Annotated in this window: 78 protein-coding genes and 2 rRNA genes; 19 read left to right on the plus strand and 61 right to left on the minus strand. The window is 73.3% G+C overall.

The genetic code is table 11. From position 1 onward, the window contains the following. Positions 1-164: 164 nt before the first annotated feature. Positions 165-2,276: a DNA topoisomerase IV subunit B gene (locus AB0D08_RS06145; protein ID WP_033822460.1), complete on the minus strand. Its 2,112-nt coding sequence runs from the start codon at positions 2,274-2,276 to the stop codon at positions 165-167. A gap of 503 nt (positions 2,277-2,779) precedes the next feature. Here AB0D08_RS06145 and AB0D08_RS06150 point away from each other — a divergent pair. Beyond that, positions 2,780-3,010: a hypothetical protein gene (locus AB0D08_RS06150; RefSeq protein WP_033822459.1), complete on the plus strand. Its 231-nt coding sequence runs from the start codon at positions 2,780-2,782 to the stop codon at positions 3,008-3,010. A gap of 243 nt (positions 3,011-3,253) precedes the next feature. On the opposite strand, the gene AB0D08_RS06155 is transcribed toward AB0D08_RS06150, so the two are convergent. The 7 genes from AB0D08_RS06155 to AB0D08_RS06185 all read right to left on the minus strand — a co-directional run bounded on the left by AB0D08_RS06155 (position 3,254) and on the right by AB0D08_RS06185 (position 13,644). Then, entirely contained in the window at positions 3,254-4,060 is an 807-nt protein-coding gene (locus AB0D08_RS06155) for a serine protease (protein WP_359886411.1), read from the minus strand. Between the two features lie 356 nt (positions 4,061-4,416). Next, positions 4,417-6,036 (minus strand): RNA polymerase sigma factor, encoded by a 1,620-nt coding sequence (locus AB0D08_RS06160; protein WP_359886413.1) that lies wholly within the window; start codon positions 6,034-6,036, stop codon positions 4,417-4,419. 864 nt (positions 6,037-6,900) lie between these two features. After that, entirely contained in the window at positions 6,901-7,776 is an 876-nt protein-coding gene (locus AB0D08_RS06165; RefSeq protein ID WP_082526807.1) for a FadR/GntR family transcriptional regulator, read from the minus strand. A 279-nt stretch (positions 7,777-8,055) separates the two neighbouring features. Beyond that, a complete protein-coding gene (locus AB0D08_RS06170) occupies positions 8,056-8,928 on the minus strand; it encodes a hypothetical protein (protein WP_359886416.1) in 873 nt (290 codons plus the stop codon). Beyond that, positions 8,925-10,361, minus strand: a complete 1,437-nt coding sequence (locus AB0D08_RS06175) for an ATP-binding cassette domain-containing protein (RefSeq protein ID WP_359886419.1) — start codon at positions 10,359-10,361, stop codon at positions 8,925-8,927. Before AB0D08_RS06175 ends, AB0D08_RS06170 begins: the two co-directional genes overlap by 4 nt. A gap of 201 nt (positions 10,362-10,562) precedes the next feature. Then, the gene (locus AB0D08_RS06180; RefSeq protein ID WP_033822455.1) at positions 10,563-11,306 is read right to left on the minus strand and encodes an NUDIX domain-containing protein; all 744 of its coding nucleotides are present in this window, start codon (positions 11,304-11,306) and stop codon (positions 10,563-10,565) included. 229 nt (positions 11,307-11,535) lie between these two features. Beyond that, positions 11,536-13,644: a glycogen debranching N-terminal domain-containing protein gene (locus AB0D08_RS06185; protein WP_359886495.1), complete on the minus strand. Its 2,109-nt coding sequence runs from the start codon at positions 13,642-13,644 to the stop codon at positions 11,536-11,538. A 1,029-nt stretch (positions 13,645-14,673) separates the two neighbouring features. Between AB0D08_RS06185 and AB0D08_RS06190 the strand changes: the two genes are divergently transcribed. Continuing rightward, positions 14,674-15,987: an alpha/beta fold hydrolase gene (locus tag AB0D08_RS06190; RefSeq protein ID WP_359886422.1), complete on the plus strand. Its 1,314-nt coding sequence runs from the start codon at positions 14,674-14,676 to the stop codon at positions 15,985-15,987. A gap of 100 nt (positions 15,988-16,087) precedes the next feature. Here AB0D08_RS06190 and AB0D08_RS06195 read toward each other — a convergent pair whose 3' ends face one another. Continuing rightward, entirely contained in the window at positions 16,088-17,734 is a 1,647-nt protein-coding gene (locus AB0D08_RS06195; RefSeq protein ID WP_359886423.1) for a DUF4192 family protein, read from the minus strand. 242 nt (positions 17,735-17,976) lie between these two features. Between AB0D08_RS06195 and AB0D08_RS06200 the strand changes: the two genes are divergently transcribed. Together AB0D08_RS06200 and AB0D08_RS06205 are read left to right on the plus strand one after the other, a co-directional pair. Next, positions 17,977-20,175, plus strand: coding sequence for a DEAD/DEAH box helicase (locus AB0D08_RS06200; RefSeq protein WP_359886426.1), 2,199 nt, complete (start codon positions 17,977-17,979; stop codon positions 20,173-20,175). Positions 20,176-20,540: 365 nt separating this feature from the next. Continuing rightward, positions 20,541-21,248 (plus strand): hypothetical protein, encoded by a 708-nt coding sequence (locus tag AB0D08_RS06205; RefSeq protein ID WP_359886428.1) that lies wholly within the window; start codon positions 20,541-20,543, stop codon positions 21,246-21,248. A 115-nt stretch (positions 21,249-21,363) separates the two neighbouring features. On the opposite strand, the gene AB0D08_RS06210 is transcribed toward AB0D08_RS06205, so the two are convergent. The 3 genes from AB0D08_RS06210 to AB0D08_RS06220 form a co-directional block, all read right to left on the minus strand. Then, complete coding sequence (locus AB0D08_RS06210; protein ID WP_233289177.1) at positions 21,364-21,777, minus strand: hypothetical protein; 414 nt, start codon at positions 21,775-21,777, stop codon at positions 21,364-21,366. Positions 21,778-22,161: 384 nt separating this feature from the next. Continuing rightward, positions 22,162-22,866 carry a ribonuclease HII gene (locus AB0D08_RS06215; protein WP_033822451.1) on the minus strand — a complete coding sequence of 235 codons (705 nt, stop codon included), beginning with the start codon at positions 22,864-22,866 and terminating at the stop codon, positions 22,162-22,164. A 172-nt stretch (positions 22,867-23,038) separates the two neighbouring features. Next, on the minus strand, positions 23,039-23,581 hold the full coding sequence (locus AB0D08_RS06220) for a TetR/AcrR family transcriptional regulator (protein ID WP_233289176.1): 543 nt from the start codon (positions 23,579-23,581) through the stop codon (positions 23,039-23,041). 361 nt (positions 23,582-23,942) lie between these two features. Between AB0D08_RS06220 and AB0D08_RS06225 the strand changes: the two genes are divergently transcribed. Then, complete coding sequence (locus AB0D08_RS06225; RefSeq protein ID WP_033822450.1) at positions 23,943-25,487, plus strand: MFS transporter; 1,545 nt, start codon at positions 23,943-23,945, stop codon at positions 25,485-25,487. Positions 25,488-25,822: 335 nt separating this feature from the next. Here AB0D08_RS06225 and AB0D08_RS06230 read toward each other — a convergent pair whose 3' ends face one another. From AB0D08_RS06230 to nrdR, 16 genes are all read right to left on the minus strand, one after another. After that, complete coding sequence (locus AB0D08_RS06230; RefSeq protein WP_082526283.1) at positions 25,823-27,349, minus strand: DUF4173 domain-containing protein; 1,527 nt, start codon at positions 27,347-27,349, stop codon at positions 25,823-25,825. A 523-nt stretch (positions 27,350-27,872) separates the two neighbouring features. Next, on the minus strand, positions 27,873-30,941 hold the full coding sequence (locus AB0D08_RS06235) for an Ig-like domain-containing protein (protein WP_359886433.1): 3,069 nt from the start codon (positions 30,939-30,941) through the stop codon (positions 27,873-27,875). Between the two features lie 163 nt (positions 30,942-31,104). Then, positions 31,105-32,058, minus strand: coding sequence for a carbohydrate ABC transporter permease (locus AB0D08_RS06240; protein WP_359886435.1), 954 nt, complete (start codon positions 32,056-32,058; stop codon positions 31,105-31,107). Continuing rightward, the gene (locus tag AB0D08_RS06245; RefSeq protein WP_033818675.1) at positions 32,055-33,071 is read right to left on the minus strand and encodes a sugar ABC transporter permease; all 1,017 of its coding nucleotides are present in this window, start codon (positions 33,069-33,071) and stop codon (positions 32,055-32,057) included. Before AB0D08_RS06245 ends, AB0D08_RS06240 begins: the two co-directional genes overlap by 4 nt. Positions 33,072-33,217: 146 nt before the next feature. After that, a complete protein-coding gene (locus AB0D08_RS06250) occupies positions 33,218-34,582 on the minus strand; it encodes an ABC transporter substrate-binding protein (RefSeq protein WP_033818676.1) in 1,365 nt (454 codons plus the stop codon). A gap of 285 nt (positions 34,583-34,867) precedes the next feature. Further along, positions 34,868-36,085 (minus strand): cytochrome P450, encoded by a 1,218-nt coding sequence (locus AB0D08_RS06255; protein ID WP_033818677.1) that lies wholly within the window; start codon positions 36,083-36,085, stop codon positions 34,868-34,870. Between the two features lie 146 nt (positions 36,086-36,231). Beyond that, complete coding sequence (locus AB0D08_RS06260; RefSeq protein ID WP_033818678.1) at positions 36,232-37,479, minus strand: cytochrome P450; 1,248 nt, start codon at positions 37,477-37,479, stop codon at positions 36,232-36,234. Further along, entirely contained in the window at positions 37,476-38,105 is a 630-nt protein-coding gene (locus AB0D08_RS06265) for an ATP/GTP-binding protein (protein ID WP_359886440.1), read from the minus strand. Before AB0D08_RS06265 ends, AB0D08_RS06260 begins: the two co-directional genes overlap by 4 nt. After that, positions 38,086-38,454 carry a DUF742 domain-containing protein gene (locus tag AB0D08_RS06270; RefSeq protein ID WP_359886443.1) on the minus strand — a complete coding sequence of 123 codons (369 nt, stop codon included), beginning with the start codon at positions 38,452-38,454 and terminating at the stop codon, positions 38,086-38,088. Before AB0D08_RS06270 ends, AB0D08_RS06265 begins: the two co-directional genes overlap by 20 nt. Beyond that, positions 38,451-38,861 carry a roadblock/LC7 domain-containing protein gene (locus AB0D08_RS06275; RefSeq protein ID WP_033818680.1) on the minus strand — a complete coding sequence of 137 codons (411 nt, stop codon included), beginning with the start codon at positions 38,859-38,861 and terminating at the stop codon, positions 38,451-38,453. The genes AB0D08_RS06270 and AB0D08_RS06275 overlap by 4 nt, the downstream gene beginning before the upstream one ends. Continuing rightward, entirely contained in the window at positions 38,861-40,600 is a 1,740-nt protein-coding gene (locus AB0D08_RS06280) for an ATP-binding protein (protein ID WP_359886446.1), read from the minus strand. The genes AB0D08_RS06275 and AB0D08_RS06280 overlap by 1 nt, the downstream gene beginning before the upstream one ends. A gap of 212 nt (positions 40,601-40,812) precedes the next feature. After that, positions 40,813-41,361, minus strand: coding sequence for a Clp protease N-terminal domain-containing protein (locus tag AB0D08_RS06285; RefSeq protein WP_359886449.1), 549 nt, complete (start codon positions 41,359-41,361; stop codon positions 40,813-40,815). A 2-nt stretch (positions 41,362-41,363) separates the two neighbouring features. Then, the gene (locus AB0D08_RS06290) at positions 41,364-41,594 is read right to left on the minus strand and encodes a hypothetical protein (RefSeq protein ID WP_033819012.1); all 231 of its coding nucleotides are present in this window, start codon (positions 41,592-41,594) and stop codon (positions 41,364-41,366) included. Between the two features lie 9 nt (positions 41,595-41,603). Next, complete coding sequence (locus AB0D08_RS06295) at positions 41,604-42,656, minus strand: PQQ-binding-like beta-propeller repeat protein (protein WP_359886452.1); 1,053 nt, start codon at positions 42,654-42,656, stop codon at positions 41,604-41,606. A gap of 234 nt (positions 42,657-42,890) precedes the next feature. Next, the gene (locus tag AB0D08_RS06300) at positions 42,891-45,776 is read right to left on the minus strand and encodes a vitamin B12-dependent ribonucleotide reductase (protein ID WP_359886454.1); all 2,886 of its coding nucleotides are present in this window, start codon (positions 45,774-45,776) and stop codon (positions 42,891-42,893) included. A 179-nt stretch (positions 45,777-45,955) separates the two neighbouring features. Further along, complete coding sequence (gene nrdR / locus AB0D08_RS06305) at positions 45,956-46,453, minus strand: transcriptional regulator NrdR (protein ID WP_033819015.1); 498 nt, start codon at positions 46,451-46,453, stop codon at positions 45,956-45,958. Positions 46,454-46,831: 378 nt separating this feature from the next. On the opposite strand from nrdR, the gene lexA reads away from it, so the two are divergent. After that, the gene (gene lexA / locus AB0D08_RS06310) at positions 46,832-47,581 is read left to right on the plus strand and encodes a transcriptional repressor LexA (RefSeq protein ID WP_033819042.1); all 750 of its coding nucleotides are present in this window, start codon (positions 46,832-46,834) and stop codon (positions 47,579-47,581) included. Positions 47,582-47,685: 104 nt separating this feature from the next. Here lexA and AB0D08_RS06315 read toward each other — a convergent pair whose 3' ends face one another. The 5 genes from AB0D08_RS06315 to AB0D08_RS06335 all read right to left on the minus strand — a co-directional run bounded on the left by AB0D08_RS06315 (position 47,686) and on the right by AB0D08_RS06335 (position 55,388). Beyond that, on the minus strand, positions 47,686-49,821 hold the full coding sequence (locus tag AB0D08_RS06315) for an ATP-dependent DNA helicase (protein WP_304441486.1): 2,136 nt from the start codon (positions 49,819-49,821) through the stop codon (positions 47,686-47,688). A 12-nt stretch (positions 49,822-49,833) separates the two neighbouring features. Continuing rightward, a complete protein-coding gene (locus tag AB0D08_RS06320; protein ID WP_359886458.1) occupies positions 49,834-51,645 on the minus strand; it encodes an IucA/IucC family siderophore biosynthesis protein in 1,812 nt (603 codons plus the stop codon). Then, entirely contained in the window at positions 51,626-52,981 is a 1,356-nt protein-coding gene (locus AB0D08_RS06325; protein WP_033819016.1) for a SidA/IucD/PvdA family monooxygenase, read from the minus strand. Before AB0D08_RS06325 ends, AB0D08_RS06320 begins: the two co-directional genes overlap by 20 nt. A 71-nt stretch (positions 52,982-53,052) precedes the next feature. Beyond that, positions 53,053-53,778, minus strand: coding sequence for a GNAT family N-acetyltransferase (locus AB0D08_RS06330; RefSeq protein WP_359886498.1), 726 nt, complete (start codon positions 53,776-53,778; stop codon positions 53,053-53,055). Next, positions 53,670-55,388: an IucA/IucC family protein gene (locus tag AB0D08_RS06335; protein WP_233288956.1), complete on the minus strand. Its 1,719-nt coding sequence runs from the start codon at positions 55,386-55,388 to the stop codon at positions 53,670-53,672. The genes AB0D08_RS06330 and AB0D08_RS06335 overlap by 109 nt, the downstream gene beginning before the upstream one ends. Before the next feature lie 343 nt (positions 55,389-55,731). Between AB0D08_RS06335 and AB0D08_RS06340 the strand changes: the two genes are divergently transcribed. Beyond that, positions 55,732-56,871, plus strand: a complete 1,140-nt coding sequence (locus AB0D08_RS06340; protein WP_033819018.1) for a hypothetical protein — start codon at positions 55,732-55,734, stop codon at positions 56,869-56,871. A gap of 46 nt (positions 56,872-56,917) precedes the next feature. Continuing rightward, positions 56,918-58,063, plus strand: coding sequence for a hypothetical protein (locus AB0D08_RS06345; RefSeq protein WP_359886461.1), 1,146 nt, complete (start codon positions 56,918-56,920; stop codon positions 58,061-58,063). Positions 58,064-58,204: 141 nt separating this feature from the next. Here the strand turns inward: AB0D08_RS06345 and hflX are convergent, their stop codons facing one another. The 5 genes from hflX to miaA form a co-directional block, all read right to left on the minus strand. Next, positions 58,205-59,704, minus strand: a complete 1,500-nt coding sequence (gene hflX, locus AB0D08_RS06350; RefSeq protein WP_033819020.1) for a GTPase HflX — start codon at positions 59,702-59,704, stop codon at positions 58,205-58,207. A gap of 97 nt (positions 59,705-59,801) precedes the next feature. Continuing rightward, positions 59,802-62,066 (minus strand): HD domain-containing protein, encoded by a 2,265-nt coding sequence (locus tag AB0D08_RS06355; RefSeq protein ID WP_051811978.1) that lies wholly within the window; start codon positions 62,064-62,066, stop codon positions 59,802-59,804. Between the two features lie 182 nt (positions 62,067-62,248). Next, the gene (dapF, locus tag AB0D08_RS06360) at positions 62,249-63,151 is read right to left on the minus strand and encodes a diaminopimelate epimerase (protein ID WP_359886464.1); all 903 of its coding nucleotides are present in this window, start codon (positions 63,149-63,151) and stop codon (positions 62,249-62,251) included. A gap of 73 nt (positions 63,152-63,224) precedes the next feature. Next, the gene (locus AB0D08_RS06365) at positions 63,225-63,701 is read right to left on the minus strand and encodes a hypothetical protein (protein ID WP_033819022.1); all 477 of its coding nucleotides are present in this window, start codon (positions 63,699-63,701) and stop codon (positions 63,225-63,227) included. A 247-nt stretch (positions 63,702-63,948) separates the two neighbouring features. After that, the gene (gene miaA, locus AB0D08_RS06370; RefSeq protein WP_033819023.1) at positions 63,949-64,893 is read right to left on the minus strand and encodes a tRNA (adenosine(37)-N6)-dimethylallyltransferase MiaA; all 945 of its coding nucleotides are present in this window, start codon (positions 64,891-64,893) and stop codon (positions 63,949-63,951) included. 147 nt (positions 64,894-65,040) lie between these two features. Between miaA and AB0D08_RS06375 the strand changes: the two genes are divergently transcribed. Next, positions 65,041-65,259: an antitoxin gene (locus tag AB0D08_RS06375; protein WP_033819024.1), complete on the plus strand. Its 219-nt coding sequence runs from the start codon at positions 65,041-65,043 to the stop codon at positions 65,257-65,259. Between the two features lie 8 nt (positions 65,260-65,267). Here the strand turns inward: AB0D08_RS06375 and AB0D08_RS06380 are convergent, their stop codons facing one another. Both AB0D08_RS06380 and miaB read right to left on the minus strand, forming a co-directional pair. After that, positions 65,268-65,966, minus strand: coding sequence for a class III extradiol dioxygenase subunit B-like domain-containing protein (locus AB0D08_RS06380; RefSeq protein WP_033819047.1), 699 nt, complete (start codon positions 65,964-65,966; stop codon positions 65,268-65,270). A gap of 59 nt (positions 65,967-66,025) precedes the next feature. After that, the gene (gene miaB, locus AB0D08_RS06385) at positions 66,026-67,516 is read right to left on the minus strand and encodes a tRNA (N6-isopentenyl adenosine(37)-C2)-methylthiotransferase MiaB (RefSeq protein ID WP_359886468.1); all 1,491 of its coding nucleotides are present in this window, start codon (positions 67,514-67,516) and stop codon (positions 66,026-66,028) included. A gap of 71 nt (positions 67,517-67,587) precedes the next feature. On the opposite strand from miaB, the gene AB0D08_RS06390 reads away from it, so the two are divergent. Continuing rightward, positions 67,588-68,616 (plus strand): TAXI family TRAP transporter solute-binding subunit, encoded by a 1,029-nt coding sequence (locus AB0D08_RS06390; RefSeq protein ID WP_359886471.1) that lies wholly within the window; start codon positions 67,588-67,590, stop codon positions 68,614-68,616. 48 nt (positions 68,617-68,664) lie between these two features. Here the strand turns inward: AB0D08_RS06390 and AB0D08_RS06395 are convergent, their stop codons facing one another. Beyond that, positions 68,665-70,101: a HAMP domain-containing sensor histidine kinase gene (locus AB0D08_RS06395; RefSeq protein ID WP_033819027.1), complete on the minus strand. Its 1,437-nt coding sequence runs from the start codon at positions 70,099-70,101 to the stop codon at positions 68,665-68,667. Positions 70,102-70,108: 7 nt separating this feature from the next. Further along, positions 70,109-70,906, minus strand: coding sequence for a response regulator transcription factor (locus AB0D08_RS06400; protein WP_359886474.1), 798 nt, complete (start codon positions 70,904-70,906; stop codon positions 70,109-70,111). Positions 70,907-71,581: 675 nt separating this feature from the next. Between AB0D08_RS06400 and AB0D08_RS06405 the strand changes: the two genes are divergently transcribed. The 5 genes from AB0D08_RS06405 (at position 71,582) to AB0D08_RS06425 (ending at position 76,761) form a co-directional block, all read left to right on the plus strand. After that, entirely contained in the window at positions 71,582-72,310 is a 729-nt protein-coding gene (locus tag AB0D08_RS06405) for an amino acid ABC transporter ATP-binding protein (protein WP_233288957.1), read from the plus strand. Positions 72,311-72,441: 131 nt separating this feature from the next. Further along, a complete protein-coding gene (locus tag AB0D08_RS06410; RefSeq protein ID WP_033819029.1) occupies positions 72,442-73,344 on the plus strand; it encodes a glutamate ABC transporter substrate-binding protein in 903 nt (300 codons plus the stop codon). Between the two features lie 146 nt (positions 73,345-73,490). Next, on the plus strand, positions 73,491-74,141 hold the full coding sequence (locus AB0D08_RS06415) for an amino acid ABC transporter permease (protein ID WP_033819030.1): 651 nt from the start codon (positions 73,491-73,493) through the stop codon (positions 74,139-74,141). Next, positions 74,138-74,974, plus strand: a complete 837-nt coding sequence (locus tag AB0D08_RS06420) for an amino acid ABC transporter permease (protein WP_033819031.1) — start codon at positions 74,138-74,140, stop codon at positions 74,972-74,974. The genes AB0D08_RS06415 and AB0D08_RS06420 overlap by 4 nt, the downstream gene beginning before the upstream one ends. 110 nt (positions 74,975-75,084) lie before the next feature. Continuing rightward, a complete protein-coding gene (locus AB0D08_RS06425; protein ID WP_359886476.1) occupies positions 75,085-76,761 on the plus strand; it encodes an FAD-dependent monooxygenase in 1,677 nt (558 codons plus the stop codon). 7 nt (positions 76,762-76,768) lie between these two features. Here the strand turns inward: AB0D08_RS06425 and rny are convergent, their stop codons facing one another. The 7 genes from rny to AB0D08_RS06460 all read right to left on the minus strand — a co-directional run bounded on the left by rny (position 76,769) and on the right by AB0D08_RS06460 (position 84,615). Further along, positions 76,769-78,163 carry a ribonuclease Y gene (gene rny / locus AB0D08_RS06430; protein WP_033819033.1) on the minus strand — a complete coding sequence of 465 codons (1,395 nt, stop codon included), beginning with the start codon at positions 78,161-78,163 and terminating at the stop codon, positions 76,769-76,771. A gap of 227 nt (positions 78,164-78,390) precedes the next feature. Then, a complete protein-coding gene (locus AB0D08_RS06435; RefSeq protein WP_359886479.1) occupies positions 78,391-79,248 on the minus strand; it encodes a regulatory protein RecX in 858 nt (285 codons plus the stop codon). A gap of 163 nt (positions 79,249-79,411) precedes the next feature. Further along, the gene (gene recA, locus AB0D08_RS06440; protein ID WP_033819034.1) at positions 79,412-80,521 is read right to left on the minus strand and encodes a recombinase RecA; all 1,110 of its coding nucleotides are present in this window, start codon (positions 80,519-80,521) and stop codon (positions 79,412-79,414) included. Between the two features lie 148 nt (positions 80,522-80,669). Further along, positions 80,670-81,869 carry an AI-2E family transporter gene (locus AB0D08_RS06445; protein ID WP_033819050.1) on the minus strand — a complete coding sequence of 400 codons (1,200 nt, stop codon included), beginning with the start codon at positions 81,867-81,869 and terminating at the stop codon, positions 80,670-80,672. A 231-nt stretch (positions 81,870-82,100) separates the two neighbouring features. Further along, on the minus strand, positions 82,101-82,295 hold the full coding sequence (locus tag AB0D08_RS06450) for a DUF3046 domain-containing protein (RefSeq protein ID WP_359886482.1): 195 nt from the start codon (positions 82,293-82,295) through the stop codon (positions 82,101-82,103). 33 nt (positions 82,296-82,328) lie between these two features. Further along, entirely contained in the window at positions 82,329-82,922 is a 594-nt protein-coding gene (locus AB0D08_RS06455) for a GNAT family N-acetyltransferase (protein WP_149038000.1), read from the minus strand. A 118-nt stretch (positions 82,923-83,040) separates the two neighbouring features. Next, positions 83,041-84,615 (minus strand): S8 family serine peptidase, encoded by a 1,575-nt coding sequence (locus AB0D08_RS06460; RefSeq protein ID WP_359886485.1) that lies wholly within the window; start codon positions 84,613-84,615, stop codon positions 83,041-83,043. Positions 84,616-84,828: 213 nt separating this feature from the next. Between AB0D08_RS06460 and AB0D08_RS06465 the strand changes: the two genes are divergently transcribed. Beyond that, the gene (locus AB0D08_RS06465; protein WP_051811980.1) at positions 84,829-89,532 is read left to right on the plus strand and encodes an ATP-dependent helicase; all 4,704 of its coding nucleotides are present in this window, start codon (positions 84,829-84,831) and stop codon (positions 89,530-89,532) included. A 216-nt stretch (positions 89,533-89,748) separates the two neighbouring features. Here the strand turns inward: AB0D08_RS06465 and AB0D08_RS06470 are convergent, their stop codons facing one another. The 9 genes from AB0D08_RS06470 to AB0D08_RS06510 form a co-directional block, all read right to left on the minus strand. Then, on the minus strand, positions 89,749-90,063 hold the full coding sequence (locus tag AB0D08_RS06470; RefSeq protein WP_149038002.1) for a hypothetical protein: 315 nt from the start codon (positions 90,061-90,063) through the stop codon (positions 89,749-89,751). A 145-nt stretch (positions 90,064-90,208) separates the two neighbouring features. Then, positions 90,209-90,580 carry a helix-turn-helix transcriptional regulator gene (locus AB0D08_RS06475; protein WP_033819038.1) on the minus strand — a complete coding sequence of 124 codons (372 nt, stop codon included), beginning with the start codon at positions 90,578-90,580 and terminating at the stop codon, positions 90,209-90,211. Between the two features lie 285 nt (positions 90,581-90,865). Then, positions 90,866-91,351 carry a CinA family protein gene (locus AB0D08_RS06480; protein WP_033819039.1) on the minus strand — a complete coding sequence of 162 codons (486 nt, stop codon included), beginning with the start codon at positions 91,349-91,351 and terminating at the stop codon, positions 90,866-90,868. Continuing rightward, a complete protein-coding gene (pgsA, locus tag AB0D08_RS06485) occupies positions 91,348-91,989 on the minus strand; it encodes a CDP-diacylglycerol--glycerol-3-phosphate 3-phosphatidyltransferase (RefSeq protein WP_063794300.1) in 642 nt (213 codons plus the stop codon). Before pgsA ends, AB0D08_RS06480 begins: the two co-directional genes overlap by 4 nt. Beyond that, positions 91,986-93,488 carry a 30S ribosomal protein S12 methylthiotransferase RimO gene (rimO, locus tag AB0D08_RS06490; RefSeq protein ID WP_033819040.1) on the minus strand — a complete coding sequence of 501 codons (1,503 nt, stop codon included), beginning with the start codon at positions 93,486-93,488 and terminating at the stop codon, positions 91,986-91,988. The genes pgsA and rimO overlap by 4 nt, the downstream gene beginning before the upstream one ends. Before the next feature lie 86 nt (positions 93,489-93,574). After that, a complete protein-coding gene (locus AB0D08_RS06495) occupies positions 93,575-94,366 on the minus strand; it encodes a RodZ domain-containing protein (protein WP_033819054.1) in 792 nt (263 codons plus the stop codon). A 355-nt stretch (positions 94,367-94,721) separates the two neighbouring features. Beyond that, complete coding sequence (locus tag AB0D08_RS06500; protein WP_033819041.1) at positions 94,722-97,397, minus strand: DNA translocase FtsK; 2,676 nt, start codon at positions 97,395-97,397, stop codon at positions 94,722-94,724. A gap of 160 nt (positions 97,398-97,557) precedes the next feature. Then, positions 97,558-98,193 (minus strand): response regulator, encoded by a 636-nt coding sequence (locus AB0D08_RS06505; RefSeq protein ID WP_359886502.1) that lies wholly within the window; start codon positions 98,191-98,193, stop codon positions 97,558-97,560. Between the two features lie 260 nt (positions 98,194-98,453). After that, entirely contained in the window at positions 98,454-102,959 is a 4,506-nt protein-coding gene (locus AB0D08_RS06510) for a HAMP domain-containing protein (RefSeq protein WP_359886505.1), read from the minus strand. Between the two features lie 607 nt (positions 102,960-103,566). Here AB0D08_RS06510 and AB0D08_RS06515 point away from each other — a divergent pair. The 3 genes from AB0D08_RS06515 to AB0D08_RS06525 all read left to right on the plus strand — a co-directional run bounded on the left by AB0D08_RS06515 (position 103,567) and on the right by AB0D08_RS06525 (position 108,190). Next, positions 103,567-106,149, plus strand: a complete 2,583-nt coding sequence (locus AB0D08_RS06515) for a SpoIIE family protein phosphatase (protein ID WP_359886490.1) — start codon at positions 103,567-103,569, stop codon at positions 106,147-106,149. A 324-nt stretch (positions 106,150-106,473) separates the two neighbouring features. After that, positions 106,474-107,034 (plus strand): GPR1/FUN34/YaaH family transporter, encoded by a 561-nt coding sequence (locus AB0D08_RS06520; RefSeq protein ID WP_033822280.1) that lies wholly within the window; start codon positions 106,474-106,476, stop codon positions 107,032-107,034. Positions 107,035-107,269: 235 nt separating this feature from the next. Then, complete coding sequence (locus tag AB0D08_RS06525; RefSeq protein ID WP_051813186.1) at positions 107,270-108,190, plus strand: hypothetical protein; 921 nt, start codon at positions 107,270-107,272, stop codon at positions 108,188-108,190. 60 nt (positions 108,191-108,250) lie between these two features. On the opposite strand, the gene AB0D08_RS06530 is transcribed toward AB0D08_RS06525, so the two are convergent. The 3 genes from AB0D08_RS06530 to AB0D08_RS06540 form a co-directional block, all read right to left on the minus strand. Next, positions 108,251-109,105 carry a phosphatase PAP2 family protein gene (locus tag AB0D08_RS06530; RefSeq protein ID WP_359886494.1) on the minus strand — a complete coding sequence of 285 codons (855 nt, stop codon included), beginning with the start codon at positions 109,103-109,105 and terminating at the stop codon, positions 108,251-108,253. A 62-nt stretch (positions 109,106-109,167) separates the two neighbouring features. Continuing rightward, positions 109,168-109,284, minus strand: a 5S ribosomal RNA gene (rrf, locus tag AB0D08_RS06535). 87 nt (positions 109,285-109,371) lie between these two features. Further along, positions 109,372-109,464, minus strand: a 23S ribosomal RNA gene (locus AB0D08_RS06540); the annotation flags it as partial.

Consider the following 109,464-nt stretch of genomic DNA (forward strand, 5'->3'; position numbering starts at 1 on the left):
ACGGGCGCGAGCACGCGTTGCACCTGTCCCAGTGTCAGCGCCCGGTCGCGGACGCCCAGCAGTACGAGCGCGACGAGTGCGGTGGCCGTGACGGGGACCCGCGGGTGGAGAGCCCCTGCGCCGTACGGCGGGGCCGGGCCGGCCGGACCGGTCGGCCGGACCGGTCAGGCGTCGATGCGGGAGCGGTCCAAGGTGGCGGCCGAGTTCACGATGAAGTCCCGGCGGGGCGCCACGTCGTTGCCCATCAGCAGGTCGAAGGCCTTCTCCGCGGCCTCCAGGTCACCGAGGTTGATCCGGCGCAGGATGCGGTGGCGCGGGTCCACGGTGGTCTCGGCCAGCTGGTCGGCGTCCATCTCGCCGAGGCCCTTGTAGCGCTGGATCGGGTCCTTCCAGCGCAGCCCCTTGCCCTGGAACTCCAGCAACGTGCGGCGCAGCTCGGAGTCGGAGTAGGTGTAGTGGTACTTCTCCTGGCCGCGCTTGGGGTTGGTGAGTTCGATCCGGTGCAGCGGCGGGACCGCGGCGAACACCCGGCCCTTCTCCACCATCGGGCGCATGTAGCGCTGGAACAGCGTCAGCAGCAGGCAGCGGATGTGCGAGCCGTCGACGTCGGCGTCGGCCATGAAGATGACCTTGCCGTAGCGGGCCTGGTCGATGTCGAAGGACCGGCCGGAGCCGGCTCCTATCACCTGGATGATCGAGGCGCACTCGGCGTTCTTGAGCATGTCGGCCACCGAGGCCTTCTGCACGTTGAGGATCTTGCCGCGGATCGGCAGCAGCGCCTGGAACTCGGAGTTGCGGGCCAGCTTGGCGGTGCCGAGCGCGGAGTCACCCTCCACGATGAACAGTTCGCTGCGGTCGACGTCGTCGCTGCGGCAGTCGGCCAGCTTGGCCGGCAGCGAGCTGGTCTCCAGCGCGGTCTTGCGACGCTGCGCCTCCTTGTGCTGACGGGCTGCGACCCGGGTGCGGGCGGCCGCGACGATCTTCTCCATCACGGCGCGGGCCTGAACCTTCTCGTCCTTCTTGCTGGAGGCGAGGAAGGCCTTGAGCTCCTTGGCGATGACCGCGGCGACGATCCGGTTGGCGGCGGAGGTGCCGAGCACCTCCTTGGTCTGCCCCTCGAACTGCGGCTCCGCGAGGCGCACGGTGACCACCGCGGTGAGCCCTTCGAGCGCGTCGTCCTTGGTGATGTCGTCCTCGGCGACCCGCAGCAGCTTGGCGCTGCGCAGCACCTCGTTGACGGTCTTGGCGAGCGAACGCTCGAAGCCGGTGACGTGGGTGCCGCCCTTGGGGGTGGCGATGATGTTGACGAAGGAGCGCAGGGTGGTGTCGTAGCCGGCGCCCCAGCGCAGCGCGATATCGACCCCCAGGGTGCGGGTGACCTCGGTCGGGGTCATGTGGCCGAGCTCGTCCAGGACCGGGACGGTCTCCTTGAAGGTGCCCTCGCCCTGGAGCCGCAGGACGTCGCAGACCGGCTTGTCGGGGGCGAGGAACTCGCAGAACTCGCCGATGCCGCCGTCGAAGCGGAAGGTCGCCTCCTCGACCTTCTCGCTCTCCGTCAGCCGTTCGTCACGGACGATGATGGTGAGGCCGGGCACCAGGAAGGCGGTCTGCCGGGCGCGGCTGTGCAGGCTCTCCAGCGAGAGCTTGGCGTCGCGCAGGAAGATCTGCCGGTCGGCCCAGTAGCGGATCCGGGTGCCGGTCCGGCCGCGCGGGGCCTTGCCCTTCTTGGTGAGGCCGTTGCGCGCCTCGAAGGGGGCGTCCGGGCTGAGTTCGGTGAACAGGCCGGGGGTGCCGCGGCGGAAGCTGATCGCGTGGGTGTGGCCGCTGCGGTCCACCTCCACGTCGAGCCGGGCGGACAGCGCGTTGACCACGGAGGCGCCGACGCCGTGCAGTCCGCCGGAGGCGGCGTAGGAGCCACCGCCGAACTTGCCGCCGGCGTGCAGCTTGGTCATCACGACCTCGACCCCGGACAGGCCGGTCTTGGGCTCGACGTCGACCGGGATGCCACGGCCGTTGTCACGCACCTCGACCGAGCCGTCACCGTGGAGCAGCACCTCGATCTTGTCGCAGTAGCCGCCGAGGGCCTCGTCGACGGAGTTGTCGATGATCTCCCAGAGGCAGTGCATCAGACCGCGGCTGTCGGTCGAACCGATGTACATGCCGGGCCGCTTGCGGACGGCCTCCAGGCCCTCCAGGACGAGCAGATGCCGAGCGGTGTAGTTGGAGCCGTCCTCCCCGGCGACCAGAGCGGACGGCACGGACGTTTCAGCACTCACTCGCTGCACTCCTCAATGACGTTCTGACTCGGCTGGCCGGGCGGGGCGGCCGCCCTGGGGGGCGCCCCGCTCTCTCAGCAACTGAGACACCGGCCTCCCGGCTCCGTCCGGCTTGTACGCGCTGCGCGAACAAGACCTTCGTCGGAGTCGTGGGCTCCAGGGTGCCATCTCCACCTGACACCACGGTTCCTGGCGGGGCGTGGGACCGGGAGCAGGCGGCGGAGCTGCTGGGATGCAGGCTATCGGGGCCTGGGACGGGGCTTATGCTCCAACCCAGCAGAGGATTATGCTACGCGGAACCCGGACATCGCTTCGCTAGGACGTTCGAGGCCACCGACGGGTCACCGGATTCGGTACGCATGAACCACCGAAGCCCGGGGCACGTCCTCATCAACAACAACTGCAGAATCCTCGAACCGAGAAAAGCCACGAGCGGGAACGAAATCGACCTGGTTGGATGTTGACCCTGGTACGACAGCTCGTCGAGCTAGAGAAGAGGCGACGTGACTACTGTTCTGACCCCTGCGAGCCCGCTCACCGCGGCAGACCGCTGTGACCGCTGCGGCGCCCAGGCCTACCTGCGCGTTGTCCTCGCGAGCGGCGGAGAGCTGCTCTTCTGCGCCCACCACGGGCGGAAGTTCGAGCCCGAGCTCAAGAAGATTGCCGTGGAAATACAGGACGAGAGCGGCCGGCTGACCGCGACGCCTGCCACGGCCGACAACGACGAGCGCTGACCCAGGCGCTCGCCCCGGCGAGCTGATTCGACCGACCAGGTCGATGAGCCGGTGGACAGGCTGCAGAGCCTGTCCACCGGCTCCGGCGTTTCTTCGGGCACCACGGGTGACGGGCCGCTCACGCGCTGACACCGCGTCGAGTGGCCCTCGCCACATGGCACTCGGCGCATGTCGTTCGGCCCGGGGCGATCCGGCGCCGGCCCGCGTCGGCGACGGGCGGACGGCCCGCGCCGTGGCACTCCGTCACCGGTCGAGCACGGTGCGCATGTCGTCGGCCACCGCGGCGATCCGGGTGTAGACCCCCGGGTGGGCCGCCTCCGCGCAGCCCGTCCCCCAGGAGACCAGTCCGACCAGTCGGCCCGCGACCAGCAGCGGGCCGCCGCTGTCACCCTGGCAGGCGTCCCGGCCTCCCTTCGGGGCGGCCGCGCACACCATCGTCCGGGCGTCGAAAGGGCTGTCGCCACCGGGCGGGTACGCGTGGGAGCAGTCCGTGTCCGCGATCAGCGGCACCTCGACCTCGCGCAGCGTCGGGGAGTACCGACCGCCGCCGGTGGTGTCACCCCAGCCGTAGACCTGCGCCGCGGTACCGGCACGGTACGGCTCGCTCTCGCCCTGGCCGACGACCTGCAGCGACTCACGGCCGGCCTGCGGCTCGGCGAGCGTGACCACCGCGATGTCCCGCTCGTTGGTGGCGAAGCTGTAGCCCTGGTCCACCCACACCTCCCGGACGGCAACCTCGCGGCCGTCCCGGCTGTTCAGGTCGTCCCGGCCGATGATCACCCGCAGGCCGGGCCGGTCGGTCCGGCGGCCGGTGCTCTCGTTGAAGAAGCAGTGCGCCGCCGTCACCACCTTGGTCGGCGAGACCAGCGCGCCACCGCAGAACTGCCCGGAGCGCGCACTGCCGAACTGCTCCCGGCTGGACAGCGCCACCATCCACGGGTGGTCCCTGGTCGTGGTGCTCCACCCGCCGACGATCCGGCGCTGGGCGGCGGCGGGCGCGGCCTCCCCGAGCGTCAGCAGCGGCGCCGGCAACGCGGCCAGTGCGAGCATGGCGACCGCTCTGCGCGAACGGGCGCGGCCGGGGGCGACCGGTGAGAGTCGGGGTGGGCGGGCGTCCGAGCTGGGCAACACCGGGTCTCCCAAAGGTGGTTCGACAGCAGCCAACCGGCACAGCGTAGTCGCCCGGATACGCCGCGTGCCCGAGACTCTCGGCAGGCCACCCGGACGAGTGATCACGGACCGCGGCACATGGGCGTGGCCCCCGCATGCAGCACACGGACGCCGACCGGCGAAACGCCGAGGAGCCCGGCACGCCCCCTCGCGGGGAAACGTGCCGGGCTCCTCGGGCGAAGCCGTGAGGCCGTGAAGCCATGGAGCCGTACGGCCGCGAAGCCGTACGTCCGTGATCAGTCCAGGTAGTCGCGCAGCACCTGGGACCGCGACGGGTGGCGCAGCTTCGACATGGTCTTCGACTCGATCTGGCGGATGCGCTCACGGGTGACCCCGTACACCTTGCCGATCTCGTCCAGCGTCTTCGGCTGACCGTCCGTCAGGCCGAAGCGCATCGAGACCACGCCGGCCTCGCGCTCGCTGAGCGTGTCGAGCACCGAGTGCAGCTGCTCCTGAAGCAGGGTGAAGGAGACCGCGTCGGCCGGGACGACCGCCTCGGAGTCCTCGATCAGGTCACCGAACTCGCTGTCGCCGTCCTCGCCGAGCGGCGTGTGCAGCGAGATCGGCTCGCGGCCGTACTTCTGGACCTCGATGACCTTCTCGGGGGTCATGTCGAGTTCCTTGGCCAGCTCCTCCGGGGTGGGCTCGCGGCCCAGATCCTGGAGCATCTGGCGCTGCACGCGGGCGAGCTTGTTGATGACCTCGACCATGTGCACCGGGATGCGGATGGTGCGGGCCTGGTCGGCCATGGCCCGGGTGATCGCCTGGCGGATCCACCAGGTCGCGTAGGTCGAGAACTTGTAGCCCTTGGTGTAGTCGAACTTCTCGACCGCACGGATCAGACCGAGGTTGCCCTCCTGGATCAGGTCCAGGAACAGCATGCCGCGGCCGGTGTAGCGCTTGGCCAGCGAGACCACCAGGCGGAGGTTGGCCTCCAGCAGGTGGTTCTTGGCGCGGCGGCCGTCCTCGGCGATGATCTCCAGCTCGCGCTTGAGCTTCGGCGCCAGCTTGTCGGCGGCGGACAGCTTGTCCTCGGCGAACAGGCCGGCCTCGATGCGCTTGGCGAGCTCGACCTCCTGCTCGGCGTTGAGCAGGGGGACCTTGCCGATCTGCTTGAGGTAGTCCTTGACCGGGTCGGCGGTGGCACCGGCGACGGCGACCTGCTGGGCCGGCGCGTCGTCCTCGTCGTCGTCGGAGAGGACGAAGCCCTCCGACTCCTCCTCCGGCTCGGCCTCGGCCTTGTCGGCCGGCAGGGCGGCGTCCTCGACCAGCAGCTCCTCGTCTCCGGCGAGCTCCTCGTCACCACCCTTGCCCGCGGCCTTGGCCGTGGTGGTCTTCTTGGCGGCGGTCTTCTTGGCGGGCGCGGTGGCCTTCTTCGCCACGGCCTTCTTGGCGGGCGCGGCCACGGCCTTCTTCGCGGTGGCACCGATCTCGGTGACCGTCTCGACGACGGTGACCTCGGCGGCCACCGCAGCGGCGACGGCCGCGGCGGACGGGGTCGCCGCGGGGGCGATCCGGACCGGGGGCTTGGTGGGGGCGGACGGCGTGCGCGTGGTGACCGCCTTGGTGGCGGTGCGCTTGGTGGTGCTCTTGGCCGCAACGCTCTTGCGCTTGGCGCCGGCCGGCTCGGCGGCGCTGACCATCAGATCCACCCCCTCCTCAATCAGCACCTGGTTGAGGCTGCGCATGACGTTCTTCCACTTGGTGACCGGGATCTGGTCCGCCTCGAACGCATGGCGCACGTCGTCACCGGCGATCTGCCCCTGGGCCTTGCCCCGCTCGATGAGCGCGAGCAGAGCCGCGGACTCGGCAATCTCGGGGGGGAGCGAACGGGATGTGCTGGCCGACACGAACAACCTCTCGGACGATGAGTGGACTCGAACCCCGGCCCGGCTGCCCGGGGCGGCGGGGTCCCGTCCCGCACGACAGCGCGCGGTGACGGTTCGGACCGACTCGGGGGTGGGGACGTGGACTGGGTCTTTAGGACGGCAGCAGCGCCGCAGACCAACACAGCATTCTGACATGCCTGTGTTGTTCCGGAGCTGCTTCCGCTCCGTACACATCGCTGCCGCTCCTCAAGTGTTACGCATGCTCTTCGTGGCGCCCGTCACATCGCGGCGCGGCGGCTCGCCGGGGGCTGTTCGGGTGGCCGTTCGGGGGAGCTTCACCGGCTGCGGAGGATTCCCTCCGGCCGCCGGCCGGATCCGCGTGCCCGAGGCGCCGACCGCGGCCGCAGGCCCTGCGGCGCCTGCGCCGACCGCTCGGCCCGCGGGGCCGGCGCGGGGGTGGAGCGGAGGTGGACCGGGCGCCGGCGGGCAGGGGCGGAGTGGGAAGCGGGGCGGGCGTGACGTTCCTGCAACGTGTCCGAATCGCGTGCTGTCCGTGAGGTACCTGTGATGCCACCCGCCCTCGGAACGCTGCTCGGGCGTCGCTGGGGTGCCGTCCGAGGCGGCGTTCGGGGTGCTACCCGGGGCGGCGTTCGGGGCGCCGTTCGAGGGGTCGGGCACCGGGCCGGGGTGCCGGGGGTGCCGGTGCAGCGGGGTGAGGCGGGGCGGGGCCGGTCGGCGCGGGGCGGACGGCCGAGGACCGGGGTGCTGTTCGGGTCCGGGGTCCGAGAGGCGGCCCGCCGAGCCCTGGAACTGCGGCGATGGCCCTCCGGCCGCCCTGGGCGGGCTGCTGAAGGGCCTGGAGCCGCCTCCGGTCGGGGTTCCACCCCCCGGTCAGTGCTCGCGGGGCGCCGGGACGGAGGGCTCGACCTCCGCCGGGTGCACGGTGAGCAGCGCGCGGATGGCCGCCTCGGCCGCCGTGCCGTCCCCGGCGCCGAGCGCGTCGACCAGGCGGACGTGCAGGCTGAGCGACGGGTCCGAGGGCCGGTCGCAGGTGGTGGCCGGGCCGCCGGAGACCTGGAGGGCGCAGCCGACGATGCCGGACAGGTGCTCCAGCATCCGGTTCCCGGCCATCTGCAGAATCAGGCCGTGCAGCTCGGCGTCGGCCCGGGCGTAGCTGACCACGTCGCCCTGGGCACCGGCGTGGCTCATGATCTCGGTCAGCTCCACCAGCCGGTGCTGGACGTCCTCCCGGCCGTGACCGGCGGCGAGCCGGGCCGCCAGCGGCTCGATCGCCCAGCGCAGCTCGAACAGCTCGCGGCGCTGCTCGTCGCGCTGCGGGCCGAAGGCGCGCCACTCGATGATGTCGGGGTCCAGCAGGTTCCAGTCACCGACCGGGCGGACCCGGGTGCCGACGTTGGGCCGGGCGCTGACCAGGCCCTTCGCCTCCAGCACCCGCAGAGACTCACGCACCACGGTGCGGGAGACCTCGAAACGCTGGCCGATCTCCTCCGGCACCAGCGGCCGGTCGGCACCGAGGTCACCGGAGACGATCATCTGGCCGAGCTGCTGGACCAGCTGGCCGTGCAGACCGCGGCCGCGGCTGCTGGTGGTCTTGCGGCCGACCCGCGAGAGGTCGGACTCGGCGCCCTCCCAGCGCGGGGCGGGCGGGGTGGGGCGATCTGCGTACGGGAAGCGGTCCAACTCGCCGGTGCCGATCGCGTCGGCCGGGCGGGCTGCGGTCATGGTGGGGTGCGCAAGGGTACTCACACGTCTTTTGTCGGCGATCGGCGGGTCCGCCTTGAGGATTCTCGTGAAAAGCACACGAAAGGGTGATCGCCCGTGACCGGATAATTGACTTCTTATCAGGCAGAACCTCTCATTTCCGACGCGAAGCCGACCCCGCTCCTGGCAGCCCGTCACCGGCGTGAAGGGTGGTCCGAAGCTCCCACGTCCAGGACCCGCCCGCGCCCGCCGGGCTCCGGCCCGGTCGGCCCGACCCGTACGGGGCCGGAACCGACCCGACCGCGGCCCGCCGGCGCCGCCGGCTCAGAGCGCGCGGCGCCGCAACTGCGTGAGCAGACAGCCCAGCAGCAGCACCACGCCCGGGACGGCCAGGGTCACCAGCAGCTCGGCCACCCCGGCCGGCGCCAGCCCGGCCACCGGACCGGGGCGGGCCGAGGAGGCGAGCCCCAGCCTGGAGCCCAGCCCCGAACCGAGCCCGAACCGGCCGAGGCTGAACCGGAACGGCATCAGCTCCTGCGCCCAGAGCGGCCAGCTGTCGCCGAGCCGGCTCAGCGCCATCGCCGCGGCGGGCTCCAGCAGTACCGGCGCCGCCAGCAACGCGAGCAGACCCGCCACCGCGCTGCGCACCACGGCGGTGAACAGCAGCCCGGCCCAACCGCTCACCACGACCAGCAGGACGAAGGCCGCCAGCGACCGGGCGGGGCCGACCGGCGCCCCGTCGACGAACAGCTCCGGCCGCAGCACCGGGTCGTCGAACACCCCGAGCGTCACTCCCGTCGGCAGCGCCAGTCGCACCGCCAGCGCGTCCAGCGTCAGGGTCAGCACCGCCAGCGCGAGCGCCACCGGGGCGAGCACCACGAGCTTGCCCACCAGCAGCCACAGCCGCCGCAGCAGCGTCACCCGGGAGGCCGCAAGGCCCGGGTAGCGGACCTCGTGCCGGTAGGAGAGCGCGCCGAGCGCGCCGGCCCCGAGTGCCGCGAACGGCAGCGGAAGCAGCGGCACCAGCGCGGTGACCGCCCGAACCGCCTCGGTCGTCGACAGCGGCCCGGCGGGCAACTGCCGGGTGAGGACGACCGCCGCCGCCACGTCGCAGCACACCACGGCGGACACGATCAACCAGGTCGAGCGGAGGCTGCGCAGGCGGCGCAGCTCGTAGGCCAGTACGCGCACGGTCACTCGCTCAGGTGGTCGGGGCCGGGGGCCGGGTGGGTCACTGTGGTGTCGGGCTGGTGCTCCGAGTAGTGCGAGTGGTGCGAGTGGTGCTCACTGCCGATCGGATGAGCGGCGCCGACGGAGTGGGCCGCGCTGACGGTGTGTTGGAACAGCTCTGGGTGGGCCGGCTCTCCCGCCGATCCCCGTTGCTCGTCCGGAACCCGCTGCTCGGGGGTCTGCGGCCAGTCCGCCATGAGGTGCTCGGTGGACAGCGGGTCCGTGTCGATGGCGGAGATCCGGGCATGCCGACGGCCGCGCTGGTGGTCGGGGCCGCGGCTCTGGGACTGCAGCTGTGGCTGCGCCTGCGGCTCGGCCTGAGCCGGGGGTGAGTCCGAGGGTGAGTCCGGGTGGGCCGCCGGGTGGTGGGCCTGGTGCGTCGCCTGGTGCGGGGTGTGGGCCGGGGGTTGGGGCGGGGTGTGGAGCGGACTCGGGTGGGCGCCCTGGTACGACCCTTGGTGGGGTGCCTGCGGCTGGGCCTGGAGCTGGACGTGGCCCGACCGGCCCGAGGTGGTGGGCAGGGCGAGGTGCTGGGCCGGCCGATCGACGACGCGGTCCGCGAGCTCGTGCAGCAGGATGCCGTGCCGGTAGGCGAGCTCGCCGATCTCGGTCCGGCCGATTCCGGTCACAGCGATGCCCGTGGTGCCGTCCGGACGGACCTCCCCGCCCTGGCCGGTCAGCAGGTCGGCCAGGCGGGCCATCTGCGGGCCCCGTACGGAGACCTCATGGTGCAGCCGGGCCCGGCGGAACTCGCCGGCAGGCTGGTCGGATGCAAGCCGCCCCTGGTCGAGCGTGATCACCCGGTCGGCCACCGCGGCCGCCTCCTCCGGCGTCCGGGTGGTGACCAACACCGTCCCGCCGGCTACCGCGAAGGAGCGGACGAAGGAGTGGAACCACTCCGCGCTGCGCGGGGACAGGCCGTCCGTCGGGGTGTCCAGCAGCAGCGTGCCGGGGCTGCCGAGCAGTGCGGCGGCCAGCCCGAGCCGGCGGCTCATCCCGGGCGAGAACGACCTGAGGCGGTGGTCCGCGACGCCGGCCAGTCTGGTCTGTTCCAGCAGCTCGTCCGCCCGCCGTGCCGGGACACCGATCGAGGCGGCCAACATCCGGAGGTGGCAGTACGCCCGTTGTCCCGGGTGTCCCATGGCAGCTGTCCCGGTCGGGAGCAACACTCCCACCTCGCGCTCGGGCCGGCGCAGCGAACGGTACGTGCGGCCACCGAAGAGGGTGACCCCGAGCCCCCGCTCCAGCTCCACCATCAACCGGACGGCGGTGGTCTTTCCCGCGCCCTCGGCGCCGAGCAGGGCGGTGACGACGCCGGGCCGCGCGTCGAAGGTGAGGTCGAGTACCGCGGGTGGACGCCTGCGCCGGTACGTCTTGGTCAGGCCGGTGGTCTGGATCATCGATGCGCGCTCCCATGTCCTCGTCCGACCGGGTCTGCGAGGCACGGGGGTGTCCCTTGTGTGCCTGCGCCAGCACATTAGGACGCGATTGACCCGAATTCGGGCATTACGGATGGCGCGCGGACGGCGTGGCCGCCCAGCTCACCCGATCAGGGGACCAGTGGTGAGCCCGGCCGACGGTACCCGTCCCCCAGTGGGAGGTCAGGCTTCCGGACGCAGCATCGGCGGGTTGAGGACGGTGGCACTACCCGCCGTGAAGAGCTGCGCGGGGCGGCCGCCCTGACGGGTCGTGGTGCCGCCCGACGGCAGCAGGAAGCCAGGTGTGCCGGTGACCTTCCGGTGGAAGTTCCGCGGGTCGAGGGTGACGCCCCACACCGCCTCGTAGACCCTTCGGAGCTCGCCGACGGTGAACTCGGGCGGGCAGAAGGCGGTGGCCAGCGAGGAGTACTCGATCTTCGAGCGGGCCCGCTCGACACCGTCGGCCAGGATCTGGCCGTGGTCGAAGGCCAGCGGTACACCGTCGGACGGGGTCTGACCGAGGAGCTCGACCACCGGCGCCCAGCGCGCGCCGCTGGCGTCGCCGCCGGGGCGCGGCGTCGGCAGGTCGGGGGCGAGCACCAGGTGGGCGACGCTGACCACGCGCATCCGCGGGTCGCGCTGCGGGTGCCCGTAGGTCGCGAGCTGCTCCAGGTGCGCGCCGGCGGCGGCCTGGCCGGGAGCGGAGGACGCCCGGAGACCGGTCTCCTCGGCCAGTTCACGAGAGGCCGCCTCGGCCAGCCCCTCGTCGGGGCGCACGAAGCCGCCCGGCAGCGCCCAGTAGCCCTGGAAGGGTGCCTCACCTCGTTTCACCAGCAGCGCGCAGAGCGCGTGCTCGCGAACCGTCAGCACCACCAGGTCGACCGTGACTGCGAACGGGGGGAAGGCCGACGGGTCATAACGCGACATGGCGACGATGATAGTCGTCTCTTTGACGATAAACACAGAGCCCGTGCGGCACAGGTGTCCGTCCGGTCCGCCCGACCGCTCCGGAACCGGGATCCCAGCGCTCGGGCCGGGGTGGATCCGGTGCTGCTGACGTGGCCCTGATGCGGGGCTCCGCCGGTGGAGGGCAGTCCGCTGTTGAGGGCGCGGTCGACCATGGCCGTCGATCCCGCGAAAGGTCCCTGTGCCTGTGTCAGCCTGCTCCGAGCTGGAGCTCGGCCGGCGCCTCCTCGACCACGGCCACCCCGATCCGGCTGACCCGGACCGAGAACGGTTCACCCGCCACCCGCAGGCCCGTGAGCTGGAGCTCTCCCAACGGAGCGGTACTGGCCGGGCGGACCTTCACCCGTCCCGCCGGGACGTCCGGCCGGACCCCCGCCAGCGAGAGCACCAGGTGCACGGCCGCAGCCGCCGACAGCGCGGCCGGGCGGCAGGCCGCCGGGTGCGGAACCGGCGGGCAGTCGGCGACCCGTTGCTCGCCCGCGTACATCTCGGGCAGTCGCCCCTCGAAGTACCGGGCCGCGTCCAGCAACCCTTCCAGCAACTGCCCGGCCTCCCGTTCGAAGCCCGCTTCGGACAGCCCTGAGACCGCCAGTGCGGTCTCGTGGACGCGAACCGCCCCGCTGCGGTGGCCCAGGGGGTTGAACCGCGGTGACTTGGCGCTGAGCGTCCGCAGGCCCCAGCCGGCGTCCAGCTCCGGGGCGACCAGCCGCTGGGCCAGGATCCGGGTCTGCTCCCGGTCGAGCAGTCCTTCGTGGAGCTCGCCCTCACCGGCCAGGCCGAGGTCGAGCAGGTGGACGAAGGACGCCGCGACGGCGGGCACCGCACGCCCTCCGGGCAGCAGGGCCGCGGCCGGGCGGCCACCGGACAGGTCGTCGATCCAGAACTGCTCCCGGAACCGCTCGCGCAGCCGGGCGGCCCAGGCCCGCCATTCGTCGGCGCCCGGACGGCCGAATGCCGCGAGCAGATCCGCACCGTGCAGGGCCGCCCTGTGAGCCAGTGCCTGCACCTCGCACCTGGCGGCCGCCGGTCGGGCCAGTCGGTCCTCCGCGGTGCGGCCGAGGTCGATGACGAAGCCCTCGGGCCCCTCGGTACCGTCACCGAGCGAACCGCGGAGCGCACCGAGCGCACGCTCGGCGGCGGGAAGCAGGTCGGCCACCTCCTGGCGCGCCAGCCCCCACCGCCAGGCCTCGGCCAGCAGCGTGACGAACAGGAGGGTGGCCTCGGTGGCGGTGCAGGACGGCGGCAGCTCGGGACCCGCGTGTCTGAGCGGCCCGGGGATCAGCCCGTCCGGCCGGCCGGCCGGGCCCGACTCCGCCGGGGCGGGAAGCGGCGTGCCGTCGGAGCCGCCGGCGGACGGCGTCGACCCGGCGGCGGACGCCCCCGGCCGGGCGGCGGCCGGAGCCGAAGCGGGAGCCGAAGCGGATGCCCCGCCGGGGGTTATGGGCGCACCCGGGCCTGCAGCGAGATGCTGGCGCCGCGCCAGGGCACGGAGGGTGCCGGCGGCGAGACGGGTGCCGAGCGGCAGGGTGAGGCGGGCCGCCCAGAGCGCGTCGGAGGCGGTCAGCCCGAACCGCCATGGCGCCCCGGACGCCGCGTAGAGGTCGGTGGGCCGGTCCGCGTCGGCGATGAGCAGTCCACCGAGGGTGTCCAGCGAGCGGCCGATGAGCTGCGCCGCCCGGGGGTCATCGGTGCGGACCTCCGGTTCGGCCCACGGGAGCGCGATCCCGGCGCCGCGACCGGTCGGCGGCCGTACCGCTGCAGGGGCGGACTCCAGTTCGGCCCGCAGCTCGACCGACCAGCGGGCGCCGGCCTGCACTTCGAGATCCCAGCGCAGCACTCCAGCTCCCGCGAGTACGGCGTGCGGCGAGGGCTGGGCGGAGACCGTCGCACTCCGGCCGTGGCCCGTCCAGCGCAGCCCGGCGGACTGCACCTGTCCGGGCAGGTCGGCGGAGCGCCGGCCTGCCGCGATGTCGGTGAGCAGGCCGAGGTCGGTCCCGAGCGCGATCTCCAACGGGAGCCGGGCGGGCCGGGCTCCGGTGTTGCGGACCGTTATGGTCTCGACCCCGTCCGCGTGGCGCACCCGCTCGACGGTCAGTCCCGGATCCGGGTCGGGGTCACCGGGAAGACGGACGGCCCCGACGAAGCGCGCCACCGCTGCGGAGGTGAGGGCACCCTGGAGCGGCATGGGCTCGATACCGCCGAGCCTGACCTCCATCCGGGCAAGTGTGCGCACCCCTGCCCGGAAGAATCCGTGCAGGCCGTGGCCACGGAGCTGGCCGTCCGGGTGGGACGCGGCCATGGCCGGCGCGTTGACGCACAGCACGGCGTCGTGGGCAGTCACCTGCTGCGGCCTGGGCGGCGGTGCCGACTGGCGCGGGACGGCACCCGCACCAGGGGCTCCGGGCCCGGTCCGGACCGATCCGGGGGGCGGACCGCCCAGCGGACCGGCATGACCTCCCGGAGCAGCACCCGGTTGCGCCGCTCCGGGCTGAGGAGCGCGCATCGGCGGGCCGGCGGGCGGCGGCGCGATCGGTGCTGCCGTCGGCGGTGCCATCGGTGGCGGTGTCATTGATGGCGGTGCCGTCGGCCGCCGCATCGGTGCCGGCGGGTAGGGGTGCGGCAGCTCGGTCGTGATCGGGGCGGGAGGGATCGGCATCGCGGGTGACGGGCCCGACGGCGCCGAGGGTGGGGGGCTCGACTGCGCGGGCTGCGCCGTCGCGACCGGCGCGGCCGGTTCTCCCGTGCCCGGCTCGGCCTGCGGCCCCGTCTGCGCTGGCCTCATGGTGGTCACCGGGCTCTCCTCCCCTTGCTCGACCGGTCTGTCGGTTCCCGCTGTCCGTCGACCGGGAGCGGGTTCGCCCACGATCGGTTCTGCCCTGCCGTCCTGCCGGACGATCCGGCGGCTGCCCGCCCGACCGGGCCGGGGCCGTCCCGGAGAGTACATCCCGCGGTACGGTCCGTGCGGCGGAATCTCGAGCGGCCGCTCCGTACCGGCCCCGAGGTGGCCGCCGTCGGACCGTCGTGGCGACCGCCCGGGAGCGCGGTCGGCCCCCGCTGCGTCCCGCAGGGTGAACGCACCGCACCTGCCCCAGGTCACGCCGGTCCGGCGCCCCCGTGCCCGTGCACTCGTCCCGCCCCGGGCGCCGCCGGATCGCCGGTACCGCCGTGGGTGGACACCCGGCGATGCCGGGCCGCTTCGGGCGATGGCCCTGCAACGACTGTCCGTGTGCGTCGTCAGGATACGGTGCGGGAGCAGCGGCGCCCGCAACGGAGACCCCGGCCGGAGCTGCCGTACCACGCCTGTGACCAGCACGGACCGAGGAGTTGCATGTCCACCACCAGCCGGCTGCCCGGAATCGTCACCACCGACCACGTGTTCCGTGTGCCGCTCGACCACCGGCGCCCGGAGGGTGAGCGGATCGAGGTGTACGCCCGCGAGGTGGTGGCCGCCGGACGCGAGGACGAGGATCTGCCCTGGCTGCTCTTCCTCCAGGGCGGGCCCGGCGGGAAGGCCGGACGGCCGCTCGGCCGGGACGGCTGGCTGGGCCGGGCCCTGGACGGCTACCGCGTGCTGTTGCTCGACCAGCGGGGCACCGGCCGGTCGACCCCGGCCAACCGCCAGACGCTGGCCGGCCGCGGCGACGCGCAGCAGCAGGCGGAGTACCTCACGCATTTCCGTGCCGACTCGATCGTCCGCGACGCCGAACGGATCCGGCGCCTGCTGCTGGGCGAGGACACCAAGTGGAGCCTGCTCGGGCAGAGTTACGGCGGCTTCTGCACACTCACCTACCTGTCGCAGGCGCCGGAAGGCGTACGCGAGGCGTTCGTGACCGGTGGTCTGGCCGGCCTGCGCACCTCCGCCGATGACGTGTACCGCACGGCCTACCCGCGGGTGGCGGACAAGAACGCGGCGCACTACCGCCGTTACCCGGGAGATGTCGAAGCGGTCCGGCGGATCGCCGCCCACCTCGCAGGACGGCCCGCTCCCCTGCCGGACGGCGGGATGCTCACCGTCCAGGCGTTCCAGGGGCTGGGCATGCTGCTCGGCGGCGGGTCCGGCTCGGGCACGCTGCACTACCTGCTGGAGGAGGCCTGGGTGGAGGGCGTGGATGGGCCGGAACTGTCCGACACCTTCATGGCCGGGGTGCAGGCGCAACTGTCCTTCGCCTCCGGACCGCTGTACGCCGTGATGCACGAGTCGATCTACGGTCAGCGATCGGTGGACGGCGGCTGCACCGGGTGGGCGGCGGAGCGAGTGCGCAAGGAGTTCCCCGAGTTCGACGCGGAGCAGGCGCTGGCCTCCGAGCAGCCGGTGCTGTTCACCGGGGAGATGATCTACCCCTGGCTGTTCGAGACCGACCCCGCGCTGCGACCGCTTCGGGAGACCGCGCACCTGCTGGCCGATCGGACCGACTGGCCCGACCTGTACGACCTGGACAAGCTGGCCGCGAACGAGGTGCCGGTGTACGCGGCCGTCTACCAGGACGACATGTACGTCGACGCGGCAGACTCGCTGGCGACGGCGCGCGCCGTGCGCAACGTCCGTACCTGGGTGACCAACGAGTGGGAGCACGACGGGCTTCGGGTCAGCGGCGGCGCCGTACTCGACCGGCTGATCCGGATGGCACGCGGGGAGCTCTAGCGGAACCGCCCGGGCCGGCTGGGATCGGGCCGGCAGGGACCGGGTCGGTGCCGATCGGGCCGACACCGCACCGCGTGGCCCGCGACGCAGGGCGGCCATCTCAGGCCTCCGCCGGGCGGTCCTGCGGGCGGCGTTGTACCGGAAGGCGCAGCCTGCGGCGGCGAGCTGGGCGTCTGCGGGGAACGGCTCCGGTCGCGGCGGCCCGGCCGCCTCCGGCCCACTCGTCACCGGTCACCTCTGCGCCGCGCTCGGCGGTCCGGCCGTCGGCCGTGTAGGTGGAGGGGGTCGAGGGCTGGGCGGGATCCGAGGGCGGCCCCTCGGATGCTTCGTCCCTGCGGCCCCGGGTGGCCTTGTGCCCGGTGGATGTCGTGTGGGTGCGCGTCTCATGGCGCGGCGGAGGCGTGGCTTCGGCCGGTCGGCCACCGGCCGGTTCGGCAGGATGGCTGGGCGGTTCGCCGCGGCCGCTGGGTGGTTCGGCCCGGCGGCCAGGCGGTTCGGCCCGGCCGTCGGGCGGTTCGGCCCGGCCGTCGGGCGGTTCGGCGCGGCGACTGCGCGGCGGCGGGCCGAGCGCGCCGGGGTGGTCCGGCAGGACGGCCCGGCCGGCCCGCTCCTGGCGGACGCTCTCCAGGAGTCTGTCGGGCATCAGTCCACCGTTGATCGATTCGTGCAGCAGTTGGGCGAGCGTGTACTTCGGGTCGATGTCGAGGGCCCGGGAGAGCACGATCCGGGCGGTGGCCGTGTCGCCCGCGAGCCAGGCCGTCCAGGCCAGCAGCGTCATCGGCGGCGGGGCGAGGTGCTCGAACGGGGGCACGCAGCGTCGGCTGAGGAAGCGCCACAGCCGCTGGGCGGCGACGAGTTCGTCCGGTTCGGTGTACTCGGCCGCGCGGTCGCGCCCGAGCTTGTCCTGGAGGCCGACCAGCAGCCGGGCGACCCGCGTGGCGTCGATCGACCGGGCTCCGGCCCGGAATTCGGTGATGGCGCCGGCCAGCAGTTCGGCCGTCCGTGCGACGGCCTCGGTCCGCCCACCGGGCCCGGCGAGCTCGCGGATGAAGGGGGCGCCCGCCTGCTCGATCGCCTCGCGCAGCGCGTCCGCCTCCGGGTCGCCGACCGGGGCGAGGCCCGCCACGATCGCCTTCCGGCTGCCCCGTGGTGCGAGCCCGGCGAAGGTGGCAGCAGCTGCGAGCGGACCGGGTCCGAGGTTGGAACGGATGGGTGTGCCTCCGGGGTCGCAGCAGCCGGACCCGGTGCACAGGAAGGACCACCAGCGCCCGGCGGACACGCAGAGCGACTCCTTAACGCCGACGCCCTCCCGCTCGAACGCCTCGGACAGTGCGGCCGCGAGCGGTGCGAGGCCCGCGAGGACTGCGCGCCCCGGGCCGACCTCGGCGTCCGGATCGCGGCAGAGGTACACCAGGACTTGCGCGGGCCGCTCGTCGCGGCGCTCGGAGAGTTCGACGAGCAGCCGGGCGGTGTCGCCGGCAACTCTCGGCCAGGCGGCCGGCTCGTCGGGGATGTCGACCCGGATGACCCCGCCCTGCTGCAGCTCGGGCCCTTGCAGGCCGACAACGACGATGCTGTCGTCGGGGAAGAACCCGAGCAGGTAAGGAAGCATCTCGGCCATGTCGGCCGGCCCCCGCATCCGGACGGGGAGCTGGCCCGCCAGCGGGTCGGAGCGGAGGCCCGGGAGCGGCCCCGGGACGGGGTCGGGCAGCGGACCGGGGGGCGTGGAGGTGCGTTCGTCGTTCATGGTGAGAAGCGTGGCGCAGGCCCGGCGGGTTGCCCGAAGTTCGGATTTTCCTGTGGATAACTCGGGGGGTCCAGCATTTGCTCACTCGTTCGGAGCAGCCTTTCCCACCCCGAACCGCACCACCGGCGGCTGACCAGCGGATCGATCAGCGGGTCGCCGGACGGTCCGGTGATGTGGCGGCCGGGCCCGCCCACCCGGGCGCCGTTGGCTGTTTGTCCGCGACACGCGGTATTGATGGAGTCATGGACCAGCCCACACCGCACCACCCCGCCGAGCCCGTCGACCGTTCCGCCGTCCGGACCCGGGCCGAGGCGGTCCTGCGCGAACTGGCGGGTCCCTCGGCCACCCTCCGTGAGGACCAGTGGGCCGCCATCGAGGCCTTGGTGGTCGACGGCCGGCGGGCGCTGGTGGTCCAGCGCACGGGCTGGGGCAAGTCGGCGGTGTACTTCATCGCGACCGCCCTGCTCCGGGGCCGCGGGTCCGGGCCCACCGTGATCGTCTCCCCGTTGCTCGCCCTGATGCGCAACCAGGTGGAGTCCGCGGCCCGGGCCGGCATCCACGCCCGCACCATCAACTCGGCCAACCCCGAGGAGTGGGACGGCATCCAGGCCGAGGTGTCGACGGGCGCCGTCGACGTCCTGCTGGTCAGTCCCGAGCGGCTGAACAACCCCGACTTCCGGGACCAGGTGCTGCCGAAGCTCGCCGCCTCCACCGGTCTGCTGGTGGTCGACGAGGCGCACTGCATCTCCGACTGGGGCCATGACTTCCGACCCGACTACCGACGCCTGCGGACGATGCTGGCGGAGCTGCCGCCGGGCGTCCCGGTTCTCGCCACCACCGCCACCGCCAACGCCCGGGTCACCGCCGACGTCGCCGAGCAGCTCGGCACCGGCGGCTCCGACGAGCGGGCCCTGGTGCTGCGGGGCCCGCTCGACCGGGAGAGCCTGAGTCTCGCCGTCCTGACCCTGCCCGATCCCGCGCACCGGCTGGCCTGGCTCGCCGAACACCTGGCGGAGCTGCCCGGCTCCGGCATCATCTACACCCTCACGGTGGCCGCCGCGGAGGAGGTCACCGCCTTCCTCAGCGAGCGCGGCTACCCGGTGGCGTCGTACTCCGGCCGCACCGAGGACGCCGACCGCCGCAGCGCCGAGGCCGACCTGCTGGCGAACCGGGTCAAGGCCCTGGTCGCCACCTCCGCACTCGGGATGGGCTTCGACAAGCCCGACCTCGGCTTCGTGGTGCATCTCGGCTCGCCCGGCTCCCCCATCGCCTACTACCAGCAGGTCGGCCGGGCAGGCCGCGGAGTCGACCGGGCCGAGGTGCTTCTGCTGCCCGGCCGCGAGGACGAGGCGATCTGGCGCTACTTCGCCTCGCTCGGCTTCCCGCCCGAGGAGCAGGTCCGGCGCACCCTCGACGCGCTCGCCGAGGCCGGCCGACCGCTGTCCACGGCGGCGCTCGAACCGCGGGTGGATCTGCGCCGGGCCCGGTTGGAGACCATGCTCAAGGTGCTGGACGTGGACGGTGCGGTGCGCCGGGTGCGCGGCGGCTGGACCTCGACCGGGCAGCCGTGGGCGTACGACGCCGCGCGCTACGCCAAGGTGGCCGAGTCCCGAACGGCCGAGCAGGGCGCGATGCGCGAGTATGCGACGACCTCCGGCTGCCGGATGGAGTTCCTGCGGCGCCAGCTGGACGACCCGGAGGCCGCGCCGTGCGGCCGCTGCGACAACTGCGCGGGCCTGCGGTACGGCCCCGAGGTGTCCGAGGAGTCGCTCGCCGCGGCCCGGGCCGCGCTCGGCCGCCCCGGGGTCCTGTTCGAACCCCGGCGGCTGTGGCCGACCGGTATGGAGGCCATCGGGGTCTCCCTGAAGGGCCGGATCCCGGCGGGCGAGCAGGCCGAGACCGGCCGGGCGCTCGGCCGGCTCTCCGACATCGGCTGGGGCAACCGGCTGCGCGCGCTGCTCGGCGACCAGGCCCCGGACGGACCGGTGCCCGCCGACGTGTTGGACGCGATGGTCAGCGTGCTGGCGGACTGGGCCCGCGGGCCCGGCGGCTGGGCCGGTCCGGCCTCGGACGACGGTTCCCGGCCGGCCCGCCCGGTCGGGGTGGTGACGATCCCCTCGGCCACCCGTCCGGCCCTGATCGGGACTCTCGGCGAACGACTGGCCGCGGTCGGGCGTCTGCCACTCCTGGGCCGGCTCGAGTACGCCCACGGACAGCCGCCGCACGGCCCGCGCAGCAACAGCGCGCAACGTCTGCACTCGCTCTCCGGCGCCCTGGTGGTACCGCCCGACCTGCGGTCCGCGCTGGCGGCCACGCCCGGCCCGGTGCTGCTGGTCGACGATTCGGTGGACTCCGGCTGGACGGTCACCGTGGCCGCACGGTTGCTGCGCCAGGCCGGGGCCGACGCGGTGCTGCCGCTCGTCCTCGCCGTGCAGGGCTGAGCAGCCGATCCCGGACCGCGCCGCCGGTGGTCGTCCCTGACGGCCACCGGAGACCGGGCGCAGAAGCCGGTGCCCGGGAGGCCGCCACCGGCGAAGCCGACCGCCTGACCGTCCCCGCGAAGGCGGCCGCTCGGGACGGCCGCTCGAACTGATCCCTCCGTCACCGAATGGCGCCACCGGCGCGGTGGAATATATCCGGCAGAACACCGGCTTTCGGGCGGCGTTCGTCATTTCATCGTTGCCGCTCGACCCGGTCTGACCCGAGAATTGGGCGGTATCCACAGCCCGGTCCGCGGACCAGGCCCTCGGCGTACGCCCGCACCTGCGCGCCTGCGGGCCCGGGAAGGAGGATCGTGATCAACGGTATGGACCGAGGTCAGACCCCCTGCGACGGCGCGCGGACGATCGACCTGGAGACCTGGGCCGGGTCCGGCGTCACACTGCCGGGAGCACCGGGCGCGTTCGTCGCCGAACTGCACCAACGACACCTCCCCCAGCCGGGCACGAACGTGCTCACCGTGCTCGACCCGCTGGACCGGGTGGTCGCGTCGGCCTCGTTCACCGGTAGACCGCACGCCACCGACGGCTGGCACCACCGAAACGCGATCCTCGGCCAGCTGCGCCGGATCACCCCGCACGACCTGCGGCTGGCCACACCCGTCCGGACGGCCGTCCTGCTGCGCTGCCGCGAGGGCGGACCGGAGTGGACCGAGCAGGACGGCGCCTGGATGTGGGCCCTGCGCGACGCCTCGGCGCTGCACGGGCTGCGCTGCGGCGCCTACCTCACACTGACGCCCGCCGGCTGGCACGCGCTCGGGGACGGCCGTAGCGGCGCCGAACCGCACTCCGGATCCTGGGTGGACGGCCCGATGCGCACCGTGACGGAGTTGCCGACCTGGGTCGCCCGGGACGCGGAGGCCGCCCCCTGGCCGCTGACTGCCAGCAGCCCGGGCCGGACCGGCCGACCGGCCCCGACGAGCCGGCTCGGCCCGGCCTGGTCACTGGGCCAGCTCTCGTCGTCCGCACCGGTGGCACCGCTGGATGCCGTCGTCCGTCGCTCCGCGGCCCGCTGACCGTCACCGCCGGGATTCGCACCGGCAGCGAACCGGAAGCGCGCCTGACGGCGTGGCCCCGGACCGGGGGCCGGGGCCACGCCGTCAGGCGCCTGGTCAGGGCGTCATCGTCGGATCACGCGGGGACGGGGCGGTCGGAGGGCTCCGGAAGGGCAGGGGCCGCAGCGGCGGTGTCGCCGCAGACGACCAGGAGGGCCGCCGCGTGTCCGAGCGCCTTGCGGGCCGCCTGCTCGATCCGGGCGGGGCGGGTGTCGTTGACGACCAGCACCACGACCTCGCGCCGCACCGGGCGGGTGGTGTCGGCGTCCGCGTAGAAGACGTCGCCGCCCTCCCCCAGCTGGGCCCAGTAGGCGCCTTCGCCGAACGACAGCTCGTGCAGCTGCCAGGGGTGGGGTCCGCCCACCGTCAGGACCAGGATGTCGCCGGGGCTCCGGCCGGCCTCCAGCAGCCCGTCCACCACGTCATCGGCGCGCTCCAGCGCCTGGGCGGGGGCAGCCGGGACCAGCTGGACGGCCGGGCCGGCGGGCACCGGGGCCGATGCGGTCGGGGCGGGTGCGGCAGGCCGGGCGGCAGGGCCGGGCTTGGGGATCCGGGCGTTTCGGACCGGCGGGCCGGGACGCGGCGGCGCCGGGCGCGGGGGCCCGGGGCGCGCCGTGGGCGACTGACCCGCGGGCACAGCGGCAGGCGTGCGAGAGGCGGATACGTCCGGCTTGCGGGGGGAGGGAACGCCGGGGCCCGGGAGACTGTCGTGGATCTCCGGATCCTCGGGGAAGACTGGCATACCCGGATATCTATCAAACGCCGGTCGGATGCGCACAGGCGCCCCACGGTTTGGACACCTGAATCCGGGCCCGAGGCTCCCGTCCGCGGCGCTCGGGCGCTGACAGGGCGTCGCCGAAGTGAACGTCAGCCGTCAGAAACCCAGCGCGAGTTGTTCGCCCCGCGCCTCGTCCGCCGACTCGGCCGCCTCCACCGCACGGACCCGCTTGAGGTGGCGCCAGCGGGGCAGCGCGTCGAGGTAGGCCCAGGACAGCCTGTGGTGTCCGGTGGGCCCGTACTCCTCCAGCGCGGCGCGGTGCACCGGGGACGGGTAGCCGGCGTTGTCCTCGAACGCGTAGGCGGGGAGATCCGAACCGAGCTCGGCCATCAACGCGTCTCGCTGCACCTTGGCCAGCACGGAGGCCGCGGAGACGCAGACGCACGACTGGTCGCCCTTGATCACCGTACGGACCTGCCAGGGGCCGCCCAGGTAATCGTGCTTGCCGTCCAGGATGACCGCGTCCGGCTGGACCGGGAGCGCCGCGAGCGCTCGGTTGGCCGCGAGCCGCAGGGCGGCGGTCATGCCGAGCTCGTCGCACTCCAGCGGCGAGGCCTGGCCGATGGCGGAGGCCACCACCCAGTCCGCGAGCACCGTAGCGAGCGCGGTGCGGCGCTTCTCGGTGAGCAGCTTGGAATCGGTGAGCCCCTCGGGCGGGCGACGCAGCCCGGTCACCGCGGCACCCACCGTGACCGGGCCGGCCCAGGCACCTCGCCCGACCTCGTCCAGGCCGACCACCACGCGGGCGCCGGCCCTGCGCAGCGAGCGCTCGACGGAGTGGGTCGGGGGGTCATAGGGCATCGTTCGGTCCGTTCGCTTCCGGGCTGGCAGATCCCAGCCTACGGCCTCGCCGCTACGCGCCCGGACGGCCGGCAACCACGGCGACCGGCCCTACAGCCGGCCGGAGGACCGACCTCGCGGACCGCCCCGGCGAACGTCCGGGGCCGGCCGCCGGGGCGACGCCCCTCAGGGATCAGGGCCTGATCATCGGAAGTAGCACCTGCTCCGCCAGCTCCGTGCAGAACCCGGCGTCGAGCGGGCCCTCGCAGACCTTCGCCCGGTACAGCATCATGGCCGGCGCGACATCGGCGACCAACGACGTGGCCGCACCGCGCCGGACGTCACCGCGCTCCTCGCCACGGCGGAGGATCGCGAGGATCGTACCGGTGACCGGCTCGATCACCCGGTCCAGCACGAATCCCTTGAACGGCAGGGCCTGTTCGTGGTCGAGCTCGGCCATCAGGGCCCGCATCGCGGTCCCGGCCCGGGAGTTCATCATCTCGCCGAGATGGGCCATGAGCTGCACCAACTCCGCCCGGACGGACCCGAGGTTGGGGATGTCCGTAGGGGGTGGGAGAGTTGAGCCCAGGGCGTCCACGACCAGATCGGCCTTGGAGGTCCAACGCCGGTACAGCGCGGCCTTCCCGGTCTGCGCGGCCCCGGCCACCCCCTCCATCGTCATCCGCGCGAACCCTCCGGAGGTGAGCTGGTCGAGCGCCGCCTCGAAGATCGCCACCTCCAGGGCCCTGCCGCGCCTGCGCCCTGCTCCGGCCGCGGGGCCAGCGTCGGCCGGAGTTCCCGAGCCCGCCGGACCGGTGGTGTCCCGCCCAACCGCCTGATTCATCATCACCAATCCTAGAGAACGCTTGCGTTCACAATAGTCGATCCACTATCGTCCCGCATAGTGAACGCACCCGTTCACTCGCACGGGGATGCACGGCTCCGGGCTGCTCCCTGCCCACCGCGCCGACCGACGGGCCCGAAGCCTCGGAGGTCGGAGGATCGGCAGAGGACGAGCCGGTCCGGAACGACCCAGCGGAGCACCACCCAGTCGAGCACCAATCGAACAGCAGTAGCCAGCTACAGGGGGACCAGCAATGGCTGTATCGGAAACGCTCAGCAAGTCCGCTCCACCCGGCGCCGCGCGGCGGCCGAACAAGGGCCTCGCCCTCACCGTCATCGCCGCCACGCAGCTGATGGTCGTCCTCGACGCCACCATCGTGAACATCGCACTGCCGCACATCAAGCTCGCCCTCGGCTTCTCCGACACCAGCCTGTCATGGGTGATCAACGCGTACACCCTGGCCTTCGGCGGCCTGCTGCTGCTCGGCGGCCGGATCGGCGACATCCTCGGGCGTCGCCGGGTCTTCATCGTCGGCGTGCTGCTGTTCGGCCTCGCCTCGCTGATCGGCGGCATCGCGCAGGACGCCGGCATGCTGCTGGCGGCGCGGGCCCTCCAGGGCATCGGCGGAGCCATCTGTTCACCCACCGCGTTCGCCCTGATCGCGACCAACTTCGAGGAGGGCCCCGAGCGGAACCGCGCCTTCGGGGTGTTCTCCGCGGTGGCCGGCTCCGGCGCGGCGATCGGCCTACTGGCCGGCGGAGCGCTCACCGAGTACCTCGACTGGCGCTGGGTGTTCTTCGTCAACGTGCCGATCGCGATCCTGATCGCCGTCGCGGCACCGCGCTTCATCAGCGAGTCGGAGCGCCAGGACGGCCGCTTCGACGTGCCGGGTGCGCTGACCTCGACCCTCGGCCTGGTCGGGCTGGTCTACGGTTTCATCCGGGCCGCCTCCGACGGATGGAGCGACGGTCTGGCGGTCGTCTCCTTCGCGGCCGGCATCGTCCTGATCCTCGCCTTCGTGGTGATCGAGCGGCGGACGGACCAGCCGATCACCCCGCTGCACCTGTTCCGCAACCGCAACCGCACCGGCGGGCTGATCATGATGCTCTGCCTGGCCGCGGCCATGTTCGGCATCTTCTTCTACATCACGATCTTCGTGCAGACGGTGATCGGCTACAGCCCGCTCAAGGCAGGCGTGGCCTTCCTCCCGATCAGCGTGGCCATCATCATCGCCGCGCAGATCGCCTCGGCCTTCCAGGCCAAGTACGGGCCGAAGCTGTTCATGGCGAGCGGCGCCCTGCTGGTGACGGTCGGCCTCACCTGGCTGACCCAGCTCAAGGCAGACAGCGGGTACGTCACCGGGGTCCTCGGCCCGACGGTCGTGTTCGGCTTCGGCATGGGCCTGATCTTCGTCCCGGTCATGCTGCTCGCGGTTGCCGGCGTGGCAGGGCACGAAACCGGCGCGGCGTCGGGTCTGCTCAACTCCACCCAGCAGATCGGTGGTGCGCTCGGCCTGTCGATCCTGACCACGGTGTTCAGCTCCGCGGCCAAGGACGAGTCCAAGGCCCAGTTCCCGGACTTCATGGCTCACGCCACCCCGGAGCAGGCGGCCGCCGCCAAGAGCGGCGGCTTCCCGGTCGGCAGCCAGTGGTACAGCGCAGTGCTGGCCCACGGCATCGGCCAGGCCTTCATCGTCGGCGCCGCGCTCGCCGTGGTCGCCCTGCTGACGGCGCTGTTCGTGGTCAAGGCCAAGGCGAGTGACCTGCCCGCCGACGGAGCTGCCGGGATAGCCATCTGACGGTCCGCCGTCGGCGAACGCGGGGCCCACACGCGGCCCCGGTCGCACGCCGACGGCGGACGTGCCCCCCGGCACGCCCGCCGTCGGCCCGGACCGTGGTGGCTCAGGCCCCCAACTTCCAGCCCACGACTCCCGATCCCCAACATCCCGGCGCCAGGGCCCCGGTCCTAAGACCCCGGCCCTGAGATCCCAGCCAGAGGCCCCGCCCAACGAACCCGGCCTTCCCTCCCCGGCGCTCGGCCCCGGTTCGACCTGCCACGCCGCGCGTCGCCCCGAGGGCACTACCCCGCCGACGCCACCCCGCCCGCCCCGCCCACCCGCACGGGCCCTGCCGCTTACGGATACTCGTCGCCCGTCCGAACACCCAGCCGTCGGCAGGCCTTGGACGCGTCCTGCGGCACCGGACGGTCCCGCAGGATCGCACGGGCCCGCGCCTCGGAGAGACTCGTCGCGTACCAGGGCGCACCGTCGGCGAGGTCCGCGCTGATCAGTTCCAGGGCACACGCCCGCCGGTCGCCGGTGAGCCGGTCGAGCGCCGGGACGGCGTCGGCGGACAGGCTCCGCAGGTAGGCCACGTCGACCTTGCCGGTCCGCTCGTACCGGGCAACGTTCTGCTCGGCGATCAGCGAGTCGGGGGTGATCAGGCCGAGCACCGCGGCACCCACCACGGCGCTGAGCACCACGGCCCTGGGCAGCCAGCGCTGGGAGCCCATCAGCACCGCCACCACGATCAGGACGAACACCACCCCGAGCCAGAGCTCGACCGCGGCGACCGAGACCCGCAACCGGGTCAGCCCGAAGGCGTCGACGTACAGATGCATGCGGTACATGGCCGAGGCCACCACGGCGACCGTGAGCGCACAGAGGACGCTCAGCAGCACCCGCACTGTCAACCGGTCCCCCGCCGTCGCACGCGGCGCCCACCGCGCGGCGAGGACCACCACGGCAAGGGTGAGCACGATGACCCAGAGCAGCTGCCAGAACCCCTCCCTCGCGAACTCCGCGGGGATCACACCGGGCTTGGTCCTGACCGCGTCGAGGCCGCCGCCGAAGACCGCAACCGCCTGGACGGTGACGAAGACGCCGAACAGCAGGCTGAGCGCCGTCATGGGCAGCGCCCATTCCACCAGGCTTCGGGGCTTGCCCGGTGCGATCGGCAGCCGGTCCCACCGGCGCGGGGCCGCGACGGTGTGTGCCGCCCCCAGCGCCACCAGCAGGCCCAGCACGAAGAGCAGGACCCGCAATGGCAGGTCGTCGACGTCGATGCTGGGCGTCAGGTCGCCAAGCAGGTTCGCCACCGTCTCGTCGGCGCTGGCGAACAGTGCACCGAAGACGACCAGCAGGCCCACCGAGACGGCCACCGCCTTCAGTACCGGCACCACCCGGTTGCGGGACGGAAGGTTGTCCGTCCGCAGCCCGGCTGCGGCCCACGGCACGGAGGTCATCAAGTGACCCCAGAAACCCACCGATCCGAGCAGGACACCCGCCCATCGGGTGCCGCCGTGCAGGGCCAGCGATCCCACCCCTGCGGCGACGAGGATGGCCACGGCTGTCGGCCAGGCCGCGGCGCTGACCGCCGGAACGATCAGCAGACCCAGCGCGGAAGCCGCCCAGACCAGCGTCCAGGGCCGGGCCCGCCGATGGGCGGACCGGGCCGTCAGCGCGGCCACACCGGCCGCCGCGAGCGCGCAGATCAGCAGGTTGACACCCAGTCCGTCGCCGAGCAGCAACGCCGTGACCAGCCCTGCCCCGATCCCCGCCAAAGCGACCCAGGGGCCGGGAGACGCGGGCTTCTGCGGCTCGGTCGCCTTGACCCAGGCCGGCGGTGGCGTCTGGGGGTACGGCGAGCGGTACGGATTCATCTGCGGCGGGACCGGAGGCCGCCCGGCCTGCGGCCCAGCGGCACGCGGCGCACCAACTCCGGCACCGGCACCGGCAGAAGTTCCGGCCCCAGCAGGCCCGGCCCCCGTAGCCCCGAACGGCTTCGACACGGGCGCCCCTACAGGCGTACCCACAGGCGTACCCACGGACGCGGCGGCCCCGGGCGCGGAACCGACCCCGGCCCCGGACCCCGCCCCGGCCCCAGCCCCAGCCCCGGCCTCAGCAACCCCAACACCCGGTTCGGGCGCCTCAACACCCGGCGCGGACACCTCCGCCCCGGGCTCCGACGGAGTGGGTGGATTGGACGATGTGGAAATGACTCCCCCTCAGGACGACCGGGCACGTCAGAGCCTCGCCGGAGGCCCGGGCGGAGGCCCGGCACGTGCGAACCCTGGCGACTCTAGGCCCGAACCGATCGTTCTGAACAGGTTCAAAACCCCGGAGGGGCGCCTGTGTCGCAGAGTTGTGACACAGGCGCCCCTCCGGGGCCGACAGCGGGTCCGGTCAGTAGGACCCGTACAGCGAGTAGGCCAGCGAGTCCTTGACCGCCGGGCCGAAGTCGGACGGCCAGGTGCCGAACGGCACCCCGCCGCTGCTGTAAGCACCCTGCCCCGCGGTGCCACCGCTGTAGTTCATGTTGTTGACCGAGGAGGTGGTCCCGTTGCTGTTGTAGACCAGCCAGAAGGTGGTGTTGGCGGCCAGCGTGACGCTGACCGGCACCGTGTTCCAGTCGTTGACCGACAGCGTGCCGCTCGCGGTGGAGACCACGAGGGTGCCGGGCGAGCCCGCGTTGTCGGTGTAGACGGCCAGTTGGTACTGGTTGTTGGGGGCCGCACTGACCGAGCCGACGTGGACGCTGAGCGAGGTCAGCGGCACGGGCGCGGCGCCAGTAGTGATCTTGCTGCCGTTCATGTGGTTGGAGTCGGTGTCGTCGATCAGGGTGCCGACCGCCGTGTTGCCGATGGTCTTGGGCGGCGCGCCGCCCGTGGTGAAGGCCAGGTTGTAGGGCGCGGCCAGGGTGTTGCCGGCGGTGTCCTTCACCCCCTGCACGGTGGCGGTGAAGCCGGTGGTCAGCGCGAGTGCTGCCGACGGCGTGAAGACCGCGCCGTTGGTCGCCGAGTCGTACGTCACGGTGCCCGCCACCGGCGTGGAGCCGGAGGTGGTCTTCAGGGTGACGGTCGAACCGGACACGGTCGCCGGGTTGAGCGGCTCGCTGAAGTTGAAGCGGACCGCCGAGGACGGGGCGACGCCGGTGGCGCCGGACGCCGGGGAGGTCCCGGTGACGGTCGGTGCCGTGGTGTCCTGCCCGTAGGTGACGCTGTACGAGCCGACGGTGCCGTCGAAGAAGGCGTAGGCGACGCCCTTGATGGTCTCGCTCCGGTAGGTCAGCGCCTGGCCCTGCCGGCTGATGCCGGTCAGGGTGCCCGCCGCCGAGGTCACCGGGACCATCGCGCGCAGGCCGTTGGTGCCGCCTGTGATGTCGAAGGTGAGCTTGTTGGCGTTCCACGCCATCTTGCTGAAGGCCGAGCCGTTGCGCCCGTCCAGCCAGGTGAGCATCTGACGGCCCGACACCACCGGGGCGCCCTTGGCCTTGGCGGCCGAGATGATCGCGTCGGACGCGGTGGAGGCGGCGTAGTCGGTGTGGATGTTGGCGGTGAGGGCCGCGTAGTAGCCCTGGCTGCCGTAGGCGGCGTCCAGCAGGGTGTTGACGGTCGAGGGGTAGGACTGGCCGGACTCGTCGGTCAGCTGGGTGGTCGCCTGGTACTCGTCGATGACGCTGCCGTCGGTGTCGGCGAACTTCATGATCTGGCCGGTGCCGTTGAAGTAGCCGGCCCGGTCCTTGGTGAAGGAGGCCGGATAGAAGTAGTAGTCCTCGTCCAGCCGGATCCCGTTGGCCAGCTTGGTCTTGGCCTGGGTCGCCCAGTCGTCCCACTCGACGCAGTGGGTGCGGCTGCTGGCCGGCGTCGGCAGCGTGGAGTACTTGGACTTCCACTCGCCCAGCTGGGCGGCGTAGACGGACTGGAGGTTGGCGGCGGTCCCCCACGGCTTGCAGCCGGTGGTCACGTGCACGCCGACCTCGAAGCCCTCGTCGGTGTAGGCCTGGGCCTGCGCCGGGGTCATCGGGTCGTCGGTGTAGATGTACGAGGAGCCGCGCACGCACTCCCAGTTGGCCACGTTGCAGCCGGGCGGGCTCTGCGCGATGTAGCCGTCCCAGCGGCCGACGGTGCCGCCGATGCCGTGGTCGTCGCCGCTCATCACCACGACGGCCTTGACGTCCCGCGGGAAGTACCAGAACCGCGGCAGGGGCTTCTTGGCCAGGTCCATGGTGGTGATCAGGTTGGCGAGCAGGCGCTGCTGCTCGTCGGCGATCGGGATCAGCGCCTTGTCGAGGTTGTTCCAGTCCGGCTGGCCGCCGGTGCCGTAGAACATCTCGCTGGCCTCGTAGCCGTCGGTGGAGTCGCGCTGCTGCCCGGCCCAGGCGATGTTGCCCTGCCGGGTCTGGACCACGGACTTGGCCAGGTCGAAGGTGAACGCGGCGGCCCGGCCGGTGCCCGCGGTGCGCAGCGTGACGGCGGGGTTGGCGGTGGCCGTGTTGGCGTCGCTGTAGAGCGTGGCGACGGCGGTGGCGCCGTTCAGGGTGTACCGGTCGGCGGTGCCGTGGAAGCCCATGGTGTCGGCGGTCAGTCCGGCGCCGGGGGCGGCCGAGGTGTCGATCTTCAGGTACGAGTCGCTGAGCGTGTCGGGCGTCGCGGTCAGGCCCAGCAGCGGTGCGAGCTGCTTGTCGGGCCGCATCGCGATCAGCCGGCCGCCGCCGTTGGTCCAGGTGGTGAACATGCTCACCTGGGCCGGGGTGAGCGACGACTCGCCGAGCAGCACCACGTCATAGGAGGCGAGGGTGGCGGCCGAGACCCCGGAGAGGTCGCTGACCTTGTAGTAGTTGAGGCCCTCGGCCTTGAGGATCTCGGTGTAGTACCGGGTGTAGGGGTTGGCCGGGTTGCTGACGAGCAGGATCGGCCCCTCGTTGCCCGGGCCCGCGCCGGGCGGGGTCACGGTGCCGGCGTCCGGCGTGTACGTCGCGTACATCGAGAAGCTGACGCTCTCGGTCGCGGCGGTGCCGAAGGCGGCCGGCCAGGTGCCGAAGGCGGTGCCGCCGACGCTGTACCCGCTGGTGCCGCCGCCGGCGTACTTGAGGTTGTTGACCGCCGCCGAGCTGCCGTTGCTGTTGTAGGCCAGCCAGTACGGGGTGTTGGGGGCGAGGGTGGCCGTCAGCGCCAGGGTGTTCCAGCTGTTGGCGCTGAGCGTGCCGGAGGTGCTGCTGGCGAGCAGCGAGCCGGGCTTGCCGGACGCGTCGGTGTAGATCCCCACCTGGTACTGGTTGTTGGGCGCGGCGTCGACGGCGCCGACGTAGACGCTGACACTGCTGACCGCACCACCGTTGGAGCCCGTGACGTAGCGCGAGGTGTTCATGTGGTTGGAGTCACCGGAGTCGGTCGAGCCGCCGACCGTGGTGGTACCGAGCGTTGCCGTGCCAGCCGCCTGGGCCGGGGCCGCGACCAGTGCCGCAGCTGCCATCAGGGCCACCACCAGGCCCGACACACGTTTCCTGAACCTCACACGAGCCCCCAGATCGGATTACCACACCAGCGGCGGAATCGCCGCTACCGGTGTACCGGCTGGAAGGCGGTCATGTCCTTGGAATCACCACATTCCTGGGACAGGTCAACCCGAAATCCGGTCAGCCCTTGACGGAACCGGCCAACAGACCACGCACGAAGAAGCGTTGCAGCGCGAAGAAGACGGCCAGCGGGACGATCAGGGAGAGGAAGGCCCCGGCCGTCAGCAGCTCCCAGCGCCCGCCGAACGACCCCGAGAGCTGGGCCAGCCTGGCGGTCATCGGCGCCACGTCGGCCGACCCGCCGGCGAAGGTGAGCGCCACCAGCAGGTCGTTCCAGACCCAGAGGAACTGGAAGATCGCGAAGGAGGCGAGCGCCGGCGTGCACAGCGGCAGCACGATCGAGGTGAAGATCCTGAAGTGCGAGGCGCCGTCCACCACCGCCGCCTCCATCAGGTCCCGCGGCAGCTGGGAGATGAAGTTGTGCAACAGGAAGGTGGCCAGCGGCAGCGCGAACATCGTGTGCGCGAGCCAGACCGGCACGTACGTCCCGCTCAGGTCCACCGCCGGGACGATGGTGAGCGAGCCGAGGTGCGCACCTCCGGAGAACAGCCGCAGCAGCGGGATCAGCGCCATCTGCAGCGGCACCACCTGCAGTGCGAAGATCACGAAGAAGACGGTGTCGCTCCCCTTGAAACGCACCCAGGCCAGCACGTACGCCGCCATCGCCGCCAGCACCAGCGGGAAGAGCGTGGCCGGCAGGCTGATCGCCAGCGAGTTCACCAGGTACGGCATCAGGCCGCCGCTGACGCTGAAGCCACCCTCGAAGAGCACCGTGTGGTAGTTGGACAGGGTCAGGTCGGGGTGGACGAACACCTCCCACCAGCCGCTGCTCGCCACGTCCTGCTTGGGCCGCAGCGAGGTGGCCAGCAGGCCGAAGGTGGGGATCGTCCACAGCACGGTCACCACGATCACCACCAGCGAGCCGAGCGGGCTGCCGAGCGACTTGCGGGCGGTCCGGACCCCGGCCGCCGCCGCCCGGGCGCGGGCGGTGCGGCCAACTGCGGTCTCGCTCATCGGGTCGCACGCTCCTTGCGCAGTTGGACGATGTTGTACGCCACCAGCGGCAGCACGGCCACGAAGAGGATCACCGCGAGCGCGCTGCCGCGGCCGACGTTGTACTGCACGAACGACTGCTCGTACATCTCGTTGGCCAGCACCTGGGTGCCGAAGTTGCCGCCGGTCATGGTGCGGACGATGTCGAAGGCCTTCAGTGTGGTGATCATGACGGTGGTCAGCACCACCACCAGGGTGGTGCGGATCATCGGGACGGTGACGAACCAGAACAGCCGGACTCCCCCGGCACCGTCCAGCCGGGCCGCCTCGGTGATCTCGTCCGGGATGGCCTTGATCGCCGCGGAGAGCACCACCATGGCGAAGCCGGTCTGGACCCAGACCATCACCACCATCAGCAGGAAGTTGTTGAGCGGCTGCGACAGGATCCAGTTCGGCGGGTGTTCCCAGCCGAGGCTCACGGCGAGTTGGCTGAGCAGCCCGACCTGCGGCTGGGCGGCGTCCCGGGCCTCGTAGACGAACTTCCAGATGATGCCGGCGCCCACCAGTGAGACCGCCATCGGCATGAAGATCAGCGACTTGTAGACCGCCTGGCCCTTCATCCGGTCGACCAGCAGCGCGAGCAGCAGGCCGAGCCCGGTGGCCGCGAGCGGTGCGACCACCAGCCACAGCAGTGTGTTCTGCAGCACCTGCTGGACGGACTCGGTGGTCAGCGCCCAGACGTAGTTCTTGGCACCGAGGAAACGGGTGGAGTCGTCGTTGCGCAGGCTCAGGAAGACGGTCCGCAGCAGCGGCACGACCAGGCCGACGAAGAGCAGCAGCAGGGCCGGCCCGAGCAGCACCAGGATGGTGAGCGGCCGGGACAGCCGTCCGCGGACCAGACTCGTCAGGCCGAACACCACCAGCAGCGCGACCACGAACCCGACCATGGCGACGGTGCTGTTGAGGAGTTTGACCGACGCGTCCGCCCATGCCGATTCGGCCAGCCGGGCGGTGGCGAGCGAGGCCGTCGGCATACGGAGGTCCTTCCACGGGTGACGGCCCGCACGGGCGGGCGGGCCGGAGGAGGTCGGGGTCGACCGGAGCGGTCAGGGACGACGCCGGGCGGGAGAGCGGCGGGGGCAGCGCGGGTGGGTGGACCCGCGCTGCCCGGTGGGGCCGGCTACTGCGGCCAGGCCGCGTCGATGTCGGCCGCCACCTTCGGGATGGCCTGTCCCTCGGCGAACCAGGCGGTGAGCGACTTCCACTCCTGCCCCGCGCCGACGGCGGCGGGCATCAGGTCGGAGCCGTCGAAGCGGAACGTCGCCGCCGGGTCGGTCAGCGCGTCTGCCGAGAGCCGGTCGATCGGGTCGGTGTAGAGGCTCTTGTCCACGCCCTGGTTGGCGGAGACCCAGCCCTGCGAGACCCTGACCCGGCTGCTCGCCCAGTCGGCGCTGGAGAGGTAGTCCTGCACCGCCTGCACCTCGGGCCGGTCGGAGAAGGCGGTGACGAACTCGCCGCCGCCCTCGACCGGGTTGGTGACCGACGGGTTCACGGCCGGGAGGTGGAAGGCGAAGATGTCGCCGTCCGGCCCGATGCTGGTGCCCTGGGGCCACTGGGCGCGGTAGAACGACGCCTGCTGGAGCATCCAGCACTTGCTGCTCAGGATGGGGGTCCCGGCGTCCTGGAAGGTGGTGGTGGCGATCGACTTCACGTCGCCGATGCCGCCGTTGACCCAGGCCGGGTTCTGCATCCAGCCGGCCACCGTCTGCATCGCCTCGGTGATCTTCGGGTCGCTGAACTTGAGCTTGTGGCTGACCCACTGGTCGTAGACGTCACCGCCGTGGGTGCCGAGCACGACCTCCTCCAGCCAGTCGGTGGCCGGCCAGCCGGTGGCGGTGCCGGAGCCGATCCCGCCGCACCAGGGCTTGCCCCCGCCGGCCTTGGCGATCTTGTCGCTGAGCGACATCAGGTCGGCCCAGGTCTTCGGGACCTCGTAGCCGGCCTGCTTGAACGCCTTCGGCGAGTACCAGACCAGCGACTTCATGTTGGCGCTCATCGGCGCGGCGTAGAAGGTGCCGTTGACCGAGCCGTAGGTCTTCCAGACCGGGCTCCACTTGTCCTCGTTGGCCACGGTCCGGGCCGGCGGCTTCACTACCTTGCCGGTCTTCACCATCTGGGCGAGCAGTCCGGGCTGCGGGACGATGGCGAAGTCCGGGGCGTTCCCGCCGGCCACCCGCACCGGGAGCTGGGACTCGAAGTCCGGGGAGCCCTCATAGACGATCTTGATGCCCGTACAGGAACTGAACTCGGACCAGGACTTCTCCAGCGAGTCCGACTCCGGGCTGCGGATCGACGCAAACATCGTCACCTTGGTGCCGGAGTGGCCGGCATAGGCCTGGTACTTCGCGCAGTCGCCGGTCAGCGGGGCGGCGTCCGCCCCGTCACCCTTGGCGGACCCGCCCGAGCTGTTCGAGCAGGCTGCGGCAAGTACCAAGCCGAGCACGGCTGGTACGGCAAGCAGGCGGCGCCGATGCGTCCCGTTCATCGGCATCCCTCGGTCGCGGTCGAAGTGGCGGTCAATGAGTCCTCCTCGTCAGGGCATGGGCATGCCAGCAGTACGACAGAACAACACTGCGCTGAACCGGAGATTGTCTACCCAGCGATCGCTGGCTTTTAGACGTTAACCCACCAGTCATTCGTGGCCAAGGCATGCGTTCGACCTTCACCGGCCGGTGCCTCAGTCGTAACACGGCTGTGCTGCGGCACCACGGCGGAGCGAGGGCCGGGCAGGCGCCCGGCCCTCGGTACACGCACCGGACCCGAGCCGGGCTCAGAGCCGGACCGGCAGCTCCCGCAGGCTGTTGACCACCATCGACGGGCTCGGCCGCAGCTCCTCGTCGCCGACCGCGAGCGCGAGGTCGGGGAAGCGCTCGAACAGCGCCGGCAGCGCGATCCCGGCCTCCAGCCGGGCCAGCGGCGAGCCCGGGCAGACGTGTGGGCCGTGGCCGAAGGACAGGTGCCGGATCGGGTCGCGGGTGAGGTCGAACACCTCCGCCGTGATCCCGTGCTGCGCCGGGTCCCGCCCGATCGCGTTGTACGAGATCAGTACCGGCTCGCCCTGCGGGATCACGGTGTCCGCCACCTTGATGTCCTCGCTGGCGAAGCGGAACAGGAAGTTGCTGGTCGGCGGGGTCCAGCGGAGCGACTCCTCGACCGCCGACGCCCACCCGACCTGCCCCGAGCGCACCAGGGCCAGCTGGTCGGGGTGGGTGAGCAGGGCCCGGACCGCGTTGCTGATCAGGTTGACGGTGGTCTCGTGACCGGCCGCGATGATCACCCGCAGGGTGGCCGCGGCCTCCGCGTCGCTCAGCGCACCGCCCTCGACGTCGGCCGCCAGCAGGGCGCTGGTCAGATCGTCGCCCGGGTCGGCCCGGCGGGCCGCCACCAGGTCGGTGACGAAGGCGTTCAGGGCGGCGATGGTCGCCGGGACGTCCTCCGGCTCGGTGGTGCTGCTGAAGAAGCGCTCGTACAACTCCCGAATGTAGGCGTGGTCGCGCTCCGGCACCCCGAGCAGCCAGCCGATCACCGACATCGGCAGCGGGAAGGCGAACACCGTCTTCAGGTCCACCACCGGTCCGGCCGCCGCCAGGTCGTCCAGCAGCTTCGCGGTGATCTCCTCGATCTTCGGCCGCATCAGCTCGACCCGGCGCGGAGTGAAGGCCTGCGCCACGATCGCCCGCAGCCGCCGGTGCTTGGCACCGTCCGTGGTGACCATCGACGGCCCGGGCACCGCCAGACCGATCAGCGGCCACGTCTTCGGCACCTCGCCGCGCTGGTACGCCGCCCAGTGCGCGGCGTCCTTCACCAGCCTGTGGTCGGTCAGCAGCTCACGGGCCTCCGCGTGCCGGGTGACCGCCCAGCCGCGCACCCCGCCGAGCAGTTCGACCGGCACCACCGCGCCGGCCGCGCGCAGCCGGGCGCCCTCCGCCACGTTGTCGCTCGCCATCGGGTCCATCACGATCGGGTCCATCACGATCGGGGCGGTCATCCGCTCACTCTCCATCACTCACGGGTCGGGTCGGTCGGCCTTGGGCAGTCGTGCGGGCGCGCCCGCACCGGGCGGCCCGGGCGCACCCACGGCGGACACAGGGGCGAACGCGGCCGGGGGCCGGTCAGGTTCGGACGCGGGCCGGTTCAGTCCGCCACGTAGCCCGGCGTGAACGCCACCGGCAGCGCCACCAGCGCCCGCACCCAGGCCGACGGCCGCCACACCAGCGCGCTCTCCGCCACCGCGAGCCGCAGGTCCGGCAGCCGGTCCAGGAGCACCTCGATCGCCGTGGTCGCGATCACCTCGGCCGCCTCGGCCGCCGCGTGCGGACACCCGTGGTCCCCGTAGGAGAAGCTCAGGTAGGCCCGGTTCCCCTCGGCCGGACGCCCGCCGTCGGGCCGCACCGCCGGGTCCGCGTTGGCGCCCGCGAACCCGAGCAGCACCATGTCGCCCTTGCCGATCCTCTGGCCGCCGAGCTGGGTGTCCCGGGTCGCCCAGCGGCCCGCGAAGATCTGCGTCGGGGTGTCCTCCCAGAGCGCCTCGCCGAGCGCCTGCCCGATCGAGCGCCGGCCGCCCGAGAGCGAGGCCGCGAACCGGTCGTCGGTGAGCATCAGCCGCAGCGCGTTGGAGATCCAGTACGCCGTGGTCTGGTGGCCCGCGATCAGCAGCACCCGCAGGTCCCGCATGATCTCGTCGTCGGTCAGCCCGGCCTCGTGCGCCACCAGCACCGAGGTCATGTCGGCGGCCGGGTTCACCCGCCGCTCCTGCACCAGCTCCAGCATCACCGCCAGCAGGTCGACCGCGCCGGCCTGGGCGCCGGGCCCGCCGTCCACCATCGCCACCAGCGCCCGGATCAGCCGCGGCGTCTGGTCGTCGCCGAGCCCGAACATCCGGCACAGTGCCAGCAGCGGCACCTGGTGCGCGTACTCGGCCACCAGGTCCGCCTCACCGCGCCCGGCGAACTCGTCGATCAGCCGGTCGGCGATCTCCTCGCAGTACTTCTTCAGCTCGTACGGGTCCACCGACGCCAGCGCCTCGTCCACCGCGGCCCGGCGGCGCTGGTGCTCGGCGCCCTCCGCGTACATCACCGAGGGGGCGGAGGTCATCATCGGCCTCAGGGGCCAGTCCGCGGGGATCTCCGGCCACAGGTGCCAGCGGTCGGAGTCCCGGCCGAACACCTTCGACTGGCTGGTCACCAGCTGCAGTTCGCGGTACCCGATCACCAGCCAGGCCGGCACGCCGCCGGCCAGCTCCACCGGGGCCACCGGACCGTGCGTCGAGCGGAGCTCCTGGTAGACCTGCGAAGGGTCGGTCTGGAACCGCGGCCCGTACAGCGGGGCGGCGCCGGCGTGCGCCGGGCAGCCGGGCGGCGGGGTGGTCGCGGGCTCGGTCACAGCGTCTCCTCCACAACAGCTCTCTGGGCTTCGGCCAGCCGGTGCAGGTGCCGCAGCAACTCGATCAGCACCTGCTTGCTCGACTCCCGGTCACGGGCGTCGCAGTCCACCAGCGGGACGTGGTCCGGCAGGTCCAGCGCCGCCCGGACCTCGGCCAGGGTGTGCGCCGGGCCGTCGAAGTTGTTCCGGGCCACCACGAACGGCGTCCCGTGCTGCTCCAGCCGGTCGATGGCGTACCAGGACTCCTCCAGCCGGCGGGTGTCGACCAGCACCACCGCGCCCAGCGCCCCGGAGAACAGCCGGTCCCACAGGAACCAGAACCGCTCCTGGCCCGGCGCGCCGAACAGGTACAGCACGTGCTGGTCGTTGAGGGTGATCCGGCCGAAGTCGAAGGCGACCGTGGTGGACCGCTTGTCGCGGACCGCCGACAGGTCGTCGATCCCCTCGCCCGCCCGGGTCATGGTCTCCTCGGTGTTCAGCGGGCGGATCTCGCTCACCGCACCCACCAAGGTCGTCTTGCCGACCCCGAAACCCCCGACCACCACGATCTTGAGCGCGTTCTCCGCGGTGCTGCGCAGCGGCACCCGGTCGGCGAGCACCACGGTGTCAGAGCTGTTGGAGACCATGGAGCACCTGCTTCAGCATGTCGAGATCGGGCAGGCGGGCCTTGTTCGGCGCGAACCTGGGGTGGCGGGCCGTGATGGTGCCGGCCTCCAGCAGGTCACCGAGCAGGATCTTCACCACGCTGACCGGCAGGCCGAGCTCGGCCGCGACCTCGACCACGGCGGTCGGGGTCGCGCACAGCCGCAGGATCCTGGCGTGCTCGGACTGCATGCCCGGCGCCGCGTCCCGCTCCGTGACGATGAGCGTGACCAGGTCGAAGGCGTGCTCCGGCGGGCGGCTGCGCCCTTTGGTCACGGTGTAGAGCCGGTCGGGGTCCTCGTCCCGGCCCGGCAGGTTCCGGGGGGCGTTCACACCCCGGCCTCGATCTCGCGCGGCGGGGCGCTCAGGTACGCCCCGATCTGCTCGATCAGCCCGTGCATGTTGTGCCCGACCACGCCCACGTCGGCGTCGTCGTCGGTGACCACCGCGAGGTGCGCGCCCTCACCGGCCGCCACGATGCACAGGATGCCGCCGTGGAACTCGGTCATCGACTGCCGCACCCCGCCCGACCCGTCACCGAACTCGATCGAGGCACCGTGCGCGAGGCTCTGCATCCCGGAGGCGATGGCGGCGAGCTGGTCCGCCTGGTCGGTGCCCAGCCCGAGGGTGTGACAGAGCTTCAGGCCGTCCGCCGACAGCACCAGGGCGTGCCGCGCCCCCGGAGTGCCGCTCACCAGGTTCTCCAACAGCCAGTCGAGATCACGGTCGGTGCTGCTCATCAGGAATCGTCCTTCGGGAGAGCGTCGGTGGTTTCCGGCCCCTGCTGCAGGGCCTTCCGGAAGGCGCCGAAGCGGGCCGCGGACAGGGCCGCGCCGCCGGGGCGTACGGGCTGCGCCGACGGAGCCGGCGCGATGGTGCGGGAGGCGGTGGTGGCGCCGGTCAGGGTCGAGCCGCGGCGGCGCTGGGGCAGGCCGCCGGGCCCGGCCGCACCGGAGTCGCCCGGGGCGCCGTCGGCCGGGGTGCCGGCCTCGGCGCCGCCGGGGAGCGGCGTCCCGGCGCGCACGGGTTCGGTGCGCAGGGGTTCGGTGCGCGGGCTCTCGGCGCGCACCGGCTCGGCGCGGCGGGGCTCCGGGCGGTGCGGCTCCAGGGCGGGGCGGTGGTCGGCCGCGCGCCGGTCCGGGGAGGTGCCGGCCGCCAGGGCCTGGGCCAGCGCCGGGTTCGGGTGGGTGACCAGCTGTTCGGGGATCAGCACCACGACGCCGGTGCCGCCGCGGGCGGACGGGCGGAAGGAGATCGACAGGCCGTGCTTGCGGGCCAGCGAGCCCACCACCGCCAGGCCCAGCCTGGTCCCGGCGGACAGCGCGGTGAGGTCCAGCGGTTCGGCGGAGACGGCCTGTTCGGCCCGGCGCAGCCAGGTGCCGCCGAGGCCGAGACCGCCGTCCTCGACGGTGATCACCAGGCCCGAGTGGACCTCCTCGACGTACACGTGCACCTCGGCGGGGGGCGCCGAGAAGTTGGCGGCGTTGTCGAGCAGTTCGGCCAGCGTGTGCATCACGCCCTCGGCCGCGAACCCGGCCACCGCGGCCGTGGAGGCCGAGTGCAGCCGGACCCGCTGGTAGGCGCCGATCCGGCCGAGCGCGCCGCGCAGGATCGACTCCACGGCGATCGGCTTGGTCCACCGGCGGCCCGAGCGGGCGCCGGTGAGCACCGCGATGCTGTCGGCCATCCGGCCCACCTGGGCGGTGGAGTGGTCCAGCCCGAGCAGGTCGCCGAGCACGTCGTCGCCGTGCCGGTGCTGCATCTCGCGCAGTTCGGCGTGCATCGAGGTGGCCAGCGCCTGGACCCGGCCGGCGGCGGTGGCGCAGACGGCGAGCGCGGCGGCGCGCTGGCGCTCGCCCCGGCCGATCTCCTCGGCCACGGTGCGCAGCAGGGCGTCGTGCGCGGTGGCCGGGCGGCCGGCCAGCACGGTGTTGACCGCGGCGCCGGCCCGCAGCCGGCCGATCACCTCGGGCAGGGTCTCGTCGGCCAGGGCCTGCAGGTCGGCCCGTTCCTGCTCGGCCGTGCGGACCGCGGCGCGCAGCGTCCCGGCCTCGGCGTCGGCCTCGGCGAGCGCGGTGCGCAGGGCGTGCAGCTCGACGCGGTCGTGCTCGGTCCCGGCCTGGGCCTCGGCGAGCGCGGCGCGCAGGGCGGCCGCCACATTGTGGGCGGCGGTGACGTCGGTGTGCAGCTGGGCGCTCTCGGCCTGGGTCGCGGCCAGCTCCCGGCGGGCCAGGGTGAGCTCGGCCTCGGCCCGGCGGGCCCGGTCGGCCAGCCTGGCGGCGATCACCACCAGCACGCACCAGGCGAGGACGGCGCCGCCCGCGGTGCCGGCCACCGCCGCCCGGTGTCCGGCCGGGGCGACGGCGACCGCGCCGGCCGCGGCGGCCACGCCGAGCAGGACCGCGAGGGCCGCCCATAGTCCGGTGCCGAGGTCCCGACCTTGGTACGCCGCGCGGGCGGGGCGCGTGCGAGCTCTCATCTATCCGGTCCTCGGTGCAGGCGGCAGCGGCAGGCGGTCGACATCGCGCGACCGCCCGGGGTGCGCTGCAGGGGCGCGCCCCGGGCGGTTGATCAGTACACGCGGTCATCAGATCATATCGATTCAGCACACGGACTCAACCGACCAGTTGACGTTCCGTTGTGCAAACCGAACCCTCTGCATCCGTACAACTGCACATGAACAGTCGCCATTCACCCCAGAGCGACCTCCACATCCCGCTCGACCTCCGCCGGATCGAGACCCGCGTCACGCACCACCCGCACCGCCAGCCCACCACCTTCACGCAACAGGCCGAGCAGCAGGTCACCGGCCTCCAGCCGGCGGCTCCCCCGGCCGACGGCCGCCTGCAGGGCCAGCGTCAGGGTCTTCTTCGCGCGGTCCGTGAACCGGATCGCACCCCGGCGCCGGTTCGTGGACGGTCCGGGCGCCGGATCGAGCGCCCCCGCCCCGAAATTCGCCTCGACCGCCTCCCGAACCGCGGCGAGGTCGATGCCGATCGCCGCCAGCGCCTGCCCGTCGACCTCGCCCCCGGGGCCGCCGAGCAGCCGCAGCACCGCCCGGCGGGCGGCCTCCTGGTCCAGCCCGGCGTCGACGAGGACCGCCGCGGCCGGGTCCGGCCTGCGGCCGAGCACGCCGAGCAGCAGGTCCTCGGTCCCGACGTACGGGTGCCCCATCCGCTCGGCCTCCAGCCGGGCCAGGGTCACGACCTGGCGAGCACCCTCCGAAAATCGCTCGAACATGGTCAGTCCTCTCCGATTCCCGACAGCTTGCGCGCGTACTTCTTGTGCACGGCCTGCCGGGTGACCCCCAGGCAGACCGCGATCTCGTGCCAGGACCAGCCCCGGCCACGGGCATTGCCCACCTGGAGCTCTTCCAGCCGGTCCGCCAGGTCCCGCAGGGCCCGCACCGCCCGCAGCCCGACGGCCGGGTCGCTGCCGCCCGCGGCCTCCGCGAGTTGCTTCGTTTCGCTCATGATGTCAACCTAGGTTGACGACCCGGATGTGTCAACCCTCGTTGACAACCCTGCCGCACCCGTGGCCCACCCCAGCGCCAGCCCCTTCAGCGTCCCCTTCCCCGAGACGGCCACCCGGCCCCCACCCAAGCCGTGCAGCGCGGAGATCCGCCGGCCCACCGGCTGCCGCCCGAGCACCCGGCCGTCGGCGTCCAGCCTCAGCAGCGACCCGCCCTCGTCGACCACCACGAAGCCACCGCCGACCTCGGCGACACCCCACGCCGACGCGGGACCGCCGGCCACGGTCCACAGCCGCCGTCCGTCGGCCGGATCCACCGCCACCCACCCGGCCCGCCGCTCCCGGAGCCACAGCACCGCGCCGCACAGCTCGGGTGCCCGAGCCGCCAGGTCCGCGTCGTGCGAGAACCAGCTCCCGGCCGTCCCCGCCGAGCGCCGCAGCAGCACCAACGCCCGCGGGCCGCACCGCACCACGCAGCGGTCGGGGTCGAGCGCGGTGAACACGGGCTGCAACTCCGCGTCCGCCACCGCCCCGTGGGCTGCCGCTCCGGGCAGGCGCCACCGGGCGAGCTCCGCGCCGGTGCGCGGGTCGACCAGCCACACATCGAGGCCCGAGCCGCACAGCACCCCGCCGCCCCAGACCAGCGGGTGCCCCGTACGCACGGGCTCCGTTCCGCGCCACAGCGGCCGCCCGTCCCCCAGGTCGAACGCGGCGAGCGGGGTGTATCCGCGCCACCCGCCGACCAGCACCACGCCGTCCGCCACCACCAGATGACCGGTGTGCCGGGGCAGCCGGGCGCTCCACACCACCGTTCCGTCGGCCAGGTCGCGGCAGTCCAGGGTGTCCGGCGCCTGGGGCAGCACCAGGCACCGCCCGTCGGCGACCACCACCGCGCGCGGCCAGGTCCCCCCGGGCACGTCCCAGCGCGGGGCCCCGTCGCCCGCGTCCAGACCGACCAGCCGGGTCCGGCGCTCGTGCACCACCACCAGGCCCTCGCCCGCCGCCACCGCCGAGTGCGCCCCCGACTGATGAAGTGCCCGCTCCCAGAGCGTCTCCACGATCATGCACCCACCCCACCACGGCGATCGCCGGAACGGGGCGGCCGGGCAGGGCCCGGGCGCCGGACAGCAGAACGGGAGGGACCGGCCGAAGCCGATCCCTCCCGTGCGACGTGGTCGCTCACCCGCGCGAGCCCCGCGAGCCGTCCGAACCGTCCGAGCCGTCCGAGCCGTCCGAGCCGTCCGAGCCGTCTGTACCGGTCACCCGGGCCGGTCCGGCCCCGGGCGCTCCGGTGTCGGTCAGCTGCAGCCGCTGGTCGAGCCGCAGCCCTCGCAGAGGTAGCAGCTGCCGGCCCGCCGCATCTTCGTCCCGCAGGAGAAGCACAGCGGTGCGTCGGCGCTCAGGCCGAGCTGGATCTCCGCCAGTTCGATGGAGTTGTGCGCCTTCGCGGTCGCCGGGGCGACGGCCTTCGGCTGCTCGGCGGCCGGCTTGGGGGCGGCGGCCAGCGGCGCCGACTGGGCCAGGCCCTCGACGTCCAGGTCCTCCTCGACGGGCTCGTAGGAGCCGGTGTCCAGGTGGCGCTGGCGCTCCTCGACGGAGTGGATGCCTAGCGCGGAACGGGTCTCGAACGGCAGGAAGTCCAGGGCCAGGCGGCGGAAGATGTAGTCGACGATCGACTGGGCCATCCGCACGTCCGGGTCGTCGGTCAGACCGGCCGGCTCGAAGCGCATGTTGGTGAACTTCGAGATGTACGTCTCCAGCGGGACGCCGTACTGGAGGCCCACGGAGACCGCGATGGAGAAGGCGTCCATCATGCCCGCGAGGGTGGACCCCTGCTTGGACATCTTCAGGAAGACCTCGCCGAGGCCGTCGTCCGGGTAGGAGTTGGCGGTCATGTAGCCCTCGGCGCCACCGACCGTGAAGGAGGTGGTGATGCCGGGCCGGCCCTTGGGCAGGCGGCGGCGGACCGGGCGGTACTCGATGACCTTCTCGACGGTCTTCTCGGCCGCCGGGGCGGCCTCGGCCACCGCGGCCGCCGGGGTCTTGGTCTTCGCCGAGAGCGGCTGGCCGACCTTGCAGTTGTCGCGGTAGATGGCCAGCGCCTTGACGCCGAGCTTCCACGCCTCGAAGTAGATCTCCTCGATCTCCTCGACGGTGGCCACCTCGGGCATGTTGACCGTCTTGGAGATCGCGCCGGAGATCCACGGCTGGATCGCCGCCATCATCCGCACGTGGCCCATGGCGGAGATGACCCGCTCACCCATCGCGCAGTCGAAGACCTCGTAGTGCGCGGGCTTCAGGCCGGGGGCGTCGACCACGTTGCCGTGCTCGGCGATGTGGGCGACGACCGCCTCGATCTGCTCGTCCTGGTAGCCGAGGCGCTTCAGCGCCCGCGGCACCGTGCCGTTGACGATCTGCATCGAGCCGCCGCCGACCAGCTTCTTGAACTTGACCAGGGCGAGGTCGGGCTCGACACCGGTGGTGTCGCAGTCCATCATCAGGCCGATCGTGCCGGTCGGGGCGAGCACCGAGGCCTGCGCGTTGCGGAAGCCGTTGTGCGCGCCGAGGCGGAGCACCTCGGCCCAGGCCTCGGTGGCGGCGGCCCACACCGGGGCGTCCAGGTCGTCGACCGCGACGGCCGCCGCGTTGGCGTCCGCGTGCTGCTTCATCACCCGCTGGTGCGGGGCCGCGTTGCGGGCGTAGCCCTCGTACGGGCCGACGACGCCGGCCAGCTCGGCGCCGCGGCGGTAGGCGGTGCCGGTCATCAGCGAGGTGATGGCGCCGGCCAGCGCGCGGCCGCCCTCGGAGTCGTAGGCGTGGCCGGTGGCCATCAGCAGGGCGCCGAGGTTGGCGTAGCCGATGCCCAGCTGGCGGTAGGCGCGGGTGGTCTCGCCGATCTTCTCGGTCGGGAAGTCGGCGAAGCAGATGGAGATGTCCATCGCGGTGATGACCAGCTCGACCACCTTGGCGAAGCGCCCGGCGTCGAAGGTGTCGTCGTCGTTCAGGAACTTCATCAGGTTGAGCGAGGCGAGGTTGCAGCTGGAGTTGTCCAGGTGCATGTACTCGGAGCAGGGGTTGGACGCGTTGATCCGGCCCGACTCCGGGCAGGTGTGCCAGTGGTTGATGGTCGAGTCGTACTGGATGCCCGGGTCGGCGCAGGCCCAGGCGGCCTCGGCCATCTTGCGGAACAGCTTCTTGGCGTCGACGGTCTCGATGACCTCGCCGGTCATCCGGGCCCGCAGGCCGAACTCGGTGCCGTTCTCGACCGCGGTCATGAACTCGTCGGACACCCGGACCGAGTTGTTGGCGTTCTGGTACTGGACGGAGGTGATGTCGTCCCCGCCGAGGTCCATGTCGAAGCCCGCGTCGCGCAGCGCGCGGATCTTCTCCTCCTCCTTCACCTTGGTCTCGATGAAGGCCTCGACGTCCGGGTGGTCCACGTCCAGGACGACCATCTTGGCCGCCCGGCGGGTCGCGCCGCCGGACTTGATGGTGCCGGCCGAGGCGTCGGCGCCGCGCATGAAGGAGACCGGGCCGGAGGCGTTGCCGCCGGAGGAGAGCAGTTCCTTGGAGGAGCGGATCCGGGAGAGGTTCAGGCCGGCGCCCGAGCCGCCCTTGAAGATCATGCCCTCTTCCTTGTACCAGTCGAGGATCGACTCCATGGAGTCGTCGACGGCCAGGATGAAGCAGGCGGAGACCTGCTGGGGCTGCTTGGTGCCGACGTTGAACCAGACCGGCGAGTTGAAGCTGAAGACCTGGTGGAGGAGGGCGTGGGTCAGCTCGTGCTCGAAGACCTCGGCGTCCTGCGGGGAGGCGAAGTAGCCGTTCTTCTCGCCGGCGGCGCGGTAGGTCAGCACCACCCGGTCGATGATCTGCTTCAGGCTCCACTCGCGCTGCGGGCTGCCGACGGCGCCGCGGAAGTACTTGGAGGTGACGATGTTGACCGCGTTGACCGACCAGAAGTCGGGGAACTCCACGCCGCGCTGCTCGAAGTTGACCGAGCCGTCCCGCCAGTTGGTCATGACGACGTCGCGCCGCTCCCAGCTGACCTCGTCGTAGGGGTGCACGCCAGGGGTGGTGTAGATGCGCCCGATCCGCAGGCCGCCCTCGGGGGCCTTGCCGGCCGCCTTGGTCGCCTTGCCGGCCTTCGACCCGCGCGCGGAACCGCTCGTCGTGTCTGTCACTTCTGGTCCTCCTCCTGGGCAAACGCCCTGGGCGCCCCGAACCTTCCGGGCACCACTGGTTCGCTTCTCCTGGTGTGCGGGCAGCCGGTCGGCCGGCCGCCGTGCACCTTTTACTACGGTTTGTGCGCGTTCTTCGGGCGCGCGGGGGCCCCGGAGGGCCGCAAGGGTACGGCCGCCCGCTAGGGGGCGGCGGCGGGGACCGGCACGGGTGCGCAGTCCTCCGCGTCGCGGGGCCGCTCGACGCGCAGCTCCGCGATGGCGGCCTCGAAGTCCTCCAGACCGTCGAAGGCCTTGTAGACACTGGCGAACCGCAGGTAGGCGACCACGTCGAGCTGCTTCAGCGGCCCGAGTATGGCCAGACCCACGTCATGCGTGGAGAGCTCGGCGCTGCCGCTGGCCCGCACGCACTCCTCGACCCGCTGGCCGAGCTGCGCCAGTGCGTCCTCGGTGACCGGCCGGCCCTGACAGGCCTTGCGGACGCCCGAGATCACCTTCTCCCGGGAGAACGGCTCGGTGACACCACTGCGCTTGATGACCATCAGAGTGGCCGTCTCCACGGTGGTGAAACGGCGGCTGCAGTCCGGGCACTGACGGCGACGGCGGATCGAACTTCCGTCATCGCTGGCGCGGCTGTCCACCACGCGACTGTCCGGGTGCCGGCAGAAGGGGCAGTGCACCTGAGGACTTCCTCCCTGGCGGCAAGACATCGGACTCCGACACTCTACCGGACCACAACCTGTGGGTACGAGCGAGGAGACTAGCCACTAGATCTGGGAGTCGAGGCGCGACGCGCCGGAACGGGTCGAGATCCCTGCGCGGAGCGGAATACACTGTTCGGGTCGAACATTTAATCGATGTACACCCAAAGCCTTGATCGAGTCAGCTAACTCCTTGATAATTCACTCGAACGTGTGTTTGGCGCAACCTTTCGATAGGTGCACCAGTTGAGCTGCACAAGGGAGAACGCCTGTCGAATGAGGGCCGCCATGAACACGGTAGAAGCAAGGACCGCCATTCCGGTGCAGGAGCGCTCTGCGCGCACCGCGGACCAGAGCATGGACCACAGCATGAGCCAGAGCCAGCCGATCGAGCACGCCTCGGCGCAGGACGCCGTGCTCGTCCCGACCGCCCCGCCCCGCGCGATGCCCGGCCGCCCCCCGGGCATCCGCACCGACGAGGCCGGACTGACCGAGCGCCAGCGCCGGGTCATCGAGGTGATCCGGGACTCCGTCCAGCGCCGGGGTTACCCGCCGAGCATGCGCGAGATCGGCCAGGCCGTCGGCCTGTCCAGCACCTCCTCGGTCGCGCACCAGCTGATGGCGCTGGAGCGCAAGGGCTTCCTGCGGCGCGACCCGCACCGCCCGCGCGCCTACGAGGTCCGCGGCGTCGAGGTCGCCCGGCCGAACACCGCGGAGACCGCCGGCCGGCCCTCCACCTCGTACGTGCCGCTGGTCGGCCGGATCGCGGCCGGCGGCCCGATCCTCGCCGAGCAGACCGTCGAGGACGTCTTCCCGCTCCCCCGTCAGCTGGTCGGCGAGGGCGAGCTGTTCGCGCTCACCGTCCGCGGCGACTCGATGATCGAGGCCGCCATCTGCGACGGCGACTGGGTCACCGTCCGCCGCCAGCCGGTCGCCGAGAACGGCGACATCGTCGCCGCGATGATCGACGGCGAGGCCACCGTCAAGCGCCTCAAGCGCGAGGACGGCAAGATCTGGCTGATGCCGCACAACCCCGCGTACGAGCCGATCCCGGGCGACAACGCGACCATCCTGGGCAAGGTCGTGGCGGTCCTGCGCCGCCTCTGACGGACCCGCGCACCACCCCCGGGGGCTCCGGGCCGCACCCACCGCGGCCGGGGCCCCCGCGGCATTCCCCGGACCGGGGGCGCGCCCCGCGGGGGCGCCCCGGCTCAGGTGGTGGGCGTCGTCGTGCGCTTGGTGACTGGGCGGACCGGTGGGGCGGAGGCGTCGATGGCGGCGAGCGAGCGGCGGACCTGGTTGCGGTCGGTGGTGTACCAGAAGTCCGGCATGGAGGACCGGAAGTAGCCGCCGTACCGGGCGGTGGCGAGCCGCGGGTCGAGGACCGCGACGATGCCCTTGTCGTCGGCCGCGCGGACCAGCCGGCCGGCGCCCTGCGCCATCAGCAGGGCGGCGTGGTTGGCCGCGACCGCCATGAAGCCGTTGCCGCCGCGCTGTTCGACGTCCTTCTGCCGGGCGCTCATCAGCGGGTCGTCGGGCCGCGGGAACGGGATCCGGTCCATCACCACCAGCTGGCAGGCGGAGCCCGGTACGTCCACGCCCTGCCACAGCGAGAGCGTGCCGAACAGGCAGGTGGTGGCGTCCGAGGCGAACTCGCGGATCAGCTCGCCGAGGGTGTCCTCGCCCTGCAGCAGGATCCGGTTGTCGAGCCGCCCGCGCAGCGCCTCGGCGGCGGCCTGGGCGGCCCGCATCGAGGAGAACAGACCGAGGGTGCGCCCGCCGGCCGCGCCGATCAGCTCGGTGAGCTCGTCCAGCATCTCCGGCCGGTCGGGCTCGCGCCCGGGCGCGGGCAGGTGCTTGGCGACGTAGAGGATGCCCTGCTTGGGGTAGCTGAACGGGGAGCCGACGTCGATGCCGCGCCAGTACGGCGGGGCGTCCTCGCCCTGTTCGGGCTCGGGTTCGGCGGCCGAGCGCTGGTCCGGCAGGCGGCTCTCGGCGGGCAGACCGAGCGAGCCGGCCACGCCGTTGAAGTCGCCGCCGAGCTTGAGGGTGGCGGAGGTGAGGACGACCGAGCGGTCCTTGTAGAGGTTCTCCCGCAGCAGCCCGGACACGCTCAGCGGGGCGACCCGCAGCGAGGCCGCGCCGAGGCCGAAGCGGTCGGCCCGCTCGATCCACACCACGTCGTACTCGGAGTCCTGGAGCAGCCGGTCGGCGGTCTCGTGCAGGGTCTCGGCGGAGGCCATCGCCTGCTTGCGGACGGCGTCCTCGTCGCTGAGCGAGCGGTCCCTGGTCTCGCCGAGCGAGGTGATCACCTGGCGGCAGGCGTCCCGGATCCCGGCGACCGCGTAGGCGAGGTACTCGGGAAGTTCCTCGACCCGGCCGGGCTGGGCGGTCTCCATCAGGCCGTGGTAGTTCTCGGCGGCGGCCTGGAGGGCGTCCACGGCCTTCTCGTTGGCGAGCTTGGCCGCCCGCCGCACGGCCCGGTTGACGGCGTGCACCGACAGCTCGGCGGTGGCGGCGCCGGTCACCCGGTTCACCAGCTCGTGCGCCTCGTCGATGATCAGCAGACCGTGCTCGGGCAGCACCGGGGCGCCCTCGATGGCGTCGATCGCCAGCATCGCGTGGTTGGTGACGACCACGTCGGCGAGCTTGGCCCGCTCGCGGGCGGCCTCGGCGAAGCACTCGCCGCCGTACGGGCAGCGGGTGGCGCCCAGGCACTCCTTGGAGGTGACCGAGAGCTGGGCCCAGGCCTTGTCGGAGACGCCCGGGGTGAGGTCGTCGCGGTCGCCGGTGTCGGTCTCGCCGGCCCACTCGCGCAGCCGCAGCACGTCCTGACCGAGCTTGCCGGACGGTCCGCCGAGCGCCTCGACCGGGTCGAACAGGCCCTCGCCCTCGTCCGCCGGGGTGCCCTCGTTGGCCCGGTGCAGGCAGAGGTAGTTGGAGCGGCCCTTGAGCATCGCGAACAGCGGGCGGCGGCGCAGCACCGGGTGGAGCGCGTCCACCGTCCGGGGCAAGTCCCGCTCCACCAGCTGGCGTTGCAGCGCCAGGGTGGCGGTGGCGACCACCACGCGGTCGCCGTGGGCGAGCGCGGGCACCAGGTAGGCGAGGGACTTTCCGGTGCCGGTGCCGGCCTGGACGAGCAGGTGCTCGCCGGTGTCGACCGCGGCGGAGACCGCCTCGGCCATCCTGACCTGGCCGGGCCGCTCGACGCCGCCGACGGCGGTGACGGCGGCGTGCAGCAGCTCCGGGAGCCGGGAGGCGGGGACGGCGCCCGGCAGGTCGTCCGGGGCTTCGTCGGCCGGTGCGTCGTCGCCCGGCCCGGTGAGGGATGCGGAGTCGTTCGTCATGACGGGCCAAGCCTACGGGGCGGGAGTGACAATCCGGGCCCGTTGGACGGGCAGCCCGATCGGGGCCGCGGGGTGGAGCGCGTTGTCGACCTGGCCGTGGACGGCGGCGTGCGGGCGCTCGGGCCGGTCGCGGTAGCCGTCGAGCAGCAGCCGGTTGCGGTTGAGGCAGAGCCGGTCGATCCGCGGGGTGAGCAGGTCGAAGAGCGCGAACCGCTCGGCGAGCTCCGGGAAGCGCCGCTGGTGGGCCAGTACCTCCTCGCGCAGCAGCGCCCAGAACTGCGGCTCGGGCACCCGCAGCTGCTGCTCGAACAGCGCCGCGAGGTAGCGGTACACCCCGATGAACAGCCCGGCGTGCAGGAACTGGCAGAGCTGGTCGGGGCGCTGGCGCAGCAGGACGCCGGCCACCTCGGGCGGCAGCCGCTCCAGCTCGGGCAGGTCCTGGTCGGTGAGGTTGATGTCGTCGACGAAGTCCTTGACGGCGAGCCGGACCGGGACGTCGTGCTCGTCGAAGAGCAGGATCGCGTTCTCGCCGTGCGGGGAGAACACCGTGCCGTAGCGGTACAGGAAGTGCAGCAGCGGCGGCAGCATCACCGCGAACAGCCGCTGCAGCCAGGCGGTGGGGGTGAGACCGGAGCGGGCGACCAGTTCGGCGGCGAGGGCGCGGCCGTCGGAGCCGGTCTGCAGCAGCGCGGCCAAGGTGCGGCCGCGCTCGCCGGGTTCCAGGTGGCCGTCCAGGGACTCCCGCCAGATCGCGCCGAGCAGCTCCTTGTACTGGTAGGGCGCCTCGGGGAGATCGCGGTAGAGCGGGTGGTCGACGGTGACGGAGGCGATCTCGCCGAGCAGGACCACCCGGCACTCCTCGCGCAGGAACGGGTCGCGGTCCCGGATGCCGTGCACCCAGGCCGTGACGGCGGGCGCGGCCAGTGTGCGGTCGGTCGGCAGGCCGCGCCAGACCAGGGTGTTGAGGACGGAGAGCGGCAGCTTGACGGTGCAGCGCTCGGGCCGGGTGAGGTTGAAGAAGCTGCGGATGGACTGCTGCGGCAGCCGCAGGTCGCCGTCGCCGCCCAGCGGGACGATCCGGCCGTCGGCGATCCAGGGCGCGAACAGCGGCACCACCACCTCGTCCCACTGCCAGGGGTGGACCGGCAGCAGCAGGTACTCGCCGGCCCGGTCGCCGAGCGGGGCGCGCAGCCGGTCCGGGGTGTCGAGCTCGCGCTCGTAGAGGTCGGCGGCGCCGCGGAACTCGGCGAGGCTGCGGTGCACGGCGATCCAGGGCAGCTCGGCGGGGGTGCGGGCCTCGGGCGCCCAGCGGGCGGCGTCCTGGGCGGAGAAACCGATCCGGCCCTTGTTGGGCACGATCCAGGGGTGGCCGCTCTGCCGGCCCTCCAGTTCGACGTGGCCGAGTCCGGCGAGTTCGGCGGCGGTGAGTTCGGTGCCGAGCAGGCGGGTGTCGGCGATCAGGGTGGCGGTGAGTTCGCGGACCAGGTGGCCGGCGGTGTCGCCGGTCAGGCCGAGCAGGTGCCGGGCCCGCTGGACGAAGCGCAGCGGGTCGGCGTCCCCCTCCGGCGGGCAGTGCACCGAGTCCGGGTCGACCTGCCAGCTGCCGTACGCGCCGCGGCGGGCCCGGAACCGGTAGGCGGCGCCGGGGAGTTCGAGGACGTACCGGTCGCCGTCCCCGGGTCCGTCCGGTACCGGGGTGATCAGCTCCTCGTACGCGAACTCGCCGAGCAGTTTGGCGAGCAGCCGCCGCCCGGCCCGCTGCCAGTGCTCCTGGGTGAGGTGCGGAGGCAGCCTCAGTGGCTGCTCAGCGGATGGCTGCGGCACGGTTCTCCTCCTGGGGTCGAGGGAGCAGGGCGGCGGTGGGCGGGGCGAAGCTGGTCCAGGCGGTGCGGGTGGGCAGCTGGTGGACCGGCCTTCCGGCGACGGCGTTGAGGATGACGGCGGCGCGGTGGGCGCCCAGACCGAGGTCCGGGGCGCCGACCCCATGAGTGTGCAGCTCGGCGTTCTGGACGTACAGGGCGCCGGTGAGACCCGGGCGGGTGGCCACCCGGTGGTCGGCGTCGACCCGGTAGCGGCCCTGGTCGTCCCAGTCGATCAGGGCGGCGATCGGGTCGAGCAGCGCGGGGCGGACGGCCCGGTAGCCGGTGGCGAGCACCACCGCGTCGGTGCGGACCAGGTGCTGGACACCGGAGTCGGTGTGCCGGCAGCGCAGCTCGAGTCCGCCGCAGGGGCCGGCCTGGGCGTCGGTGACGGCGGTGCCGGGGACGATCTCCACCGGGTCGGCGTCCAGCGGGCACCCGACGGTGCGCTCGTAGAGGTGGTCGTGGACGGCGGCCAGGGTCTCGGCGCTGGCGGCCTTGTGGAGCTGCCACTGGGCCGGTACCAGGCGGTCCCGGGTGTCGGCGGGCAGGCCGTGGAAGTAGCGGGTGTAGTCGGGGGTGAAGTGTTCCAGGCCGAGTTTGGAGTACTCCATCGGGGCGATGGCCCGGCTGCGGGTGAGCCAGCGCAGCCGGGTGCCGTCGTCGCCGCGGGTGCGCAGCAGGTCGAGGAAGACCTCGGCGCCCGACTGGCCGGAGCCGATCACCGTGATGTCGCGGGCGGCGGCCAGGGCCGGCCGCTGCTGCAGGTAGTCGGCGCTGTGCCGAACCATGGGGTGGCCGGCCAGCCCGGCGAAGGCCTCGGGGCTGACCGGCCCGGTGCCGACGCCGAGCACCACGGCGCGGGCGTGCAGCGGCCCGGCGGCGGTCTCGGCCCGGTAGAGCCGCTCGGCGGCGTCCCAGTGCAGGGCGGTGACCTCGGTGGCGAAGCGGCAGTTGGGCAGGCGTTCGGCGGCCCAGCGGCAGTAGTGGTCGTACTCGCGGCGGGGCAGCTGGAAGCGCTCGGCGAAGTAGAACGGGAACAGCCGCTGCTGGTCGCGCAGGTAGTTGAGGAAGGACCACGGGTTGGTCGGGTCGACCAGCGTGACCAGGTCGGCCAGGAACGGCACCTGCATCCGCGCGCCGTCGACCAGCATGCCGGGGTGCCAGCGGAACTCCGGCCGGGCCTCGCAGAACAGCGTGCGCAGGCCGTCGGCCCGGTCGGCGAGTGCGGCGAGGGACAGGTTGAAGGGGCCGATGCCGACACCCAGGAGGTCGTACGGATCGGGCTGCGGGTTGTCCATGCCATCCAGTTCGGGGAGAGGGGTCGGGGCCGGGGCGCGGATCGGCCGGGTGCGGCCGGCCGGAACGGCGGTCAGCCGGCGCGGCGGCGGACCATCAGCGCGGCCCGTTTGCCGGGCAGCCGCAGTTCGGCGGCCTGGTCGAAGCCGGCCCGGTGGAAGGCCCGCACCGAGGGGGTGTTGCGCAGGTCCGGCTCGGCGACCACCTGCTCGCAGGCCGGGCGGCGGGCCAGGATCCGGTCGGCCAGTGCGGCCAGCAGCAGGCTGCCGAGTCCGCGGCCGCGCGCCTCGGCGGGGCCGAGCAGCAGGTGCACGCCGGTGTCGTGCGGACGGGCCGGGTAGTGCAGGGCGAGCGGGTCGAGATCGGCCCGGTAGACCTCCCAGTAGCCGATCGGGACACCGTCCAGCAGGCCGAGGCATGGGACGCTGCGGCCGTCGCCGTCGAGTTGGGCGCGCAGGTGCCGGGCGGTGGTGGCGGGTGGCCCGGCCAGCTCCCAGTAGGCGTCCACGGCCGGGTCGTTCATCCACCGGGTGAGCAGGGCGAGGTCGGTGGCCGGGCGGACCGGGCGCAGCCGGAACTCGCCGGCGGCGGTGGGCATCGGCCCCCAGTGGGCGACGCCGTCCAGCGGATCGGACGGCGGGCCTGTGGGCGGGCCGATTGGCGGCGGGCCGGTGGGTGGGCCGGTGGGTGTCACGCCACCGCCACCGGGTTGGCGATGGTCACGTAGACGGACTGGGTCTCGACCGGGCCGACCAGTTCGTCGAGGCCGTGCAGCCGGGTGAGCAGGTTGGCCTTGCAGCGCAGGGTCGGCGAGTCCAGCAGGTGGGCGGGGAGTGAGGAGCCGGTGGCGGCCGCGGCGGGCCCGGCCAGGAAGGTGCGCACCACCGCGAGCAGGGCGCCCTCGTCGGCGAGGCCCTGCGAGCCGAGTCCGCCGACCAGCCCGAGGAGGTGGTTGATGCCCAGGTAGTAGGCGAACCGCTCGTCGGCGACCTGGTCGGCCACGAAGGTGTCGCTGTGCGCGCCGAGGCCGGGCAGCCGGGCGGTGAGGCGCCGCTCGTGCGAGGCGCGGTAGTAGTAGCCCTGGTTGTCCCGGTAGCGGCCGCCGACCGGCCAGCCGGCCGCGTCGAGCAGCGCCAGGCTGTTCTGCTGGTGGGCCTCCAGCGCGATGCCGGCCCGGCCGTCGAGCCACAGCACGGGCAGCACCACGGCGTACAGGTAGCGCCGCAGCCACTCGGCGGTGACGGCGGGCAGCGCGTCGCCGGTGCGGGCGGCCAGCTCGCGCAGGATGTCGGAGAGCTGGGAGTGCATCCGCTCCAGCGGCTGTTCGGCGATCAGGCCGGCCACGCACAGGGCGCGGTCGGCGGGGCCGAAGGGCTGCCGGCGCAGCACGGTGTCCAGGCCGCCCGGGTCGCCGAGCGCGGGGTGGTCGACGCCGATCCAGGCGGGGTCGCGGACGATGTCGAAGCCGGGGTGCGCGGCCCGCCACTCGGCGCCGAGGCCGGCCTCCAGCAGCCGGTGCACCTCCAGGCCGCGGTGCAGTTCCTTGCGGAGGTTCTCCCGGCGGGAGTTGGTGATCCGCAGCGCGAGCGAGAGCTTGAGCATCCACGGGGTGCCGGGGCGGCAGACCGTACGGACCGAGGAGGTGGGGTGCCAGGGTCCGCCGTGCTGGCCGAGGTCGTGCAGCAGACCGGCCTCGAGGAGCCCGGCGACGGCCGGGCGCCGGGCCAGCTCCCCGGCCTGCCAGGGGTGCAGCGGGAGTGCGGCGGTGCCGGGCGGCAGCAGGTCGGGGCGGCCGAGCAGCCGGGCGGTGAGCGCTTCGGCGGGCTGCCCGGCGGAGTCGGCGGCCAGCAGTTCCCGGTCGACGGCGTACCAGTGCAGCCGGAAACTGCCGTCGAGTTCGGGCGAGTACGCGGCGCTCTGTGCGGGGGCGAGGCCGTCGCGGCTCTTGGGGGTGGGGTGCAGCGGGTGGCCCAGCAGCAGGGACTGCTCGGTCCGCAGGAACGGGGTCGGTGCGGTGGCGGGGGCGGCCCTGCGGTGGGCCAGGAACTCGGCGGTGCGCCCGGCCGAGTCGGCCACCCGGGCGGCGAGGTCGGCGATCTGCCCGGCTTCGGGACGTTCGGCGGCGGCGCCCGCCAGCAGGGCGGCCACCGTGACGGCGTCCACCGGGCTGCGCGTCCCGCTGCCGGCGGTGACGGTGATCCGGCCGAACCGGTGCCAGCCGCAGCGCGACCAGTGCCGGACCGGTGCGGTCAGTTCGGCGGCCCCGCCGAGGACGGCGATCCGCAGCCGTCCGTCGCCGTCGGGGCGGGCGCCGGTCTCCCGGGTCCAGCACCGCAGCAGGCTCTCGGTGGCGGCCTGTTCGGCGGCGACGGCCGGGTCGGGGTGGAGCAGCGGGTCGGGGTCGAGCACCGGCTCCCCCGGGACGGCCGGTACGGCAGCAACGGCCGGGTGGAACGGTACGGCCGGCGGGGCTCCGGTGAGGGCGGTGCTCAAGGCTGCTCCTTCGGACGGGCTGGAGTACAGGTAAGGGCTACCTATCCCGCCTGCGCGAGCACAAGATCGGGTCACTCCTTCCGGTGAATGACGACCCATCACTCAGCCCTGCGGGTGACCGCCGTCACCCTGATGGCGGTAGGCAGTCACGAATCGGTGACCACTCGTCAACAGCTCGACACGGCCCGCCCCGCCGCCCCGGCCGGATGGGAGACTGCCCCGGGGGAACGTCGGCCGAGGATCCGGGGGCAACGAGACGATGGCATCGATACGCCGCGGGGCGGGCGCCGCCGCGCTGGCCCTCGCGGTCCTGGTGACCGTCCCGGCCTGCGGCCCGGACGGTGACGGCACCCGCGCCTCGGGCCTGCCCCGCAGCTGGGACGAGCTGAAGCACTGGCGTTTCGAGGACTGGGACCGCTGGGCCTCCCGGCACGTCTTCCGCAACCCGGAGGCCGGCGGGGTCTGGGACCCGGACACCATGGGCGGCGCCCCGGCGCAGCAGCCCTCCCCGGCCTCGGCCGCACCGCCGTCCGCACCACCCGGCGGCCCCACCACCGCCGCTGCCACCACAGCCCCCACCGGGACCGCCACCGCCTCCGCCGGCCCGGCCGCGTCCCCCGTGCCGGCCGTCGTCGAGGCCGTACCGGTGCCCCGCCCGTACACCCAGTACGCCGCCTCCGGGAAGGTCTTCATGACGGCGCCGGCCGGCGGCACCGGCCAGTGCTCCGCCACCCTGGTCGCCGACCCGGCCCACCCCGGCAGGAGCAACCTGGTCTGGACGGCCGCGCACTGCGTGCACGAGGGCAAGGACGGCGACTGGTTCAAGAACATCATCTTCGTGCCCGCCTACAACAGTTCGGGCGCCGCCAGCGGCGGCCGGAAGGCGACCCTGCCGGAGGTCGCGCCGCTCGGCCAGTGGTGGGCGGACCGGGTGATCACCTCGCCGCAGTGGACGGCCGAGGGCGGGCACTCCGGCAACTCGGCCAACCAGTACGACTTCGCGGTGCTCAAGGTGCACAACCCGGACGGCTCCGGGAAGTCCCTGGAGGAGGTGGTCGGCACCGCGGTCCCGGTCTGGTTCGACGCCCCGCGCGAGAAGCTCTCGGTCTCCGCCTGGGGCTACCCGGTCGGCCGCCCCTTCGACGGCCAGGAGCTGGACCGCTGCGACGCCGGCCCGCCGGGGCAGCTGTCCTTCGACCCGGCGCGGCCCGCGATGCTGACCATCGGCTGCACCATGACCTCCGGTGCCAGCGGCGGCGGCTGGTTCGCCACCGGGCCGGACGGCCGGCAGGCGCTGGTCAGCAACACCTCGATCGGCACCCTCGACCACACCTCGCTGAACGGCCCCTACCTGGAGAGCGTGGCCCGCCAGGCGCTCGACTACCTCTCCAGGAAGTAGCCCGCCCACCCGACCGACTCCCACTGACGCAACGGGGACCACCGACATGTCATCCACCCACCGGCGTTCCGCCGCGGCCTCGGCCGCCCTGCTCACCGTGCTGGCCCTGACCGCCACCGCCTGCGAGGACGACGCGGCCCCCAAGGCCGCGCCGCCGGCCGCCGCTCCGGCCTCGGCCGCCGCGTCCGGCAGTGCCAAGCCGGGCCTCAAGCTGCCGGACTCGCTGAAGGACCTGAAGAACTGGAGCGCGGACGACCTCGCCAACTGGGCCAAGGAGCACGGCTTCAAGCCCGAGGTGCTGAAGGGCTACTGGGACCAGGTCCGGATGGAGGCCGCCAAGGGCGTCAAGCCCAAGGAGGCCAACATCGCCGCCGCCAAGTCCCCGAGCCGCTCCGAGGTCCAGCTGCCGCCCGCCATCCCGGCCGCCGCGGAGAAGCACCCCTACGGCCCGGGCACCGCCGTGGTGGGCAAGATCTTCATGAGCGTCAGCCCCACCGCGGACGCCGAGTGCTCCGGCACGGTGGTCGCCGACCCGGCCCACCCCGGCAGGAGCAACCTGGTCTGGACGGCCGCGCACTGCGTGCACGAGGGCAAGGGCGGCAGCTGGTTCAAGAAGATCAGCTTCGTCCCCTCGTACAACCGCGCCGGCGCCGCCAGCGGCGGCCGCAAGGCCACCCTCAGCCAGCTCGCGCCGTACGGCGTGTGGACCGTCGAGAGCGGGCTGACCGGCCCCGGCTGGAGCGAGGAGGGCGACGAACGGGGCGGCCCGGCCAGCCAGTACGACTTCGCCGTGGTCCGGGTGCGCAACGAGGACGGCGACGGCCGCTCGCTGGAGGAGACCATCGGCGGCTCGGTCCCGGTCTGGTTCAACGCCCCGGCCGACCAGGTCACCGCCGCCTCCGCCTACGGCTACCCGGCCGACGCGCCCTTCGACGGCCTGGAACTGGAACACTGCGACTCCCGGGTCAAGCTGACCCCGTACGTCTACGACGCGGCCCGGCCGCCGATGAACGCGATGGGCTGCACCATGACCGGCGGCGCCAGCGGCGGCGGCTGGTTCGCCCAGCGCGGCGGCAGGCCGGCCCTGATCAGCAACACCTCGGTCGGCAACGACGCCGGCACCTTCCTGGCCGGCCCCACCCTCGGCAGCGAGGCGGAGAAGGTCTTCACCTACGTCAGCAAGAACCAGTGACCGGCCGCACGAGGACCTGAGCGTGGCGACCTGAGCGCGGGGGCCCGGCCGCGAGGGGACCCGGCCCGGACACGCAAGGGGCCCGGCACCCCCGAGGGGGTCCGGGCCCGCGTGCGTCGCGCGTACGGAAGCGGAAGCGGCTCAGCGCCGGACGGCCACCGCGTAGCGCTCCAGCTCGGCGGCCAGCTCGGCCGCCACCTTGGCGTGCACCAGGGTGCCGTCGCCGGTGTGCTCGGTGGAGAGCAGCTCGCCCTCCGCGTGCACCCGCGAGACCAGGTCGCCCCGGGTGTACGGGACCAGCACCTGCACCTCGACGGCCGGGCGCGGCAGCTCGTCGTCGATCAGCTTGAGCAGCTCGTCCATGCCCTGCCCGGTGCGGGCCGACACCACCAGGGCGTGCGGCTCGCGGCGCAGCAGCCGCTGGAGCACCAGCGGGTCGGCGGCGTCCGCCTTGTTGATCACCACGATCTCTGGCACGTTCTGTGCCTCGACCGAGACGATCACCTCGCGCACCGCGGCCAGCTGGGTCTCCGGCTCGGGGTGCGAGCCGTCCACCACGTGCAGGATGAGGTCGGCGTCGGCGACCTCCTCCATGGTGGAGCGGAAGGCCTCGACCAGGTGGTGCGGCAGGTGCCGGACGAAGCCGACGGTGTCGGCCAGGGTGTAGACCCGGCCGCTCGGCGTCTGGGCCCGGCGCACGGTCGGGTCCAGGGTGGCGAACAGCGCGTTCTCCACCAGGACGCCCGCACCGGTGAGCCGGTTGAGCAGGGAGGACTTCCCGGCGTTGGTGTAACCCGCGATGGCGACGGAGGGGACGTGGTTGCGACGGCGCTCCTGGCGCTTGGTGTCGCGGCCCTTCTTCATCTCGGCGATCTCCTTGCGGAGCTTCGCCATCTTCTCGCGGATCCGGCGCCGGTCGGTCTCGATCTTGGTCTCACCGGGACCACGGGTGGCCATGCCGCCGCCCGAGGAGCCCGAGCCACCGCCACCCATCTGCCGGGACAGCGACTGACCCCAGCCGCGCAGACGCGGCAGCATGTACTGCATCTGTGCCAGCGAGACCTGCGCCTTGCCCTCCCGGGACTTGGCGTGCTGGGCGAAGATGTCCAGGATCAGCGCGGTCCGGTCGACCACCTTGACCTTGACCACGTCCTCCAGCTGGATCAGCTGGCCGGGGGTGAGCTCACCGTCGCAGACCACGGTGTCGGCGCCGGTGGCGGCGACGATGTCGGCCAGCTCCCGGGCCTTGCCGGAGCCGATGTAGGTGGCGGGGTCGGGCTTGTCGCGGCGCTGGATCACACCGTCGAGCACCTCGGAACCGGCCGTCTCGGCCAGGGCCGCGAGCTCGGCCAGCGAGTTCTCGGCCTCCTCGACCGTCCCGCTGGTCCAGACACCGACGAGCACCACGCGCTCCAGCCGCAGCTGGCGGTACTCGACCTCGGTGACGTCCTGGAGTTCGGTGGACAGGCCCACCACACGCCGCAGGGCGGCGCGCTCGGAGCGGTCGTACTGGTCGCCGTCGTAGGAACCGAGGTCCTCGTCGATCGCCGCGAGGTCCTCGTCCATCAGGGCGTCGGCCTTGATGTCGGTGAGTCGGCGGGAGCTGCCCGCCGGGGTGCGGCTGTCGAACGTGGAGGTCATCTCATCCTTTTGCTGGTCGGAGGCCGGTTGGATCCGCCCGATGGCGGACACACCAGGAGTCTGCCCCTTGACCGCTCGGAAAACCACCGAGGACGGGCTACCCCTGCGGACCGCGGGCCGCACCGGCACTACTGCTGCCTTGCGTCAACGCCGCGGACCGGCCGTGAATTCCCCACGATGGTCGCACGCCGGGCCCGCCGGGGTCATCCGGATTACCCCCGCCCGGCCGGTACACGTCGTACACGCCGGACACCCGCAGCATCGCCCGCATCACCGCCGGCAGCGCACCGGCCGCGGGCAGGACGACGGTGTAGCTGTGCCGGACCCGCAGCTCGGTCGGGGGCCCGACCTCGGCGGAGACGATGTCCACGCCCTCGGCGGAGATCACCCCGGTCAGGTCGGCGAGCAGCCGGGGATGGTTGAGCGCCTCGGCGTACAGCGTGGCGCGGTACCCGCCGGCCGGCTCGGCACCGGGGATCCAGGCCGTCTCCAGCCCCTCCCGGCCGGCCTCGCGCATCTGCCCGCCGACCTGGCAGCCGGCGCGGTGCACCGCGACCGCGCCGCCGCGGATGGCGAAGCCGGTGACCCGGTCCGGCGGTACCGGGGTGCAGCAGCGGGCGAGGCGGACCGGCCCGCCCGGACGGCCCGCGACCGAGGCGGGCGGACCCGCGGGCCCGGCGGCGGGCCGGTCCGGCGAGACGGGCTGCCCGGCCGGCCGGCCGGCCTCCACCACCGGCGCGCCGGCCGGGTGGTCCGCCAGCCAGCGTTCGATGGCGAGCCGCGCCCCCGGGGTGCGGGTGTACTCCAGCCACCCGGCGTCCGGGCCGGAGGCGTCGCCGCCGCCGGTCAGGACGGCGAGCACGTCGCCGTCGCGCAGCGGTGTGGACAGCGCGGTGAGCCGGCCGTTGACCCGGGCCCCGATACATCGGTGCCCGCTCTCCTCGCCGAGCAGGTACGCGGCGTCCACGCAGCTCGCCCCGGCGGGCAGTTGCAGGGTCCCGCCGGTCTCGGTGACGACGGTGATCTCCCGGTCGTCGGAGAGGTCGGCGGTCAGCGCCGACCAGAACGCGTCCGGGTCCGGGGCCTCCTGCTGCCAGTCGAGCAGCCGGCTGAGCCAGCCCGGTCGGGCCGGGTCGGTGCGGTCGGACTCCGGGTCGTCCGGGCCGCCCTGCGCCGGATCCGCCTGGTCCGGGTCGCCGAGCGCGACCACCCCGAACTCGGCCACCCGCTGCATCCGGCGGGTGCGCACCAGCACCTCGACCACCTCGCCACCGGGCAGCGAGACCGCCGTGTGCAGCGCCTGGTAGAGGTTGAACCGGGGGGCGGCGATGAAGTCCTTGAACTCGCCGGGCAGCGGGGTCCAGCAGGTGTGCAGCTCGCCGAGGACGGCGTAGCAGTCGGCCTTCTCCTCGACCACCACCAGCAGCCGGCCGAGGTCGGAGGGGAGCAGTCCCTGCGGGCGGCCGTCCGGTCCCGCCACCGCGCTGCGGCCGAGCAGGACCCGGTGCGCCGAGACGTGGTGGCGCGGCCGGACGGTGACCGAGGCCGGCACCCCGGTCTCGGTCAGCTGCCGGGCGAGCGCCCGGGCGAAGGGTTCCAGGACGCCGTCCGGGCGGGCCCCGTGGGCGTCCAGCAGTGCGCCGGTCCGGGCGTACTCCTCCGGGTGGAGGGTGGCGAAGACGATGTCCTCCAGCTCGGCCTTGACCACCTGGATGCCGAGCCGGTCGGCGAGCGGGATCAGCACGTCCCGGGTGACCTTGGCGATCCGGACCTGGCTGGCGGGCTTCATGTGACGGATCGTCCGCATGTTGTGCAGCCGGTCGGCGAGCTTGATCACCATCACCCGGACGTCGTCGCCGGTGGCCACCAGCATCTTGCGGAAGGTCTCGGCCTCGGCGGCGGCGCCGAAGTCCACCTTCTCCAGCTTGGTGACGCCGTCGACCAGGTAGGCCACCTCGGGGCCGAAGTCGGCGCTGACCTGATCCAGCGTCACCTCGGTGTCCTCGACGGTGTCGTGCAGCAGCGAGGCGACCAGGGTGGTGGTCCCGGCGCCGAGTTGGGCGAGGATCATGGTGACGGCGAGCGGGTGGGTGATGAACGGCTCGCCGCTCTTGCGGGTCTGCCCGCGGTGGCTCTCCTCGGCCGTCCGGTAGGCGCGCCCGAGCAGGGCGAGGTCGGCCTGCGGATGGTGCACCCGGTGGGCCTGCACGATCGGCTCGATCGCGTCCGGGACCGGGCCCCGGCCGGTCGCCAGCAGGGCGGCGCGGCCGGCCCGGCCGAGTGCGGCCCGGCTGAGCCGGGGCAGCGGGCGCTTGGGCACGGTGTACGGGACGGCCCCGTGCTGGCCGGCTTCGATGGTCATCTGCACCTCCGGCAGCGATCACCGGAGCGAAGTCCGACCCGGTGGTCCATGCTACCGAGCACAGCACGTTCCGCGACCGCCTGCTCCCACTCCGTCAGTCGAATCACCCGATCAGGGGGATTCACGGACAACAGAACGGGGCAAAGCGGCCGCACTCCCCCTCGGCCCGCGGTGCGGCGTCCTCAGCTCGCCGGCAGGCCCAGCCAGGCCCGGTCCAGGGTGCCGGACGCGACGATCACGGCGGGACCGGTCATCTCGACCCGGCCGTCCGGGAACTCCTCGATCACCAGCCGGCCGCCCGGCACGTCCACGGTGTACGCGACCGGCTCGCCGGTGACGGCGGGGTCGGCGCCGTCCCGCCGGGCGGTGGCCACCGCGACGGCGCACGCGCCGGTGCCGCAGGACCTGGTCTCGCCGGAGCCCCGCTCGTGCACCCGCATCGCGACGTGCCGCGGGCCGCGGTCGACCACGAACTCGACGTTGACGCCCTCCGGGTAGACCCCCTCCGGGCTGGTCAGCGGCGCGGTGTACAGGTCGCCCGCGTCGTCGAGGCCCGCCACGAAGGCGACCGCGTGCGGGTTGCCCATGTTGACGTTCAGGGCCGGCCAGCGGCGGGCGCCGACCGCGACCTCGATCCCGTCCGGTCCGGGCAGCGCGGCCCGGCCCATGTCCACGGTGACCTCGCCCGGGGTGCCGTCCGGTGCGTCCTCGGCCACCGAGACCTGCCGCACCCCGGCCCGGGTGGCGACCGCCAGCGGGCCCGGCTTCGCGAGGCCGGCCTGCACCAGGTAGCGGGCGAACACCCGCACGCCGTTGCCGCACATCTCGGCGATCGAGCCGTCCGAGTTGCGGTAGTCCATGAACCACTCGGCCCGGTCGGCCAGGTGTGCCGCGGCCGGGTCGGCGGCGGAGCGGACCACCCGCAGCATCCCGTCGCCGCCGATCCCGGCCCGCCGGTCGCAGACCAGCGCGACCTGCGCCGGGCCGAGGTCGAGCCGGCCGTCGAAGTCGGGGAGGATGACGAAGTCGTTCTGGGTGCCGTGGCCCTTGAGGAAGGGCAGGCCCGCCGGGGTGGAATCGCTCACGCCACGATCGTACTGATCCGGCCATCCGCGCGGGCGGTCGGTCCGGCCCACGGACGGCCGGGGCGGAACCGGGTCAGCCGCGGAGCTGGACCACGCGCCAGACCGCGAGGGCCACCGCGACGCAGGCCACCAGGGTGTAGACCAGGATCGCCCGCCAGCCGGCCCGTCGGCCGCTGCCGCGGCGCGGCACGCCCGGCCACTTGTAGCCGACCCGGCGGGCGGCCATCGCCCCCCAGCCGGTGGAGGCCGCTGTCAGCAGCAGGCCGAGCATCCCGATCATCGGGGAGGCGCTGTCGGGGCCGAAGGCGAGCGGGAAGGCGAACATCAGCGAGCCGAGGGTGGCCATCACCACGATCGGCAGCAGCTGCCACCAGCGCAGCCGGCGGCGCGGGCGGATCTCGCGTTCGTGCACCACGCCGGTGAGCTGGTCCAGGACGGGCAGGGCCACCGCGTACGAGGTGGTCGGCGCCACGAGCTCCGGCAGCTGGTCGTCGACGCGCTGGGCGTCGCCGGGCAGCTGCTCGGTCTCGGGGCCGGTACCGGTCGACACGCGGCCTCCCCCTGACGCTTCGACACGAGCTGACGGGCTCGCGGACGGTGGGGCCGAGCGGATGCGTCCGACCCCAGGTGCTACCGATGATGGCATGTCCAGGGTCGCCGACAGGACCTCGCGGGGGTCGTCGGGTGATCCGTGGCCAGGACGTGATCGGCCTGTAACCCCCGGTTCGCGACGATTCTGCGGCTGCCGGTGCACCTGCACGGGCCGATGGCCGAAAACCGTCCCCGGGAGGGCCGGGTCAGGCCGCCGGGTGATCCGCGATCAGCTCCAGCGAGCGCTCCAGCAGCGCCACCGGGTCGGTCCCGGCCGGCCGGGAGAGCCAGTGGATCCGGTCGTCCCGCCGGAACCAGGACTCCTGCCTGCGGGCGAACCGCCTGGTCGCCCGGACCGTCTCGGCCTTCGCCTCGTCCTCGGTGCACTCCCCCGCGAAGTGCGCCAGCACCTGCTGGTAGCCGAGCGCGCGGGCGGCCGTGCGGCCCTCGCGCAGACCGGCCAGCTCCAGGGCGCGCACCTCGTCGAGCAGCCCGGCCTGCCACATCCGGTCGACCCGCAGCCCGATCCGCTCGTCCAGTTCCGGACGCGGCACCTGGACGCCGATCTGCACCGCGTCGTACACGGCGGTGTGGCCGGGCAGGTTGGCGGTGAAGGGCAGCCCGGTGATCTCGATGACCTCCAGCGCGCGGACGATCCGGCGCCCGTTGCTCGGCAGGATCGCCGCCGCGGCGGGCGGGTCCAGCTCGGCCAGCCGCCGGTGCAGCAGGCCGGGGCCGTCCGCCTCCAGCTCGGCCTCCAGCCGGGCCCGCACGGCGGGGTCGGTGCCGGGGAACTCCATCTCGTCGATGGCCGCCCGGACGTACAGCCCCGAGCCGCCGACCAGGACGGGGGTGCGGCCGGCCGCCAGCAGCCGGTCGATCTCGGCCCGGGCCAGCCGCTGGTACTCGGCCACGCTCGCGGCCTCGGTGACGTCCCAGATGTCCAGCAGGTGGTGCGGGATGCCGCCGCGCTCCTCGACGGTCAGCTTCGCCGTGCCGATGTCCATGCCGCGGTAGAGCTGCATCGAGTCGGTGTTGATCACTTCGCCGCCGAGGCTGCGGGCGATGGCGACCGCCAGGTCGGACTTGCCGGCGGCGGTCGCGCCGACCACCGAGACGACGCGGGGCGGGAGCGGGTGGGTGCTGGTCACGGTTCCAAGTCTCGCAAAGGGCCGGGCCGGCCACCGGTTCGGGTGTTTCAGATGCATATGGAGAGGTATGTGAGGTTTGCAGCGGCGGACGTCCGGGCAGGTCCCGGCGACGGATCAGGTGCGACGGCCTCGGACAGGGAGAGCGACATGGGTCTGATGGACAGCTTCAAGGGCAAGGCCGAGGAGCTCAAGGAGAAAGCCGGCGAGCTCGCGGGCAAGCACAACCAGAAGATCGACGAGATGGTCGACAAGACCGGCTCGGCGGTGGACAAGGCCACCAAGCACAAGTACAGCGACAAGATCGAGAACACCGCGTCCAAGGCCAAGCACGCCGTGGACGACTTCGCCGCCAAGCCGAAGGACTGAGTCGCCCCTCAGTGCCAGGAGGCGACGAAGTAGCCGACGCCGTAGGGCGCGTGGTCGTAGCTCAGCCGGCCGCGGAGGCCGGCGCCCTCGGCGGCGCCCGCCAGGACCTGCCAGGGGGCCCGGCCCTCGGCCAGCAGTTCGGCGGCGAGGCCGGCGTCGAGCGCGGCCAGCGCCTCGGTGTCGGCCGACCCCAGGGCCGCGGCCACCGCGGCGTCCCAGCCCTCGGCCCGCTCGTCCAGGTAGCCGGGCGCCTTGACCGAGCGGCAGGCGCTGCCGTCGCCCATCACCAGCAGGCCGACCCGGTCGGCGAGGTCCGCCAGACCCTTGCCGAGGCCCAGCAGCCGGTCGGGGGCGGTGTCGGAAGGCACCGCGCAGGCGTGCGTCGGCACGGTGGCACCGGACTGCTCCAGCAGCCAGGCACCGACGGTCAGCGCCGGCGTCAGCTCGCCCTCGCCGGGGCCGCCGAGCGGCAGCCGAGCGGCCAGCTCGACGCCGTACCGCTGGAAGGTGCCGACCCCGCCCTCGGTCCAGACCTCCGCCCGCGGGCCGGTCCCGACCACCACGATCAGCTCGGCACCGGACGCCAGCAGCTCGCCGACCGCCGCCCGGCAGGCCTCGCGGAGCGGTTCGAGCTCGGGGGCGGCCCCGGCGGCGACCACCGGGACGAGCAGCGGCGGACAGGGGCAGACGGCGGCGGCGACCAGCATGTCGATCACTCTAGCGGTGCCCGGCCGCACCGGCCGGGCACCGCCGGGAGCCGTTGCGCTCAGTCGCAGCCGCAGCCGCTGCCCGCCGGGGCGGGCGAGGGTGCGGGGACGCCGATGCTCGGCAGCCCGAGCATCACCCCGGCCGGCTTGGCGGCCGGGGCGGCCTGCCGCTTCTCCCAGGCGTCGCCCGCCCGGGTACGGCGCACGGCCAGCGTCGGGCCCTCGGCCAGCAGGTGGTGCGGGGCCGCGTAGGTGATCTCCACGGTGACCATGTCGCCCGGGCGGACCGGCTCGGCGGGCCGGGTGAAGTGCACCAGCCGGTTGTCGGGGGCCCGGCCGGAGAGCCGGTCGGTCCGGTCGTCCTTCTTGCCCTCGCCCTCGGCGACCAGGATCTCCAGCCGGCGGCCGACCTGCTTCTTGTTCTCCTCCCAGGAGATCTCCTCCTGGAGGGCGACCAGGCGCTCGTAGCGCTCCTGCACCACGGCCTTCGGGATCTGCCCGTCCATCTCGGCCGCGGGGGTGCCGGGCCGCTTGGAGTACTGGAAGGTGAAGGCGTTGGCGAACCGGGCCTGGCGGACCACGTGCAGGGTCTGCTCGAAGTCCTCGTCGGTCTCGCCGGGGAAGCCCACGATGATGTCGGTCGAGATGGCGGCGTCGGGCATCGCGGCGCGCACCTTCTCGATGATCCCGAGGAAACGCTCCTGCCGGTACGAGCGGCGCATCGCCTTGAGCACGGTGTCCGAACCGGACTGCAGCGGCATGTGCAGCTGGTGCATCACGTTCGGCGTCCCGGCCATCGCCGCGATCACGTCGTCGGTGAAGTCGCGCGGGTGCGGGGAGGTGAACCGGACCCGCTCCAGGCCCTCGATCTGCCCGCAGGCTCGCAGCAGCTTGGAGAACGCCTCGCGGTCGCCGAGGTCGGAGCCGTAGGAGTTGACGTTCTGGCCGAGCAGGGTGACCTCGACCACGCCCTCGGCGACCAGCGCCTCCACCTCGGCGAGGATGTCGCCGGGCCGGCGGTCCTCCTCCTTGCCGCGCAGCGCGGGGACGATGCAGAAGGTGCAGGTGTTGTTGCAGCCGACCGAGATCGCCACCCAGGCCGCGTACGCGGACTCGCGGCGGGTGGGCAGCGTGGAGGGGAAGGTCTCCAGCGACTCCAGGATCTCCACCTGGGCCTGCTGCTCGATCCTGGCCCGCTCCAGCAGGGCCGGCAGGTGGCCGATGTTGTGGGTGCCGAAGACCACGTCGACCCACGGCGCCTTGCGCACGATGGTGTCGCGGTCCTTCTGGGCCAGGCAGCCGCCGACGGCGATCTGCATGCCCCGGTGGCTCTGCTTGGCGGGAGCGAGCCGGCCGAGGTTGCCGTACAGCTTGTTGTCGGCGTTCTCGCGGACGGCACAGGTGTTGAAGACCACCAGGTCGGGATCGCCGTCCTGGTCGGCCTTGGCGTACCCCGCCTCCTCCAGCAGCCCGGACAGCCGCTCGGAGTCGTGGACGTTCATCTGGCAGCCGTACGTGACGACCTTGTAAGTTCGCAAGCTCTCCTCCATACCCACAACTGCAAGGGTAAGGGCACCGGCCGGGCCTCCCGTCCGGCCGCCGGGCCTGGCAGTATCCCTGCATGGCCGACACTCCGCTCCCCGCCCGACCGGGCGCCGCCGTGCGCGCCGCCCTCCGCAGCCGCCCGGTGCCGGTGGTGGTGGCGTTGCTGCTGGTGGTGGCCGCGGTGCTGACCGGCTGGCGGGTCTCCGGCGCCGGCTCGGGCGGCCGGCCGCAGCGGGAGGCGGGCTTCGCCACCGGGGTCCCGCGCGGGGTCTACGACCTGTACGGGCAGCTGCTGCGCCGGTACGTCGGGGAGAGCGTCCCCGGCCTGCACCTGCGGCTGGACAACTCGCAGGGCTCGGTCGACAACCTGGAGCGGGTGGTGGCCGGCCGGGACGACTTCGCCATCGCCACCGCGGACGCGGTGACCTCCTTCGACAAGCCCGGCAAGCCCAAGCTGCGGGCCATCGCCCGGCTGTACGACGACTACCTCCAGCTGGTGGTCCCGGCCGGGTCCAAGGTGGAGCACGTCGCCGACCTGCGCGGGCTGCGGGTCGGGGTCGGCCAGGGCAAGTCCGGGGTGAACCTGGTCACCCGGCGGCTGCTGGGCGCGGCCGGGCTGGACCCGGACCACGACATCGTGCCGCTCGGCCTCGGCGTGGGCGACGCCGCCGACCAGCTCAGGGGCGGCCAGCTGGACGCGTTCTTCTGGTCCGGCGGACTGCCCACCGCGGCGCTGACCGACCTGGCCGGCCGCTTCCCGATCCGGATCGTGCCGCTGGCCGAGCTGGCCGAGCCGCTGCAGCGCCAGGAGGGCGGCGGGGCCGCCGCCTACCGGGCGGCCACCATCCCCGCCAACACCTACCCGGGCATCCGGCCGGCCGACACCCCGGTGCCCACCGTCGCCGTGCCCAACCTGCTGGTGACCAGGGACGACGTGGACCCGGCCCTGGTCCAGGGGGTGACCAGAGCGGTGATCGACAGCCGCGACACCATCGGCGCCCAGGTGCACGCGGCGCAGCTGGTGGACCTGCGGACCGCGGTCTACACCGACCCGCTGCCGCTGCACGAGGGCGCCCGCCGCTACTACACCTCGGTCAAACCCTGACGCCCGACGCGCCACCCGAAAGGCTCGACGAAGGCCTCGGCGGGCGTCTCAGCGGCCCGGACGCTGCCTGGGGACGGTGAGGGCGACCGTCAGCCCGGTCGGCTCGGCCGGTGCGAAGTCCAGCGAACCGCCGCCGGCCAGCAGCAGGGTGCGGGCGATGGACAGGCCGAGGCCGGAGCCGTCCACGTTCTGGTGCCGGGAACTGCGCCAGAAGCGGTCACCGATCCTGGCCAGCTCCTCCTCGGTGAGGCCGGGCCCGTGGTCGGTGACGCTCACCACCACCTCGCGTTTGTGCAGTTCGACGGCGACCGTGACCGCCGAGCCGGCGGGCGCGAACTTGAGCGCGTTGTCCAGCACGGCGTCCAGCGCGCTGCCGAAGCCGATCGGATCGGCCAGGCCGTGGGCGAGCGCCGGGGAGCGCCGCTCCAGGCTCAGACCGCGCTGCTCGGCGGTCGGGCGCCAGGCGTCGACCCGGGCCATCACCAGCCGGGTCAGGTCGACCGGCTCGGGTTCGGGCCTGGCGTGCTCGGCGGTGGCCAGGCCCAGCAGGTCGTCCAGCACCCGGGCCAGCCGGGTGCCCTCCTCGCGGACCGCGCCGAGTTCCGCGTCGTGTCCCTCCGGCAGCTCCAGGCCGAGCAGCTCGACCCGCAGCAGCAGCGCGGCCAGCGGGTTGCGCAGCTGGTGCGAGGCGTCCGCGACGAAGGCCCGCTGCTGGTCCATGGCCAGCACCACGTGGTCGGCCATCTCGTTGAACGAGCGGGCCAGCCGGCGCAGCTCCGGCGGTCCTCCGCTGGGCGCGACCCGGGCGTTCATCCGGCCGGTCGCGATGTCGTGGGTGGCCCGGTCGAGGGTGCGGACCGGGCGCAGCACCCAGCCGGTGAGCAGCACCGCGAACAGGATGGCCACGATCATGGCGAGCACCTCCCCGCCGGCGATCACCATCCACTTCTGCAGCACCCTGGCGCGCAGCGGCCCGGTGGGCGATTCGGTGATCACCACGGCGACCACGTCGCCGTCGCGGACCACCGGCAGTGCCACGGTGAGGGTGTCGTCCGAGTTCCACGGCCAGACCTGGCGCGGGTTGTGGCTGCGCCGCCCGTCCAGCGCCTCCTGGAAGGCCTCGGCGCCGGGACCGGTGGTGGCCTGCCAGCCGTGCGGGGCGACCGCGACGGCGTCGCCGTCGCGGTAGAAGATGCCGATCCTGATGCCGTACAGCTCGTGGTACCGGGTGACCTCGCCGTTCAGCGCGCTGAGCCGGCCGGTGTCGCCCGCCACCGGCTGGTAGTCACCCTTGATCGCGGTGTTGATGCCGCTGGACCGGCCAGGGGTGGGGAGGTCCTGGGCGAAACGGGCCGCGTCGTCGATCCGGTCGACCACCACCTCGCTCTGCTCGGAGGCCGCCGACAGGTAGCCCAGCGGCACCCCGAGGGCGGCCAGGACGGCCGCCATCAGGGTGAGCAGGATGCTGAGCAGGCGGGTGCGCACGTGGTGGTCAGCGCTCCGCTTCGCCGCGCCCGGCGGTGCCGGCGTCGGTGTCGGTGTCCGCGTCGACAGTCGGTCCGGCCTCGGCGGGGCCGTCGGCCGGCTGCTCGGGGATCAGCCGGTAGCCGACCCCGCGGACGGCCTCCACCAGGCCGGGCAGGCCGAGCTTGGTGCGCAGCGAACCGATGTGCACCTCCAGGGTGCGGCCGTTGCCCTCCCAGCCGCTGCGCCAGACCTCGCTGAAGATCTGCTCGCGCCGGTAGACCACGCCCGGGCTCTGGGCGAGCAGCGCGAGCAGGTCGAACTCCTTGCGGGTCAGCGGCACGTCCCGGCTCTGCACGCTGACCCGGCGGCGCTCGCGGTCGATCACCACCCCGCGGGCCTCCAGCGGCCCGCGCGGGGCCGCCTCCTGCGTCCCGTCCGCCGGTGCGGACGCGGCGGCCACCCCGCGGCGGGCCACGGCGTGGATCCGGGCCAGCAGCTCGCCCATGTCGTACGGCTTGGTGACGTAGTCGTCGGCGCCCAGGTTGAGGCCGTGGATGCGGGAGCGGATGTCGGCCCGGGCGGTCACCATGATCACCGGAACGCTGCTGGCGGCCCGGATCCGGCTGCACACCTCGAAGCCGTCCCGGTCGGGCAGGCCGAGGTCGAGCAGGACCACCCGGTAGGGGTCCTGGCCGTCGGGGACGAGGGCGTCCAGCGCCTCGTGCCCGCTGCGGGCGTGCCGGACCTGGAAGCCGTGCCGGCCCAGGACGGCGCTCAGCGCGGCGGCGACCCGGTCGTCGTCCTCGACCAGAAGCAGGCGCATCGCACTCCTCTCACTCGTTCCTTGCCCGCGTCCCGGCGGGAGCTGTCCGACGGGGGCTGTCCGCCGGGGTGACCGGCCGGTAGCCCGCGGGTGGCTGCCGCGGGACCGCGGCCCGGCCTTCACCGACCGGATCGCAGTATTCTCCGGCCCCGGTCCACCATTGTCACGGTGGTCTCGGCCACGCCCCCGTTCCGGCGGTGATCCACCGGGGCGGGAGCGGTCCCCCGCGACCGTCCCGCCGGGCCGGCGGACGGCACGGCGGAGGGCACGGCGGACGGCACGCGGACGGCACGCGGACGGCACGGCGGACGGCGGGCCGCGGGTACCCGTCCGGCGGCGGGCCGGCCGCCCGCGCACCCGGCCGATCCGTCCGTCCCGTTCCCCGCCGGCCGGCCGCGGATCCGCCGTGACGGTGGGTGTGGCCGGATCGTGATGCTCAAGTTCCGCTCAGATCGGCTGACATGGCATCGTCGGCTTTCCTAAGGTCGCCCCACCGGGGGCCGCGGGCTCCGCCGGCTCCGGCCCCCGGTACCAAGCGCCGACCGGCCGTACCGGGACCACCGTCCCGGCACCGGCGGCGCAGCCCAAGGGAGTTCACCCCTGGGACCGGACACGAGGGAGCAAGGCGCGATGACCGAGAAGACTGTCACCGACTCCGTCACCGGGCCGGCTCCCCTGGTGGTGCTGAGCGGCGTCGACAAGCACTTCGGCGCGTTGCACGTGCTCCAGGACATCAACTTGGAGATCGCCCGCGGCGAGGTCGTGGTGCTGATCGGCCCTTCGGGCTCCGGCAAGTCGACGCTGTGCCGGACCATCAACCGGCTGGAGACCATCGACGCGGGCACCGTGCTGATCGACGGCCGTCCGCTGCCCGCCGAGGGCAAGGCGCTCGCCGAACTCCGGGCCGAGGTCGGCATGGTGTTCCAGAGCTTCAACCTGTTCGCGCACAAGACCGTGCTGGAGAACGTGGTCCTCGGCCAGGTCAAGGTCCGCAAGGTCAAGCGCCCCGAGGCCGAGGCGACCGCCCGCGAGCTGCTGGAGCGGGTCGGGGTCGGCGCGCAGGCGGACAAGTACCCCGCGCAGCTGTCCGGCGGCCAGCAGCAGCGGGTGGCGATCGCCCGCGCACTGGCCATGAAGCCCAAGGTGATGCTCTTCGACGAGCCCACCTCGGCCCTCGACCCGGAGATGGTCAACGAGGTGCTGGAGGTGATGCGTTCGCTCGCCGCCGAGGGCATGACGATGGTCGTGGTGACCCACGAGATGGGCTTCGCCCGCTCCGCCGCCAACCGGGTCCTGTTCATGGCGGACGGCCGCATCGTGGAGGAGAACACCCCGGAGGCGTTCTTCACCGCCCCCCGCACCGACCGGGCCAAGGACTTCCTGTCGAAGATCCTGCACCACTGAGTGGGCCACGTGATCTAGCGTCAGTGCCGACCCGGCACGGCGGACCGAAGGGGGACCGCCGCGCCCAGCGGAACTCTCCCGACCCCAGTGCCCGGTTGACCCGTGGCCAGATCCCAGGAGTACGAACCCTCATGAGGACCCGTCGCACCATCGCCGTCGCCCTGTCCGTGCTGACCCTGACGGCCGTCGCCGCCTGCGGCAAGGAGGGCTCGCCGAACGACGACGCGGCCGGCAGCGCCAAGCCGCAGCTGCCGACGTACACCGTGAAGTCCGACGTCAAGCTGGACGCCTCGCCCGCGTGGACCAAGGCCAAGAAGGCCGGCAAGATCACCATCGGCGCCAAGTCCGACCAGCCGTTCCTCGGCTTCGAGGACGTCCAGACCGGCACCCGCAGCGGTTTCGACATCGAGATCGCCAAGATGATCGCCGCCGACCTGGGCTTCGCCGAGAACCAGATCACCTGGCAGACGGTGGCCTCCGCCAACCGCGAGACCGCGATCTCCGGTGGCCAGGTCGACTTCTACGTCGGCACCTACAGCATCAACGACAAGCGCAAGGCGAGCGTCTCCTTCGCCGGCCCGTACTACATCGCCGGCCAGGACCTGCTGGTGCAGAAGGACAACACCTCCATCACCGGCCCGGAGAGCACCAAGGACAAGAACGTCTGCACAGTGACCGGCTCCACCTCGGTCGACCAGATCAAGAAGTACGGCGCCAAGGTCACCCAGTACGACTCGTACTCGCAGTGCGTGGACAAGCTCCTCACCGACGAGGTCGACGCGGTCACCACCGACGACTCGATCCTCAAGGGCTACGCCGCGAAGAACGCCGGCAAGCTCAAGGTGGTCGGCAAGACCTTCTCGACCGAGAACTACGGCGTCGGCCTCGGCAAGGACGACAAGGCGCTGCGCGACGCGATCAGCGACGCCCTGAAGGCCCACGAGGACAACGGCGACTGGAAGAAGGCCTACGACGCCACCCTCGGCCTCTCCGGCTCGGCCGCCCCGGCCGTCCCCGCGCTCGAGCGGTACTGATCCCACCCCGGCTCCCCGTCCCGGTGCCGGCCGGCGCCGGGGCGGGGAGCCGGGTCTTTCACGGGCCGGGTCCTCACGGACCTTCACGGGCTCGCCCGCCCGCCACGCGCCACCACGTAACCACCAATGAGAGGAGGGCCGCCGGTATGGGTGTTCTGTTCGAGGACGGGAACCTCGCGCTGTTCCGCGACGGCTTCCTGCGCACGGTCGAGCTCAGCGCGGTCAGCGCGGTGCTCGCCCTGCTGCTCGGCATAGTCCTGGCGGCCTTCCGGGTGTCCCCGGTGCCGGCCCTGCGGGTGTTCGGCACCGTCTGGGTCAACATCTTCCGCAACACCCCGCTGACCCTGCTGTTCTTCGCGGTCACCTTCGGGCTCCCGCGGCTGGACGTGCACCTCGACTCCTTCACCTTCGCGGTGATCGCGCTCAGCGCGTACACCGGCAGCTTCGTCTGCGAGGTGCTGCGGGCCGGCATCAACACCGTGCCGCTCGGCCAGGCCGAGGCCGCCCGCAGCCTGGGCATGGGCTTCGGCCAGACGCTCGGCCTGGTGATCCTGCCGCAGGCCGTCCGCTCGGTGATGTCCCCGATGAGCTCGATCTTCATCGCCCTGCCGAGGAACTCCGCGGTGGCCGGCGCGTTCAGCGTCGCCGAGCTCTACAACTGGCAACAGACGATGACCGACAAGGGGTACGCCATCTTCGGGATCTTCTTCTGGGTGGCGCTGGCGTACCTGTGCATCAGCTTCTCCGTCCAGCAGCTGTTCAGCTTCGCCGAGAAGCGGATGGCGGTGGCCCGATGAGCGCCGGTTCCGCCTCCGTCCTGTACGACGCGCCCGGCCCGCGGGCCCGGCTGCGCTACCGCGTCTTCGGGGTGCTCTCGGTCGTCGGGATCGCCGCGCTGCTCTGGTTCGCCTACTCCAGCCTGGCCGACGCCGGCCAGTTCTCGGCCGCGATGTGGTCGCCGTTCGAGTACGCCAGGGTCCAGCAGCGGATCGTCGACGGCATGCTGGAGACCCTGAAGGTCTTCGGCCTGTCCGCGCTGTTCTCGCTGGTCCTCGGCGCGCTGCTGGCGGCCGGCCGGCTCTCCGACCACCGGCCGGTGCGGGCCGTGGCCACCGCGGTCGTCCAGTTCTTCCGGGCGATGCCGCTGCTCATCATGATCTTCGCGCTGTACCGGGCGGTGTTCAGCGCCGATCCGTTCTGGGCCCTGGTGGTCGGCCTCAGCCTCTACAACGGGGCCGTCCAGGCGGAGATCATCCGCTCCGGCGTGAACGCCGTCCCGCGCGGGCAGGCCGAGGCCGCCTACGCGCTGGGCCTGCGCAAGACCTCGGTGATGATGACCATCCTGGTGCCGCAGGCCGTCCGGTCGATGCTGCCGGCCATCATCGGCCAGCTGGTGGTCACCCTCAAGGACACCTCGCTCGGCTACGTGATCACCTACAGCGAGCTGCTCTACGCCGGCAAGCTGATCGCCAGCAACACCTCCACCCCGGACGGCTACCCGTACATCCCGGTGGTCCTGGTGATCGGCCCGATCTACATCGCGATGTGCCTGGCGCTCACCGCGCTGGCCAAGTGGATCGAGGCGCGCGGCCGTCGCGGCACGAACCGGCGCACACCTGCCGCTGCTTGACGGACACCCAGGTGATCTGTTGCATTGCTCTTCGTGACACCACCCGGAGCCTCCCCAGCCCTGAGCACTGAAGCCGGGCCCCGTCGCGCCCGCCGCGCGGAGGTTTCGACGTGGACCCGGTGATCGTGGTCGGGGCCGGGCCGGTCGGCCTGGCCCTGGCCCTCGCCCTGGCCCGCAACGAGGTGCCCTCGATCGTGCTGGACGAGGGCGCCGGGCTGTGCCCGGAGAGCCCGCGCACCGTGGTGCTCGGCGGCGAGACCACCGCCTTCCTCGGACGGATCGGCTACTCCCGGGCCGAGTCGGACGCCGCCCGCTGGGAGGCGTTCACCATCTGGCGCCGCCGCTCCGAGGTGCTGCGGCTGCCCCTGGCCGACTCCCCGGTGCTGCACCTGGCCCAGCACCGCCTGCAGCGCGGTCTGCGGGACGCCGTCACCGCGACCCCGCTGATCCAGCTGGTACCGCACAGCCGGGTGGCCGAGCTGGAGCAGGACCGGGACGGTGTCGGCGTCCGCACCGAGCACACCCAGGACGGCACCCGCACCTGGTGGCGCGGCAGCCACCTGGTCGGGTGCGACGGCGCACGCTCCACCGTCCGCCGGCTGCTCAAGATCCGCTTTCCGGGGCGGCCGGCCGTCGACCGGCACGCGGTGGCGACCGTCCGGGTCGACCTGCCGTTCGCCGGCGAGGCCCGGCTGCACCGCGAACCCCCGTGGCGCGGCGACCGCGAGGCCTGCGCCCGCCCGCTGCCGGACGGCCTGTGGCGCCTGGACTGGCGGCTGCCCCCGGGCCGCCCGCAGCCCAGCGAACCCGTCGACCCGCACGCCACCTGGCCCGGCATCGTCACCGGCGACACCCTGCTCGCCCGGGTCAAGGCCACCCTCACCGGCTGGTGCGGCGAACTGCCCCGCTACGAGCTGCTCGCCGCCGCCGACCACACCGCACAGCAGCGGCTGGCCGCCCGGTTCCGCTCCGGCCGCTGCTTCCTGGCCGGCGACGCCGCCCACCTGCACGGCGCCCTCGGCATGCAGAACCTGACCGACGGACTGCGCGACGCCGACAACCTCGCCTGGCGGCTCGCCCTGGCCTGGCACCTGCACTCCGGCGGGCCGCAGCCCGGCGGCTCCCTGCTGGACGGGTACGAGACCGAGCGCCGCGGCGCGGTCGGCGCGCGGCTGCGCGCGGTCGACCAGACGATGCCGCTGCTGCGACCGCTGCGCGGCTGGCAGCAGACCCGCCGCTCGCTGCTCACCGGGTCCTTCCGCAAGCACGCGCCGCTGCTGGCGGACGGTCAGCTCGGCACCGGACGGTTCGGCGGCGCGCCCGCGTACCCGGCCGCGCCCTCCGGCGTACCCGGGCGGGTACCGGTGCAGCGGGGGCCCGGGCGGGGCACCTCGCTCACCGAGAGCCTGCCCGCCACCGCGCCCGGGGTGCTGGTGCCGGACCTGCCGGTGGTGACCATGGAAGGTACCCCCGACCAGCTCCGCTCGCGGCTCGGCGGCGGCTTCCTGCTGCTGCTGGTGGCGCCCGGGACGGCGGTCTGGGCGTCCCGGCACTGGCTGGGCGCGGGGCTGATGCCGCGGCTGGCGGAGGTCGCGACGGCGCTGCCGGTACCGGCCGAGGTGCTGGTCACCGAGCAGTACCCGGGCGCCGACCCGCACACCGTGCTGCTGATCCGGCCCGACGGGCACCTGGTCGGCGCCACCCAGGGGTGCCGGGCCGACGCGCTGCTGGCCCTGGCCGACAACGCGCGGGGCGGCCCGGGGGCGCTGGCGGGCGCGGGGAGCTAGGGCGTGTTCACCGGGCGAACTCCGTCGCCCGGCTCTCCCGCACCACCGTGATCCTGATCTGCCCCGGGTACGTCAGCTCCTCCCGGACCTGCCGGGCCACCTCGCGGGCGATCACCTGCGCGCGCAGGTCGTCCACCACCTCCGGCTGGACCATCACCCGCACCTCGCGCCCCGCCTGCATCGCGAACACCTTCGACACCCCGTCGTGGCCGCGGGCGATCTCCTCCAGCCGCTCCAGCCGCCGCACGTACGTCTCCACCGACTCGCGCCGCGCCCCGGGCCGCCCGCCCGAGCAGGCGTCGGCCGCCTGCACCAGCACCGCCTCGACCGTTGCGGGGTCGACCTCGCCGTGGTGCGCTTCGATGGCGTGTACCACCTCCGGCGGTTCCCCGTGCCGTCGCGCGAACTCCGCACCGACCGCCGCGTGGCTGCCCACCACCTCGTGGCTGAGCGCCTTCCCGACGTCGTGCAGCAGCGCCGCGCGCCGTACCAGGCCCTCGTGCACCCCCAGTTCGGCGGCCATCGTCCCGGCCAGGTGGGCGGACTCGACCAGGTGCCCGAGGACGTTCTGCCCGTAGGAGGTCCGGTAGTGCAGCGTGCCGAGCGCCCGGACCAGTTCCGGGGCCATCTCGCCGATCCGGACGGCCAGCAGCGCGTCCTCACCGGCCCGCACGCACAGCCGCTCGATCTCGGTCCGGCTGCGCTCGTGGACCTCCTCGATCCGGGCGGGCTGGATGCGGCCGTCGCCGACCAGTGTCTCCAGGGTCAGCCGCGCGGCCTCCCGCCGGACCGGGTCGAAGCAGGAGAGCTGGACCACGCCCGGGGTGTCGTCGACCAGCAGGTTGACGCCGGTGACCGTCTCGAAGGCGCGGATGTTGCGCCCTTCACGGCCGATGATCCGGCCCTTCATGTCCTCGTTCGGCAGCCGGAAGACCGTGGTCACCGACTCGGCGGTCTGCTCCACGGCCAGCCGCTGGACGGAGGTCGCGATGATCTCCCGGGCCCGCAGTTCGCCTTCCGCCCTGGCCTGCCGCTCCAGCTCCCGGACGGTCACCGCGGCCTCGTGCCTGGCCTCGTCCTCGACCTCGTGGACCAGTTCCGCCTTGGCCTGGCGCGCCGTCAGCCCGGCTATCCGCTCGAGCGCCTGCCGGTGGCCGGTGTCGAGTTCCCGCAGCTCGGCCTGGGCGACGACCAGTTCGGCCGAGCGCGCAGCGAGCTCGTCCTCCTGCTGGTGCAGGCGCCGCAGCTCGGCGGCCAGCCGCTCCTCGCGCCGGTCCAGCTCCGCGCGGCGCTGGCGCAGCATCAGCCAGCCGGCCGCCAGGACCAGGCAGAGCGCCGCCGCGAGCACCAGGCCGGTCACCAGCATGACGGGCCCCGAACCGGCATCAGTCGCGATCGTCATCCGAGTCACTCCCCCGTCCCTGCGCACACTCTGCCGTGGCGGCGGTGAGGGAGTCGACCGGGGACCGCACGGGGCGGACGACTGTACGGAACCGACTCCGGCCGATGGCACGGCCCGGCGCACCGACGGGATGGTCGGAGTGATCCCTCACTGCTTGCGAGGCTAGGCGCAGGTTACGAAACGGTCAAGATGCGATCGAGAGTTGACTTCGGTGATCTGAGGTGACGTCACCATGCCCCGGAGTCGTCACCGCTGTCGTCGTCCTCACCGGCCCGGCCTGCACCACCGGCCCCGCCCTCGTCGGCCAGCGCCGCCAGCACGACTCGGAACGCCAGCCCCTCCGGGTAACCCCGCCGCGCGAGCATCGCGACCAGGCGACGGATCCTGGCCTGCCGGTCCAGTCCCCGGGTGGCCCGCAGCTTGCGGTCGACCAGTGCCCGGGCGGAGTCGGTCTCGTCCTCGGCCTCCACCTGGGCGACCGCCTGCTCGACCAGTTCCCCGGCCACCCCCTTGGTACGGAGTTCCTGGGCCAGCGCGCGCCGGCCGCGGCGGTCCTGCCGGGACTCGACCCAGGCGTTCGCGAACGCGCCGTCGTCGATCAGCCCGACCTCCTCGAAGCGGTCGAGCACCTGCTCGGCGATCTCCTCGGGGATCTCCTTGCGGCGCAGCGCGTCCCCGAGCTGCTTGCGGGTCTTCGCCGCCCCGGTCAGCAGCCGCAGGCAGATGTCCCGCGCCCGGGTCTCCGGGTCGGCCGACTCGGCATCGGGCGCCCCCGCTGGCCGGCCCCGCTCGCGCCGGTCCTCATGCTCGTCCCGCTCGTCGTGGTGGTCCCGCTCGCGCCGGCCGGACCCGCCTCCCGGACGCCCCGACCGGCCACGGCGCCCCGCCGGGCTGCCGTCGGCATCGGGCCCGTCCGCGTCCGCGGACGTGCCGGCCCGTGCCCGGCCTCGCGCCGTGGCCCGCACGCCCGCCGACCCGTCCGGCGACCCGTCGGCCGACTCCTCCTGGAGGGCGCTGCGCCGACGCCGGCGCCCGCCCGGCAGCTGCGAGGCGGACACCAGCTCCGACAGATCCAGCTCCGGCACGGCCTCGCCGCCCGTTGAAGGCCGGTCCCCTGACCGGGCCGCGGATCGGGGCTCCGCCGGGGGTGCGGGCTCCGCGACGGCGGCGAACCAGTCGGGCGGTCCCCAGTCACCGGGCTCCTCGGAGCGGCCCGGTGACTGGTCCTCGGGGTGGTACGTCAACGGTTCAGGCCTTGGCCGCCGCCGTCTTCTTCGCCGCGGCCTTGGCCGGCGCGGCGGCGGGGGCGGCGGCCTCGGCAGCCGCCGGCGCACCGCCCTCGGCGTCGGCGGGGGTCTCGGTCTTCGGACCGATGCCCAGCTTGCCCTTGATCTTGGCCTCGATCTCGTCGGCGAGCTGCGGGTTGTCCCGCAGGAAGTTGCGGGCGTTCTCCTTGCCCTGGCCCAGCTGGTCGCCCTCGTAGGTGTACCAGGCGCCGGACTTGCGGATGAAGCCGTGCTCCACGCCCATGTCGATCAGGCCGCCCTCGCGGCTGATGCCGACGCCGTAGAGGATGTCGAACTCGGCCTGCTTGAACGGCGAGGCGACCTTGTTCTTGACCACCTTGACGCGGGTGCGGTTACCGACCGCCTCGGTGCCGTCCTTCAGCGTCTCGATCCGGCGGATGTCCAGGCGGACCGAGGCGTAGAACTTCAGCGCGCGGCCACCGGTCGTGGTCTCGGGCGAGCCGAACATCACGCCGATCTTCTCGCGGAGCTGGTTGATGAAGACGGCCGTGGTGTTCGACTGGTTGAGCGCACCGGCGATCTTGCGCAGCGCCTGGCTCATCAGCCGGGCCTGCAGACCGACGTGCGAGTCACCCATCTCGCCCTCGATCTCGGCCCGCGGCACGAGCGCCGCGACCGAGTCGATGATCACCAGGTCGATCGCGCCGGAGCGGATCAGCATGTCGGTGATCTCCAGCGCCTGCTCGCCGGTGTCCGGCTGGCTGACCAGCAGGGCGTCGGTGTCGACCCCGAGCTTGCGCGCGTACTCCGGGTCGAGCGCGTGCTCGGCGTCGACGAACGCGACGGTGCCGCCGAGCCGCTGGGCGTTGGCGGCCAGGTGCAGGGTCAGGGTGGTCTTGCCGGAGGACTCCGGGCCGTAGATCTCGACCACCCGGCCGCGCGGGATGCCGCCGACCCCGAGCGCGACGTCCAGCGCCGTGGATCCGGTCGGGATCACGTCGATCGGCGTGCGGGCCTGGTCGCCGAGGCGCATCACCGAGCCCTTGCCGAACTGCCGCTCGATCTGGGCGAGCGCGGTTTCAAGAGCCTTCTCGCGGTCCGTTGCTGCCATGGCTTCCACCCTCGGGTTCTGTGCTGTGCGCTTCATCGTCCTCGACGCTAGCGCGTCCCACTGACAATCGGCCCCGATCGGGCTCCGCCTGTGGAAAACTCGTCATGCCCGAGTATAGGGAACACCTGTTCGATTGCCGCGTTCCGCCCTACCTCTCCCCGCCGCCCACCCCCTGACCTGCGGATTCACCCTGCGACCCGAGGTCGCCCCCGCCCGCCGGCTCCTCCGTGTCCGGGGCCCCGACCATCCGCCGCAGCCGCCGGGCGGCCAGCCGACGGCGCTCCCGCCACGCCGTTCCCCGGTCGATCCGCGGATCGGTGGTCACCTCGTACCTCCGCACGTAGGTGCCGACGAAGCCCTGCAGGGTCGCGGCGGCCGGGATGGCGATCAGTGCGCCGACCGCGCCCAGCAGCGCCGCGCCCGCGATCACCGAGCCGAACGCGACGGCGGGGTGCACGTCCACCGTCCGCGCGGTGATCCTGGGGTGCAGCAGGTAGTTCTCGACCTGCTGGTAGACGATCACGAAGGCCAGCACCCAGAGCGCGTCCGACGGCTGCACGGTCAGCGCCACCAGCACCGGCAGCGCGCCCGCGATGTAGGTGCCGATGGTCGGCACGAACTGCGACATCACGCCGACCCAGACGCCCAGCGCCACCGCGTACGGCAGACCCAGGATCTGGAACATGATCCAGTGCGCGACGGTCGACACCAGCGCCAGCAGCGCCCTGGAGTACAGGTAGCCGCCGGTCTTCGCGAGCGCGATCTCCCAGGCCCGGAGCACCTCGCCCTGCTTGTCGGGCGGCAGCAGCGAACAGACCGTGCGGCGTACCCGGGGGCCGTCGGCGGTGAAGTAGAAGGTGAACAGCCCGACCGTGAAGGCCTGGAACAGCCCGCCGATCACGGTGCTGGAGACGCCCCAGGCGTTGTCGGCGGCCTGCTGGGCGTACTTCTCGATGGTGCCTGAGTCCTGCAGCACCTGGTGCTGGAGCTGGTCCAGCGACAGGTTCTGGTGGAAGGTCCGGTTGATCCACTCGATCAGATCGTCGAGCAGGTGCGGCAGCCGGCCCGCGACCTGGGTGACCTGGTCCACCAGCAGGGTGCCGAGTGCGGCCAGGAAACCCGCCACGGCGACCGCCAGGCCGATGAAGACCAGGAAGGTCCCGAGCCCCCGCCGCACCCCGCGGGCCGCCATCCGGTCCACCGCGGGTTCCATCGCGAGCGACAGGAAGAAGGACACCAGCAGCATCACGAACAGGTCGATCAGCTGGTGGAACGCCCAGTCGGCCAGTTTGAACAGCCCGGCCAGCACCAGCGCCAGCACCAGCGCCCGGGGCAGCCACCTGGGCATCGCCCCGCCGGTCAGCCGGGTGCGGCCGTCGGACGTCCGGGGCACCGGGGACCGGCGCGCGGGGGCGGGATCCGCGGCCTGCTGGGTCTGCTGGGTCTGCTGGGTCTCCGAGCTGCTCACCACCGGGCCAGTCTCACCCATCAACCGGGAGAAACCGGACGGATCGCTCACCCCGGGTGCGTCGGCCGGAGCTGTACACCCACCCGCGGGCCATACGCCCGGCAGTGGCCGTCAGCGCAGCAGCGCCGACACCCCCTGGGTCCGGCAGACGACCTTCCAGACGTCCTTGGCCTCCCAGCCGTCCGCCAGCGCCTGCCGGACGGTCCGTCCGCCGAGTTCGCTCATCAGGTGGTCCTGCGCGAACGACTCGGCGTAGGCCTCGCCGAAGTGCTCGTGCATCCGTCGCCAGAACTCCGTCAGCCTCATGGCCCCAGTATCCCAAACCGGGCCACCGGCCGGTCAGGGCCGCCAGTCGGCGCGCTCCAGCGCGTACTCGACCTCGCCGTGCTCGGCTCCCTCGACGGGCTCGTCCCAGTCCTCGTGGAAGGTCCGCACCAGCCGCAGACCGGCCTTCTCCATGACCCGGCGCGAACCCCGGTTGACGGCCATGGTGACGGCGTGGACGCGCGCCACGCCGAGTGCGGTGAATCCGTGCCGGATCAGCGCCAGCGAACCCTCGGTCGCGTACCCCCGCCCCCACGCGGCCTGCCGCAGGCGGTACCCGAGTTCGACGTCCCGGCCCTGGTCCCGGCCGCCTTCCTGGCGCCCGTCCGGGCCCGGCGCCGGGTCCAGCCGGAACTCGAACCAGCCGAGGAACTCCCCGCCGGCGCGATCGATCGCGGCCCAGTGCCCGAACGAGGGGTTCCGCCGGTAGGTGTCGAGGTAGCCCGGCAGCACCTCCCGCTCCACCACCTCGCGGGGAACGGGCCGGCCACCGGTGAGGTACCGCATCACGGCGGGGTCGGAGTTCAGCTCCGTCAGCAGGTCGACGTCGGCGGCGGCACCGGTGAAGGGGCGTAGCACCAGCCGATCGGTCATCAGGTACGTGGACACCGCCCGATCCTGCCCCACCGGGCCCGGCCCCCGCCCCCCGTTTTCCCGCCCGGTCCGCGGGCCGGGCCCGTGCCGGTCCGTTCATGCCGGTCCTCGCCCGCGGGCCGCTCCTCGCCGGTCAGTCCGGCAGCACCAGCACCCCGGCGCCGTAGTACTCCCGGTACGCCGGGTCCGCGCAGACGGCGGCCGCCCGCTCGCAGCCGGCCGCCGCGGCGGCCGTCAGCTGGTCGGCCACCTCGGCCGGGCCCCACTCGGGGTGGACGGCGGCGGTGACGGCGGCCGCGCCGGTGACGTGGGCGGCCGACATCGAGGTCCCGGCCAGGGCCGCGTACTGCCCGCCGGGCCAGTCGGAGACGACCGCGCTCTGGGCGCTGCCGTCCGGGTCGCCGCCGGGGGCCGCGATCGAGATCCGGCCGCGCCCGTAGTTGGAGTAGCCGGCGGGCAGGCCGCGGCGGTCGACGGCGCTCACCGTCAGGACGCCGGGGAGTTCGCCGGGCAGCCGGATGCACTCGGTGCCGAGCAGCCGGTCCTGGCCGGGGCCGGACAGCCGGTCGTTGGGGCTGCGCCGGTCGGGGCGGGAGGAACCGAGGTCCTGGCCGTCGTTGCCGGCCGAGGCGACCACCACGGCGCCCTGCTTCTGGGCGTAGGCCACCGCCCGGCCGACGGCCGCGATCAGCGCCGCCTGGTCGGGGTCCTCGGGGCAGTTGTACTTCCACGGGTCGGCGAAGTAGCTGTCGTTGACGGCCTTCGCGCCGTGGTCGGCGGACCACAGCATGCCGCAGACGATGTTCTCGGCGTAGTACTGGCCGAGCGGCCCGAGCAGCCGAACCGCGGCGATCCGTACGCCGGGGGCGACGCCGGTCACGCCGTGGCCGTCGCGGGCCGCGCCGACGATGCCGGCCACGTGGGTGCCGTGCCCGCTCTCGGTCACCCCGGGGTCGGGCCGCCAGGCGCCGAACCGGGCGTCGGGCCGGCCGTCGGCGCAGGAGGCGGAGGCCTCCGGGTCGACCGCGGCGCGCAGGTCGGGGTGGGTGTCGTCGACGCCCGAGTCGAGCACCGCGACCAGGACGCCGTGCAGCGTCTGCGGCGAGGGCAGCGGCGCCGCGCCGGCGGTCCGGGCGGCCACCGGGGCCAGTCCGGGTGAGCGCAGCAGGGTGGCGAAGCGGGCCGGGGCCTCGGTGGCGCCGATCATGCCGAGGTTCCAGTCGCTCTGTTCGGCCGGATCAGGAACGGTCGCCGTCGAGTCGTCGGTCGAGTCGCCGGCCGGGCCCCGGGCCGCCCCCCGCGCCGGGGCGCTGTCCGAGGCGGGGCGGAAGTCGCTGGTGCCGTCGAGCGGCCGGGGCGGTCCGGGCACGGCCGCCGTCCGGGTGGCGCCGACGGCGGCTATGCCCGGCCGGCCGCGCAGGCGTTCGGCGAACTGGCCGGTGGCGTAGGCGAGCACCGCGCCGATCTGCGGGTAGTCCTGGACCACTTGGCCGCCGGCCGCCGTGGCCTGTTCGGCGGCGAGTTCGGCGCCCTCGGTGTCCTGCCGGTCGGCGAGCACCAGGTAGCTGAGGTAGCCGTGGCCCGATCCCGAGACGTACGGCACGGCGCCGCCGAGCAGGAGGGCGGTCAGCAGCATGGCCAGCAGGATCCGGGCCGGGCCGCGACGGTGCCGGGCGTGGTCCCCGCCGGGCGGGCTCACCTGCTCCATCGTGCGGCCTCCGCTCGTCGGGCCGGCCCGGGCGGCGGTCGGACGGCCGGGCGGGACGTCTGGATCATCACCATATGAGCAGAATGTCCGACTCGCCCTCCTGGACTGCGCCGCCCGGCGCGCCCGCCGCCCGCCCATGACCTGCCGCCCATGACCCGCCGCCCACCGCCCGTCCGGGCGTCGGCTGTCAGTGGCGGCAGGCACCATGGGGGCATGGCGCCCCACGACGACACCGAGGCCCCGCAGGACGGATCGCCGGGCCAGGGCGGATCGCCCGACCCGCTGGCCGGCTTCGCCCCGCCCACCCGGGCCTGGTTCACCGGTGCCTTCGACGCGCCCACCGAGGCCCAGACCCGGGCCTGGGCCGCCATCCAGCGGCAGACCGACGTCCTGGTGGTCGCACCGACCGGCTCCGGCAAGACGCTGGCGGCGTTCCTCTCCGCCCTCGACCGGCTCAGCAGCACCCCGCCCCCGGCCGATCCGAAACGCCGCTGCCGGGTGCTCTACATCTCGCCGCTCAAGGCCCTCGCGGTCGACGTCGAGCGCAACCTGCGCGGCCCGCTGGCCGGACTGCGCCAGGCCGCGGTCCGGCTCGGCCTGCCCGAGCCGGAGGTCGAGGTGGCGATCCGCTCCGGCGACACCCCGGCCGCGGACCGGCGCCGCTTCGCCAGCCACCCGCCGGACATCCTGATCACCACCCCGGAGTCGCTGTTCCTGCTGCTCACCAGTGCCGCCCGGGACGCGCTGCGCGGCATCGACACGGTGATCCTGGACGAGGTGCACGCCGTCGCCGGCACCAAGCGCGGCGCCCACCTGGCCCTCACCCTGGAGCGGCTGGACGAACTGCTGGACCACCCGGCCCGCCGGATCGGCCTGTCGGCCACCGTCCGCCCGGTCGAGGAGGTGGCCCGCTTCCTCAGCCCGCAGCGCGGCGCGGCGGTCGTCCAACCGCCCTCCGCCAAGGTGTTCGACCTCTCCGTGGTGGTCCCGGTCGCCGACCTGGACGAGCTGCCCGCCCCCGCCGAGGACCCGGCCCGCGCCGGCGCCCCGCCCGGCCAGGGCGGCGCCTCGATCTGGCCGCACGTCGAGGAGCGGATCGTCGACCTGGTCCAGGCCCACCGCTCCACCATCGTCTTCGCCAACTCCCGCCGCCTCGCCGAACGCCTGTGCAACCGCCTGAACGAGATCGCCGTCGAGCGCGCCACCGGCGCCGCCCTGCCCGCCGCGCACGCCCCCGCCCAGCTGATGGGCGGCTCCGGCGCGGCCGCCGGCGCACCACCGGTGCTCGCCCGGGCGCACCACGGCTCGGTCTCCAAGGAGCAGCGCGCCCTGGTCGAGGAGGAGCTGAAGGCCGGCCGGCTGCCCGCCGTGGTCGCCACCTCCAGCCTGGAGCTGGGCATCGACATGGGCGCGGTCGAGCTGGTGGTCCAGGTCGAGTCGCCGCCCTCGGTCGCCTCCGGCCTGCAGCGGGTCGGCCGGGCCGGCCACCAGGTCGGCGCCGTCTCCACCGGCGTGTTCTTCCCCAAGTACCGGGGCGACCTGGTCCAGTCCGCCGTGGTCACCGAGCGGATGCGGGACGGCCGGATCGAGGCGCTGCGGATCCCCCGCAACCCGCTCGACGTACTGGCCCAGCAGCTGGTCGCGATCACCGCCCTGGACACCTGGGACGTCGACGAGCTGCTCACCCTGGTCCGCCGGGCAGCCCCCTTCGCCACCCTCCCGCAGTCCGCCTTCGACGCCGTCCTGGACATGCTCGCCGGCCGCTACCCGTCCGACGCCTTCGCCGAGCTACGGCCCCGCCTGGTCTGGGACCGGGTCGCCGGCACGGTCACCGGCCGGCCCGGCGCCCAGCGGCTCGCCGTCACCTCCGGCGGCACCATCCCCGACCGCGGCCTGTTCGGCGTCTTCATCGTCGGCACCGACCCCAAGAAGGGCGGCGGCCGGGTCGGCGAGCTCGACGAGGAGATGGTCTACGAGTCCCGGGTGGGCGACGTGTTCACCCTGGGCACCACCTCCTGGCGGATCGAGGAGATCACCCACGACAAGGTGCTGGTCTCCCCCGCACCGGGGATCCCGGGGCGGCTGCCGTTCTGGAAGGGCGACACCCTCGGCCGCCCGCTGGAGCTCGGCCGCGCCCTCGGCGCCTTCGTCCGCGAACTCGGCGGCCTGGAGCCGGCCGCCGCCACCGCCCGGCTCCGGTCCGCCGGCCTCGACGACTGGGCGGCGGGCAACCTGCTCACCTACCTCACCGAGCAGCGCGCCGCCTGCGGCCACCTGCCGGACGACCGCACCATCGTGGTCGAGCGCTTCCGGGACGAGCTCGGCGACTGGCGGATCGTCATCCACTCCCCCTTCGGCGCCCAGGTGCACGCCCCCTGGGCGCTGGCGATCGGCGCCCGGCTGCGCGAGAAGCACGGCCTCGACCCGCAGGTGATGCACGCCGACGACGGCATCGTGCTCCGCCTGCCCGACGCCGACCTGCTCGACTTCCCCGTCGACCGGCCCGCCACGGACCGCGCGCCGGCCGACGACGCCCCGGTCGGCGCCGACGCCGTTCTCTTCGACCGCACCGAGATCGAGCAGATCGTCACCGACCAGGTCGGCGGCTCGGCCCTGTTCGCCTCCCGCTTCCGCGAGTGCGCCGGCCGCGCCCTGCTGCTCCCGCGCCGCAGCCCCGGCCGCCGCACCCCGCTGTGGCAGCAGCGCCAGCGCGCCTCCCAGCTGCTGGAGGTGGCCGGCGAGTACGGCTCCTTCCCGATCGTGCTGGAGGCCGTCCGCGAGTGCCTCCAGGACGTCTTCGACGTGCCGGGCCTGGTCGAGCTGATGGGCGATCTGGAGTCCCGCGCGGTACGCCTGGTCGAGGTCACCACGCCGGAGCCGTCACCCTTCGCCCGCTCCCTGCTGTTCGGCTACGTCGCCCAGTTCCTGTACGAGGGCGACTCCCCGCTGGCCGAGCGCCGCGCCGCCGCCCTGTCGCTGGACTCCCGGCTGCTGTCCGAACTGCTCGGCCAGGCCGAGCTGCGGGAGCTGCTGGACCCGGCCGTCCTGGCCGAGCTGGAGGCCGAGCTCCAGCGGCTCACCCCCGAGCGCCGGATCAAGGACGCGGAGGGCGTCGCCGACGCGCTGCGGCTGCTCGGCCCGCTGAGCGAGGCCGAGCTGACCGCCCGGGGCGCCGAGCCGCTGTGGGCGCTGGAGCTGGAGGCCGCCCGCCGATTGATCCAGGTCCGGGTCGGCGGCGAGCAGCGCTGGGCCGCGATCGAGGACGCCGGACGGCTGCGGGACGCCCTCGGCACCCCGCTGCCGGTCGGCGTCCCCGAGGCGTTCACCGAGCCGGTCAAGGACCCGCTCGGCGACCTGCTGGCCCGCTACGCGCGCACCCACGGCCCGTTCACCGCCGCCGAATCGGCCGCCCGGTTCGGGCTCGGCACCGCCGTGGTGACCGGCACCCTGCACCGGCTGACCGCCGCCGGCCGGCTGGTCCAGGGCGAGTTCCGGCCGGTCGAGGGGCACACCGCCACCGTCGAGTGGTGCGACGCCGAGGTGCTGCGCCGGCTGCGCCGCCGGTCGCTGGCCGCGCTGCGGCAGGAGGTCGAGCCGGTCCCGCCGCGGGCGCTGGCGGCGTTCCTGCCGCAGTGGCAGCACCTGGCGGGCCACCGCCTGCGCGGCCCCGACGGCCTGCTGCGGGTGGTCGAACAGCTCCAGGGCACGGCGCTGCCCGCCTCCGCGGTGGAGAAGCTGATCCTGCCGGCCCGGCTGGCCGACTACACCCCCGGCCTGCTCGACGAGCTGATGGCGGCCGGCGAGATCGGCTGGTCCGGCGCCGGCGCCCTGCCGGGCAAGGACGGCTGGATCGGCCTGCACCTGCCCGAGGACGCGCACCTGATCCGCCCCGAGCCCGTCCAGCCGGCGCTGACGCCCGTCCACACCACCCTGCTGGAGGCGCTGGCCGGCGGCTACGGCCTGTTCTTCCGCCAGCTGGCCGAACGCACCCCGGACACCCCGGAGAGCGAGCTCACCGAAGCCCTGTGGGACCTGGTCTGGGCCGGCTACGTCACCAACGACACCCTCGCCCCGCTGCGCGCCCTGCTCGGCTCCGGCCGCACCGCCGGGTCGACGGCCCACCGGGCGCCCAGGGCCACCCCGCGCGGCCGCTACGGCGGCGCCGGACGGGCCCTGAACCGGCCGGGCACGCTGCGCCCGGGCCCGCCGACCGCCGTCGGCCGCTGGTCGCTGCTGCCCGCGTACGACGCCGAGCCGACCGCCCGGGCCGCCGCACAGGCCCAGAACCTGCTGGACCGCCACGGCCTGCTCACCCGGGGCGCGGTGGCCGCCGAGCGGGTGCCGGGCGGCTTCGCCGGGGTGTACCGGGTGCTGTCGGCGTTCGAGGAGCGCGGCCGGGCCCGCCGGGGGTACTTCGTGGAGGGCCTGGGCGGCGCCCAGTTCGCGATGGACGGCGCAGCCGACCGGCTGCGGTCGGTCAACGGGCGGCTGGAGCGGGCCGGCTCCGAGGGGTGGACGGCGGCCGCCTCGGCGGAGCCGCCGCAGATCCTGGTGCTGGCGGCGGCGGACCCGGCCAACGCGTACGGCGCCGCGCTGCCCTGGCCCGAGCCGCCGACGGCTCCCGGCCCGGCGAAGACGGTGGCCGCGCACCGGCCGGGCCGCAAGGCGGGCGCCCTGGTGGTGCTGGTCGACGGGGAGCTGTCGCTGTACGTGGAGCGCGGCGGAAAGTCGCTGCTGGCCTGGGGCGAGGCGGGGCTCGCGACCGCCGCGCTGGCGGAGGCCGTCCGCCGGGGTGCGCTGGGCAGCGTCACGGTCGAGCGGGCCAACGGCGAGAGCGCCCTGACCTCACCGCTGGGCCGGCTCCTGGAGGAGGCGGGCTTCCACCCGACCCCGCGCGGCTACCGCCTCCGCGGCTGAACCACCCGGGCGGCGACTCACCGCCGGAGGCGGGGAGGGCTCCACCACCCCGGCGGAGCCTCGCGGACGCACCCCAGCCCCGCTCCGGGGCGCCACGCGGCCCGAGCAGGCCCCGAGCCCGGCCCGAGGATGCCCGAGCACGACCCGAGCGCGGTACGAGCCCCGCGCTAGCCCGGCCCGAGGGCCGTTCGAGGGAGCGGGCCCGGCAGGACCCGGTCAGGGCCGGGAAGCGTCCTCGGCCGTCAGAAGGGCTGGATCGGCCGGACCGATATCGGCCGGAGCAGCGTCGGCCGGAGCAACTCCGGCCGGGGCATCGCCGGGCGGGCGGCGCCGCGGCCCGGTGAGCAGTCGGTTGCTGTGCACGGGGACCAGGCCTAGGCCCCAGCCGCCGGCGAGCATGCCGAGCGCGGCACCACCGAGCCCGGCCGCACCACCGGTGAGCAGCACCCACAGCCCCGCGACGGTCGCCAGCAGCAGAGCGGCACCAAGGCCGTCGGGCCGCCCGGCCACCGACCGGAGCAACGCCTTCACACCGGCCTCGCACATCGGCCGGGCACGGCACGACCACCCACGCCACGACCACGCGCGGTACGAGAACCCACGGTCCGACCAGGTACGCCGCACTCCGGTCTCCTTCGCTCGGCCCCGCGCAGGGCGCGGGGAGGGCGAGACCGGGTCAGGCCGCGACCACGTCCATGGCGGCAGCCTTGGACGACATGGTTCCGGCCCGGTCGACCCCGGGAGCCGGCAGCGACACCGGTTCGAGGACCGGCCTCAGCAGATCACCCTCCGAGAGGGTGGCCATCGCCGCAAGTTCGGCGAGCGACAGCTCGTCGCTGACCTCGCGCATGACCTCGGACATCCGGACGTCGAGCGCGTCGCAGATGGCGGAGAGCAGCTCGGACGAGGCCTCCTTCTGCCCCCGCTCCACCTCGGAGAGGTAGCCGAGCGAAACCCTGGCAGCTGCCGACACCTCGCGGAGTGTGCGGCCCTGGCGCTGGCGCTGCCGACGCAGCACATCGCCCAGCAGGCGACGGAGCAGGATCATCGGTGCCTCCCTCCTCGGACTGCGAATCGAGATGTCACGCCCCCACCGTACCGCCTTGTCCGCATCGCGTGCGGGGACCATGGTCGTGTTCACTCTGGGCTGCAAGGCTGCCCCCTCCCCTGTCTGTTCCCCGCAAGGACCCCGGTAGGACCCCGCCGGTTCCCCTCGCGGGGCGTCCGGCCGGGGCCGCGCAGCGCGTCCCCTGACTGGTATCTGCCCAGCCGGACCATCCGATCTAACACGATCCCCCCGGCGAGGCGGCCAGTTCAGCGATTTCAGCAAACCTCAGCGGGACGGCTCCGCGGACGCTAGGTGTTCCAGCAGCAGTTCCAGTGCCGCCGTCACCGCGGTCCGCCGGACGACCGTGCGGTCACCTGACAACCTCACAGAGGCCGTCAATGTTCCCGAGGGCCCGGAGACGGCCAGGTGCACGGTGCCGACCGGCTGTCCGTCCTGCGGGTCGGGGCCCGCCACGCCCGTGGTGGCGAGGGCGTAGTCGGCCCGCAGGAGCCGGCGTACGCCGTCGGCCATCTGGCGGGCCACCACCGGGTGCACGGCGCCGTGGACGGCCAGCAGGCCCTCGTCCACGCCGAGCACGGACGCCTTCAGGTCGGTGGCGTAGGCGGTCACGGAGCCGCGGAAGGTCTGCGAGGCGCCCGCCACCGCGACCAGCTCCGCGGCCAGCAGCCCGCCGGTGAGCGACTCGGCGACCGCCAGGGTCGCGCCGCGCTCCCGCAGGGCGGCGTGCGCCTCGGCCGCCCGCTCGTTCACCGGCCGGCCCGTTCCGCGGCCCGGCCCTCGCGGCGCAGCCGCAGCGCCTGCCCGACGTAGTCCAGCCCGGTGCCGACGGTCAGCAGCACCGCGACGGCCATCAGCACGGCCCGTGCGGTGGCCAGCCAGCCGGTCAGCGGCAGCACGTACATGCCGACCGCGATGCCCTGGGTGAGGGTCTTCAGCTTGCCGCCCCGGCTGGCCGGGATGACGGCGTAGCGGATCACCCAGAAGCGCATCAGGGTGATGCCGAGCTCGCGGGCCAGGATCACGGCGGTGACCCACCAGGGCAGGTCGCCGAGGACGGACAGGCCGATCAGCGCCGCGCCCATGATCGCCTTGTCGGCGATCGGATCGGCGATCTTGCCGAAGTCGGTGATCAGTCCCTTGCGCCTGGCCAGTTCGCCGTCGAACAGGTCGGTGATCATCGCGATGGCGAAGGCGGCCCAGGCGACCGCGCGCCACTTGGGGTTGTGGCCGCCGTCGGCGAACAGCAGCGCGACGAAGACCGGCACCAGCAGCAGCCGGGCCATCGTCAGCACGTTGGCGATGTTCCAGATGCCCGGGGGCGGGGGCGGCGCGGCCGCCGACCGGTCGGGGCCGGTCGCGGTCGGGGCCCCGGGCCCGCTTCTTGTCATACCCCGGCTCCCTGGGACCCGGCCCCGTCGGCCGCCTCCGTCCGGCCGGCGCCGGCCTGCTCCGCGTCCAGCACCTCGGCGACCAGGTCGACGCCCTCGGTGCCGGTGACCCTGGCCCGGTAGAACCGGCCGACGACCGCGTCCTCGGCCCCGAGCAGGGTGGTCAGGCCGTCCGTCTCGGGGGCCTGGTGCGCGGCCCGGCCCTCGACCACGCCGTCCTCCACCGACTCGACCAGCACCTCGACCTCGTCGCCGATCCGCTGCTCGGCGCGCTGCGCGGTGAGCTCCTCGGCCAGCCGGGACAGCTTGGCGAGCCGGTCGGCGACCACGTCCTCGGGCAGCTTGCCGTCGAAGCCCGCCGCCTCGGTGCCGTCCTCGTCCGAGTAGCCGAAGACGCCGATCGCGTCGAGGCCGGCGTGGGTGATGAACCGTTCCAGCTCGGCGAAGTCCTCCTCGCTCTCGCCGGGGAAGCCCACGATGAAGTTGGACCGGACGCCGGCCTGCGGCGCCCTGTCCCGGATGGTCTTCAGCAGCCCGAGGAACTGGTCGGTGGAGCCGAAGCGGCGCATCCGGCGCAGCACCGCCGGGGCGGAGTGCTGGAAGGACAGGTCGAAGTAGGGCACCACGCCGGGCGTCCCGGTCATCACGTCGATCAGCCCGGGCCGCATCTCGGCCGGCTGCAGGTAGCTGACCCGGACCCGCTCGACGCCCTCGACCGCCGCGATCTCGCTCAGCAGCGTCTCCAGCAGCCGGATGTCGCCCAGGTCCTTGCCGTACGAGGTGTTGTTCTCGCTGACCAGGACGACCTCGCGGACGCCCTGTCCGGCCAGCCAGACGGCCTCGTTCAGGACGTCGGACGGGCGGCGCGAGATGAAGGAGCCGCGGAAGGCCGGGATGGCGCAGAACGAGCAGCGCCGGTCGCAGCCGGAGGCCAGCTTGACCGAGGCGACCGGGTTGTCGTCCAGGCGCTTGCGCAGGGTGCGCGGGCCGGACGCGGGGGCGACGCCATCGGGGAGGTCCTCGGGGGCGCCGTGGCCGGGCAGCGCGACCTCGGCGGCGGCCTCCTGGCGCTTCACCGGGCTGAGCGGCAGCAGCTTGCGGCGGTCGCGCGGCAGGTGCGGGGCGTGGTGGCCGCCGGACAGGATGGTCTGCAGGCGGTCCGAGATGTCGGTGTAGTCGTCGAAGCCGAGGACGCCGTCGGCCTCCGGCAGGGCGTCGGCGAGCTCCTTGCCGTAGCGCTCGGCCATGCAGCCGACCGCGACCACGGCCTGGGTGCGGCCGTGGCCCTTGAGGTCGTTGGCCTCCAGCAGGGCGTCGACGGAGTCCTTCTTGGCGGCTTCGACGAACCCGCAGGTGTTGACCACGGCGACGTCGGCGTCGGCGGCGTCGTCGACCAGCCGCCACCCGTCGGCCTCCAGTCGCCCGGCGAGTTCCTCGGAGTCGACCTCGTTGCGGGCGCATCCGAGCGTGACCAGGGCGACAGTGCGGGGTTCAGGCATGACGCCAAGATTAACGCGCGGGCCCCGGTGCCGTTCGCCCCGGAGCCCGTATGCCTAGATCGTCCGGCCTCGCGGCCGGTTCCCGGTCAGCCCGCCTGCGGGTCACCGGGGGTGTAGGTGAGATGCACCACCTGCCCGTCCGTCCCGGCCGGACCGAGGTCCTTGCCGTTGACGTACACGTGGACGGCGCCCGCGTTGCCGATCACCAGGGTGATCTTCGCGGGGTCGGTGAAGGTCTGGTCCTGGCCGGCGTCGAGGTTGTTGGAGAAGAGCGACTTGCCCTTGCCGTCCTTGGCGGTGACCCAGCTCTTGTCCTTCTCGGCGACCAGCTTCACGGTGACCTTGTCGACCGGGGCGGCGGCGATCGCGGCCGGCGCGCTGGTGGCCGGGGCGGGCGGCTGGGCGGAGGCGGTGACCGGGGCGGCGGCGCTGCTGGGCAGCGGCTCGCTGGCGGAGCCGGCGCCGGCCTCGCCGGAGCCGTCCGTGAACAGGTTGAAGCCGATCAGCGCGACCACGGCGGCGATGGCCACCATCATGGCGGCGGTCCAGTTCGGCCGCCGGTGGTCGGTCACCTTGATCGGGCCGGTGTCCAGCAGCTGGGTGGCGCGCGCGGGGCCGGGCGCGCCGCCGTGGGCGGCGTCGTAGCGGACCACGAGCGCGTCGCCGTCGACGCCGACGGCCCGGGCGATGGCGCGGATGTGGCCCCGGGCGTAGACGTCGCCGCCGCAGCGGCTGAAGTCCTCCTCCTCGATGCCGTGCACGATCGGGACCCGGACCCGGGTGGCGGCGCTGACCTGGTCGACCGTCAGGCCCGCGGCGAGCCGGGCCGAGGCCAGCAGCGCGCCGATGCCCGGCTGCCCGCCGGAGCCTTCGCCCACGGACGGGTCCGCCGGGTACTCGCCGCTGCCGCTCTGGCCGGGCACGGCGCTGGGCGCGGAGGGTCCGCGGCTGTCGCGACGAGGGGACTTGCCGATGGTCACTGGGCGCGCCTTTCGAGCGTTGGCCACCTGCTGAGAAGACAGTCTAGGGGCGGGGGAGGAACGTTTCTCAAGCGGACGGGCCCGAACGGGCATCCGGGCCCTTCGGCCGCTGACATCCGGTCAGACGCCGCGGCGGCCCGGGCGTCCGTGCCTCGATGGACGCCCGGTCCCTGCGGCCGGTTCCCCGCCTCCCGGCCACCGGCCGGGAGGTTCCTCCGAACGAGTGAGCCGGGTGCGTCGCCCACCCCGGAGGTCACCCCCGGAGCGTGATCAGCACCCCGTCCAGCTCGTCCGGTTTGACCAGGACGTCGCGGGCCTTGGAGCCCTCGCTCGGGCCCACGATCCCACGCGACTCCATCAGGTCCATCAGCCGCCCCGCCTTGGCGAAGCCGACCCGCAGTTTGCGCTGGAGCATCGAGGTCGAACCGAACTGGGTGGAGACCACCAGCTCGGCGGCCTGGATCAGCAGGTCCAGGTCGTCGCCGATCTCCTCGTCGATCTCCTTCTTCGGGCCGCCGCCGACCGTGACGTCGTCCCGGTAGACCGCCGTCATCTGGTCCTTGCAGTGCTGGACGATCTTGGCGATCTCGGCCTCGGTGACGAACGCCCCCTGCATCCGGACCGGCTTGCTGGCCCCCATCGGCAGGAACAGCGCGTCGCCCTTGCCGATCAGCTTCTCGGCGCCGGGCTGGTCCAGGATGACCCGGGAGTCGGCCATCGCCGAGGTGGCGAAGGCCAGCCGGGACGGCACGTTGGCCTTGATCAGGCCGGTCACCACGTCCACCGAGGGCCGCTGGGTGGCCAGCACCAGGTGGATGCCGGCCGCCCGGGCCAGCTGGGTGATCCGCACCACCGAGTCCTCGACGTCCCGCGGCGCGACCATCATCAGGTCGGCCAGCTCGTCGACGATCACCAGCAGGTACGGGTACGGCGTCAGCTCGCGCTCGCTGCCGAGCGGCGGCTTGACGGTGCCGGCCTTCACCGCCGCGTTGAAGTCGTCCACGTGCCGGAAGCCGAACGCCGCCAGGTCGTCGTAGCGCAGGTCCATCTCGCGCACCACCCACTGCAGGGCCTCGGCGGCCTTCTTGGGGTTGGTGATGATCGGCGTGATCAGGTGCGGGATGCCCTCGTACGCCGTCAGCTCGACCCGCTTGGGGTCGACCAGCACCATCCGGACCTCGTCCGGGGTGGCCCGGGCCAGCACCGAGGTGATCAGGCAGTTGATGCAGGAGGACTTGCCGGCGCCGGTCGCGCCGGCCACCAGGATGTGCGGCATCTTGGCGAGGTTGGCCATCACGGTGTGGCCCTCGACGTCCTTGCCCATGCCGACCACCATCGGATGGTCGTCGTCGGCGGCCGCGCGCGAGCGCAGCAGGTCGCCGAGGTTGACCATCTCCCGGTCCCGGTTGGGGATCTCCACACCGACCGCGGACTTGCCGGGGATCGGGCTGATGATCCGCACGTCCGGACTGGCCACCGCGTAGGCGATGTTCTTGGCCAGCGCGGTGATCCGCTCGACCTTGACCGCGGGGCCGAGCTCGACCTCGTAGCGGGTCACCGTCGGGCCGCGGGTGAAGCCGGTGACCCTGGCGTCCACCTTGAACTCGGCGAAGACGCCGGTGAGCTGGGCGACCACCTCGTCGTTGAGCTTTGAGCGGGACTTGGCGGGGGCGCCGAAGTCCAGCAGGTCCAGCGGCGGGAGCGCGTAGGTGATGTCGCCGGCGAGCCGGAGCTGTTCCATCCGGGCCGGGGCCGGGCCGTGCTCCTCGGGTGCGCCGGCGCTGCGGGCCGGCGGCACGGCCGGCTCCTCGGGCGGCGCCGTGTTGTCCCGGACCTGGTGGATCATGCTCGCCACGGCCGGGCTGCCGGGCACGCCCCAGGTGAGCGCGCCGTCCAGGTCGGCCGCAACGCCCGCGGCCAGGTCCCTGGTCCGGTACGGGTCCTTCTCGAACGAGACCGGCTCCTCGGCCGGTTCGTCCTTGCGGCGCCGGCGGGTCCGGCGGCGGGACAGCTCGTCGCCGTCGGTGTCCTCGATGGTGAAGGGCAGAGCGTCGGGGTCGGCGTCCTCGGGCGGTTCGGTGGACAGGTCCCGGGCGCCGGACAGCGCCTCGCCCTCCGGGCCGTCGGCGAGGGCGGGTTCGACCACGCCGAGCCGCACCCCGGCCTGCCGGATCCGCTCGGGGATCCGGTTGACCGGGGTGGCGGTGAGCACCAGCAGCCCGAAGAAGGCGAGCAGCAGCAGCAGCGGCACCGCGAGCGGCGGCCCGGCCGCCGCCATCATCGGGGTGGACGCGGCCCAGCCGAGGATGCCGCCGGCCAGCCGTATCCGGGTCGCGCCGCTGCCCATGCCGGGGGCGCCGCACCCGATGTGGACCAGGCCGAGGACGCCGACCACCAGGGTGGACAGGCCGATCAGGATCCGCCCGTTGGCCTCGGGGAGTTCGGGGTGGCGCATCAGCCGTACCGCGACCGCGCCGAGCAGGAACGGGATCAGCACGTCGAGCCGGCCGAACAGGCCGGAGACCACGTTGGTGGCGACCTCGCCGAGCCAGCCCTGCGGGCTGAACCACGTCCCGGCCGCGGTCACCAGCGAGAGCGCCAGCAGCAGCAGCGCCAGGCCGTCCTTGCGGTGCGCCGGGTGCAGGTTCTTGGCGCCGTCGCCGAAGCCGCGGAAGACCGCGCCGACGGCGTGCGCGAGGCCGAGCCAGACGGCCCGGACGGCCCGGAAGAGTATCGGGCGCGGCGGGGGCGGCGGCGGGGCCGCGGGGGGCTTGGCGGCGCTCTTGCGCGCCGCGGCCTTCTTCGCCGCCGGCGCCGCCTTCTTGGCGGCGGGAGCGGCCTTCTTGGCGGGTGTCCGGCCGGCCGGTGCCTTCTTGGCCGGCCCGGGCTTCGGGTTGCGTGCCGCGCTGCCGGGCGTACGTGTGGCCATGGGTCAGCAGCCTACCGGCGGCCGGGGCGGCTGGACACGCCCGACCGCTCCGGCCCGGAGCGTGTCGCCGAACACCTGATCGCCTGACGGGCGGTCACCGGACCGGCCGTCATCGCGCTACCCGGCGGGCGCACCGGGGCGCAGGGGGGTGGTGCGCCGCTCAGTTCGCGCCGGGGCGCAGGGCGTCGAGCGCCGCCCGCAGGCCGGCCAGTTTGCGCTCCAGGTGCGCCGAGGTCGCGGCGGCACCCGGATCCGCGGAGTCGTCGAGCTGCTTGGTCAGCGCCTCGGCCTGCTCCTCGACCGCGGCCAGCCGAGCCGACAGCTCACCCAGCAGCCCGCCGCCGAAACTGGCCGCCTCGCCCGCCTCCAACTGCAGCCGCAGCAGCGCGGCCTGCTCCTTGAGCTGGCAGTTCTTCATGTAGAGGTCGACGAAGACCGACACCTTGGCGCGCAGCACCCACGGGTCGAACGGCTTGGAGATGTAGTCCACCGCACCGGCCGCGTACCCCCGGAAGGTGTGGTGCGGGCCGTGGTTGATCGCCGTCAGGAAGATGATCGGGATGTCCCGGGTGCGCTCGCGGCGCTTGATGTGGGCGGCGGTCTCGAAGCCGTCCATGCCCGGCATCTGGACGTCCAGCAGGATGACCGCGAAGTCGTCCGTGAGCAGCGCCTTCAGCGCCTCCTCACCGGAGGACGCGCGCACCAGCGTCTGGTCCAGCGCCGAGAGGATCGCCTCCAGCGCCAGCAGGTTCTCCGGCCGGTCGTCGACCAGGAGGATCTTCGCCTTCTGCACCAGGACCCGCCCTCCTGCCTGTTGTCTTCCCACGGACGGCACCCGCGTGCCGCTCACCACTGCCCCGGTCATGCTAGCCGTACCCCCTCGCCCGCCACATCGCTTGGCACGATCCGGCCGGTGGCCGCCCCGGGGAAGCGCCGTGCCGCAGGCAGGCCGCTCTGAGCGCCGTGTCACCATCCGGTCACCGTTCGCAACGATGGGTGACCCTACAGCGTTCCCGGCCGGGCCCGCCAGTGCCGGCCGGCCGGGACGCCCGGCGGTCAGCCGACCGCCAGGAACTGGCGCATCACCGCCAGCAGCGTGTCGGCCTCCACCGGCTTGGTCACATGGGCGTTCGCCCCCGCGGCCAGGCTCTTCTCCTTGTCGCCCTTCATCGCCTTGGCGGTCAGCGCGATGATCGGCAGACCGGCGAACTGCGGCATCCGCCGGATCGCCTCGGTGGTCGCGTAGCCGTCCATCTCCGGCATCATGATGTCCATCAGCACCAGCGCGACGTCCTCGTGCTGCTCCAGCACCTCGATGCCCTCGCGGCCGTTCTCCGCGTACAGCACGGTCAGCCCGTACTGCTCCAGCACGCTGGTGAGCGCGAACACGTTGCGGATGTCGTCGTCCACGATCAGCACCCGCTCGCCGTCGAAGCGGCCGTGGAACTGCGCCTGGCCGCCGCTGCGGGACGCCGACTCGGGCTGCTGCTGCGGCGCCGGCAGCTCCGCCGCCGCGGCCGTGCGGCGGCGCTCGGCCGCGGCGCCGCGCCGGCGCTCCTCGGCCAGCTCGCGGACCTCGTGCGCCCAGTGGTCGGCCAGGTTCTCGCCGACCGGGACCGGGGTGCCCGCCGGGGTCACCCCGACCGAGGCGCGCACCGGCAGCGCGGCCGGGCGGTCCGGCGCGGGCAACCCGGGCGCCTCGCTGCGCAGCGGCAGGTACAGCGTGAAGGTGGAGCCGCCGTGCAGCTCGCTCTCCACGTGGATCTCGCCGCCGAGCAGCCGGGCGATCTCGCGGCTGATCGACAGGCCGAGGCCGGTGCCGCCGTACTTGCGGCTGGTACCGCCGTCGGCCTGCTTGAACGCCTCGAAGATCTCCCGCAGCTTGTTGCCGGGGATGCCGATGCCGGTGTCGGAGACCGAGAAGGCGATCAGTGCCTCGTCCGGGTCGCCGATCGCCTCGGCCTCCAGCAGCAGCTCCCGCACGTGCTGCGGGACCTCCGCGCCGACCGGTCGGATCAGCAGCTCGACGGCGCCGGCGTCGGTGAACTTGACCGCGTTGGAGAGCAGGTTGCGCAGCACCTGCTGGAGCCGCTGCTCGTCGGTGTGCAGGGTGGCCGGCAGCTCCGGGGCCACCCGGACCGCGAAGTCCAGGTTCTTGTCGGCGGCCAGCGGCCGGAACGCCGCCTCGACGTAGTCCACCAGCTGGACCAGCGCGATCTTGGCCGGGCGGACGTCCATCTTGCCCGCCTCGACCTTGGACAGGTCGAGGATGTCGTTGATCAGCTGGAGCAGGTCGGACCCGGCACCGTGGATGGTCTCGGCGAACTCGACCTGCTTGGCGGAGAGGTTGCCCTCGTTGTTGTCGGAGAGCAGCTTGGCCAGGATCAGCAGCGAGTTGAGCGGGGTGCGCAGCTCGTGCGACATGTTGGCGAGGAACTCGCTCTTGTACCGCGAGGCGAGGGCCAGCTGCTCGGCGCGCTCCTCCAGGATCTGCCGGGCCTCCTCGATCTCGCTGTTCTTGATCTCGATGTCGCGGTTCTGCTGGGCGAGCTGCTCGGCCTTCTCCTGCAGCTCCTCGTTGGTGCGCTCCAGCTCCTCCTGCCGGGCCTCCAACTCGGCCGAACGCATGGAGAGTTCGGCGGTGAGCCGCTGGGACTCCAGCAGCAGGCCCTCGGTCTTGGTGTTGACCGAGATGGTGTTGACGGTGACGCCGATCAGGTCCGCGATCTGGTTGAGGAAGTCCAGCGCGACCGCGGTGAACGAGCTGAAGGTGGCCAGCTCGATCACCCCGAGCAGCCGGTCCTCGAACAGCACCGGCAGCACCACCAGGTGCGAGGGCGAGGCCTCGCCGAGCCCGGAGGCGATCTTCAGGTACCCCGGCGGGGTCTCCTTGACGATGATCGAGCGCTTCTCCACCGCGGCCTGACCGATCAGGCCCTCGCCGGGCCGGAAGGTGGTCGGCATCGAGCGCCGGTTGTAGCCGTAGCTGCCCAGCAGCCGCAGCACGGTGTCGTTCTCGTCGTCGTCCTCGGTGATCAGCTCCGCGGTGCGGCCGGCCGGCTGGGAGAGGAAGAACGCGCCGTGCTGGGCCGACACCACCGGCGTCAGCTCGTTCATGATCAGCGAGGCGACGGCCTCCAGGTCCCGGCGGCCCTGCAGCAGACCGGACATCCGGGCCAGGTTGGTCTTCAGCCAGTCCTGTTCCTTGTTGGTCCTGGTCGTCTCGCGCAGGTTGGCGATCATCTGGTTCAGGTTGTCCTTGAGCTCGTCGAGCTCGCCGGACGCGTCCACGTCGATCCGCAGGCTGAGATCGCCCCTGGTCACGGCGGTCGCCGCCTGGGCGATCGCCCGCACCTGCCGGGTCAGGTTGTTGGCCAGCTCGTTCACCGACTCGGTGAGGTCCTGCCAGGTACCGGCCACCCCGGGCACCCGGGCCTGGCCGCCGAGGCGCCCGTCGGTACCCACCTCGCGGGCCACCCGGGTCACCTCGTCCGCGAACGCGCCCAGCTGGTCCACCATCGTGTTGATGCTGGTCTTCAGCTCCAGGATCTCGCCCCGGGCGTCCACGTCGATCTTCTGCGACAGGTCGCCGCGGGCCACCGCGGTGATCACCAGGGCGATGTTGCGGACCTGCCCGGTGAGGTTGTTCGCCATCAGGTTGACGTTGTCGGTCAGGTCCTTCCAGATCCCCGCCACGCCCGGAACATTGGCCTGGCCTCCCAGGATGCCGTCGGTGCCGACCTCGCGGGCCACCCGGGTCACCTCGACGGCGAACGCCGACAGCTGGTCGACCATCGTGTTCAGGGTGCCCGCCAGCGCGGCCACCTCGCCCTGCGCCTCGATGGTGATCTTCTTGGACAGGTCACCGTTGGCCACCGCGGAGGCGACCTCGGCGATCGTCCGCACCTGACTGGTCAGGTTGGACGCCATGAAGTTGACGTTGTCGGTCAGATCGCGCCAGATGCCCGACACCCCGCGCACCCGCGCCTGACCACCCAGGATGCCCTCGGTGCCCACCTCGCGGGCCACCCGGGTCACCTCGTCCGCGAACGCCGACAGCTGGTCCACCATCGTGTTGACGGTGGTCACCAGCTCCCGGATCTCACCCTTGGCGTCGACGGTGATCTTCTTGGAGACGTCACCGCGGGCCACCGCGGTCGTCACCTCTGCGATGTTGCGGACCTGACTCGTCAGGTTGTTCGCCATCAGGTTGACGCTGTTGGTCAGGTCCTTCCAGGTCCCCGACACCCCCGGCACACTCGCCTGACCGCCCAGGATCCCCTCGGTACCGACGTCCCGCGCCACCCGGGTCACCTCGTCGGCGAACGCGCCCAGCTGGTCCACCATCGTGTTGATGGTGTTCTTCAACTCCAGGATCTCGCCCTGCGCGTCCACCTGGATCTTCTGCGACAGATCGCCCTTGGCCACCGCCGTCGTCACCTGCGCGATGTTGCGCACCTGGTTGGTCAGGTTGTTGGCCATCGAGTTGACGTTCTCGGTCAGGTCCTTCCAGACCCCCGCCACCCCGGGCACCTGCGCCTGACCGCCCAGGATGCCCTCCGTCCCCACCGCACGGGCCATTCTGGTCACCTGCTCGGCGAAACCGGACAGCTGGTCCACCATCGTGTTGATGGTGTTCTTCAACTCCAGGATCTCGCCCCGGGCATCGACCTCGATCTTGCGCGACAGATCGCCCTTGGCCACCGCCGTGGTCACCTCGGCGATGTTGCGCACCTGCGCCGTGAGGTTGTTGGCCATGAAGTTCACCGAATCGGTGAGATCACGCCACACCCCAGCGACCCCCGGCACCTGCGCCTGACCGCCCAGCCGCCCCTCGGTACCCACGTCCCGCGCCACCCGGGTCACCTGCGCGGCGAACGAGTTGAGCTGGTCCACCATGGTGTTCACGGTGTTCTTCAGCTCCAGCATCTCGCCGGCCACGTCCACCGTGACCTTGCGCGACAGATCGCCCTTGGCCACCGCCGTGGTCACCTCGGCGATGTTGCGCACCTGCGCCGTCAGCCGGCCGGCCATCGTGTTGACCGAGTCGGCCAGGTCCTTCCAGCTGCCCGAGACGCTGCGCACCCGCGCCTGACCGCCCAGCTTGCCCTCGGTACCCACCTCGATGGCGACCCGGGTCACCTCGTCGGTGAACTCCGACAACTGGTCCACCAGGCCGTTCACCGTCCGGCCGACCTTCAGGAACTCCCCGCGCAGCGGATAGCTCGCCCCGGTGGTGTGGACCGACCGCAGCTCCATCCGCTGGTCCAGGTCGCCCTCCGCGATCGAGGTGAGCACCCGGCCCACCTCCGCCATCGGCCGGGCCAGATCGTCGATCAGCGCGTTGCAGTTGTCGACCGCCGCCATCCAGGCGCCCTCGCCGACCCCCATCTCCAGCCGCTCCGACAGCCGCCCCTCCCGGCCCACCGCCCGGCGCACGCGCGCCAGCTCACCGGTGAGGTGCTGGTTGCGCTCGGCGACCTCGTTGAACACCGCCGCGATCTCCGCCAGCACACCGTCACCGGGAAACGTCAGCCGCCGCCGGAAGTTGCCGTCCCGCATCGCGGTCAGCGCCGCCAGCACCCGCCGCAGCTCCGCCGGCTCGGCCCCCCGGTTCGCATTGGCCCGGCGCCCGGCGACGCCGCGCGCCGCCGAGGCGGCACGGCCACCGCGCTCGGCAGCCGAAGTCGTACCGGTAACGTCCTTGGTCGCCGAACTCAACGGGGCCCTCCCACATCGTGACTGCTCAGTACCGCACTCGCGGGCACCGGGCCCGCCTCTCGGACACCGCAGCGGGGCTGCGCACCGCCACCGGCACCGCCTCGACCGTACTCCGCCGAACCGACGCCGCGGACTCCCCAGTCTGTCAGCCCCGGAGGCAGGTGTCCGGCCGGTTGCACAGGGTCGTTGCCGTCCTTGCGCAAATGTGGTGGGCAGAATCACCCTCCGGTGCCTGTTTCGGCTCCCCACCCCCACGGGGTACCAAGCGGAAAGTAGGCTGGACCGCTGCACCGGACCTCGGAGCGCGCACCGACCACCCGCCGGCCACCGCCACCACCGAGGCCGGGACAGCACACACACCGGCGCCGCACGGCCGGACCGCACGACGACGAACCGACCCGCCCGACACCGAACACCGGGCCGACGGCCGGACCAGAGCAGAGGAGACGTGGCAGTGGTCACCGCACGCGCAGCCGCCACCTTCGAACCGGTCGGCCGGTCAGCCGCCGCCGCCCGCGGCTTCGTACGTGAGGCCCTGCTCGGCTGGGGCCTGCCGGAGATCGTCGACGACGCCGTCGTCCTGGTCAGCGAACTGGTCACCAACGCCGTCGTGCACGCCGGCACCTCCGCCGAGGTCTGCTGCCTGCGCGAGGAGGACACCCTGCGGATCGAGGTGACCGACCGTCACCCCGAACGCGGCCTGCCCGCCTTCGCCAACGTCCCCGTCTCCGCCGCCGTCCCCGCCTCCGACCACTACGCCGACCCCGACGGCGAAGGCGGCCGCGGACTGCTGATGTGCTCCGCCCTCTCCGAGACCTGGGGCGTCGAGTACGCCGCCGGCCGCAAGACCGTCTGGTTCCGCCTCGCCCTGCCCGAACACTTCCGCGGCACCCGCTACGCCCTCCCGAGCATCCCCGGCACCGAACTGCCCGACAGCGACGGCCCGGTCCGCGTCGCCGTGGTGCGGATCGACGACGACGCCGTGGTCCGCGCCTGGAACGCCGACGCCGAAGCCCTCTTCCTGCACACCGCCGACCAGGTCATCGGCCGGCCCTGGTCCGACTACGCCTGCTGGCCGCCCTCCGGCGGCACCGGCCTGCGCCTGGCCGACACCCTGCGGATGGCCCGCTGGGAGGGCGGCTTCGACATCCGCCGCCCCGACGGCACCCTGCTCGACGTGTACGCCCTCCAGGTCCGCCTGCGCGACTCCCACGGCACCCCGTCCGCCCTGTGCCTGCTGGTCCGCGAGGAGGACCGCGCCGTCCTGCGCTCCCCCGGCGGCGCCGCCGACACCCCGCCCGCCGTCGAACCGCTCGACCTGCTCGTCGGCGCCGTCGCCCCCGACGACCTCGGCGGCCTCCTCCAGCGCATCGTCGACCGCGCCCGCGACCTGCTCGACGCCGACGCCGCCTACCTGCTGCTCACCACCGAGGACGAGACCGAGTTCGAGGTCCGCGCCGCCACCGGACTCGCCGCCGCCGCACGCCGGTTCGTCCGGATGCCGATCGAGTCCGGCGCCACCCGCTTCGACTCGGACCGGCTGCCCGCCGTCCACGAGGACCTCTCGGTCCGGCCGGGCGCCGCCCCGCTGCTCACCGGCACCGGCATGCGCTCGCTGATCACCGTGCCGCTCAAGGTCGAGGGCCGGCTCACCGGCTCGCTCGGCGTCGCCGCCACCACCCCCGGCCGCTACGACAACGAGGACGCGCTGCGCCTGCAGTTCGCCGCCGACCGGATCGCGCTGGCCCTGGAGAGCGCCCGGCTCGGCGAACTCGAACGCCGCCGCCGCGGCTCGCTGTCCTTCCTGGTCGAGGCCTCCGAACTGCTGGCCGGCACCCTGGAGCACGAGCAGACCCTCGCGCTGATGGCCCAGATGGCCGTCCCCACCCTCGCCACCTGGTGCGCCGTCTACACCGCCGGCGAACAGAACGGCGCCGCCGACCTCGCCTACGTCCTGCACGAGAACGAGGACCGGATCGACCCGCTGCGCGCCCTGCTCGACAAGACCCCCGCACCGGCCGCCGAATCCTCCCCCGGCAGCACCCGCTACTGGACCGCGCCCACCGAGACCGCCCGCACCCTCGGCGTGACGGCCGACCCCGAGCTGCACGGCATGATCGGCGAGACCGTGGTGCTGCCACTGGCCGCCCGCAACCGGGTGATCGGCCTGCTGGTCCTCGGCGTCCCCGCGGGCACCCGGTTCCGCCAGGAGATCCTGGAACTCGGCGAGGACCTCTCCCGCCGGGCCGCCCTCGCGATGGACAACGCCCGGCTCTACTCCGAGCGCACCGCCACCAGCCAGGCCTTCCAACGCGCCCTGCTGCCCCCGGAGTTGCCCAAGATCCCGGGCGTCGAGGTGGAGGTCTTCTACCAGGCGGCCGGCGAGGGCAACGAGGTCGGCGGCGACTTCTACGACATCTTCCCGATCCGCGAGGGGACCTACGGCTTCGCCATCGGCGACGTCTGCGGCACCGGCCCGGAGGCCGCCTCGGTCACCGGCCTCGCCCGCAACTCGCTGCGGCTGCTGGCCCGCGAGGGCCTCAGCGCACCCCAGGTGCTCGACCGGCTGAACGCGGCCATCCTCGACGAGGGCCCGCGCTCCCGCTTCCTGACCCTGCTCTACGGCGAGCTCACCCCGCGCCCCGACGGCAGCACCCTGCTCTCCCTGGTCTGCGCCGGACACCCGCTCCCGCTGCGGCTGCGCACCGACGGCCAGGTGGATGCCGCCGCCACCCCGCAGCCGCTGCTCGGCGTGATGGACGAACTCGACCTGACGGCCGAGGAGTTGATCCTGGAGCCGGGCGAGGTGCTGCTCTGTGTGACGGACGGCGTCACCGAGCGCCGGGAGGGCAGCCGGATGCTCGGCGACGACGGCCTGGCGGAGGTGCTGACCGGCTGCACCGGCCTGACGGCGGGCGCGGTGGCGGCCCGGGTCCAGCGCGCGGTCGAGCGGTTCGCGCCGGAGCCGCCCTCCGACGACATGGCCATCCTGACCCTGCGGGTGCCGCTTCCGGCCCAGCGCCAGGCCTGACGGGGCGTCCACCCTCGGGCCGATCGATCGGACTCGATCAGCAACTGTCCAACCGTCGCCGTCCTACAGCTGACGACTGTACAAATTGTGGAATTCACAAGGGTACAAGCCGCGTCGACCGGGTACACCGCAAGCACCGGGGGATTCCCCCCGGAGGGGCCCTCGACCAGCACCTGACCTGCTGGTTCATCACTCGGCCGCGGCCGCCCGCACGCCACTTCCGTGCGGCTTCCGGCGCGGTCTCGCGCACCCACCTCCAGCACCACCCCCACCTTCACCTGACATCTGCCGATCATCGGCGCCCAGAAGTGAAAGGAGCCTCCGGTGAGCAATGAAGCCTCCGGGGCGAACGCCCGATCCGCAGGAGACGACGCGGGTCCTCTCGGTTACCTGGCCCTCGGTCTGACCCTTCTCGCAACCGGCCTGCTGTCCACCGGCATCTTCAGTGGCGCCGGCCTCAAGGACGCAGCCTCCGTCGCCCACCTGGTGGGCGGGCTGACTCTGTTCATCGCCGGCCTCTGGCAGTTCCGCGGCGGCGACCGGTTCACCGGCACGGCGTTCACCGGCCTCGGCGCCTTCTGGGCGGCCTGGTCGGAGGGCGCCGGGGCGAGCAAGGACGCCGTGGGGCTGTTCCTGCTGCTCTGGGCCGCGCTGGCGCTCACGCTGACCCTCGCCGCCTGGCAGGGCGGGCTGTTCAGCCGGGTCGTCTACGGCCTGCTGACCGTCTCGCTGGTCCTCAACGCCATCGCGACGTTCGGCTCCAGCGACGGCCTCGGCAAGGCGGCCGGCTGGGTCGCCGCCGTGTCGGGCCTCGGCGCCTGGTACTGGGCCACCGCCACACTCGCCAACAGCGGGTGGGGCCGGGCCCTGCTGCCCCTCAAGTAGCCCTCCGGGGCACGGCGGGCCGGGTGTCTCCCCTCGGGGAGCGCCCGGCCCGCCGGCCGTACCCGCGGCTCCGCCGGGCCGCCGGCGGGCCGCGGGTACGCCGGGCTCGATCGAGCAGCGGCCGGCCACCGGCCGGCCACCGGCTTTCGGCAAGGGAGCATGACGCGGCGTCACAGTTGCATCACACCGGAGCCCGGCCGGCACCGCCGCGCCGACCTGCTGAAAGACTCGGTCCATGACGGCTCTCCCGACGACGGCCCGGGTCCGGCGGTACGGCATCCGCCGCTCGACGACCGCGCTCACGCTGACCGCCCTGCTGGCCGGGCCGGCCCTCACCGCCTGCAGCGGGACCGGCCCGCAGGCCGCTCCGGCCGGGCACACCACGGTGGTCCTCACCCCTGCCCGCCCGCTCGACGACGACCAGCTCCGGCAGGCCGCCGACCTGCTCGCCGCCCGGGCCGGCAAGGCCGGGCTGCGGGACGTCCGGACCGAGGTCACCGCAGGCACCGTCACCCTCTCCGCCGCAGGTCATGTCGGGGACCGGCTCGCCCCGCTCGGCCGTCGGGCCGCCGTCGAGCTCCGCCAGGTACTGGCCGCGGCCCCGGTCGGGACCTCGGGCGCAGACGGCGGCCCGGGCGCCCTGCTGATGGGCACCGTCCCCGTCGACCTGCTGCAGCAGTTCGACGCGCTCTCCTGCCCGGGAACCGCCTCCCCCGACGACCCCCGCCCGCTGGCCTCCGCCTCCACCCCGACCGTGGCCTGCGGGCACGAGGCGGAACAGGGCACCCGCTACCGGTTCGCGCTGGCACCGGTAGCGGTGCCCGGCACCGACATCGCCGACGCCCGCAGCGCCTTCGACAAGCAGTCCGGCTCCGGCTGGCAGGTCCAGCTGACGTTCAACAGCTCCGGTACGGACGCCTTCGCCCGCAGCACCGAACAGCTCGCCGCCGAACAGGCCCCGGCCAACCAGTTCGCCATCGTGCTGGACGGCGAGGTGCTGTCCCACCCGTACGTCGCCGGCACCATCACCGGCGGCCAAGCCGTCATCTCCGGCACCTTCACCCAGGACCAGGCCGAGACCCTCGCGGCGTCGCTCGCCACCGGGATGCTGCCGGTGGCGTTCAGCCCGTCGACGCCGCAGGAGACCGACAGCTGAGCCACGGCGGGCTGTCGGCGGCAGGCCGCTCTGCCGGCCCGGCCGTCCCGACCGGATCGGTCAGCGGCCCGAGCGCGTCCACTCCGGGACCTTGCCGTCCGCTCCGGCAGAAGGCCGGCCGGCCAGCCCGTTCGGGCCCTGACGCCAGCCGGAGCACGCGTGCTGGACCAGGTACACCACCAGCAGCAGGCCCACGGCGACCAGGCCGTCCGCCCAGAAGTGGTTGGCGGTCACCACCACCACGGCGACCGTCAGGACCGGGTGCAGCACCGCCAGCCACCGCCACGGCCCGCGGCCCACCACCACGACGGCCACCGCCACGATCACGCACCAGGCCACGTGGACCGACGGCATCGCCGACAGCTGGGCCGGCACCACCCCCGCGACCGCGCCCCCGTACACCGACTGCCCGTACTGGGCCGCGACGTCGACGAAGCCGCTGTCCGGCAGCATCCGGGGCGGGGCGACCGGGATGAACTGGACCAGCAGACATGCGGCCGTGGTCAGCACCACGGTCGTCCGCACCCACGCGTACCGGTCCCGGTGCCGCAGGAAGAGCCACAGCAGCATCACCAGCATGACGCCGAAGTGCATGGTGGCGTAGTAGTAGTTGGCGGCCTGCATCAGCCAGGGATGCGGCTCCACCGCCCGCTGCCACGCCACCTCGTCCGGCAGGCCGAAGGCCAGCTCGGTCCGATGGATCCACTCCGCCCGGGCCAGCGCGTGGTCGGTGCTCATCAGCGAGAGGTGCCCCACCAGCTGCCACAGCGTGAACAGCGCCAGCAGCGTACCCGCCTCCCGGAACACCGCCGTCACCGTCGGCCCACGGCCGGCCCGCCGAACGGCGTACGCCGCGCCGAACAGCACCCCGGACACAGCGGCCGAGGTCTGCCAGGTGAGGGTCAGGTTCTGCATTGGCGAAGATTAACGCAGATAGCCCCCCTCCCGAAGGGAGGGGGGCTATCTTTTTAAAATTTGTTCGGCGGCGTCCTACTCTCCCACAGGGTCCCCCCTGCAGTACCATCGGCGCTATGAGGCTTAGCTTCCGGGTTCGGAATGTAACCGGGCGTTTCCCTCACGCTATGACCACCGAAACACTATGAAACTGTCAACCGCACCACACCACGTGACCAGTGGCATGGGGTCGTTGTTTCAGAACAACACAGTGGACGCGAGCAACTGAGGACAAGCCCTCGGCCTATTAGTACCGGTCAACTCCACCCCTCACGAGGCTTCCATATCCGGCCTATCAACCCAGTCGTCTACTGGGAGCC

The sequence above is a fragment of the Kitasatospora sp. NPDC048540 genome (genome assembly GCF_040651175.1).
In the GTDB taxonomy this organism is placed as follows: Bacteria; Actinomycetota; Actinomycetes; order Streptomycetales; family Streptomycetaceae; genus Kitasatospora.

What these genes read in the sequence shown, in the direction of transcription:
- AB0D08_RS06155 (WP_359886411.1), bottom strand. Translation starts at nt 4,060, where the DNA reads ATGCTCGCACTGGCCGCGTTGCCGGCGCCGCTGCTGACGCTCGGGGAG.
- AB0D08_RS06175 (WP_359886419.1), bottom strand. Translation starts at nt 10,361, where the DNA reads ATGATCCAGACCACCGGCCTGACCAAGACGTACCGGCGCAGGCGTCCA.
- AB0D08_RS06180 (WP_033822455.1), bottom strand. Translation starts at nt 11,306, where the DNA reads ATGTCGCGTTATGACCCGTCGGCCTTCCCCCCGTTCGCAGTCACGGTC.
- AB0D08_RS06185 (WP_359886495.1), bottom strand. Translation starts at nt 13,644, where the DNA reads ATGGCCGCGTCCCACCCGGACGGCCAGCTCCGTGGCCACGGCCTGCAC.
- AB0D08_RS06190 (WP_359886422.1), top strand. Translation starts at nt 14,674, where the DNA reads ATGTCCACCACCAGCCGGCTGCCCGGAATCGTCACCACCGACCACGTG.
- AB0D08_RS06195 (WP_359886423.1), bottom strand. Translation starts at nt 17,734, where the DNA reads ATGAACGACGAACGCACCTCCACGCCCCCCGGTCCGCTGCCCGACCCC.
- AB0D08_RS06200 (WP_359886426.1), top strand. Translation starts at nt 17,977, where the DNA reads ATGGACCAGCCCACACCGCACCACCCCGCCGAGCCCGTCGACCGTTCC.
- AB0D08_RS06205 (WP_359886428.1), top strand. Translation starts at nt 20,541, where the DNA reads ATGGACCGAGGTCAGACCCCCTGCGACGGCGCGCGGACGATCGACCTG.
- AB0D08_RS06215 (WP_033822451.1), bottom strand. Translation starts at nt 22,866, where the DNA reads ATGCCCTATGACCCCCCGACCCACTCCGTCGAGCGCTCGCTGCGCAGG.
- AB0D08_RS06225 (WP_033822450.1), top strand. Translation starts at nt 23,943, where the DNA reads ATGGCTGTATCGGAAACGCTCAGCAAGTCCGCTCCACCCGGCGCCGCG.
- AB0D08_RS06230 (WP_082526283.1), bottom strand. Translation starts at nt 27,349, where the DNA reads ATGAATCCGTACCGCTCGCCGTACCCCCAGACGCCACCGCCGGCCTGG.
- AB0D08_RS06235 (WP_359886433.1), bottom strand. Translation starts at nt 30,941, where the DNA reads ATGGCAGCTGCGGCACTGGTCGCGGCCCCGGCCCAGGCGGCTGGCACG.
- AB0D08_RS06240 (WP_359886435.1), bottom strand. Translation starts at nt 32,058, where the DNA reads ATGAGCGAGACCGCAGTTGGCCGCACCGCCCGCGCCCGGGCGGCGGCG.
- AB0D08_RS06245 (WP_033818675.1), bottom strand. Translation starts at nt 33,071, where the DNA reads ATGCCGACGGCCTCGCTCGCCACCGCCCGGCTGGCCGAATCGGCATGG.
- AB0D08_RS06250 (WP_033818676.1), bottom strand. Translation starts at nt 34,582, where the DNA reads ATGAACGGGACGCATCGGCGCCGCCTGCTTGCCGTACCAGCCGTGCTC.
- AB0D08_RS06255 (WP_033818677.1), bottom strand. Translation starts at nt 36,085, where the DNA reads ATGACCGCCCCGATCGTGATGGACCCGATCGTGATGGACCCGATGGCG.
- AB0D08_RS06265 (WP_359886440.1), bottom strand. Translation starts at nt 38,105, where the DNA reads ATGGTCTCCAACAGCTCTGACACCGTGGTGCTCGCCGACCGGGTGCCG.
- AB0D08_RS06275 (WP_033818680.1), bottom strand. Translation starts at nt 38,861, where the DNA reads ATGAGCAGCACCGACCGTGATCTCGACTGGCTGTTGGAGAACCTGGTG.
- AB0D08_RS06280 (WP_359886446.1), bottom strand. Translation starts at nt 40,600, where the DNA reads ATGAGAGCTCGCACGCGCCCCGCCCGCGCGGCGTACCAAGGTCGGGAC.
- AB0D08_RS06285 (WP_359886449.1), bottom strand. Translation starts at nt 41,361, where the DNA reads ATGTTCGAGCGATTTTCGGAGGGTGCTCGCCAGGTCGTGACCCTGGCC.
- AB0D08_RS06290 (WP_033819012.1), bottom strand. Translation starts at nt 41,594, where the DNA reads ATGAGCGAAACGAAGCAACTCGCGGAGGCCGCGGGCGGCAGCGACCCG.
- AB0D08_RS06295 (WP_359886452.1), bottom strand. Translation starts at nt 42,656, where the DNA reads ATGATCGTGGAGACGCTCTGGGAGCGGGCACTTCATCAGTCGGGGGCG.
- lexA (WP_033819042.1), top strand. Translation starts at nt 46,832, where the DNA reads ATGGACCACAGCATGAGCCAGAGCCAGCCGATCGAGCACGCCTCGGCG.
- AB0D08_RS06315 (WP_304441486.1), bottom strand. Translation starts at nt 49,821, where the DNA reads ATGACGAACGACTCCGCATCCCTCACCGGGCCGGGCGACGACGCACCG.
- AB0D08_RS06325 (WP_033819016.1), bottom strand. Translation starts at nt 52,981, where the DNA reads ATGGACAACCCGCAGCCCGATCCGTACGACCTCCTGGGTGTCGGCATC.
- AB0D08_RS06340 (WP_033819018.1), top strand. Translation starts at nt 55,732, where the DNA reads ATGGCATCGATACGCCGCGGGGCGGGCGCCGCCGCGCTGGCCCTCGCG.
- AB0D08_RS06345 (WP_359886461.1), top strand. Translation starts at nt 56,918, where the DNA reads ATGTCATCCACCCACCGGCGTTCCGCCGCGGCCTCGGCCGCCCTGCTC.
- hflX (WP_033819020.1), bottom strand. Translation starts at nt 59,704, where the DNA reads ATGACCTCCACGTTCGACAGCCGCACCCCGGCGGGCAGCTCCCGCCGA.
- AB0D08_RS06355 (WP_051811978.1), bottom strand. Translation starts at nt 62,066, where the DNA reads ATGACCATCGAAGCCGGCCAGCACGGGGCCGTCCCGTACACCGTGCCC.
- AB0D08_RS06375 (WP_033819024.1), top strand. Translation starts at nt 65,041, where the DNA reads ATGGGTCTGATGGACAGCTTCAAGGGCAAGGCCGAGGAGCTCAAGGAG.
- AB0D08_RS06380 (WP_033819047.1), bottom strand. Translation starts at nt 65,966, where the DNA reads ATGCTGGTCGCCGCCGCCGTCTGCCCCTGTCCGCCGCTGCTCGTCCCG.
- miaB (WP_359886468.1), bottom strand. Translation starts at nt 67,516, where the DNA reads ATGGAGGAGAGCTTGCGAACTTACAAGGTCGTCACGTACGGCTGCCAG.
- AB0D08_RS06390 (WP_359886471.1), top strand. Translation starts at nt 67,588, where the DNA reads ATGGCCGACACTCCGCTCCCCGCCCGACCGGGCGCCGCCGTGCGCGCC.
- AB0D08_RS06400 (WP_359886474.1), bottom strand. Translation starts at nt 70,906, where the DNA reads ATGCGCCTGCTTCTGGTCGAGGACGACGACCGGGTCGCCGCCGCGCTG.
- AB0D08_RS06410 (WP_033819029.1), top strand. Translation starts at nt 72,442, where the DNA reads ATGAGGACCCGTCGCACCATCGCCGTCGCCCTGTCCGTGCTGACCCTG.
- AB0D08_RS06415 (WP_033819030.1), top strand. Translation starts at nt 73,491, where the DNA reads ATGGGTGTTCTGTTCGAGGACGGGAACCTCGCGCTGTTCCGCGACGGC.
- AB0D08_RS06420 (WP_033819031.1), top strand. Translation starts at nt 74,138, where the DNA reads ATGAGCGCCGGTTCCGCCTCCGTCCTGTACGACGCGCCCGGCCCGCGG.
- rny (WP_033819033.1), bottom strand. Translation starts at nt 78,163, where the DNA reads ATGACGATCGCGACTGATGCCGGTTCGGGGCCCGTCATGCTGGTGACC.
- recA (WP_033819034.1), bottom strand. Translation starts at nt 80,521, where the DNA reads ATGGCAGCAACGGACCGCGAGAAGGCTCTTGAAACCGCGCTCGCCCAG.
- AB0D08_RS06445 (WP_033819050.1), bottom strand. Translation starts at nt 81,869, where the DNA reads ATGCCCAGGTGGCTGCCCCGGGCGCTGGTGCTGGCGCTGGTGCTGGCC.
- AB0D08_RS06450 (WP_359886482.1), bottom strand. Translation starts at nt 82,295, where the DNA reads ATGAGGCTGACGGAGTTCTGGCGACGGATGCACGAGCACTTCGGCGAG.
- AB0D08_RS06460 (WP_359886485.1), bottom strand. Translation starts at nt 84,615, where the DNA reads ATGGAGCAGGTGAGCCCGCCCGGCGGGGACCACGCCCGGCACCGTCGC.
- AB0D08_RS06465 (WP_051811980.1), top strand. Translation starts at nt 84,829, where the DNA reads ATGGCGCCCCACGACGACACCGAGGCCCCGCAGGACGGATCGCCGGGC.
- AB0D08_RS06475 (WP_033819038.1), bottom strand. Translation starts at nt 90,580, where the DNA reads ATGATCCTGCTCCGTCGCCTGCTGGGCGATGTGCTGCGTCGGCAGCGC.
- pgsA (WP_063794300.1), bottom strand. Translation starts at nt 91,989, where the DNA reads ATGACAAGAAGCGGGCCCGGGGCCCCGACCGCGACCGGCCCCGACCGG.
- rimO (WP_033819040.1), bottom strand. Translation starts at nt 93,488, where the DNA reads ATGCCTGAACCCCGCACTGTCGCCCTGGTCACGCTCGGATGCGCCCGC.
- AB0D08_RS06500 (WP_033819041.1), bottom strand. Translation starts at nt 97,397, where the DNA reads ATGGCCACACGTACGCCCGGCAGCGCGGCACGCAACCCGAAGCCCGGG.
- AB0D08_RS06510 (WP_359886505.1), bottom strand. Translation starts at nt 102,959, where the DNA reads ATGCGGGACGGCAACTTCCGGCGGCGGCTGACGTTTCCCGGTGACGGT.
- AB0D08_RS06525 (WP_051813186.1), top strand. Translation starts at nt 107,270, where the DNA reads ATGACGGCTCTCCCGACGACGGCCCGGGTCCGGCGGTACGGCATCCGC.
- AB0D08_RS06530 (WP_359886494.1), bottom strand. Translation starts at nt 109,105, where the DNA reads ATGCAGAACCTGACCCTCACCTGGCAGACCTCGGCCGCTGTGTCCGGG.